The organism is Rariglobus hedericola (genome assembly GCF_007559335.1).
In the GTDB taxonomy this organism is placed as follows: Bacteria; Verrucomicrobiota; Verrucomicrobiia; order Opitutales; family Opitutaceae; genus Rariglobus; species Rariglobus hedericola.
The window spans coordinates 2,120,646-2,235,988 of record NZ_VMBG01000001.1; the positions used below are offsets into that span (position 1 = coordinate 2,120,646).

The window sequence follows — 115,343 nt, forward strand, 5'->3', positions numbered from 1 at the left end:
CATCGCCCTCCAGGAGATCGTGAAATCGATGCCGGTCGCCGACCACGTGTATCACTACGCCAAGGCCCTCGTCCGCGCCACCCGCACCGGCGAACCCGACGCACTGGAACCCGCGAAGAAATGGTTGAGCGTCGGTGCCGGTCCCCGCGCCAGCCTCTCGATCATCACCGCCGCCAAGGCCCACGCCGTCATCCACGGCCAGAACCATGTCGGCTGCGAAAACATCGCGGCGGTCGCCCACGCGATCCTGCGCCACCGTATCGCCGTGAACTTCACCGCGCAGAGCGAAGGCGTCACCACCGACGCGGTCATCACCGAGCTCCTCCAGCTCATCCCCGCCAACCAGCCGCTAGCCTGAGTCCGTTCTCCGCCGTCGGTCTTCAGTCACCTGAAGTCCGTCTTCCCGTAGTCTGTCCTCCGTCCTCTGTCTTCAGTCATGGCCGCCACGCATACCCTCCTCGACCCCGACACACTGTCGCGCGCTGAACCGCTCGGTCTCTTCGCGCGTCGCGTCGTCGAGGGCTATCGCGTGGGCGAACATCGTTCACCGTTCAACGGCTTCGCCATCGAGTTTTCGCAACACCGCGAATACTCGCCCGGCGACGACCCGCGCCACCTGGACTGGAAGATCCTCGGCCGTTCCGACAAGTATTACATCAAGCAATACGAACAGGACACCAACTTCGTCGCGCACCTCCTCCTCGATGGCAGCGCGTCGATGTCGTTCGCTTCCGGCACTGTATCGAAAATCCAATACGCCCGCGGACTTGTCGCGTGCTTGAGCTTCCTGATCCTCCAGCAACGCGACGCCGTCACCGCCACGATCTTCGACGACCGCCCGCGCGAGACGTTTCAACGCACCGACAGTCTCGGCAAGGTCCACCAGCTTTGCACGCAGCTCACGAATTTCACCCCCGCCCGCCCCGGTAATCTCCGCGCCTGCCTTCAGGATTACGCCGCCCGCCTCAGCGCCCGCGGCATCGTGGTGGTCATCAGTGATCTGCTCGATGATCCGGCCGACCTCCTGCAAGGCCTGCGTCGCCTGAGCCTCACCCGCAGCGAGGTCATCGTCTTCCAAGTGCTCGACAACGAGGAGATCACGTTCCCGCTCGAAGGAAACGTCCGCTTCATCGGACTGGAAGACGACTCGCGCCTCCAGACCAACCCCGCCGATCTGCGCAAGAGCTACCTCGCCGCGTTCAACGAGCATCAGAAGGCCGTCCGCCGCGCCTGCGAACAATGCGGCGTCCATTATACTCTCTGCGACACCAGCCGCCCCCTCGCCGAGGCCCTGACCGGTTACCTCGCTTTCCGCTCCAAAGCCGGCTGACCCCACCGCACCCGCGATGCAATTTTTAGCCCCAGCCGCCCTCGCCGGACTCGCCGCAGTTTCCCTGCCGGTGATCATCCATCTGCTCAACAAACTCCGCATCCGCGAAGTGCGTTGGGCCGCGATGCGTTTCCTTCTGGCTGCCGCGCAGAAAAACCAACGCCGCGTAAAAATGCAGGACCTCCTGCTGCTCATCCTGCGCTGCCTCGTGCTCGCCTTGATCGTGTTCGCATTCGCCCGCCCCACCTTCCAGGCCGTCGAAAAATCCAGCCTCGTCGCCGGCGATCCGCTCACCGTCATGGTCCTTCTCGACCAGTCAGCCAGCATGGGTGCCAGCGATGGTGTAGAGACACGTTTCGCCGCCGCGCGCACCGCGACTCTCAGTTTCCTCGAGGAACTTCCCTCCGGTTCCGCCGCCGGCCTGTTGCTCGTCAACGATAGCTACGCCAGTCCCGTCTCCCGTCCGTCCCGCGATCTCTCCCTGGTTCGTCGCAGTGTGGAACTCGCCAAGATCACCGACCGTGGAACTGATTTTCAACCCGCCCTCCGCGCTGCGATCGAGGCGTTGCGCAATCTGCCCGGCCGCCGCGAAATCCATCTCTTCACCGACAACCAGCTCTCCGGCTGGCGCACCCTCGAGCCCGTGCGCGAATTTCTGAAGACCGCCCCCGACATCAAGGTCTTCATCGTCACCCCCGGCGCCGGCTCCGCCAGCACCGGCAACCTCGCCATCACCAACCTCAAGCTCGACACCGCCATCCCCGTTGCCGGCCAGCCCATGCGCGTCCTCGCCGAGATCACCAACCACGGCGAAGCCCCCGTGGATGGCGTGCGCCTTACCCTCTCGGTGGACGATGATGCCCCGTCCGCCGACGCCGTGGTCGGCCAGCTCGCCGCCGGTGGCACCCGTTATGTGCCGTTGCTGGTTCGTCTGCCGGGCACCGGTTTCCACACGCTCACCGCCGCCTTGCCCTCCGACCGTCTCGCCTTCGACAACCGCCGCACGCTGGCCCTCGAGATCGCGCCGGCCCGTGACGTGCTCGTCGTCGAATCCCGCCGCGGCCCCGCCCCGTGGCAGGGCACCGGGCACTTCCTCGCGAGCGCACTCGCTCCCGTCGATGAAGAAGCAGCCTCGCGTCATTATCTCCATGTCACCCGCGTCACCGCTGCCGATGTCGATGCGTCCAAATTGTCCGGCTACTCCGTGATTTTTCTCGCCGGCGCCGATCCGCTGCTGCCCGCCGCCGTGACCGGGCTCGCCCAGTTCGTGCGCGATGGTGGCGGTCTCGTCGTCATGCCCGGCGATGCCACCCCCGCCGACTTGTTCCTCGATGCGCCCTGGCCGGACCTCCTGCCCGCCTCCATCAACCCGCCTTCCGCCCCGTCTCAAGGCACCATCGAAGCCGGACCTTATAACAATCCCCTGCTCACCCTCTGGAACGATCCCGCCTCGGGCAACCTCTCGGCCGTGCGTTTCAGCAAGGTCTTCTCGCTCGATCCCGTGAAGTCCGCCGAGGTCTCCACCGTGCTTCGTCTCGCCGACACGACCCCGGTGATAATGGAGCGCACCGTTGGCAAAGGCCGCGTGGTCCTGTTCGCCGCGCCCCCCGTCCCCACGTGGACCAATCTCCCGCTGCACCCCGCCTTCGTGCCGCTCGTCCACCGTCTCTACGCCGCCACCGCGCACACCTCTTCGCTCAAGCTCAACCTGGCCCCCGGCGATACGTTCCAGGCTCCCGTGCCCATCGAACAACTCAACCGCGATGTCTATGTGCGCGGTCCCGGTGAGAACGCCAAGATCGTCGCCGTCGGCCGCACCGAGCTCGTCGGCACGCAAGCCATGCTTCGTGTTCGCAACACGTCCGACGCCGGCCGCTATACCGTTTACGTCGGCCAGAATGAACGCCCCGATTTCTACTTCGCCGTTCAATCCCCGTCCGACGAATCCGACCTCAAGACCGCTCCGTCCGACATCCTCACGACTGACGTCATTCCCACGGCCACCGCCGCGGGCGCCTCTGCACCGGCAGCAGTCGCCGCGCCGTCGGGCCCGCTCCTCACCGCACGGCAGCTTTGGATGATCGCCCTCGCCGCCGCCGCTTTTCTTTCCTGCACCGAGCTCATGCTGGCCCTTCGCTCCAGCCGCTCCCGCTAACGCCCCATGGACTGGCTTCGCACACTCTTCTACCCCGGCTCCACCAGCAGCAGCGGCTCCACTTCGCTCACGTTTGAGGGCCTCGATCCCGGCTGGGCGCTCATCGGCTGGATCGTCTTCGCGCTCGTGCTGTGGTGGCTGCACGCCCGCCTGATCTCTAACACCCCGCGCGTCAAACGCGGGGTCATCGTCGGCCTGCGCCTGCTTTTTGCTGCAGCGTTGCTCTTCGCGGCCACGCGTCCCGTGCTCATCACCACGCTCGTCGAGAAGGTCCGCCAAAAACTCATCGTGATGGTCGACGCGTCCGCGAGCATGGACCTCGCCGATTTGCGCACCTCGCCCGAGGACCGCGCCCGCGCCTTGATCGCCTCCGGCAAGCTTTCGCCCGATGGCGGCCTGTCGCAAACCGTCCCCTCCGACGCCGCCCGCCCCACCCGGCGCGACGTCGTCAAATCCATCGCATCGAACGGAAAACTAAACCTCTGGTCGCAGCTCAATGATCGCGCCGAGCTCGTGTTCTACACCTTCGGCCATGACGCGACCGAGACGCCCCCGCCCGCTTCCGGCACCGATGGCGTTGCCGCCGCCAAGGCCTTCTTCGACGCACTTCCCGCCAACGACCAGACCACCGCCCTCGGCGAAAGCCTCCGCCAGATCCTCGACCGCCACCGCGGCGAGCCGCTCGCCGGCGTGTTTGTCATGACCGACGGCGCCAACAATCGCGGCCTCGCCCCGTCCGAAGCCGCCGTCTCCGCCCGCGCCGATGGCATCCCGCTCTTTCTTTACGGCGTCGGCGTCACCGAGCCCAAGGATGTCGCGCTGACCTCGGCCGACGCCCCGCGCATCGCGTTCCTTAAAGAGCGGGTCAACATCCGCGTCCGCCTCACCGCCAATGGTTTTGAAGGCCAGCCCGTCGTCGTCTCGTTGCGCGATCCCGCCGTCCCCAATTCCGCCCTGCTCGCCGAGAGCACCGTCACCCTCGCCGCCCGCGGCACCGTTGACACCGAGCTTTCCTTCATCCCCGAAAAAGCCGGCGAGATCGCCCTCGAAGTCGCCTCCAAGCCCCTCGACGGCGAGGCCAGTGCCGACAACAATGTCACCACGGTTCGGATACGTGTCATCGACAACCGCGTGCGCGTTTTCATGATCGACCAGGAGCCCCGCTGGGACTGGCGCTACCTGCTCGACTTCCTCCAGGATGACCGCCGCCTGACGCTCAAGTGCGTGCTCCTCGACGGCGACCCGAGCCTGCTCAAGCTGCCCAACACCCCGTTCATCGCCGAGCTGCCCAACGACCGCGCCGCGCTCTACGACAGTGACATCATTCTCCTCGGCGACGTCGATCCGGCCCGTCTCGGTCGCGAGCGCATGCAGCTCATCCGCGAGTGGGTGGACCAGGCCGGCGGCGGTCTCGTTTTCCTGGCCGGCCCCAACCACAACCCCCGCTCCTATCTCGGCACTCCGCTGGAGGCGCTGCTTCCCGTGGTCCCGCTCTCCGGCCCGGTTGACCAGCTCATCGCCCGCCATCCCGAACCGGTGCAACTCGCACTCACTTCATCCGGCGCGCGATCCCCGCTCCTTCGCCTCGCCGAACGCGAAAGCGACAACACCGCCGCCTGGCGCCAGTTCGCCGGTGTTCGCTGGACCGCCAAGGTCGCCCGCGCCCGTCCCGGCGCCGAGGTGTTGCTCGTCGATCCCTCGCCCTCCCGCGCCACGCCGAACGGCCCCGGTCCCGTGCTCGCCCGCCAGCGTTTCGGCCGCGGCGAAGTCATGTATTTCGGCTTCAATGAAACCTACCGCTGGCGCAGCAGCCTCGGCGGAAAATACTACTCGAAAATCTGGAGTCAGATTTTCCAGGCCCTCTCGTTGGAGCGTCTCTCCGGCGCCTCGAAACAGGTGCAGCTTCGCGTTGACCGCCCCGAATACCAACTCGGCGAACGCGTCGTGATTTCCGGCCGTCTTTACCAGCCTGACTTCAAGCCGTTGATCGCCGACGTCGTGCCTGCCCGCGCTTCGTTCACCACGGCGAATTCGCCTGATCCGATCCAACAGGAGGTCATGCTTCGCCCCGTGCCTGAAGAGGCCGGCGGCTACCGCGCGGAATTCACCCCCGCCGTCCCCGGACGCTACAAGTTCTACACGATGCTTGATCCGACCGCGCTCGTTGAACTCGACGTCGTCGAACCGCGTCTCGAACAGTCCGACGCCGCCATGAATCTCGCGTTGCTCGACGCCACCGCGACGGCCTCCGGCGGCCGTCTCCTCCGCGAAGAGAATCTCTTCGAACTGCCCAAGCTCCTCGAAGACAAGAGCGGCAGCGTCACCTCACTCAAGCGTCTCGAACTCGCCTACTCGCCCGTTCTCATGGCGCTGATCCTCCTCTTCGCCTGCGCTGAATGGCTCGTGCGCCGCCTCAACCGACTGAAGTAACATGAGCGCGCCCCTCTCCACGTCCGCCCTTCCCGCTCCGCTCCGTAATGCGCTCACCCGCGTCGCCGGCAAACACCTCGCCTTGCAGGTGCTCATCGGCCTCGCGTGGCTGGTCATCTCCGCCGCGCTCCTGCTGGTCGCCCAGACGTTGCTCGATCGCCTGATGGATTTCCCCCGCGCCGTTCGCGTCGCGTTTCTCGTGCTCGACGCGGGCGTTCTCGGCGCGGTGTTTTATCGCAAACTCATCCGCCCATGGCGCCGCCGCTGGCATGCCACGGATGCCGCCTTCGCCATCCAGCGCCAGTGGCCCGCCCTCGGCAGCCGCGTCATCTCCGCCGTCCAGCTGGCCAACTCCTCCGCCGATGGCCGCGGCGCGGGCTCACCGCTGCTCGTGCAGGCGCTCGTGCAGGAAACCGCCGCACAAGTTCCTGCTCTGCCCCTCGGCCTCGTCGTCCCCGCCAAGCCCGCGGTCCGTCGCGTATTCACCGCCATCATCCTTTCCGCAACCATCGCCGCGCTCGCCTGGTGGCAATGGCCGCTCGCCTCCGTGCTCCTTCGCCGCGTCGCCCTGGCCGACATCCCGCTGCCGACCAACACCGTGGTCGAAGCCGAAACCCGCGACCTCAATTCCGCCGCCGGCTCCAATGTCACGCTCTCCGCTTTCGCCCGCGGCGTGATCCCTCCCCAAGGCCGTCTCGAACTCGCCCTCGCCGGCGGGGAACGCCGCACGATCCTTGTCCGGCCGGACAACGAAAACCCCGCGCGCTTCGCCTTCGTTTTCGAAAACATCCAGAAATCCTTCACCTATCGTTTCTATCTCGGTGACGGCCGCGGTCCGGTTTTCAAAGTCACCGCGCTCCCCGCCCCGTTGCTCGAACAGGCCGAGTTCATCCAGGAGTTCCCCGCCTACACCCGCCGCCCTCCGCTCCGCCAGCCCGCCGGCGCACTCACGCTTTTCCCCGGCTCCAAAATCCGTGTCGTTGCCCAGGCCAACCAGCCCGTGAAGTCCATCGAGCTGCGCTTCGCCGGTGACGACGCCCCCGCCGCCATCCCGCTCTCCGTCGATGCCGACGCCCCCAAGGTCGCCCGCGGTGAATTCACCGTGCCCGCCGCCGGCTTCACCGGCCTGAGCCTGCCTCTCGTGAGCGCCGAGGGCATCGCCTCGACCGACAGCACGGTTTACCCCGTGCGCATGGAGACCGACCGCGTCCCCACCGTGCGTATCGACGAACCCACTACGTCGTCCGAAACCATCGTCTCCACCGCGCGCCTCGCCGTCCGTGCCCGCGTCCGCGACGACTTCGCCCTCGCCAAGGTCGAGCTCGTCACCGAGGTCGCCGGCGGCGCGCAATCGCGACGCCTCCTCACCGTCGGCGACAACGGCGTGGTCAGCCACACGTTCATCCCCGTGTCCGAAACACCCCCGCTCACCGAGGGCGCCCAGCTCACCTGGTGGATCGAGGCGACCGACAACAACAACGTCACCGGCCCCGGCATCGGCACCAGCGAACGCAAGCAGCTCGCCATCGTGAGCTTCACCCAAAAGCAGGAAGAAATGCTCAAGCGCCTTGAGGAAACCTCCCGCCGGATGGAAGATGTGGCCCGCCGCCAGAGCGAAGTGCGTGGAAACCTCGGCGATGCCCTTCGCCGCAACGACGAGAAAACACCCTGATCCCGCCCCATGAAAACGTCACACACCCGCCGCCTCACCCTCGCCGCCACCTGCGTTCTCCTCGCCACGATCAACGCCCGCGCCGCCGATGAATCCCTGCGCCCCATCGCCTTCCAAAACGGCGTCAACCAGCAGTCACTCGGCACCGAGACCGCCGAGCTCTCGCGCGACATCACCGACCTCATCGAGGAGCTCCAGCGCAACGGCTTCCCTCTCCAGAGTCTCAGCGGCCTCACCGAACTCGCCGCGCAATTAAACGCTCTCGGGGGCACCGAGATGACCGCCATCGCCGCCCGTCTCCGCAAGCTCGGTGAAAACGCCCAGGCCGATCCGCGCGCGACCGCCACCGAGGCCTACGTCGCCCAGCAGGCCATCGAAGCCCGCCTCAAATCCCTCGCACGCCAGATCTCCATCCAGCGTCTCCGCGAAGAAGCCGTCCGCCGCCTCGAAGCTCTCATCGCGCGCCAGACAGCCATTCAACGCGAGACCAAGGCCATCTACGCCGTCAACCCCGATGCCGAGCGCCGCCGCCTCTTGGAAAGCGACCAATCCGGCATGGGCGATGATCTCACCACCTTTTTCCAAACTGGCGAAAACCTCGTCGGCCGCCTCCGCGAAAAAGACGCTCCGGCCGGACAGGCCGCGCCCGCCACCCCCGACACGACTGGCTCCTTCACCCAGCGCGTCAACGGCACCTACCTCGCCAGCCTCTCCACCGAGGCCCTCGATCACATCAAGGGCCAGCGCTACGTCGACGCCTTCCGCCGTCAGGACTACCTGATCGCCGAACTCCGCAAGATCCTCGTCAGCACCCTCGAAAGCATCCCCAAGGAGCAACGCCTGGCCAACGCCCTCCAGCAGGTCTCCGCCCTCCGCCAACAGGAGGAAGCGAACAATCAAAACAAGAGCGCCACCCCCGAGTCCAAGCAAGAAGCCGCCGATCGCGCCAAAAACCTCGCCGATCAAGTCGCCTCCGTCAGCCCCGAAGCCTCCAAGGCGCTCAACGACGCCCAAAAGGCCCTTAACAACGAAAAACCGGACGCCAAGTCTGACGCCAAACCAGACAAACAGCAGGCGTCCGCGGATCAAAAACAGCCCAATAAATCCGATCCCGCCAACCAGCAAAACCAGCAGCAACAGGCGAATAACCAGCAACAAAACGGCCAACAGCAGCCCGGTCAGAAACAGCCCGACTCACAACAAGGCCAGCAAACACCGGATAAAAACGGTCAGCAACAAGCCCAGAATGCCCAGCAACAGCCGGGCCAACAGCAACCGGGTCAGCCCGATAAACAGGACGGCCAACCGCAGGACAAAAATGGTCAGCAACAGGCTGAACAGGGTCAGCAAAAAGGGCAGCAATCCGAGGCCGGCAAAGCCCTCGCCACGGCCGAGGACGCTCTGCGCAAGGCGCTCGATAGTGCTCAAAAAGAAGCCCAGGCGCAAAATGGCCAAGGCCAGCAAAATCAGGACGGTCAAAAACCAGACGGCCAGCAGCAAGCCGGCCAGCAAGGTCAGCAGCAGAACGGTCAACAGCAGGCCCAAAACGGCCAGCAGCCGGGGCAGCAACCAGGCCAACAACAAGGCCAGCAACCAGGCCAGCAATCAGGTCAGCAGCAGGGCCAGCAACAAGCGGGACAAGGTGCCCAGCAACAACAAGGTCAACAAAACGGCCAAGGCCAGCAAACCGCCCAGACCGGCCAGAACGGCCAATCCCCCAATCCCAATCAACAGCAGGGCCAGCAATCGGGCACCGGCGAGGGCGGGGACGCCCAAGACCAGATTGCCGGACACGGCCCCGAAGGCACCGGCCCCGCCCAGACCGTCGGCGCCCTCCGTCGCGAAGAACGCGAAGCCTTCACCGCCCTCCAGGGCGAACGCTACCCCGCCGAGTATTCAGCCTGGGTGCAGCAATACTGGCGTAACCTCGCCCAAGAACAATGAGCACCGTTACTGTATCCACTATTCGGACACGCCTTCCACGCCAGGGCCACACGACCCTCGCCGCGTTCGCCCTGTGCCTTGCCGCCGTGCCGTTTTTCACCCCGGCCGCCTTCGCGCAAAGCGAGGCGGCTTTCGGTAGCAGCGAACGCAAGGGCGCCACGCTCATCGGCATCTTTTACGACCTGAAACAGACCCAGCAGCGCGAGCCCATTCCCGAGTTTGCCCGCCGCTACACGCCCTCGCTGGATGAATTTCTCGTCTCCGGTTTCGACGAAGCCCTGCTCAACCGCTACTTCCGCGCCGCCCTCCCGCTCTACACCACCCAGCTCGCGGTCCCCATGATGAGCGCCAGCGGCGCCCCCAAGGCCTTCGGCGTCGAAAACGTCGTGAAACCCAGCTACTGGGTCATCCACTACAAAGGCCAGATTGCCCCGCCCACCGACGGCACCTACCGCTTCGTCGGCAATTTCGACGACCTCCTCGTCGTCGCCATCAACCGCAAGGTCGTCCTCGATGGCAGCCGCCCCGACACCAAGTTCGCCCGCCTCGGCTGGAAGGAACCCGCTGACAAAGGCCCCCGCGTCGCCGCCAACGAACTCTCCAAATATGGAGACTGGGTCGTCCTGAAAGCCGGCCAGCCCGTGGACATCGACATACTCATCGGCGAACGCCCCGGCGGCCAGTTCCACGGCCTCCTCCTCTACGAAAAGAAAGGCGAAACCTACCCGCCCGCCCCCAACGGCCGCGCCGCCCTCCCGCTCTTCCAGCTCGCCGAAAAACCCACGCCCAACAACCAGATCCTCACCGACCGACCGCCGTGGAAATGCTTTAATTAACTTCCCGGCCCGCTTCTTCCCCGGCCTCCCAGCCCCGACACACCGTCGGGGCTTTTTTCATGCCCGTTTTCGCTAAATGCCTGCATCTAACCCGCAATCCAATTTGTGCAACTTAATGCAATTTAACTTGCGGCGAACAGGGTCCCGCTCCATTGATTGCCTCGTTCCCCGACACCCCATCGTTCGATTTACCGTTCCCCATGAACTCCAAACGTCCGTCCGTTTCGTCCTTCAGCGTCGCCCTCGCCACGCTCGCACTCGCCACGATTAGCACGCCCATCTCCCTCTCCGCTGCCACTGTAATTTGGGGCGGCTCCTCGGGTGAATACACCACAGGCGCCAATTGGACCGGCGGATCCGTTCCCAACACCGCCGGCGGCGATACCGCAGTCATCAACGGTGGTGCCGTCACCTATACGGCGGGAGGTGACCTCGCCATCAACAATGGCGGCACCCTCCAGATCAACGGCGGCAGTTGGACCCAAGCAGGCGGCATTTCCTGGATTCAGCTAGGGGGCGGCACGCTCCACGTCACCGGCGGCGCTTTCAATCAAGGCACGGCCGGCAACCTGAATCGCAACGCCACATCAGCGATTATCGTAAGCGGCGGCACCGCCAGCCTGAATGGCAATTATACTTATGAAACCGCCGCGACCGGCACCCTCTCCATTTCTGGCTCCGGCACCGTCAACATTGGCGGAGAGTTCAGCCCAATCAATACCTTCACTCTCTCCGGCGGCACACTCAACATAGGCACGTTGATCTCATTCTCCAACGGGCCGGGCACCATTAACCTTTCGGGTGGCACCATCAGCGTAAACGGCGCTTCCGGGAGCTCAGGTTTTTACGCCGCAAACGCATCCCAAGGCATCAACTTCAGCACCGGCTCTTCGGGCACCGTTGTCATCAGAAACTCAAGCGTCGCCGCCACGTCAGGCCTCTTCACCAACGGAAGCATTCAATACAACGGGACCAACAGTGCATCCCAGTTCAATGTCGCCCAGGTTGGTGGGGATGTATTCATCACCAATATCTCGGCCATCCCCGAGCCCTCCGCCTACGCCGCATTGGTAGCACTGACCACGCTCTGCTTCGCAGTCACCCGCCGCCGCAAGCACGCCTGAGCAATTCCGCAGGACACTCAACTCCATCCGCCCGGTGTCGTTTAATCGACACCGGGTTTTTTGTGCCCTCATCACAAACCACTCTCAACATGCGGCATCCGCGCCTTTCATTAATTATGCACTTTTATGCAATTTTTATTGCATGTGCGAGGATTCGGTTTCTCTTTCATTGCATACTGGTCATCGTGACCTGCACCCCTGCTTAGGTTCACCCCGCCCCCGTTTCAGAGTCATTCCATGCCCCCGCGCCGGATACATACCCGCTCCCGTGATCGTGGCTTCGCCCTGATTATCACAATCACGCTGCTCGCGTTTCTCGTGCTGCTCCTGGTGTCGCTCGCGTCCCTCACGCGCGTTGAGACCCAGGTTGCCTCCAACAGCCAGCAGCTCTCGCAAGCCCGCCAGAACGCTCTCTTCGCGCTCAACATAGCCTTGGGCCAGCTTCAAAAAGCCGCCGGCCCCGACCAACGCGTGACAGCCGCCGCCGAGATTTTGAGCAACACAGACCCGACCAAAAAAAAGTGGACCGGCGTCTGGGATACGCGGTCGGCCAATTTGTCGAATCCTCCCGTCTGGTTGGTCTCACAGGCTACCCAAGCTGCCGCCGATGCCCCGAACAACGCGGTTCCGGCTCCGACCTTGGCGGCCGGTGTCATGAGCAGCTCCACCGCCGTGCAGCTGGTGAGCTCGGGCAGCGCCAATACGAACTCCTCCGTGCCGGCCGAAGCGGGCAACGCGGTGGTCGTCCCCGTTCAGGATATTACCTCCAGCGCGGCTCCCGGTGTCACCGGTTCCCCCACCGTCGGACGCTTTGGTTACTGGGTTGGGGACGAGGGTATCAAGGCGAGGGTCAATCTCACCGATCCCTATCTTGGGAAAAACGACGATATTTCCCGCATCAACCGGGTCGGGTCGGCCCAGCGCAACGCGTGGGAACTATTCAGCGGCCCGACGTCGCCAACGCCCGCGACCACCGATCCCGCTACGGTCCTGACCTCCGCAATGATGGATAGGGCCACTCGCATGCTGAGTGCGCAGCAACTCAAACTGCTGGGCGATACCGACGCGGTAGCCACAGACACGCTGACCAAGATCTCCACCGCCCGGTTTCACGACTACTCGCTCTGGTCCGCCGGCGTGCAGGCCGATGTCAGAAACGGCGGACTCAAGTGGGATCTGTCCACCGCCTTCGATCTAAGTGAAGCTCTTTTCAAGACATCGGAATTCGGGGATAATGCCTGGCCACTGGTCGACAACAGTCAAAGCACGCAAAAAGCGCCGTCCGGCAACGTCTCTCCCATTCTGGCTTGGAAAACGACCTCGGGCGTGTCGCCCCACAACGTCTCCTTTGTCTTTTCACCGCTGGTTGAATTCAACAATGCAGGCACTCAGGATCGGGAATATCTCCGCGGTCCCACTTGGCATCTACTGCGCAGTCATTACCGGCTCTATCAAACGCAGACCTCGCCGACCAATCCCACCGCCGTCAACGCCCGGGCGGCGTATCCCAGTGGCAAAGCCGTCGGCTACAAGCTCAACGACCAGGATGCGATGCCGTCGATCTACGCGGTGTCGACGGGCTACGGAGCCATCGCAAAGGATCCCAATCTCAACGCCTTGCTTACGGGTGGGTCCACCTACGTGCCTCGCCCGACGCAAGTGGGCTTGGACCCGTATATCAACCGGGTGATGATTCGCTATGGCGTCAGGACCGTCCAGCGCCAGGTCGTCAACACCGGCCCCACAGACCCGGCCTATCCCGCGTCGGCAACTGTGTATGCGGTTCAGCTCGTGATGCAGCCCATCGTCGTGCTCCACAATCCCTACGACAAAGATCTGGTGCTTGGTAACTACAGTGGGAAGACCTACTCGTTCGCCTCCGGCCTATCGAGCCAAGTCGCCGGAGTCATCCAGACCGGCGCGACCGGCACCACTGCGGGCATACCCTTTGCCATTAAGACGATCATCAATGGCTACGACCGGACCACTGCGGACGGCGTCGTGAACACAAACTCGTCAGGAAGTAACATACAGAATTTCGCCCAATCGAGCCGCGGCTCGAATTGGCCGACCTACAACCTGTTTATCCCACCCATGACCCTCAAAGCCGGGGAACTAAAAATACTCTATCCTCAAACCGGCGGAAATTCACTGCTGGTCAAGCCGGAGGGGGCAAATCAGGCGGCTAGGAACGCGGTCGATGCGACCCGCGTCCTGATGGGCGCGACTCCGAATACGCAGGATGGCTTTGTAATCCCATTCCTAACCAATCAGCCGAACAACAATCCCGTAAACCCCAATCTCTGCTCTCCACTGCGCACCGAAATCATCAGCGCGACCGACCTCACGAAAGCTGTCCGAGGGATCGACAACACCGCTCCTCCCGTCAACCCCAACAACTACGCCGCCGAAGTTTGGTGCAATAATCTAGGGGACGATATCAAAGTCGTCTTTAACTCCGCTGGCGGTGACATGGAGATCAAATACGGACTGGAGGCCAGCAGCGGCGATGATGCCTATAGCTTCGAGTGCCCGCTAAATTATCAGATCAGCATCTATGGCCCGCCCTTCCGCAGCAATAACACGGACCCGAGTGGCATCGACCAAAAGACCGCGGCCTACTACGATTACTACGTCAACGGCATCCGCGCCGACAATGCCCAGCGCCCCAGCTATTCCATCACGGCCGGCTCTTGCTTCAGCGCCGCTCAGTTCTTTTTCGCGTTGGATTATTACGCCAAGCCGGCGGACCATCCCTCTTCTAAAGCTAGCCGTTCTTTCATCACCAGCAATCCCGTGGCCTTTGAGCAATATGGCCGCTCGATGGGAGACCAGACCGCCAGCGGTGTGACCAACGGGACCAGCGGATTCCCAAAGACCCCTCCTGCCTACCAGGTCGAATTTCGTAACACCTACGGTCCGAATTTCACCGACGACGTCGCCTTGTCCAACAACAGTCCAATGTGGGGCCCGACCAATGGAACCAATCCGGCCCGCGGCAGCTTGGCGGGAACAGGTGCGACCGGCCAAAGCTGGCTCGACGGCAGCTCGTCCGGATTGAGCGAACTCCCGCTGATCCATGTGCCCACCCGCCCGATGTCGTCCCTGGCGGAATTCCAGCACGCCAATATCACCACTTACGGCTACCAGCCGTATTTCTCGACGGGTAATTCATACGCGACGCCCTATGTCCCGGCCAATTCCACCGTGAATCCGGTCGGCTACTACAACGGAAAGTCCAATCCCTACTTCCTGTATGACATGAGCTATTTGATGAACGACGCCATCTGGGACAAATACTTCTTCTCGTCCATCTCGCAGGAAATGAGCGGAGGCACCAGCGGTGCTTGGAACAACACCGATACCACCCTGACCACCGCGATCACTCGCTGGCTCGACGGAACGCGGGCAACCCCCATGGCCAACAGTCGTATGATTCCCTATGACGGCGCTACCACCGCGGCCTCCAAACTGTCCAACCTGCAAACGGCCTACCGCCAGGCCGCCGCCTCGCTACTCACGCGGGGCAGCTTTAATATCAACTCACAATCCATCGATGCCTGGGCCGCTGTTCTGGGTGCGGCCCGCGATGCGAACATGGTCGCCAAGGGAGGCGCCACCACCAGCCTCATCAACGCGGCGGCGGTGCCCAGGATGACGCCGGCCAACAGCACCTCGCAGCGCGACAACAATCCTCTTTCACAGAATAGCTGGACCGGATTTGCCACGCTCACGGATGCGCAAATCCGCCAGCTGGCCACCAACGTGGTGGCCGAAATCAAACGGCGGCAAGCGGGCACCACCTACACACACTTTGGCAAGATCGCGGGATCCTCGACTCCAAGCAGTTCATACACGGGTCCGTTCCGTTCCTTGAGCGACTTCATCAATCGCAACCTTCTGAACGACCTGGGTAGCGGGACCACCTCCACCGGCGCGAAGGGCGCGCTTCAGGCCGCCTTGGACGAGGCCGGCAACGCCAATTCCCCCAACTATAAATTTTACACGGGGTCCTCCTACACTGCCGGCAACAAGGGCGATGCTTCCGTCGCCCAAGGCACTTCCGGTTGGGCGTTCAAATGGGCCACCAGCACCAACTCGAACAACGATTACCTGGCCGGCCAGGGTCCCACCGCGTCGACCGCATCAGGCTTCATCCTGCAAGCCGACGTGCTGCAGCAGATCGGACCGTTCATCTCCGCCCGTTCGGATACGTTCACCATCCGGAGTTATGGGGAAAGTGTGAATCCGGTCACCGGCGCCTCAATGGGCAAGGCCTGGTGCGAGGCGGTGGTCCAACGTTTACCGGAATATATCGACCAATCGGATCCCGCGCTGACGGCGACCAGTTACACCAAGCTAGGCGTGGCACTGAAGGATGCCACGCCGGTGTATAACCCTGCGACCGTGGGCGACCCGAGCTTGACGCCCGTGTCCATCCTATCGACGGCCAACCAAAACTTTGGCCGTCGGTTCAAAATGGTGAGTTTCCGTTGGCTTTCGCCCCAAGACATATGAACCGTTCCCCATATCGCATCCTGAGTCTCATCCTCGCCACTTTAACCCTGTGGTCAGGCCCGGTGTTTTCGGCTGAAAAGGAGCCGGCGCCGGTAATCACGGTCAGATTCAAGGCGCTCAGCGTGTCTGGCGCGCTTCCGGAGGGGCTCGACATCGTCATCAGCCCCAAGCAGCGCCTGCATTTGAATGTCCCGTCGACCTATATCGAGTCGGCCGTCAAATATACCGGCCCCGCGGATATTTCTTTCATAAAACCGGAGGGCAAACCGAGGGAAAATAAGCCGGCCGCAGGAACCCCAAACGCCTTGACCGAGCCCCAGGTTCTGGCGACGACCAGCATTGCTCCACCGGGCGGAGACTACCTGCTGCTCTTCGCGGGAACTCCCGACACAAAGCTGAAGGTCATGGCCATCCCGTTTTCGGCCGCAGATGCTCCCTTGGGCAGCTGTCTTGTCTGGAATCTGACCTCGCGCGCGCTGGGCGTCTCGCTGGGCGGGCAAAGGGAACTGATAAACCCCCAGTCCCGGCAATTGTTCAAACCGACCATGTTGTCTCAAGACTACGTCGATTTGAGGGTCGTCGACGAATACCAAGCCAAGCCTAGGCTTTTGGCGGGCGGGCCACATTTCCTACCGGCCCACACACGACAACTGTTCTTCATTGTCGAACGAACCCCCGGAGAAGCGCCGGTTCTGGTCAAGGTGGTCTCGGAACTGCCCGAGTCCCTCGCCAAATTGGAATCCGCGCCCCGCCGCTAACCGCAGTCGGTTTTGGGGCGCGCACGCCGCTTGGGCGATGTCCTGTTTAAATCAATTCGCGACATAATCATCGAGGAGAAGTCCCTGCTCGAACAAGGTTCGGGCTCTTGATGCGGTCACGGTTTCTTCGCTCTGTTGTCCATAGCTCCTAATCGTCGCGCACGACGGCGCTGACGATTCCTACCTGCCTCTGGGCGTGTTCAAAGAACACAACGGCAAACCTCTGCTCATCGCCGCGGCTGACATTTCAACCGCGCCAACGCCCGGCAGATTTTCCTCTTGTCCTCATCCGATAATCCCAGCGCGCGAGTAAAAATGCAGGCGATCACCAATCTGATCCCGCAGCCTCAATCCGCGCGCCCCGCCACGTCGACGATCGTCGCCTCCGCTGAGCAGTTTAACCTGAGAAAGTGCCCCGAGGCGTAAAAGGGCCGGGCGCCAGAGCCCCGCCCGCATCAGTTGACCGGCTACGCTCCCGCATCTTGATCCTGAAAATAAAAAACCCGGGATGCCGGCGGACTTGCCGCCAACATCCCGGGCCCCATTTTTCGTCGTTCCCTGACGAAAGTTTTATCGCTCCACCTCAGGCGGCGGAAATCCGGCGGCGGCGCGTGAACCAGGCGCCGGCCAAAGCCAGCCCGCCTGCCAGTGCCGCGTAGGTCGAAGGCTCCGGCACGGCCGACAAACCGCTGACCAGCAGATCGCCGGTGCTCACGTTGAGCGTCAGCGTCTGCATTCCGTCGGTGAAGGTGTAGACACCGCCGCTCAGCGAAAAAGCGCCGGCATAAACACCAGTCGCCGTGACCGAAGTAAAGACCGGCAGTGCGTTGAAAGCCGCACCGCCGAACAGGTCGAAACTCGCTGCATCACCGAGGAAAGAACTGAAATTAATGACCAAGGCTCCGGTGCCGGTAAACGTGCCGGCGGCGATATTGACCGCATCGTAAGCCGTGCCGCGCGTGCCGGCGGACAGGACTTGCAACGTCGTGGTGCCATTCATCACGAGACCATTGTTGAAGGTCAGCACTCCGGTGCCGCCTTCCGTGCCGCCGGGCGTGAGAAACGCGCCGCTGTTCACCGTCGTCCCACCACCGATAATGCCCGAGCCGCCGAGTGTGTTGCCCGTGCTGACGGTGACCGCACCGGTCGCGGCGGTCTGGTTGCCGTTGATCAGCAGGATGCCGCTGGTCGCGTTGCTAAAGGTCGTCGTGCCGGTGTAAGTATTGTTGCCGGAGAGGATCAGCGTGCCCGCGCCGCTCTTCACAAAGCCGTTCAATGAAGAGGTGCCGCCGCCCACGCTGATCACGCCGGAGAGCAACGCACTGTCCCCGCCGACGCCTTTTTCAACGTGGATGTAACGGTTGAAATTGGCGGAGACGTTGTCACCCAAAGTAAAGTTGTTGGTCAGCTCGACTTGGTTGTCCGCAGTCGATGAGCCAAACACCATGGGCGTTATACCGGTGCCCATGAAACTGCCCGCGCCCCATGTCAGCGCGCCGGCGGCGACACCGGTGTTGTTCGTCAGCGTGAGCGTGAGCTTGCCGCCCTTCGCCGCGAAACCGCCGTTGGCCGCCCAGTCGAGCCGGCTCGCACCCGCGCCGAGCTGGCGCGTGATCGTGCCCTGGCCTTGAAGGATGGCGAAGTTGGTGCCGCCGCCCGCCAGATTGATACGGGCCGAGGAGGCCAGCACACCGGAGTTGGAAAGCACGCCGCCGTTGATCTGGGTCGTGCCGGTGTAGGTGTTGGTGCCGTTCAGCGTCCACGTGCTGTTGGTCAAACCGTTCTTGGTCACGGTCGTCACGCCACCGTTGTCGAGGATCGGTCCGAGCGTGCCGCCAAACGCGTCCGCAGTCGTGCCGAGCACAAAGGCTTTCGCGCCCGCGCCGGTGAACGTCGAGGTGCCCGTGAAGTTGAGGTTGCCCGTGCCGGTGTTGGTGAAGGTGACACCACCGGTGGTGCCGGTGAAATTGAGCACGCGGTCGGTGGTCTCGCCCGTGCCGGTGTAGTTGAACGTCACGGCATTGGAGCCGGAGCCGATGTTAATCGTGCCATCGCCGATGGTGACCGGTGCGCCCAGGCTGCTGGAGGCGGAACCGCCGGACACCTTGTTGACTGAAGAAACGGAGAGCGTGCCGTTTTGCAGCGTGGTCTTGCCGCTGTAAGTGTTGGCGCCCGACATGATCACTGTGCCGCCGCCGGTGCTGCCAACGATGAGGTTGTTGGCACCGGTGAGCACGTTGTTCTGCATCGTCAGAATGCCGCCGCCACCGCCGAGGCGGTAGTTGCCGCCGTTGCCGGCCGTGAGGCTGTTGCCCGTGTAGGTGCCCGAGCCACCGACAAAGGAACCGAGGAACCAGTAGCTGGACGAAGTGAAGAGGGAGTCGATGCCCGTGACGGAACCGATGCCGCCCGTGCCGGTGTAGTTAAGTCCGAATACACCACCGGTGGAGCCGCTGTTGTCGGTCAAAGTCGGAAACGAAACAGGCGTGAAGGCCACGCCGATACCGCCACCGGCCGCCGTGATGCTGATGGCCTGGTTGGAGCCGATGTTGGTGCCCGCGCCCAGCAGGAGGTTGCCGCCCGCAATGGTCACGTTGTTGCCAACCACATTCTGGCCCAGCGTGCCGGTCGCTCCGACCGAGAGGGTGCCGGCGTTGATCGTGGTGCCGCCGCTGTAGGTGTTCGCCCCGCCCAGAACCCAGCGACCACCCTCGGATTTCACGAGACTGATTTTGCTCGCTCCGTCGGGATCGCCAATGATGCCCGAGATCGTGTTCGCACCGGTGTTCGTGCCTTGAAGAGTTAGCGTCTTGTTGCCGGTGGCGGCAGTGATGTTCGACGTGAGCGTGAGCGTGTTGGCCGCCGTGGCGCTGAGGCTGCTGATCGTCGCGCCGCCGGTGCTGCCGGCCAGGTTGATCACGCGATCACTGGTGGAAGCGGCCGAACCGTTGTAATACAGGCTGCCGGAATTGGTGCCGGAACCGATGTCGATCGTGCCGTTACCCACCGTGGTGACGGCGCCAAGACTGCTGGAACCGCCGCCCACGTTTTTCAGAGAGGTGATCTGCAGGATGCCGCGGGAGATCGTCGTCTTGCCGGTGTAGGTATTGGCGGTGCCGCTGATGTTGTGAACACCTGTGCCGGTGGACACGCCATTGGTGTTGTTAACCGTGATCGCGAGATCGCCGCCGCCGGAACCGTTCGAAATGATGCCCGAGTAATCGTTGGTGTAGGGGGTCAGATAGCCCAGCGTCCACATGCGTGTGGAGCCGGAGCCGGCGTTGCCCGCGACCGCCGCCGCGACCGAATACTTGTGGGCGTTATAGACGTTCCATGTCTGGTCGTCTCCGAGCGTAATCGTGCCGATGGTGGCGGCGAGGGTCGGATCGCCATTGCTGCCGTTGATGGTCAGGCCGCCTGCGCCAATCGTCAGACCGGGGGAACCGGTGCCCGCGAGCGTCAGCGTGCCGCCGGTATTGCCGCTGCCGACGGACGCCCCGTTGATGACAATCCCAGCCACGGACTGCGCCGCCCCAAGCGTGACCGTATAACCCGTGTTCCAATTATTCGCCGTGCCCGAACCGTCATTGGCCGAAAATACCACCGTATCCGAACTCGTGATCGTCGCGGCGGTGGTCGCACTCGTTCCATCGATGAGCGTGCCCCAGAACGCCGAGGCGCTGCCACCTCCCCAGTTGCCGGCCAGCGTCGTCGCACCGCTGCCCGTCGTCGCTGCATTACCATCCCAATAGTAAGTCGTCTGGGAAAAAACCGGGGAGGTCAGCAATCCGACAGCCGGGCAGACTGAAAGCAAAAGCGCACTCAGGCGCGAAAGATAACGAATGGGGGTATTCATGGGAAAACTACAAGAGATGCGTAACGATGGGGATTCGAAGCGGCACAACCGGCAGGGGACGTCGGCTGAACAGGAACGGTCTTAGCCGCGACTTGAGGGAAATCACCGATTTCGCGATTGAACACGTTCAATATTAATGCAACTTTATGAACATGCCCCAGCCTCCCTCCTTGCGTTCGCTTGCCACGCTCACCGGTTTCAGCCTGGGCACCGTATCCATGGCGTTGCGCGACGACCCGCGTATCGCCCCCAAGACCCGGGAGCTGATTCTACGGACTGCGACCGCCCAGGGATATAAGCCCGATCCCCTTCTCGCCGGCCGCATGAACCACATCCGCCGCCGCTCCGCCACCCGCGCCCCGGTCAAGCTTGCCCATGTCGTCGCCTGGAACCACCTCGGCTCCTATTACGAATTCGGCCCGTTCCGCGACTTCAAGGCGGGGGCCGCCGCCCGTGCCGCCGAGTTCGGCTATGAGTTTGAGGACTTCCTGCTCGACGATGTGTTTATGCATCCGCAACGCCTCGCCGGCATTCTGCGCACGCGCTCCGTGCCCGGCGTGCTCATCGCCCCCGTGCAGCGGCCCGAGATCATCCACGCACGCCTCGCCGCCGGCGATCCCTGGCTCAAACTCGATTTCACAGCCTACGCCACCATTGGCTATACCCTCAACCTTCCGCGCATTTCCCGCACCGTCCATGATCACGCCGCAGCTGTGGAAATGGCCTGCTTAAAGCTCTCCTCCCGCGGTTATCGGCGCATCGGCTTGGTGCTGAGTGAAATCATGCATACACGCGTGCATCGCCGTTGGCTTGCCGGCTGGGTTTGCTCGCAAGCCGATCTCTCCAAGGCCCCTCGTCCCTTGATCGCCGGCAATCTTACCGATCCGGCTGTTTTTGATCGCTGGCTAAAACGCGAAAAGCCCGACGTCATCATCACCTGCGATTGGGATACCGTCAGCGCACATCTCCAACGACTGCGCCTCGGCACGCCCGACGATATCGGTCTCGTTGATTTGCAATGGCTCTCACCCGACTCGGCCCGCGCCGCCGTCGATCAATCCAATCACGAGGTCGGTGCTGCCGCCGTGGATATCATCCTCGCCCAGATCAACCGCCATGAACGCGGCGAACCCGCCATACCTAAAACCGTCCTGGTGCCGGGTCGCTGGATCGAAGGCCCGTCCATCCGGCCCGCCACTTGATTTTCGCTCGCACTTGCGCCCGATCACGCCGCCGGCATCGTGCGCTCCATGACCTTGCCCCGACTCCTTGCCTCTTTTCTGCTCGTCCCAGCCGCCTTAACCACCGCAGCCGAACAGCCCGCCCGCGACGCCCGTAAAATCTACGCCGAATTCTGCGCCAGCTGCCACGGTGCCAACATGGAAGGCGGCTCCGCTCCCAGCCTCGTCTCCGGACAATGGCGCTACGGCGGCGATGACGCGGCCCTATCCACCAGCATCCGCAACGGCCGCCCCCAAAACGGCATGCCCGGCTTCGGCGCTACCGTATCCGAAAAAGAAATACGCGGTCTCGTCGTTTTCATCAACGAGCAGGCCGGCCAGGCCTCGTCGCGCCGCACACCCGCCCCCAGCCCCTCGGCCGATACCGTCGCCACCGGAAAACTTCATTCCTTCCGCGTAGAGACGGTCGTCAGCGGTCTCCGCGAACCTTACGCCATCGCCTTCCAACCCGACGGACTCGTCCTCATCACCGAAAAACGCGGCACTCTCCGCGTGGTTGAAAAGGGCGTCCTCCGCCCCGAGCCCGTCTCGGGTCTCCCCGCCGTGGACAGTGGCGGCCAGGGGGGATTGTTCGACGTCGTCCTTCACCCTGATTTCGCCCGTAACGGCTGGATCTACCTCGCGTTCTCCGACCAGCTAAAGACCGAGCCCAACCGCGGCGCCGTCATGACCACCCTCATTCGCGGACGCCTCAAGGGCAACACCTGGACCGATCAGCAGATCATCTTCCGCGCCCCCGAGGAAACCTTCCGCCACGGCGGCAACCACTTCGGCGGCCGCCTCGCCTTCGATAAAAACAACTTCCTCTTTTTCTCCATCGGCGAACGCGGCAATCAGGTCGACGCGCAGAACCTCACGCTGCCCAACGGCAAAATCCACCGCCTCCACGACGATGGCCGCGTCCCCGTCGACAATCCTTTCCTCAAGACCCCCGGCGCCATTCCCTCCATCTGGAGCTACGGCCATCGCAACCCGCAAGGGCTCCGGTTTCATCCGGTCACCGGCGAACTCTGGGAACACGAACACGGCCCGCGCGGTGGCGATGAACTCAACATCATCCAACGCGGCCTCAACTATGGCTGGCCCCTCGCGACCTTCGGCATGAACTACAACGGCACGCCCATCACCGACGTCACCGCGCGCCCCGACATCCAGCCCCCCATTACTTATTGGCTTCCGTCCATCGCTCCGTGCGGGCTCGCCATATACACCGGTGACCGCTTCCCGAAGTGGAAGAACCAGCTCTTCGTCTCTTCGCTCGCCGCGCAAGAACTTCGCCGCCTCGAGGTGAAAGACGGCAAGGTCATCGACCAGGAAATCATCTTCAAAGGCCTCGGTCGCCTGCGTGATGTAGCCAACGGTCCCGATGGCCTGCTCTACGTTCTATTGCAGGATCGGGTCGCACGTCTCGCGCCCGCGGCCGAATAATCAGCCAGCCGCGCAGGCGGATCGTCTCGCAAGGCCTGCACCGTTTGCGACCCGGCCGTGTTTTCGCGTTGGCCCGGCCACACGCCATCCTTATCAACAAGCCAACACCGGCATGGATATCCCGCTGCTCATGTATCTCGCTCCGTTCTGCCTCCTCTTTGAGGGCTGGCAGCTCGTGATCGCTGAGCGCCACATCGGGCTCAAACAAATCGAACAAGGCGTCGACCCGCGGTCCCGCGGTCCGGGTGAACTGCTGTCGTTTGCCTGGGGCATGGGCATCGTGTGCTACTGGGTCTGGATGATCCTCATGCTCATCCCCAAGGATGGCCGCGCGCAGGTCGTATGCATGCTGATTGTTTCACTGCTCGGCTACTCGCTGCGGCGCAACTCGGGCCTCAAGTGGATCCTCGTCATCCTCACGGTCGAAGGTGCCATCCGCATCGGCATGATCGTCTCTCTCATCAGCGGCATCTGGCGCTCGCTTTAACCGCCTCCCGCATGCCGTCGTTCACTGAAATCCGCCGGCCCTCGCCAAACTTTTCAGCCACCCCCGCCCACGAAAAACTCGGGGTGTGCTTCCACCATAGCGTGATGGATTTCGAGGCCACCATCCTGCACATGCTCAGCCCTGAAAGCCGCGTCAGCTACCACGTGCTCATCGGAGCCGACGGAACCCGCGCCACGCTCGTGCCTGACGATCATGTCGCCTGGCACGCCGGCGTATCCAGTTTCCACGGACGCAATAACTGCAACGCTTTCCTCCTCGGCGTCTCCTTCGCCGTCGACACCCGCACCACCCCGCTAACAACCGCGCAGATTGCCAGCGCCCTCGACTGGCTAGCCCCCCGCTGGCTCCGCCACGGCTGGACTCCCGCCTGCATGACCGACCACCGCCAGGTCGCCCCCGGTCGCAAAGACGACCTCGCGCCCCGCGAATGGCTGCGGCTCCTTGCCGCGATCAGCGAACACTTCCTGCCGGTCGTATGATCACATAGGCCACCCGTTCGCAGGCGCTCTGCTTCTTCAACTTAAACTTATCCCTTAATCTGCTCGCGCAATGCGCCGAGCCTCACGCCTGAAACCGCCGTGTCTCGCCCTTGGGCACCGGCTCAGCGAACGACTGGTTGAAAAACTCCTGCGCCGCCGTAATCAGCTTCGCGCATTGCGAATAATTTCCCGCCCACGAATTTGGCAGTCGCACGGCCTTGATGGTGCCCTTGCCCACATGATCGGGCGCGGCGTCATCGGGAATGATTTCGATCGAAAATTTTGGATCACGCGTGTGCACCACATAGTGCCGTGTCCGTCCTTCCTCCTCGCGCTCGATCCGTATGAAGTTAGCGAAATTCATTCGGTTTATATCCAAAGCTTAACCCGCGCCGGCCCGACGAAAACCCTAAACTTAGCCCCGCAACCATCAACCCGCGGGGCGTGATGGTCGCACGCCTTCCGACCCTGCCATCGCCTGATTCGGGATCGCGCGGCTTTCCGCCTTGAGAATACCCGGCGTCCATCGCACAAAACTCCCGTCGTGGACGCCACCCTATGAACCATCCTGAAGAGGCCCCGAAACTATCCAAACTGCCGTTCATCGCCGGTGATCTCGTGTTGATCGCCACGGCAGTCGTCATCGCCCTGCGCAGCGCAGCGCCGATCACTCCCGGACCGCTGCTCGCCATCACGATCTGCGTCGTCGCCGGCTCCGCGCTCCTGGTGATTCCTTTCCTCGCCAACTACGCGCGCCGCCAGGATGCCGAGCTCACCGAACGGCAAAACCAGATCGCCGCCCTCGCTCGTATCACCTCCGATTCCGCCGAGCAGCTTAGCATCGTCGCTTCGGGGCTGAACGGCATCGCCGAGTCCTCCAAGCACAACCTTTCCTCCATCGAAAAACTCCCCGCCAAGCTGCAGGAGCGCATCGACGGCCTCACGCAACAGCTCGCCGGCTCCGCCCTTTCCGCGCACTCCTCCGTCAAGGAAGACGTCACCCGCCTCGAAGCCACCGCCGAGAAAATCTCCCGCACGCTGGCCAAGCACGAAACCGCTTCCAAGACCAAGAGCGACACGCTGGCCGGCATCGAAAAAGACCTAGCCGCCGCCCTCGCCCGCGCGACTGCCCAGCTCGAGTCCTTTGCCTTCGCGACGACTCTCTCGGTCGAAAAAATCACCCGAGCCCCGGCCCCCGCGCCGGCCGAAAAACCAGCCCGCACAAAATCCTCCCGCCCCCCTTCGCCTGCGCCCACGGAGACCGCACCCGTCACCGAGCCCGAAACCGTCACCGAAGAACCGGCGACAATTGCACCCGTGGTCGTTCACGAAATTCCGGCCGAACCCGCGCCGCCTGCACTGGAACCCGTTGTCGAACCGACACCCGCCATGGTCACTGCAGTCGAAGAAACGCCCGCCCAACCCGCCTCCATCACCGAGACACCTTCCGTCGTCGTTGAACCACCCACCGAAGAGGTCTTCACTCCGTCCGAACCCGAGGCCGCCGAGGTCCCTGTCTCCGAACCCGAAGCCCCGAAAGCACCGCGCGCCCGCAAACCCAGGGATGATGACTCCGGCTTCGACTTGGGCCTCACCCCCGAGGCACCTGAAGCCACTGAGAGCGCCATCACCTCCGACGGCTTCACCCGCTTGATCGCCACCGCCTACATCGGCATCGGCAACAAGCTCTTCATCCGCGGCGAAGGCCCGGGACTTTCCTGGGACAAGGGCGTGCCGCTCCAATTCGTTTCCATCGGCAAATGGCGCTGGGAAACCCCCGACGCCACCGCGCCCATCAAGGCCAAGCTCTACAAGAACGATCAGGTCGAATGTCTTGGCCTGAGCTCGCTCACGCTCGAGCCCGGCCGCCAGCACGAGGTCAACGCCGGCTTCTGATCCGTAACGCAGGAGCGACTCTACGCGGCGATAACGCACCCGCACGCCCCCGCGTCCATAAAAGTCCGCCTCGCCATCCACGCCGTTTCCGTCCTCTGTCCTCCGTTTTCCGTCCTCCGTCCTCTGATTTATGTCATCCGCCCAACCTTTGCCCAAACCCGTCTCCGGCCAACCCTGCTCCTGCGGCAGCGGTATTGATTTCGCACTCTGCTGCGAGCCGATCATCAGCGGCAAACGCCCCGCCGCCACCGCCGAGCAATTGATGCGCGCCCGCTTCACCGCGCACGTCGCCAACGAGAATAAATTTCTTCATTACACCTACCTGCCCAGCTCGCGCCAGCCGTTCGTCGAGGATGACGGCGTGGGTCCGCTCGGCTGGACGAAGCTCGTCATCCACTCGCACGAGCCCGATGTGAAACCCGGCATCTCCTACGTCGATTTCACCGCCTACTACGCCGAGAAGGAAGCGACCGGCGCGCTGCACGAGAAGTCCGAGTTCCAACTCATCGACGGCAAGTGGCTTTTCACCCGCACGCTTCGCCAGGGCCCCGCCCCCATCAAATCCTCCGCCCCCAAGGCCGGTCGCAATGATCCGTGCCCTTGCGGCAGCGGCAAAAAATACAAGCAGTGCTGCCTCGGCAAAGCCTGATCGCCCAACCGTTCCAAACGCAAAAAAAACCGCCCGAAGTCCGGGCGGTTTTTTTGCGTTTAAAACGTGACGTGAATCGAGGCTTCTTAGCTCAACTGTCCTCGAGCTTCACGTTGTGCTTCTGCAGAAACGGCACCAGCTCGGCCACGCCGAAGTCCGCCAGAATCTTCCCGTGCCAGTCGAGCGTGGGCACGCGTGGCTGGCCGGACTTGCGCTGCATCTCGGCATATTCGTGCGGATCCTCGCTCACATTGATTTCGCGGTAACCGATACCGTGCTCACCCAAAAATGCGGTGACCTCAGTGCACCAAGGGCAGCCGGGTTTGATATAAAGGAGCGGGAGTTTTTCAGCGGTAGTCATGGTAAAATGGGGAGGTTGGGATTGCTCCAATCACAGTGCGAAAAGAACGCCAAAAGTTCCCTCGTCGCAACACGATGGCCTCAGCGTTTGCGACGCACGAGGATGCTGTAACCTTCCATTTGCGGGTGAGCCGACTCGAAGAAAACGAGGATTTTCCCCTGCGCCTCGACTGCGGGCAACAGCTTGAATTTAAGCATCGGCGCATCGCCCGGCGACGGCCGGAATTCGCACGCACCTTCCGGCTGAGAACGTTCACCGGAAAGATTCACCACCTCGGCCCACACGCGCAACCGGCCGTCGCTCAGCGGATGAATCTCCACGCGGTCGATCTTGTATCCAGAACCCACGACAACGCCTTGCTTGATGTCCTTCGGGCTGAGCACGAGACCGCTCCAGCTGGAAACGGTGAAACCCGGCATCCCTCGAAAAGCGCTTTGCATGAGCACTTGGTGCTGCTGGCCGCCTTTCAGCAAAAGATCCCGCGCCTCCAACGCGGCCTCGGTGCGCTCGGGCAGCACTTCCACCGGGATCACCTCGGGAACCACGGCCACCGCAGGAGCCGGGGCCGCAGGCGCCGTCACCGTTTTTGCCGTGGGTGCCGACTGGCAGCCGGCGAGTAAAATCAGGAGTGAAAGTGGCCAGATAAAGCGCATAAAATTAAGCAGGAACCCCGGCCGCACGGACCGTTTTTCCTACAGCCACCTCACGCCCTCGCGCAATTTCCGTCGAGCCTCTTTTCAGCCCAAGCCGCGTTCGACCGCCCAATCAATCGTGATCGGACCGTCCTATCACCGCCACGATGCAGGCTGATACACATCGTGCTTTCACACGGTAATAAAGAGTGACAACCGCTGGCGCATAAAATGCATTCACGCTCAAAGATTAAGGGTTACACCCTAGCCCCGTAGCCGAATTTTATTATTCACCGGAAAAGCGAACGATTCCCCGCGATCAGACTCTGTCCCTTTCATTCCCTTATCGTGATCCGTCTTTTCCAAAAAAAGTCCGCGCAGCTCAAAGAGTGGTGGCATTTCACCACCGAGATGAACCGTGACCTCTGCAAGCTCTTCGGCGGCTTGCTGGCCGCGGTGGTGCTCGCAGGCGTGGTTTGGATTTTCGGCAAACCTTTCTGGCAAAAGTGGCGTCAGGATCAGGCGCTCGCCAAAGTGGAGGAGTTTGCCGCCCGCAACGATTACCGCAGCGCCCTGCTCGCGTTGCGTCGCGCGACCGAAATCGATCCCAACGATTTCCGGGTATGGCGCGAAGCCGCCGCGTTCCTCGCGAAAATCGGCTCCCCCGAGGCCGTGGTCGCCCGCCAAAATCTCTCCCGTCTCGCGCCCGACGACATCAGCCTGCGCATCGCCCTCGTGACGGAAGCCCTGCGTTTCGGCGATGTCTCCACCGCACAAAGCGGCGTCACCGCCTTGGAGCAGGCCAGCCGACGCGACGCTGCCTTCCACCGGCTCGCCGCCGCCGTGTCGCTCGCGCTCGGTCGCTCGGCCGAATTCGAGGAGCACTTGGTCGCCCTCACCGCCGTCGATCCGTCCGACCTCGCTTCCCGTTTCAATCTCGCCGCTCTTCGACTTTGGAACATCGACCCCGAGGTTTCCCGCCAGGCCTACATCACGCTGACCGCCCTCGGTAATGAACCGTCCGTCCGCGTGCGTGCCTCGCTCGAACGGCTCAAGTTTGCCGCCGCCACCCGCGATCCCGCGCGCGTGGATACCGAAGTCGCCTCCTTGGTGCCGTTGCTGAATCCTGCGCTCACCGGCACGCTCCTTAAACGCGATACTCCGGGCGAACCGCCGGGCTGGGATGCTCTTTTGCAAGGCCTCAAAACCGCCGCCGTCACCAACCCGGGCGACGCAACGTTGCTTATCCGCTGGCTCGACGATCTCGGCCTCGGCCAACGCGCACTCACCTGGGTCGACACGTTGCCCGCGCCCATCCGCACCGACTCGCAATTCGCCGCCGCCGAGGCTGATCTCGCCGCGCGCGCCAACGATCTTCCCCGCCTGCGTGCGCGTCTCGCCGAACACGCGTGGGGACAGATTTCCGAAGAGACCATCAACCTCTCCCTCGCCGCGCGCGTGCAGCAGATGCGTTTCGGTGATCAACGCGCCCGCGCCACGTGGGACGATGCCATCATCACGACCAACGAAACCCTCGCCGGCCTGCGCATGCTCGCGCGCCTCGGCGGCATCTGGCGCGACGGTGAAGGCACCGAGCGCGCGCTTCAGGCGATCGTGGACCGCTATCCCCGCGAATACTGGGCCTGCGATGCCTTGCGCGTGCGTTACGCAGTCCGCGGCGATCTCGAAAAACTTTGGCAACTTTACCAAGCGTGGGCGCCGCGCACACCCGACAACATTCCCGTCCAGCAAACGTGGATCATGCTCGGCACCTTGTTGAAAAAGAGCAGCCCGCGTCAGCTCGAACGTGCCACCGAGCTTTACGAAAAATCCCGCCGCCCCGCCGATACCGCGACCACGCTCGCCTACGTCTCGGCGCTCTGGAGCGTCAACCGCATCGACGATGCCGCCAAGGTCATCGCCACCCTTCCCGCGTTCACGCGCAGCGAACCGCGCGTGCAGCTCTGGTTCGCCATTCTCGCCGCCGAGCAAAACCGCGACGACGACCTCAACGCCCTCCTCGCCGCCCTTCCCCGCAAAACCCTGCTTCGCGAAGAACAACAACTTCTCGATTCATCCTTGTCCGCTCGCGACCGGCGCAAAGCCGCCGCCCTTCGCAAGGCCGAAGCCGCCAAAAAATCTGCGACACCCTCGCCCTCTGCGCCCGCCGTTCCCGTGACCACCGCCACCAAGCCCGCCGCTCAACCCTGAGTCGGCGCGATCTCCGGCCAGCGCGCGAGAAACGCCATCTGCGCATCGCGGTCGGGAACTTCCTCGTAGCCTTCACGCGTCAGGAAGCGCAGCGGATAGCCCGTCTCCAATGCCGTCACGGTCACCGTCTCGCCTTCGATGGTGAACTCCGCGCGCCACGCGCCGCAGCCGATCTCCAACGTGCCCGACGCCCGCTTGCGGATGCGTCGCGTGCGATGCGGCGTGGGATCATGCGACAGCAACTCCACTAGACGCGGTGTAAAATCGATCTCCCAAGTTTCGCGCAGCCATGCGGCCTGCGTTTCGGCAGCTTCGGAGAGCGTGACCGTGAACCGCGCCGGTGCTGCCGACACCGCGTCCACCTCCGCAATCCAGCCCGCGTTCGCCTCGGGAAAAGAATCATACGCGGGCACGTAAGGTTTCACATCGAAGACCGGCGTGCCATCGACGAGATCGCACGCGCCGAGACGCAGCGTGCGGCCTTTGATACCGAGCAACCGCACCGGCGTCATCCCGAGCGGATTAGGCCGGTGAGGCGATCGCGTCGCAAATACCCCGCGACGTTGAGCCGGCCCGCGCGGTGGCAGCACCAGCGGACGCCACGTCTCGTTGCGGTGAAACCACCACAACAACCACACGCGATCAAAACCCGCGAGATCCCGCAGCGCCTGTTCGAAGTTGGACCCCGGCAGCAATTCCAGCACGTTGCACTCTTCCTCGCCGTCGACGGGCTGATGTCTCGCCTGAAATTTCACCCGCTTCTGCGTGCGAATGAATCCGATGGGTTTGAGTGTGAGAGAGTCGGTCACTGCGCACGAGCAAGCCCGTGATTCGGCCGGCGGTCTATGCTGAACTCTTCCTCGCTCCAGCCCGACAAGCTGACACCGTAATTCCACTTCTTTTATGCAAAACCGCTCCTGGCCCGCCCTGATCGGCTTCATCCTGCTGGTCGCCACCGTGTCCGCACTCGGCGGCTGGATCACCTCGACCAGCGTCACCACGTGGTTTCCCTCGCTGGACAAACCGTCGTGGAATCCACCCGGCTGGTTATTCGGCCCGGTCTGGACCGTTCTCTACGGCATGATGGCTTTTGTCGCCTGGCGGCTCTGGCGGGTGCGCGACTCGGTTCCGGCTGCACGCCGCGTGCTCGTGTTTTGGTTCGTCCAACTCGCACTCAACTGCGCGTGGTCTTTCCTTTTCTTCGGACTGCGTTCACCCGCCGCCGGCCTGATCGACATCATCCCACTGCTTGTCGTGATTACGTGGATACTCGTTTCGCTGTGGCGTATCGACCGCGTGCTGGCATGCCTGTGGACGCCTTACGTGTTATGGGTAAGTTTTGCGACCGCCCTCAACGCGTCCATCTGGCTGCGCCAGACGTGATCACGAGCCGGGTTGCGGCACGCGAGCCAGACGCGAGGAATCAAGTCCGCGCGCATCGATACGCTTGAGGAGATCGGTATAAACCGAATCCGGCAGCGTGTGTTCACGGGCCAGCACCCAGACGAGTTTTCCGCCATTTGACGCCACCACCGCCCAGCGGTAATCGGCATCAAGCTCGAGGATGAGGTAGTCGCTGGTGAACGGCCAGAAGAGGCGCACCTTCCACTCGGCATTGGTCTGGGTATTGGTCACCCACGCCTTGCCATGCCAGGTTTTTTCCGGCGCTTCGAAATTCTTGCGACGGAAAACATAATCGGCGGCCATCGTGCCGTCGGCGTGTTTCACGTAGTTGTCGGACGTGGCCACCTTGCCGTCTTCAAAGAAATTCGGGGTGTAGGCGATGACGTGCCATCGGCCCATGTAGCGGTCGAGATCGACCGACTTCACCGTGGCAAGGCTCTTGGGCGTGGTGTTTTTCATAGTGGAAGAACATCCCGATACGCCCAGTAGACCGATCAGAAGAACGGCTGCCGTGAACACGCTTCTCCGGAAGCACCTACCGCTACGCTTGGATTCAAAGGCCGTCAGGATCGTCGGGAGTGTGCTCATGGGATGAGGATTTCATCCATAGTGCCCGATCACGCCGATCGGTTCCCACCGCGGACGGATTACTCGCCCGCGTCCATCGCATCGGCGAGGGCCGCGTATCCGTTATTAGGAATATAAAACGGATCCATAATGGGCTTCACCGGCTCGGGCGCAGTAACCGGAGCGGGTGCTGCAACCGGAGAAGGCGCAGGCGCGAGGGTCAAGTCAGGTTGCGATACCGGCGCAACGATCACCGGTGCCGAAACCACCTCGGGTTCAGACGCGGACTCGATCACCGGCTCGGGCGCCTGCTCGACCACCGGCGCAGCTACGACTGCAGCCGACGGAACACTGACAACAGGAGCCGGAACAGGAACCGCCACCGGTGCAGGCGTGAGAACGGGTTCAGGTGCGGCTGCGGGCACGGGCAGGCTCACATTGGCAATCCGTTCCATCAAGGTCGCGAGCGTGGCTTCGAGTTCGTTCAAGCGCGTGGTAATCGCCACCGTGGTCGCGCTCAGGCGCTCTTCGGCTTCCGTCGCCGCACGTTCCACGCGCGCTTCGAATTGCGCCGGCGCGGAGGCCAGACGTTCGTCGAGCGCTTCGCGTTGTGACTGGGCGCGCGCCGCGGCGACGGGGAACTCCGCCAGCGTGGCGGCAAAGGCGGCGTGTTGCTCGCGCAGGCTTTCGCGCAAACCGGCTTCCATGCGATCACAGCCGGCGAGCAATTGCTCGAGCTTGGTCGCGGCTGCGGACATCTGTTCGGCCTTCGCGGCAAACTCCGCGTCTTGTCCGCTCACACGCGTTTCACGGGCCTGCGCACCGAGTTCGGCCTGTTCAAGGCGGATGGTCAGGGCCTCGACCTTTTCCTGAAACACCGAGGGCAGACGCTCTGCGGCGGCGATGCTCCGGCTTGCGAGCGTCGCGGCATCCTCCAAGCCCGTCGCGGCCGAGGCCCATTGCGTGCCCCAACGCGATGCGTTCGCCGTCGAGGTCGTCACCAGCTCCACCAACTCGTGCTGACGTTCGGCGAGCGCGGCTTCGCGGGCGTGCGCATCGTTCAACACAAAAGGCAGCACCGCGATGATCGCGCCCAGCCCCGTGCACACAATGACGCCGAGCAGCGCACCGCCCGTGAGTTCGTCAGGTGTCCGCCAGGCGATGAGCAACGCCGTGGCCAGTAACACCGCGTCGGCGGCGAGAAAGGGAACGAGGGACAGGGAGCGCGTGGGAACGGATGAACTCATACTGCAAAAATAAGGAGCCTTGTTGGTGGCGCAGCGGCCGGAGTTTTCAAGGGTGAAGGTGACGGCGCGAGACGGCGCTTTTTAGCACCGGTCGCGCCGGCGCGGTCGGATTCACCCCGTCAGTGCGGACTTCGTGCGGGCTTTCAGGCGCTGGCCTTGTCGCGCGCCAGTTCCGCCTCGATGAAATCCAGGATCTCTTTGCGCCCGCGTTTGGTGGTCGAGGAACTGGTGAAGATCTTCGGCGATACGGTCATGAAGCTCTTCATGGTGGACTTGAACAGGGCGACGTTCGACTCGACCGCGTTCATGGAAACTTTGTCCGTCTTGGTGAACACCAGCGAGAACGCGACGTCGATGGTCGACAACCAGTTCAAGAATTCGAGGTCGATCTTCTGCGGGGTCAGCCTTGAATCGATCAGCACGAACAGGTGCACGAGCACGTCGCGTTTTTCGATGTAGTTGGCGACCGCGACATTGAAATCGGCGCGATCTTCACGGTTCACCTTGGCGTAACCGTAGCCGGGCAAATCGACCAGACACCAGTTGGTGTTGATGCGGAAAAAATTGATGAGCTTCGTCTTGCCGGGCGTCACCGATGCCTTGGCGAGGGCATTGCGCTCGGTGAGCAGGTTGATCAGCGAGGACTTCCCGACATTCGACCGGCCGATGAAAGCGAACTCGGGCAGGGTCCAGCGCGGCGCCGACGCGATGGTCGGTGCGCTTGTTTCGAACTCGGCTGATTTGATCTTCATGCCCTCTAAAGGAAGACGACCGCGCCATCAGGCAAGCAATCCGTCAGGCGTGTTTCGCGGGCGCATCCCGCCGTCCGCACATAAAAAACGCCGTGAAGCCTGCACGGGCAGGCCCACGGCGCGGGTGTTAATTACTGGGAAACGCCGGGAGCCAAGGGGCGATCCGACAGCGTGAACTTGAGCGTGCCGGCGCTGTTCGACTCCTGCGCGGAGAACACGAACTCCAAGCCCGACACGGAGGGCGTCAGCGAAGAGGTGAATGCGGTGCCTTGGAACTCACGCACCATCACGCGGGGCATGTCCGAGGACTTGCGCTCATAGACCGTGACCGTCACCGCCACCGGCGAGATGATCTGGTAGTAGAGCGGCTTGCCGACCGTCGCGGTAACTTGCTGCGTGGCGCTCACGTTCAGGTTCTGCGGACCTGCGGAGGCACTCACCTGGGTGTTGCCGACGGGCACATCATAGGTGACCGGATAAACCACGACAGGACGGGGAGGAGGCGGAGTCGCGCAGCCGGCAAAAAGGCCGACGACCAACAACGCCGCACAGGAAACAAGACCGGTATATTTTTTCATATTAGAGAACGCTTGAGGTTTGATAAAACACTCGCGGGCAACGGGGCCCGATGAACTGAAGGTGTCGCGCTGCAGTTAAAGGTTCCCGTATTCCGCTTAGCGAACGTTGACCTTCACGTTCTCGCCGAGGTTTTCAGGCGCGTGGCCGGTCAGCGCCATCTTGGCGAGGCCCCACAGTTGCACGACCATGCTGGACGGGGAATCCCAGAACTGCGCGGACTCGATGACGACGCGCAACAAGACGAGATGCGGATCGTTCACGCCTTGCGGAAACCAGATCTTTGCGGCTGGCGTCCACAACTCCGTCACTTTGTCGGTATCACGCACGATATACGCGCGGCCCGACACGGAGACGTAGTTGTTTTTACCCGGCGAGGCATACGACAGACCCACCGTGCGCTCGTGGTAAATCTCCGCGACCTTGGGCGAATCAATCGAGGTGAAAAACCACAGTTCGGCTCGGTCCGCATCGAGCTGCATCGTGGCCATCGGCCGGCTGTGCAACGAACCGTCTTCGGCCACCGTGGTGAACATCGTGAAGTCGATGTCTTTGATCAATTCGCACAGGCGCGGATAACCTTCGGGGCGAAGCGTGGAGGGGGTGGATGCAAGTTGGGTCATACCCCGGCAGACCTTGTTTGTGCGCAAAGGATCGCCCCACCCGGCCATCAGGCCGTTTTCCGATGCCGCAAACAAAGGATTCGCACGCCGCGAAAAGTGCCGCTTACTCGCCGGTTCCATCACCATGTCGCGTCTCAACTTCACCTTGGAAAAAACCGCCCCCGGCTCCCGTGCCCGCGCGGCCCGCTTCACGACGCTTCACGGCGAGGTGCTGACGCCCATCTTCATGCCCGTCGGCACCCAGGCCACCGTGAAGTCGCAGACCGCCGAGACACTCCTCGCCGCCGGCTCCAACGTCCTTCTCGCCAACACCTATCACCTGCTCCTCCGTCCCGGCCCCGAGGTGTTTAAAAAATTCGGCGGCATCCACCGCTTCATGAATTGGAATCGCCCCGTCCTCACGGACTCCGGCGGCTTCCAGATTTTTTCCCTCCCCAGCGAACGCCGCATGAACGAGGAGGGCGCCAAGTTTAAGAGCTACGTGGACGGCACCACGCTCCTGCTTTCGCCCGAGGTCAGCATCGAAACACAGAAGGCCATCGGCAGCGACATCATGATGGTGCTCGACCAGTGCATCCCGTCCACCGCGCCCTACGACCAGGCCGAGGCCGCCATGCAGCTCACCCACCGCTGGGCCGTCCGCTCGCTCAACGCCCGCGGCGATTCCCCTCAGTCGATGTTCGGCATCGTCCAAGGCGCCTGCCACCCCGAGCTTCGCAAACAAAGCGCCGCGTTCCTCCGCGAACTCCCCTTCGACGGCCTCGCCATCGGCGGTCTCGCCGTCGGCGAAACCCACGCCGAGCGTTACGAGTTCACCGGCCTCGTCACCGAACACCTTCCTGAAAACCTCCCGCGCTACCTCATGGGCGTCGGCACGCCCATCGACATCCTCGAAGCCGTCCACCGTGGCGTGGACATGTTCGACTGCATCATCCCGTCGCAGCTCGCCCAGCGCGGCACTGTATTCACTTCTCACGGACGCCTCCACATGCAGCGCTCCGTCTATAAACTCCAGGACGGTCCCCTCGACGCCAACTGCGACTGCCACTGCTGCAAACACTACGAGCGCGGCTACCTTCACCACCTCGCCAAAACCAGCGAATACCTCGGCTGGCACCTGCTCGGCATCCACAACATTTCGTTTTATCACCGGCTCATGCGCGAGATCCGCGCGCACATCCTCGCCGGCACGTTCGCCGAATACTACGAGAAGAAACGCCTCGAGCTCGTCCGCGTGGACGAAGACAGCCCGCCCGTCCCGCCCAAACAGACGCGTATCAAGCCCTCCAAAAAACTCGGCGACTACGAGATCGTCACCAACCCCGCCGGCACTTCGAGCATCAAGCAGATCAGCTCCGGCGAGGTCATGCATTCGGTTAGCGGCCCGAGCGAGGAATCCCAAAAACTCTACGTCGACCAGTCGTGTCTCGCCGTGCGTCTCCTCAAGCGCTCCGACGACGACAACGAAGAGCTCGTCATCTGGGACGTCGGACTCGGCGCCGCGTCCAACGCCATGGCCGCCCTCCAGTGCTTCGAACGCGAACTCGCCGAGCGCGGCCCCGCCGTGCTCCGCCCGCTGCGCATCGTGAGTTTCGAGTGCGACCTGCACCCGCTCGCCCTCGCCACCAAGGACGCCGGCGCCTTCCCGCACCTGCGTCACCGCGCGCCTTACGAAATTCTTAAAAACCATCGCTGGTCCCACGCCTCCGGCCTGCTCAACTGGGATCTCAACGTCGGCGATTTCCTCCAGTTCCTCGAATCCTCCGCGGTCCCCGATCTCATCTACTTCGATCCGTTCTCCTCCAAAACGGACACCGGCCTGTGGACGCCCGAAGTATTCACCCGCATCTTTAACCACTGTGCTCCGAAGTCCGCCGAGCTCTACACTTACGCCGCCGGCACCGGCGTGCGCGCCGCGATGCTCAACGCCGGTTTCTCCGTCGCCGAAGGCATGGGCACCGGCCCGAAAGCCACGACCACCCTCGCCTTCACCCGCCTCGAAGCCGCGCAACACCACGCGCTCAAGCCCGTGCTTCTCGGCGAACCCTGGCTGGCCCGCTGGCGCCGCAGCGACAGCCAATACCCCAAATCTCTCCCCGGCGACGCCCGCCCCGCCTTCGCCGCCCGCATCGAAAGCCACCCCCAGTTCAAAGTCTGACCCCGCGTCTTTAGCTTCTCTCCGCAAACGACAAAACCCGGTTTGTAACTTAATAAGTTACAAACCGGGTTTTCGCTTTCGGCTTTCTGTTCCGATCAGACCGGAAAACCGTCCGTTACTTCTTAACCGGAATATGCGCGGCCTGACGCATCGCCTCGCTCTTCGAGATCTTCAGCCCGTGCGCGATTTTATTGAGCTGCACGGCTTCGGCCGGACTCAGCACCGTCGTGCGTTCCGTGCCATCGCGATCGACCCAGTCAACGCTATGCGGTTTTTGGCGGGAGGCTTTCACCAAGTCGCGCAGGAAGTTCAGTTCGGCTTCGGGCAGGTCGTTCATATGAGCAGCGGATTTGACCGCCCCTCCCCGCCGCGTCAACGCCCTCGTGCCCCCACACTCAGAGCGGCGCGATCGAAATCACCAGGCCCACCACCGCACCAAACACGATGTGTCCGGCAAAGTGCGAGAGAAACACCAGCGGCGTCGCCTTGCGGAATTCCGTGAGCGGATGGTTGTCCGACACGATCCACGTCAACGCGAGGCTCACCACGAGTCCGTGAAAAAAACCAAAACCCGCGCCCGCAAAAAACGCCTGCGGCCACGCCGTGAGCCCCACCAGTTGCATCAACACGGTGTAAAGCAAGCCGAACACAACCGCCGAAAACAGATACACCGCGATCCCCATCGGCAGCGCTTTTTCGCGTGAACGCGTCAACAGGCTGCCCACCGCGACAACCATGCCGCCGGTCGGCGGGCCCGCCCGTTCGATCAGGCGCATCCCCGCCCACATCGCGCCCGCGCCCAGCAGACCGGCCAAAATCGCATACAAAACCAAGTCTGACGTGAGGGTAATCGTGTTCATGATTGATCCGGGTTGAGGGGTTAAACTCGGCCGGGCCGCAACCGGCCTTTCCATGCTTATAGTATGCATCGTAAGTGCGCTGGTTCCAATCTGTTTTTCACGATCGTAACACCCCGCTCCGTAAACACGGCTCGACACCCCGCGCTCCCCACTGCTCTCCTTTGAACCATGGCCAACGCGCGTCCCGTCCATCGGTTGAGCAAAAAACTCTACGACGCCCGCGTCCCCGCCTTACGCGAGGAGTTGGTCCACCTCCAGGTCCGCCTGAAAGAAGTGCCGTCCAAGGTCCTCCTCATCCTCGCCGGTGAAGAAGCCGGCGGTCGCGGCGAGGTCATCAACACCCTCAGCGGCTGGCTCGACCCGCGCGGCGTGGAGACCTTTGCCTTCCGCCAGCCCTCCGACGAGGAACGCGAGCGCCCGCTCATGTGGCGCTACTGGCGCTGCCTCCCCGTCAACGGTCGCCTCGGCATTTTCGCCGGCTCCTGGTATACGGAGCTCCTCCGCGCCCAAGCCGACCAAGGCCTGCCCGCCGCCACCTCCGCCCATCACATCGAGCATATCCGCAACTTCGAGAAACTCCTCGTCGACGACGGCACGCTCATCATCAAAATCTGGCTCCATCTCACCAAGGGTGAACAACGCCTCCGTCTCGCCGAGCTGGCCGCCAATCCCGACACCGCCTGGCGCGTGACCGACGAAGCCCGTCGCAACCACCGCCTCCACGACCGCCTCGCCCGCTCCTCCGCCCGCCTCCGCGCCGCCACCCACCGCCCCGGCGCCCAGTGGACCGTCATCGACGCCGCCGATCCCCGCGCGCGCAATCTCGCCGTCGCCGGCCTCGTCGCCCGCAAACTCTCCGCCCACCTCAAGCGCCTCGAGGCCCCACGCCCCAAAGCCCCGCGCATCGCCGCCCCGAAGTCCCTCAAGCCCGCCGGTCTCGCCCGCCTCCTCGCGCTCCCGCTCGACCAGAAACTCTCCTCCTCCGAATACGAGGCGAAGCGCGAGAAATGGCTCGGCCGCCTCCACCGCGCCACCCGCGCCGCCCAAGCCGCCCAACGTTCCATCGTGTTTGTTTTTGAGGGCTGGGACGCCGCCGGCAAAGGCGGAGCCATCCGCCGCCTCACCAGCGCCATCGACGCGCAGGATTACCGCGTCATCCCCGTCGCCAAGCCCACCGACGAGGAAAAATCCCACCACTACCTCTGGCGCTTCTGGCGCCACGTCCCCCGCGCCGGCCTCGTGACCGTTTACGACCGCTCCTGGTATGGCCGCGTGCTGGTGGAGCGCCTCGAAGGCTTTTGCACCGAACCCGAATGGCGCCGCGCCTTCGGCGAAATGAACGACTTCGAACAGCAACTGGTCGAGCACGGCACCATTGTAGTTAAATTCTGGATGCACGTCAGCGCCGACGAACAGCTGAAGCGCTTCCGCGAGCGCGAGCACACCGCCTACAAGCAGCACAAGATCAACGCCGAGGACTGGCGCAACCGCCGCAAGTGGCACCCCTACGAGATCGCCGTCGGCGACATGCTTGCCCTCACGGATACGCCGTCCGCGCCCTGGCACCTCATCCCCGCCAACAACAAGCGCCACGCCCGCCTGCAAATCCTCAAAACCGCCGCCAAGTCCATCGAAGACGCTCTGGGGCTTTGATGGACTGCAAAATAAAAAATGCCGGGCCTGATACGGCGCCGGCGGTTTGTGGTGGGAGAGGGCTTGAAAGGGAGTCCTTACTTGCCGGCTTTTACGGCGTCGATCTTGGCTTTGTATTCTTGTTTGATGGCCTTCGCTTTTTATTTTTTTGGCGTCTTCCTTGGTCTTCTTGTCATCTTTTTCACTTCAAATTTAAAACCTTTCCTGAAAAGTAATTAAGCGCGCAATCAGACATCCATCCATCTTACCAGGCGTAAGCCGCAAACAGCCGCCACACCTTCTGTTTATGGAAGTTCCGGCTCAGCTTACAGCCCTGTAGTAATGGGAGATTTTTATCGGCGTTCGCGATCAGGAGGCCACGGCGGCTGTGCGGCCAACCAAGGTGGAAAGCTCGCTGGACGACATGCGCAGTGCCTCGGACTGGGTGGTGAGCTCGGCGGCAGCCGCGGCAGTTTCCTCGGCGGTCGCGGCGTTACCCTGTGTGACTTTGTCGAGCTGCGTAATGCTGCCGCTGATCTGTTCCAAGCCGGTGCTTTGCTCTTGTGATGAAGATGCGACTTCGATCACGAGCCCATCCACCTCGCGGATGAGCGTGACGATCTCTGCGAGGCCGGCGGCGACGCGGGTGGATAGTTGCACACCCTGCGCGCTGCGTTCACCGGCGGCGGCTATTTTATCGGCAGTCTCGCGTGCGGCGACGGCCGAACGTTGCGCGAGCGCACGCACCTCATCGGCGACAACCGCGAAGCCGGCTCCGGCTTCACCGGCGCGGGCGGCTTCGACCGCGGCATTAAGAGCGAGGATGTTGGTTTGAAAGGCGATCTCGTCGATCGTCTTGATGATTTTGGCGATCTCTTGGGAAGACTGCTGGATCGAATCCATCGCGGACTGCATACGCGTCATCTCTTCCGCACCCGTCTCGGCGGCCTGTCGGGCGGTATTGGCCGCGCGCTTGGCGGACTGGGCGCTCTCGGCATTGCGCTTGGTCATGCTGGAGAGTTCTTCAAGCGTGGCAGACACCTCTTCAAGTGAAGCCGCCTGTTCGCTGGAGCCCTCCGCAAGGGATTGGGACGCGGAGGTTACCTGGCGCGCCGAGGTGGTGTTGGTCGCGGACATCTGATCGAGTTTGGCGATGATGACCGCAAAGGGTTTCGGGATGCTGCGCGCGACGATTACAGCGACGATCACCAGACACAAAAGCGCCATGGCTGATCCCACCAGCAAGGTCCCCTGAAATTGGGCCATCGAGGTGGCTGCCTCTGCATTGATCCTCACCGCTTCGGCCGAAAAAACATCGGACAATTTGCCCATGGAGATTTCCAACGCACTGAACGATGTGCGGAATTCAGGCATGGATGTCTCCACGGCAGGAAGATCATGGGAAGCCAGCCGGACGAGTTCGACGGCAAGTTTCAAATAGGCATCAAGCGGTGCTTTCACATCAGCGATGGCGGTCCGCACCGCCGGCGGCAGATCGAGCGCTTCATTATCGGCGAGAGCGCGGCGGAACTCGTTGGCATGCTCGGTGACATCCTTGGCAACCTCGGCCAGACCAGCCTTGTCATTCCGGCGGGCATCATCCTGAGACAAGAGCACATCGCCACGCAGCGCATCATGCATCATGTCGGCTTGCTGGTGGTTTTGCAGTCCCTGAAAAGTGGTGACCACCGCGGCTTGGCGACGCTTGAGATCGGTGAACTTGAAATGGACTGTCGCGGTGAGTCCGAGAATGAAAAGCCCGGCGGTGCCCGCGAGGATGGCGACTTTGTGGTTAACGTTGATGGGCATGTGGGATGAGGTGTTAAAAGATCAATACGCCGCCGTCAGGCGCAGCAGAAAGAGCCAGGAGTGAGCACCGGTGGATGCTGCGCCAATATGCTGGATGTATTGCACGTCGGGCTGGAGAGAGAGCCTCTCGTCAACTGCAGCAGTGTAACTGAGCTCGAAAACGCGTTCATAGTCCCCCCCGGCAAGTCCTGATGAAAGCCGGGCGTGAGCGACACCGAAAGCCACGGTGTCGGCAGTGCGGACAGGCAGCAGACCCGTAGCGGAAACTGCGGTATCGACCGCCCAAGCAACGGCGTTTCGGTCATCGGGCGCCCCGCCGTAGCGCACGTGCGCTACGATGTTGCCGGGCTCACCGGTGCGGCCGCGCAGCGTGCGTTCGGCGATCACGTAGGCACCGTAGTTGCCATGATGAAGGTCTCCGCTAACCGGATCAGCGAAATCAGCCGAATGCGCCCAGACGCCGGTGGTGAATCGATTGGGGGAGTCCACAGGCGCAAAGCCAAGCTCCGCCATAAAGAACGCTCCATCCTCACTATTGAGCGCATAGTGGGTGCCGTGGCGATTCGGATGATCGTCCCCTGCAGCTGAGTCCAGCGAATCGCCATCGTATACCCCAGCGCGGGCGCTCCACCCGTCCTCATTCTCCCAAGCGATCCGTGCGCCGAGTGCCGCCGCGTAATATGCAGGACCGGTGTTAAGCGTGTTGCCCGATATAAAAGCGGGCCAGCCGAAGCTGCTGTTGATGAGCGATGCGCCGGACTTGGTGCCGGTAAACTCTTCGTCCGCGAGCAAAGCTCCGCTGCGTAGAGACCACAGGTCGCCCGAAACTTCAAACCACCACGAATAGAGGCGGAGGCTTTGAAAGGCCTCGGAGTTACTGGCGCCAAGGAAGTCGCCAAGAATACGATCACTCGGACCACGACCCTCGACCCAGAGCACACTGGCATAAGCTGAAATCGAAACAGGATTAGCATCAGCTCGGGCCGGAATCCAAGAGGCCTCGCCCAACACGGTTCCGTTGAGTGATTCGCGTCCCTGGCCTGCACCCCATAATCCAATGGCAGAATCAAGGATGCCCGTTGCGTCGAGAGTCAAACGGCCTGCCCCCAGAGGACGATCAAGCCCCGCATAGGCGGGCGGATTTAAGAGCCCGCAGGCAATGGCAGCAAAAAATGCGCAGCGAACGTTCATGAAGACGCTACATCGGCCCTAAAATCAGGAAATTAAGCTTCAACACCGGACGGCTTTTACATTGCCGAGCGGAGTGTTCCGATCGCAGGTGAGGCCGCGGACTGTGACCGACTCGTTTCCGCTCAAATATAGCACTTAACTTGGTGCCGCTCGCTTACGATCGTCCCTCATGCTGATGCCGCTGCAGCGCCGCGATGCAGCTCGCCAGGGTGATCGGCTTCGGGACAAAGTCGTTGCAGCCAAAAGTAAACAGTGCCTCGCGCGCATCCGTCTGCGTGTCGGCTGTCACGATCGTCACCCACACGCCCCGCGCGGCTTCGCCGGATTCACCGGCCCGCAAGCGGCGCAGCACTTCGAGTCCGTCCATGTCGGGCATGCGCAGGTCGAGCATCACCAGGTCAAAGCGTTCTTCGTGCGCCAACGCATCCAGTGCTTCGCGCCCACCCGTGACCGTTACACTGCGACAGCCCAGCGCGGTCACCATGCCTTGGAGCAACCGCAGGTTCACAGCGTTGTCATCGACGATCAGCACCCTCAGGTCGAAGCGCGGATGCGGGTGCGCGGCGGGCGCATCGGCACTTTGCATGCCCGAAACCAGCGTGGCCACGAGCGCGTCGTGGTGAAGAGGTTTGCTCAACAGCGTGTGAAAAATCGCCCGCAGGTGTCGGCGGTCGTCCGCATCCTGTGCACTCGTCACCAAACCGATCACCGCCCCCTTGGGCCATTCGGTGATGTCCACCGCCGATTCCAACACACGCGCAATCACACCTTGATCGCAATCCACCACGGCCAGATCCACCGAACTGGCGGATAACTCCTCGAGGCGGCAGGCCACCGGCACACCGCCCGCCGCCGCGATCACGCGAAACAACTCCCTCAATAATCCCGGCGTGCGCACCACGAGTCCGACGCGCCGTCCAGCGAGCACGAGCGATTCCATACGCGGCTGCACACTCGTGGTCGGCACGTTGAAACGAAACACCGAGCCGCGCCCCGGTTCGCTGCGCAGCGCAATCTCGCCACCCATTAAACGCACCAGCGAGCGGCTGATCGCAAGCCCGAGCCCCGCGCCGCCGTGCCGCCGGGTAATCGAACTGTCGAGCTGGCTGAAGGGCTGGAACAACCGCTTCTGGTCTTCCTCCCCGATACCGGGGCCGGTGTCGCGCACCGAAAAATCCAGCCACAGGCCATCGACCGCCGTCACTTCACCCGCGCGCGCCCGCACGCGCACCTCCACCTCGCCCACTTGGGTAAACTTCACGGCGTTGCCCACGAGATTCACGAGGATCTGCCGGAGCCGGCCCGCATCGAGCATAGCCACCGCGGGCACCTCGGAACCCACGTGATGCAGCAGCACGATTTTCTTTTCCGCCGCCATGCAGGCCAGCAGATCGAACACTTCCTCCAGCAACGCGCGCACTTCACACGGTTGCGGCACGAGCGGCGGCGGACGCGACTCCATCCGCGAATAATCCAAAATATCACCCGTGAGCCTCAGCAGCGCCTCGCCACTGGAGCGCACGGTCTGCACATACTCGCGTTGCTCGGGCGTGAGCGGTGTATCGAGCAACAGGCTGGTAAACCCGACGATTCCATTAAGCGGCGTGCGCAACTCATGGCTCATCGTATCGAGAAATTCCCCCTTGGCACGGGCGCCCGATTCGGCGCGATCCTTCGCGTGGCGCAATTCATCCTCGGCCCGCTTGGGCTCCGTCATATCGCGCAACACCGCGATGAAACACATGATGTGCCCCTCGCGATCCAACACGGGACTGACCCCGCCGTTCACCGGATAAAGCTCCCCGCCCTTACGGCAATTGATCCACTCGCCTTCCCACGCGCGCCCCGCCCTCACGGTCGCAACCAGGTCTGCCAGCACGTCCGGCGACGTGGCCTCCACTCGAAAATCATTCCAATTGCGGCCGATCAACTCCGCCGGCGTGTATCCGGTTTGTTCACACAACCCGCGGTTCACATATTCGATGCGGCTGTCGGCACCGGTGATCAGAAGCGCCGACCGGCTTTGCTCGACCGCCTCGGACAGTTTGCGAATCGTGCGTTGCTGCGCGCTCCAGCGGTGGAACAACCCGTGCACCACCAGGGGCAGCCCGAACAGCAACCACACATACAGCGCGGTCTGGAAAGCCTCTTCATACAGATGCGAAGTCCAGGCCTTCGCGGAAATATCGAGGCCCACGATATCCGGCGGAGTCATCTTCGTGGCCGCCGTATATTTGATGGGCGCATAGGCGGTGACCCACACACCGAACTCGTCTTTCAACGGCCCCTCGGTCGCCGGACGGCCGGTCGCGATGATCGATTGCAGGCCCGGCGAATCCGGCGCTTCCACAAATTCGTCCCCCGGCAGGGAAATCTGCTTCGAGCCCGCCGGCTCGGAATCCGCCAGAAAAATCACCCGGCCCGTTCCCGGCTGGGGGCGAAAAATATAGACGAAGCGCGCCCCCGGCTGCACGCGGCGCAGGTCCATCAGCCGTTGTTTGACCGCCGCATACTCCGGAGTGCCCAGATCGGCGCTGGTGCCGGTAAGGGACTTCAACTCCCCGCCCTGAAACGACACCGCGCACTTCAACGCGTTCGCCGTAAGATCCTCCAGCGCCCGCTCCTCGGCCTGATGATAGGTCAAGACGCCGCCCAACAGGCCGGCAACAAACACGACAGCGCTGCCAGCGATTAAAAAACGACGTCGGTCAAGGACAGCCATACGAGAAGGTCAGACTCGGACGCATTGCCCTGTTAGGCAACCGGCAAACCACCAATAAACACCCCATTACACGCCTGATAAACCACCCGACCCATGCCCGGCAGGCAGGCACAAAAAAGCCGCCGCAGGTTACCCTGCGACGGCATGTAAACTTAAAGATGAACGGGCCTTACTTAACGAGATGGCCGGAGACGAGCTTGGTGAGCTCGAACATGCTGACGGACTTCTTGCCGTTCAGAACGGGCTTGAGAGCGGCGTCGGCGTTGATCTGCGTGCGGACTTTGGCGTCCTGCAGCTTGTTCTTCTTGATGTATTCCCAGAGCTTCTTGGTGAGCTCCGTGCGGGGGAGAGGTTTCGAACCAACGATCACCGAAAGGACGGCATCGGGCTGAACAGGTTTGAGGAATGCAGCGTTAGGTTTGCGAGCGGTTTTTTTTGCCATAGCGGAAATTGGAATTAGGCCTGCACCGAACGAAAGCAACGTCTATTTTTAAGAGGTAAATTTCCGTTTTCCCTAGGTAAAATTAAAAACTTGCGCAATCCAAGGCGCCCGCTTCAAGCGGCCCCCATGCGGACAAACTGCTCGTGAAGCGCCGCGTAGTGCTTTTTCAATGACAACAATTCCGCGTGCGTGCCGCGTTCCACCACGCGTCCGGCGTCGAGCACCAGCACGAGGTCGGCATGGCGGATCGTGCTCAACCGGTGCGCGACCACGAAGCTCGTGCGGCCAGCCAGCAACGTCACCAGCGCCTGCTGCAAGCGCGCCTCGGTAAGCGCGTCGATCGCACTCGTGGCCTCGTCAAGAATCAGCAGGCGCGGATCGGCGAGCAATGCGCGCGCGAAACACACGAGCTGTCGCTGCCCCGCCGAAATGCCGCCACCACGCTCGCTGACCACCGTCGCCAATCCCTGCGGCAGCGAATCAAACATGTCGGCGCAACCGAGTTTCTCGACGGCGGCGCGCACCTCGGCCTCGGTCGCCTCGGGCCGGCCGAAGCGGATGTTATCCAGCACCGAGCCCGCAAAAAGAAAGTTACTCTGCTGCACCATGCCCGACTGCCGGTGCAGCGAGCGACCGGTGATGCCGCGGATATCATAGCCGTCGATCAACACCTCGCCCGCCGTCGGTAGATAAAATTTGGATACAAGATTGATGATCGAGCTCTTGCCGCTGCCGGTATGGCCGACGAGCGCGATCATCTGGCCCGGCTCCGCGGTGAAACTCACATCATGCAGCACGCGCTGCTTCGCATCGTAGCCAAACGCCACGTTCCGAAACTCCACCCGCGCGCCCCTCGCTTTCGCCAGATCCGCAGAGCTTTTCGCCTGCACACGCGGATCGGGCAGCTCGACGGCGGAAGGCGCATCCTCCCAGTCGGGTTTTATGTCGAGCAACTGGAACACGCGCTCCGCGCCCGCCATCGAAACAAGCGCCTGGTTGTAAAGATTACCCAACACCTGGATCGGTGCGAAAAATTGATTCGCGAAGAGGAAGAAGGTGATCAGCACGCCGATCTCCACCTGGCCGTCCAGCACCTGCCAGCCACCCAGCATCAGCAGGATCGCGACAAAGAACTGACTATTGAGCTCCAGCAGCGGCAGCAGAATCGCCGACGAACGCGCGGCGCCCATGCTGTAGCGTGAGTGATCCGCGAGCAGACTGCGGAAAAGGCCTGCATTGGTCGTCTGCCGCACAAAGCCCTGTGTGACGCGGATGCCGTTGATCGACTCGGCGAGCGTGGCGGTGACGCGGCTGAAGCTTTCCTGCTGTGCACGCGTATCGCGGCTCAAGCGCACACGAAAATGGTTGTTCAACAGCCACAGCACCGGCGCGAGCCCGAGCACGACCAGAAATAGCACCCAATCCGTCCACGCCATCACCGCCGCCGCGAACACCATCTGTCCCAGTTGCACGATGCCGACGAAAAACACCTGCTCGATACCGGCGCGCAGCGACTCCACATCACTGGTCACACGACTCAGGATGCGGCCGAGTTTCACCCGATGGAAAAAGCTCATCGGCATCCGGCTCACATGGTCGAAAATATCGGAGCGCATCTGTCCCACCACCATCTCGCCGATTTCCAACGCGAAGCGCTGGCGGAAGTGGAACAACCCGTCCGTGAGCACAGCCATCACGGCATACGCCGCGATCCAGCCGAACAAGGGCGAGAGCTGATGTTTCGAAATCGGGCCCGCGATAATCAACGCGGTCATCCACGCCAGCGCCGGCAACTGCGAGGCGCGTAGCAGCGTGAGCACGATCAGCCAGTTTCGCTTGCGCGCAAACGGACGCGTGTAGCCAAACAGCCGGCGCACGATGCCCCAGTCGAGCGGACGCACCTCGGCCTCGGGCGCGTCGTCTTTGGCACGCTGCACCAAGGAAAGCGGACGGCGATCACGGGGCGTGCTCATGCGTTCCCCTCCTTTTCGCGACGGAGCGCGGAGGCCTCGCCACGATCCACGAGCTGGAGATCGGCCACACTCAGATAAGGTCCGGGCACCTGCATCAACTCGGCATGCGTGCCGCGCTGCACGATGCGGCCGTTTTCCATGACGATGATAAAATCCGCGCGGCGCAACGTGCTCAGGCGGTGGGCAACGATGAAGGTCGTGCGGCCTTCGATGGCGTTTTCCAACGCTTCGAAAATCTCATGCTCCGTCTCGCTGTCGATCGCCGCCGTCGGATCGTCGAGCAGCAGGATCGCCGGCTCAAGGAGCACCGCACGCGCGATGGCCAGGCGCTGGCGCTGGCCGCCGGAAAGCGTGTTGCCGCTCTCGCCGAGCACGGTGTCATAGCCTTGGGGAAGTTTCAGGATGAACTCGTGGGCCGCGGCAATGCGCGCCGCCTTTTCGATCTGTTCCTGAGTCGCGTCGGGATGCCCGAACGCGATGTTGGCCGCGACGGTGTTGGAGAAGAGGAAACTCTCTTGAAACACGATGCCAATGCCGCGTCGCAAATCATCCAGCCTCAATTCGCGCGCATCGATTCCGTCAATCAACACCCGCCCGCCGGTCGGATCATAAAAACGCGGGATCAGGCTCATGAACGAACTCTTGCCGGCCCCGGTGGCTCCGAGAATCGCCACGCATTGACCGGGCTTTACCGTGAGGTCGATGTCGGTGAGCACAGGTCCCGCGCCATCATAGGAAAACGAAACCCGGTCGAAGCGCACCTCGCCTGTCAGTCGCGGACGCGCGACCACTCCGGGCGCATCACTGACCTCGATCGGCGCGTCGAGGATTTCAAACACGCGACGCGCGCCGACCAACGATTGCTGCACGCTGTTCACAAGCGTGGCGACTTGGTTGACCTGCCCCGAGAACTGGTCGAGCAACCCCGCAAACACCACCAAGCCCGTGCCCAGCGGCAACTCGCCCTGGATGACCAGCCAGCCGCCGTAACCGAGCAGCACGATCATGTTGATGCGGGTGAGAAAACCCACCGCCGGCGAAAACAGGCTCACCCGCCAGAAGATGCCTTGCTGTTGGTCGAGCACTTCACGGTTTTTCCTGACGAACGCCTCGCGATCTTCCTGCTCGCGGCCGAATGCCTTGGTGACCTGCACGCCCTGGATGCTCTCGGCGAAGTGCTGCACCATTTTTTCCACCAACTCGCGGCTTTGCGCGTAGCGCGGCTGGATGTAACGCGAGAAAGCCGTCGACATGATCGCCAGCACGGGCGTGGTCGCGAGACACGCAATCGTCAGCCCCGGATGCAGGCTCGCCATATAGACCGCATAGAGTGTGAGCGACACGACCATGATGACGCTCTGGATCATGACCTGATCGACAAACATCCGCACCGCCTGCACGTCACCCGTCACCCGCGTGATGATCGAGCCGGTGGTGTTGGCATCAAAAAAACGGAAGCTGAGCTTCTGGAGCTTGTCGTAAACCTCGCCGCGCAGATCGACCACGAGCCGTTGCTGCACGAGCCGGTTGATCGAAACCGTATAAAGAAAATTGAACGCCGCGCGCAGAATCGCGAAGCCGAGAATAAAGCCCGCGATCAGCAACAACACCTGCAAGGGCTCCCAGGTCTGCGGAAGTTGCACCCCGAACTTGGCGTGGGGAAAGGGCACGGGCTGCGCACCATCGCGCTGCCCGATCACCCAGCCGATGTAGTCGATGCCGAGGCCCGTGAGACTCAGTCCGCTCAACGCGAGGGTGAGCAACACCAGCTGCAACAACACGACTTGCACGCACCGCGCCCGATAGCGCCAGGCCAGGCCAAACATGCGCCGCACCAGCCGGGCATTGGAAACCGGCTCACCGGCCGGAGCAGTTTCCGGCGACACACTCACCGGCTCGTGCCTGCGGGTTGCGAGGCAGGAGCCGGCGTGCCGCCAGCCGCCGCCTGTCGCAAGGCCCGCCGGCGGCGCACTTCGGCCGCAACCGACTCAAGACGACGTTGATCGTCCACCTTCGAGCCGCCAGCCTGGGGAACCGCCGTGACGCGATTGCCTCCCGCCACCACGGGCGCATTGACGACCGGCATGGCCGACGGAGCGGCGGTGCCGATCTTGGCGATCGACAACGGCAGCGTAAATTTTTGTCCCTGATAATCGACCGTGACCAGATCACCGGCCGCATCGTAAGAGCGCACCACGAAGTCCCCGCCCTTGTCGTCCTGGCTCACCCACGCACTGCTGTTTTTGGTGCGGTCATACAGGCCGAACAGGACGCCATTTTTCGTGGCGATCATCCCGCGAAATTCCACCGACGCGTTTTCCGTGACCACGGGTGCGGCGTTGTCCGCCTGCTTGAGCATGAACGGGGAGTTGCTCGCCAAACCATCCAGCGACACCGCCGCGGCGCAGGCACCGGCGGAAAAACACAACGCGAGAGAAAGGAGAAGGGATGAAGGGGCGGACATACCTGAAGAGAGATGAATAAACCGGTGGACGTTCAGGTCAAGCGACGCCACCGCATTGCCAGAGTTACAACAAGACCCCGCTTAGAAACGCATACGCGACGCCGAAATAGATCACTAGACCGGTCACATCGACCAGCGTCGCCACAAATGGCGCGCTGGAGGTCGCCGGATCGAAACCGAGGCGCTTCAAGATCAACGGCAGCATCGATCCCGTCAGCGAACCCCACAACACGATGCCCACCAACGAAACGCCCACCGTCTCCGCCACCAGCAACCAGTGCGGGCCGTAAACATCCGAGAACATCGACCACGCCGCGATTCGCAGGAATCCCACCGCGCCCAGGATCAGACCCAGAGCCAGACCCACCGCGAGTTCGCGGCGCATCACGCGCCACCATTGGCCCAGCGTGAACTCGCCAAGCGCCATCGCGCGGATCACCAGCGTCGCGGCCTGCGAACCGGCATTGCCACCGGAGCTGATGACGAGCGGCACGAACAGGGCGAGCACCACGGCCTTTTCAATTTCGCCTTGGAAAAACGTCATCGCCGTGGCCGTGAGCATTTCGCCGAGGAAGAGCACGATCAACCAGCTCGCGCGTTTCTTCACCATGCGCCCGAGCGCGATCGTGATGTAGGGTTCGTCCAGCGCCTCGCTGCCGCCGAGTTTCTGGATGTCCTCGGTCGCCTCGGCATCGGCCACATCAAGAATGTCATCGACCGTGACGATGCCGATCAACTTGCCGCCATCGTCCGCCACCGGGAGCGCAATGCGGTCATACTTGCGAAACAGATCGAGCGCATGGGCCCGGTCATCGGTCGCGGCGAGATGCGGCACATTGCCATCCATCAGATCGCTCACTTTGCGATCAGGTGCCGCCAGCAAAAACCGCCGCACGCGCACGTCGTCGATCAGGCGCCCTTGCTCGTCGATGACATAGATCACGTTGAGCGTCTCGCGATCGTAGCCGTTTTCACGTATGTAATCCAGCGCCTCCGCCACCGACCACTCGGGCCGCACCGCGATAAAATCGAGCGTCATCATGCGTCCCACGCTGCTCTCCGGATACGCCAGCAACGCCTGAGCAACCTTGCGTTCCTCGGGTGAAAGCAACGACAGCATCTGCATCGCCACATCCAGCGGCAGGCTGTCGATAAACGCCGTGCGGTCGTCGGACGGCAGTTCATTGAGCAACGCCGCGGCCTGCTCCTGACTGAGCAATCGCAACAGCTTTTTCTGCGACACCAACGGCAGGTAGCCAAACGTCGCGGCTCCCAGGCTGCGCCCCGCACAGCGGAAAATCGAGGCTAGGTCCTCGACCGGAAGCTCGACCAGAATCGGCGCGAGATCGGTCGGCAGCCAGGGCTCCAGATATTTCCTGAGACCCGTCAGATCCTTGCGGGCCAACAACGCGGAGATATCCGCCTTGATTTGAGTTTGCGGGAGCACGCGGGAAAGTCCGTTCGGTTACGACTGGGACTCTTTGCGCGGCGCCAAGAGCTTCGCCGTGCTGGAACCGAGTTCAAACGTCTGCGTCGGGAAGGCGAACGAAAGGCCACGGGCGGTCGCGGCGCGCATGAAAGCCAGGTTCAACCGCTGCTTTAAACGCATGTGCTTCTGGAAGTCCGGATCCTTCGCGAGATACACGACCCACAGGTCGAGCGACGACGCACTAAAATCCCGGAAGAACACCATGACCGACGTCGGATCGACCTCCGGTTCAGCCAGGATGAGGGCTTTGTATTCCTCGACGATCGCATCGAGCTGCTCGGGCGTGGAATCATAGGTGAAACCGATGACTTGCTCGACGCGCCGCTGGGTGAATTTCGCGAGATTGATGACGGCCTCCGCCGCGACCGTCTTATTGGGGATGATCACCAGCGATTTGTCCGGACGGCGCAGCTTGGTGGACCGCAGTCCGATGTCTTCCACGGCGCCCGTGTGCGGCCCGATTTGAACCGTGTCTCCCAACTTGAATGGCTGGTCGATCGCCACGACCACCGAGCCGAAAAGATTCGCGATCGTATCCTGCGCAGCGAGAGCGAAGGCCAAACCACCGAGGCCTAGACCCGCGAGAAACGCCTTCACATTGGCCCCCATGCTCTGCGCGATCATCAACACCGCGAACACCACGAACACCGTGACCAGCGCCTTTTTGATCCACGGCATAAACGCCGCCATACTGCTTTTTTTCGCCAACGCGATTTCCTGCATGTGATCGAGAAACGCGCTCAACGTGCGCAAGAGCGCCCAGAAGAAGCACAGCGAAAACGACACCGTCATCGCCACCTTCAGCACCTCGTCGCCGGACGGGGGCAGCTTCAGAACCTTCAACGCCGCGAACACCCCGAGGAGCGCGATAAACGTCGCCACCGGAGACTCGAGCGCGGGAAACAGTTTATCGTCAAACGTCGTCTTGGTTTGCGAAGCCAGCTTTTTGAGGAAGCCGAAAATCCACGTCGTGACCACGCGACGCAGCGCGTAAAATAAAATCAACAGAACACCAGCGATGGCGTAGTGCTGCCAGGTGTTGCCCGAGCTGCGCACATCAAAGAGAGCCAGAATTGAATCCACCAGATGCTCGAGGAAATCCGGCACCTGCGGCTCGGGCGTTCCGGCATTCAGCGCACCCACGGCGTTGTTGGTCGTGGCAGTCTGCTCGGCGGCGGAATTCACCGGAGCGGCCGCGGACGACGCCGGGATCTGCGCAAACACGTGCGAGCATCCCATGACCAAAATAAAGAGAACGAGACTGACGCGTTTCATACCCCACCATGCTTTCGGACGCCCCTCGCTCCTGTCAACCCACCGGACCGCAACCCGGGCACCGGTCAGGTTAAAATTACCCGCAAGCCACGGGCCCCGCCCCGCCGCGAATCATTCCTTCACAGCGCCCTCTTCGACGATATCGAGATTGGGCAGCAGCTGGCGCATCGACTCATCAATCCGCCCCGCCCCGCCGCACGTTGCCCGCACCAGCATCTGCGGCCGGGGCAACGCCACCGACTGGGCCAGTTCCCCGCGCGCCAAGGCGAGCGCGCTCTTGATCAACCAGTGCCCGATGTAGTTGAAATTCTGGCACACCGTGGTGAGCGGCGGATCACTGAAGCCACTGGCCTCGGTATCGTTGTAACCGAGGATCGCAAAGTCCTCCGGCGCACTCAGCCCCAGCTTGTGCATCGCGGTCATAAAACGCAGCGCATGCCCGTCGTCGTAGCTGATCACCGCGAGATCGCCGCGAAACGCCCCCCACCGCTCCGCCAGTTGACTCATCGCCTGAGCCCCCGAGCCCACCAACCCGCAGAAATTCGGCAGATTCACCCGCGAGGTGTAGCAGGTGTAGGCGCTGAGCATTCGATGCAACACCACGTCGCCCGGCAGATCAGGCCCCAGTAACGCGATCCTCCGGTGCCCGAGCATGTGAAAATAAGTGCACAACTGCTCGGACGATACCTGCAGGCTGTTTCCAAAAATCTCCTGCTGCTCGAAGCTGTTCCCTTCGAGCCCCGGAATCACCATCGGCAGACTCACCGGCAGCGCGCACGCACGCACAAACGTGCGCACCTCGTCGATCCGGTCATGCGGAAACCACGGCAGGATAATCGCCGCACAGCCATCCGCCTCCAGCAAACGGGCTTGGGTGAGCCCATCGTTGCTGAAATCACGCACCCACGCCGAACGCAGTTCTACGTTATGCCCGGCGGCCTCATGCGCCACGCCCTGCAAAACCCGATACGCATACGCATCGTCGCCCTGCCACACGAGCACGCCCACACGTTCCAGCCCCGAGCGCGTTTCGATTTTAGTTGAAGTATGGCGCGCCACAAACGTCCCGCTGCCCACGCGCCGCACCACCGTGCCATCATCGACCAACACCTTGAGGGCGCGCCGAACCGTGAGAAAATTACACCCGTATTGCTCCGCCAGTTTACGCTCAGCAGGCAGCCGAGAACCCACGGGCAACGACCGCGCCAGTTGCCGGATCTCCGCTTCGAGATGCTGGTGCTTAAACCGGGGTTTTTCTACAGCGATCACTTCCATGGATACGCAAAAACGACCGGCGCCCCTCCTTAAGTCAATCAATTTGAGCTAAAATGCTGTGATTGTTAAACAAGCAGTTTAACATTATTAATAATTTAATTATAATAAAGTTATGTAACTTAAAATAAAATTAAATGGAGTTAACAGAAATTTGTTAAACGACTAAAAACGCGCTCTATAAAGTGCTTGCCTAGTAATCTCACGATCTGCCTACTCGGCGCATCAACCCCGCGCACAAGCGCCCGTTTCACCCCTGCATCGCCCTACCATGAAGACACCCCTGCTCTCCGCCCTCGCCTTGCTGGCCTCCGCCCCGATGGCCTTCGCCGACTTCTCGTTCACCAACGCCGGCCCATACGACTACAACAACACCGCCAACTGGAGCGGCGGCACGATCAACAACACGTGGAGCACCACTCTCACGGATAACCAGTCTATCACCTTCGCCGCCAATACCACGCTCTCGTCAGGGTTGAGCATCAACAACACCGGCCTTTTCAACCACACCTTCAGCGGCAGTGGCGCTGACCGCACCCTAACCCTTGGCGGCGGCATCTCGCTCGGAAGCAACGCGACCAACGCCAACAAAGTCACCCTCGGCAGCAACACCACCAACCAAGGGCTCAACATCGATTTGGGCGGGACTTCGCGTAACTTCTTCACCGGCACAAATCGCACGCTCGAAATTATCAATGTGGTGTCCGGAGCCGGCGGCGTCGCGGCGCAGGGCACCGGCACACTGAGATTCGCCGGCACCAATACCTTCACCGGAGCCTTTAGCTTTGGCGGGAGCGGCGTTGCTTCGAGCGTGGTCGAGGTAACCAAACTCGCCGACGGCGGGCAGGCCAGCAGCATCGGCTCTTCCAGCAACGCCGCCGACCGCCTCGTATTCGGAGGCAACAATACGGGCACATTGCGCTACATCGGTGGCGGCGATTCTACAGACCGCCGCTTCAGCGCTGGCGGTGTCGGCGCGATCTTCGACGCCTCGGGAACCGGAGCCATCAAATGGACCAATACCGCTAACGCCAGCTGGTCAGGCACCAGCGGAACCCTTCGTGCCATCACCCTCACCGGCACCAGTGCTCACGACAACACGATGTCGGCGGGATTTACCAACAACGGTTCCGGTGCCACCTCCATTCTCAAACAAGGCACCGGTCGCTGGATACTCGCCGGGACGAACACCTATACCGGTGGCACCATCGTCAACGCCGGCACGCTGGAGACCGGCCTGACCGGCTCATTCGGCGCTGGCAACGTAACGGTCGCCTCCGGCGCATTCCTGGCCACGGGCAATGCCACGTCCTTTGCCGACAACGCGACGCTCACCTTTGCCAGCACCTCCACCGCCGCCAGCATCAGCCTGAGCGCCGGCACCGATCTGCTGGGAGCTGTTTACGATTCCATCAGCGCCACCTACCTCGCCGCCGGCACCTACAACGCAGCGGGCTTGAACAGCGCATTTGGAACAACCGTCTTCACCGGCCTGGGATCGCTGACTGTCTCCGCGATTCCCGAGCCCTCCACCTACGCGACCATCGGCGCACTCGCCACCCTCGCCTTCGCCGGCATCCGCCGCCGCCGCCGCTAAATCCGCCGCAGGATTCCCTGCGAATCCACACCTTCATGGCACTACCCCGCCATCCTTCTTTGGTCGCGCCGCACCGCCGAAGCCGGAGCGAAAAAGGCTTCGCCCTGCTCATCACGATCACGCTCCTCGCGTTCCTCGTGCTGCTGCTAGTCTCGCTCGCCAGCTTAACCCGCGTCGAAACCCAGGTCGCGTCGAACAGCCAGTCCATCGCCCAAGCCCGCCAGAACGCGCTTCTCGCCCTCAACCTTGCCCTTGGCGAACTCCAGAAACACGCCGGACCCGATCAACGCGTCACCGCCCGCGCCGATGTGTTGCCTCCTCCCGCCGCAAACCACACTTGGGCCACCGTTCCTTCCGCGCCTCCGCCCGCCGTCCAGCCCACCGCAGCTCAATACACCGCCGCCCGCTCCGCCGACACCGCCAGTATCAACACCTACTGGCGCGCCTCCCGCAACCGCCAGTGGACCGGCGTATGGAAAAACCACCAACGCGACCCCTTCGACCCGGCTGCGCCCAAAAACTTCAATCCTATCCCCGGCCATCCTTCCGACGACACGCTGCTCACGCCCGCGTGGCTCGTGAGCGGCAATGAAGAGGCCGCCACGTTCTCTCCCGACACCACGCTCACGGGACTCTCCATCACGTCCCAAGCCGCCGACGACACCCTCACCGACTCTACCGGCGTCACCCACCGCCTGCTCGTCGGTCCACGCACCACCGGCGCCATCACTCCAGCCGACTTGGACCGTCTCGTCACCGCGCCGCAAAAAGAAATCCGCGCAACCAACGTCCCCGGCACCGACGGCGCTCCCACTCTCGTCGGTCACTACGCCTGGTGGGTCGGCGATGAAGGCGTCAAAGCCCGCGCCAACCTCATCGACCACCACGCCGCCACCGCCACTCCCGAAGCCCGCCGCACCCGCCTCCAGTCCGCCCAACGTCCCGCCATCGAGGCGATGACGACCACCGGCACCGATGGTCTTGGCGCCACTTACCCCGCCAATTCCCCCGATCTCCTCAACATCTTCAACGCCTCCCAGCTCACCTACCTCAGCCCCGCCGCCGCGTTTCCCGCCGAACTCAAAACGCGTTTTCACGATCTCTCTGTCACTTCACGCGGAGTCCTCGCCGACACCCGCAACGGAGGCCTCAAACAAGATCTCAGTTACCTCCTCGGTCGTCCCACGCTCGCCGATTTTCGCACCGCTCTTCAAGCCTCCTACGGCAACCCCGCCGTCGCCCCGTCGGCCGTCTCCAACTCGCTTTTTTCCAGCGTCACCACGCCCTACGCCACGCTGCCACCCGACGTTTCCAGCAGCGCGCAAAAATACTCCGACGGCATCTTCACCAATAGCGCCACGTGGGAACAGCTCTGGTCGTTCGCCAATCAAGGCGCCTCCATCGACGCCTCCGACACCGGCACGCCCCGCCTTCAAACGCGCACCCAGCACGGCCTCTCTCCGCTCATCATGCAAAGCAAGCTGTTCTACAGTCTCCGCATCGATGGCGGCACCGTCTGGGTGGACGTGCAACCGGTCGTCGTCCTCGCCAATCCCTACAACGTGAAACTCGGCCCCGCCGACTACGTGGTGCGTTTCAGCGGCACCCAACCTCGCCTGCGTTTCGGCAACTCCACCGACCCTACCGAATACAGTCTGGGCGCCAGCACCACCCCCGGCCAGATCGCCATCGCAAACGTTTTCACCGCCAACACCCGCTTCGTGCTCAGCTCCACCGGCATCGAAGCCGGTGAAGCGCTGATCTTCACCATCAGTGCCGCCGACAACCCCGGCCTGGTGGATGACCGCCTCACCTTCGACGCCACCAGCACCACCTCGGTCATCCTGAAAAACGACTTCGATCCGCTCACCGCCATCACCATCAATACCAACCAGGCCCTGCCCGGACTTGTCGCTGGCGTTACCAAAACCCACGCCGCCCTCACCGTCGGCCAGTCCGGCATGTTCACCGCGCTCTACCTCGACGCCAGCGGACCCAACGATCCAGCCAAAGCCCTCCAGTTCACCTTCGCCCAATACACCGTCGATCCCGCCAACGGCGCAGGCCTCTTCTTCCTCGTGGATCCGATTTCCAGCGGCACGCGCGTCGGCGGCGGCCTCATGAATTTCTATAACCAGCCGCCCGGCTCCGCCGCATCCACCGTCCCCCAGCAGGCTCCCTTTTATCAGGTCAACTACCGCGCCTTGTGGGTGAATTACATCTCCAACAACTCCGCCAACAACCACCCCGTCGAATTCGCCCGCACCTACGGCAAAAACGGCGCCAGCGCCCCCGTCGGCAGCCCCTTCAACCCATGGCTCGACGCCCACCACATGCGTCCCTCGCCGGGTGCCGCGACCACCCGCTGGGGCATCGTCAACCGCGGTGAAAACGCCGCCCAGGACCAGTCCGCCCCACAGACACTCACCCCGCTCTCCGTGCGCAGCACCGACGCCGGTTTCCAGAATTTTCTCTACGATCTTCCGCGCGCGGACCGCCCGCTCGCTTCGCTCGGACAGCTCCAGCATTTCAACACCGCCGGCTTCATTACCGCCACGTCGTTTCTGAGCCAGGGCTCGGTCGCCTATAACTCCGGCATCGTCCACACGTGGCAGACCAATTACCCGATCTCCAATTCCTACCCGCAGCCACGCGTCGTTCGCGACCAGCTCTTCTTCTCCAGTTCCAACTTCGGCTACCACTACGACGGTTCTTATCTCTGGAACGACATTTTCTGGGACCGCTTCTATTTCTCCACGTATCCACAAACCGGAGACTTCGACTTCGCCACCGACAAACTCGTCAACGCCCGCTACCGCCCCTTTCGCGACCTCACCACCACCCCGTGGGACGACGAAACCCAATTCCGCGGCGACGCCCGCTCCGCCGCGAGCAACCTCCTCGTCGAGGGCGCGTTCAACATCAACTCCACTTCCGTCGAAGCGTGGAAGGCCGTTTTCTCCAGCCTCAAAAACGTCCCCGTCGCCGCCGAGACCGCCACCATCGCGCCTTACACCCGGACGCTCTACCCCAAATCCACCAGCGGCTCCACCGGCTCCGGCTCCGGACTGAACGCCAATGCCTGGAATGGCTTTCGCGACCTCACCCGCGATAACATCCAGGCCCTCGCCGAGGAAATGGTTCTGCAAATCCGCAAACGCGGCCCGTTCCTATCGCTCTCCGATTTCGTCAACCGCCGCCTCACCCCGCCGGCTTCCGACCCGCACCGCATGGGTTTGAGCGGTGCACTGCAGGCCGCCATCGACCGCGTCGTCAACCAGCGCAACGACGTCACCTCGCCGCTCAACGCACTCACCCTCACCACAGTCTCCAATTCTTTCCAGGAAAACGCCTACGTTCTCCCCAACGGCCTCGCCGGTTTCCCCGGTTACCTCCTCCAAGCCGACGTCCTCTCCGCCCTCGGCCCCACGCTCACCGCCCGCTCCGACACCTTCACCATCCGCACCTACGGAGACTCCGTGAACCCCGCCACCGGCACCGTAACTGGCCGCGCCTGGTGCGAAGCCGTCGTCCAACGTCTCCCCGATTACGTCGATCCCTCCCTCGCCGCCACCGCCACTCCCGCCGCCAATTCCACCAACGCCAAATTCGGCCGCCGCTTCCACATCGTCAGCTTCCGCTGGCTCTCACCCGAAGACATATGACCGCCTCCGTCCTCCGTCCGCTGTTCTCCGTCCTCTGTCTTCTCTCCACCGTCGCGCTCGCGCAGCCCGACGCCCCCAAACCACCCAAACTCCGCTTCCTCTTCATCGACGAAAGCGCGGGCGCCTACTCGCTTAAACTCGGCACCACTTTTCGCCAGGTCAGCGCCAACCCCTACGAAATCAGCGCGCCTTACACACCCGCCGACGTCACTTCACTCGACATCTACAAAACCCTCGCCGATCCCGTCACCGGCATCCCCAAGCCGGTCAAAATCGCCAGCGTCACCCCGTCGGCCAACACCCCCTCCGCGCTCGTCATCATCACCCCGCGCCCACCCGCGTCCCCCGACGTCGCCCCCGTTTACAAAGTCGAGTTCATCGACACCAACCCAGCCCTCTTCCCCGCCGGTTCCATCCGCATCATCAACCGCAGCCCCGTTTCGATGGCCGCGCAATTCAGCGACAGCCGCGTCGTCACCGCCCCGGGCGAAACCAGCCTCGTTCAACCCGCCACCGACTCGCGCCATCGTGTGCTTTTCAAAATCGCCATCCAAGTCCAGCAAGAGGCCGGCGGCTGGCAACTCATCCAGGACAGCATGACCGTCATCCGTGCCAAGGAGCGCATGTTCGGCATCCTCGTCTATTCCCCCGGCGGCATGAAACACATGCTCACTTCTGCCGAACTCGCCGAGTTTGGCCCGCCCAAACCCGGCTGCTTCTGGCTCACGTTTTCCGACACGCCCTGAACCATCCGACATGTCCGCACCGCGTCCAAATCTCTACCGTCGTGTCACCGCGAGCGTTCCCCTCCTCGTCACGGTTGCCGTGCACGTCGTGCTCATCGCCATCGCGGGCTACTTCGTCGTCAGCGAACAAATCATCGGAAAGAAAAAATCCTTCGATGCCGCCACTGCCTCGGAACCGTCGGTCGCCCAAAAACAGGTCGAACATCGCCTTCAGGTCGCCCGCAAAGCCGGGGGCTCATCCAGCTCATCGCCCGTCTCCGCCGCGCGCATTTTCTCCACGGCCGACAACGCCCTGCAAATGCCCGCCATGCCCGATTTGCCCTCCGTCGGCGCGAGTTCGCTCAGCGGCATGGGCTTCGGCGCCGGCCTCGGCGCGATGGGCACCGGCACCGGCTACAACACCGGACTCGGCTCCCGTTCTCTCGGCGGCTCCGGGTTCATGAGCATGAGCTTTCTGGGCGTCACCAACCAGCGCGCCAGCAAAGTCGTCTTCGTCGTGGACATCAGCCCCGGCCTCATGGACATCCGCAAGGGCGGTTTCCGTGCATTCGAGATTCTCCGCACCGAAATCTCCCGACTCATCAGCACGCTGCCTCCGGCCAACTCATTTAACGTCGTCCTGTTTGACGGACAATCCATCCGGCTTTTCGCCAAGGAACTCACCCCCGCTACCGTCGCCAGCAAGACCGAGTTCTTCGAGTGGATCAAACCCATCAACGCCAGCCTTTCCTCCCTCGGTGGCAGCTCCATTCCCGGCCACGCGCCCCGCTGGACTTTCAGCCGCCCCGAAAAACTCAAACTCGACCCTGAATACGGCCCCGCCTCCTGGATTCAAAGTATCCAGGCCGCCCTCGAACAACAGCCCGACACCGTCTTCGTCATAACCGGTGGCGGAGCTGCCGGCCAGATTCGCTACAGCGACGAAAACATCGCCCGCCGCCGCGAACAACGCGCCAAACAGCTCGAAGAAATCAAGGCTTCCGGCCTCGACGTCGCCGGCATCAGCGCCGCCCGCGGCAAAGCCTTCGCCAAACTCCGCGCCGAGTTCGATGCCATCAACAAGAAGCTCGTCGCCCAAAAGAAAGATCCGTTCGTCATCCAGGACATCCGCCGCGTCCTCGCCGCCGATTTTCAAGCCGCGCTCAAGAAAGCCGGTTTCTCCCTCTCGCTCGATACCACCGGCTGGACCGACAAAAAAGGCGAACCCATCTGGACTGATTTCAGCACCAACGTCGCCACCTCCCACAATGCGGAATTCACCGACGTGATCGGCCACGTATCCAGACTCCAATACGCGCTCAAAAACCGCGCCTCCCTCAATATTTTCCTGTTCACCGGTCCCGCTGAAAAAACCGAGGCCTCCGAGAAAAACCTTTCCACCCTTTCCTCCAAAAACGGAGGCAAATTCAACCTCATCACCACCAAACGTCTCGAAGAGTTGACCCGCAAGGAGTCCTGACAACGTCAGCTTCCGGCTGACCGGCACGACTCTTTTTTCTCCCTCCTTCGCACCCGCACCACGGATGCCCAGCTACTGCTTTGCCTTCCCCCCATGAAAATAAAAAACCCACCCCAAGAGCACTCACGCCGAACGCTCCGCCGTTCGTTATCCGTCCTCGCCGTCCTGTTCGCCACCTGCGCCCCCCTGTCCGCACAGACGCAGACCATCACCGTCAACGCCAACTCCCACATCCGTGATATCCCCGCCGGCCTCGGAGGCGTCGTCGCCCTCACCACTTTCTGGAACAGCCTGTCCCCCAATTATCGGGACGACATGATCAACGCCCGCATCGGCGCCGTCCGCATCCCCGGTTATCCCACCACCGGCGCCGGCGGAAGTATCGAAGAACTGGATATGCGCGTCGCCCAGATCCTCAACGTCGGAGGCCGCCCGGTTTTCATCCAGTATATCAAGGCGGAAACCAACACCGCGTTCAAAAACAAACTCCTCCGCACCGATGGCACACTGTATCCCGCCGGCGACACCACCCCGATCGCCCAGCGTGTCGCCACCAACCTGGCGTTCCTCGTCAACCGCTACAAATCCGCCCCGTTTAATCTCACCACACAATATTGGGAAATCGGCAACGAGCCCGACATCACCGTAGACTACAAGGTATCCACTCCGCAGGAATACATCGGCTTCTTCTCCGCCGCGCATAACCAGCTCGTTGCCTCCGGTGTTCGCGGCAACGTCCTTCTCGCCGGTCCCGTCATCAGTTTTGAATACGGTTACGACACCGGCCGTGACACATTCATGCGCGACTTCCTCGACGCCTGTGGCGATCAGGTCGATATCGTCACCCGCCACGTTTACGCGACGATCTACAATTGGGAAACCACCGTCTATACCCCCTACGTGCTGCTCAACAGCAGCCTGGAAACGCTTCACTTCGACTCCAGTTTCGTCGCCGGCGGCCACCGCGGTGAAGGGGGACTGCTCAAGACCATGAACGATCACGGCGTTCCCTCCTCGGTCGGCACCGGCGTGACCGAGATGAACGTGGGCATCAACGGTGACGGAAACGGCTTCAGCTACAGCATCACTCAAGGCCTCTGGTTCCTTCTCTCCCACCACTACGCGCTGCAAAACCCGCGCAGCCTGCTTACGAACGCATTCATGTTCGACCGCGTCCAAGACGGTTATCAGGACGGTCACCTCGCGTTTTACACCAACACCAAGGCCCGCTCGTTCGCCTACTGGGCCCTCTACATGCACGGTGTCTTGACCGGCAACGAAGTCGTCGCCGCCACCAGCAACACCCCTCGGCTCGTCGTCACTGCCACCAAGGACGACGCTTATCTCTACGTTCAGGTGATCAACCGCGACACGAACAGCTACACGGCGAACGTAACCATCAACAACGCCCCGCCCGTCACCGCCGCCACGCGTTTCAATCTCTCCGCAACCGCCACTCCCGACACCGGTATCGCCACCACGCACGGCACGTCGTTCACCGAGACCTTCGCACCCATGACCGCGTCGGTCTTCCGCTTCCCGCGCACCGACGCTCCCGTTCCTCCCATCGCGACTCCGCCCGCCACCATCTCGACGGTCCTGAACACGAGTTTCGACACCGTGCCCACCGGTATGCTCACCTACGCCAACGGCTTCACGCCCGTCATTTCCGGCGGTCGTTTACAGCTCACCGGCACCACCGCCAACCAATCTTCGGCCGTCGTGTTTAAAGGCCAGGCCATGGGCGTCGCGCGCAGCCGCTTCCAAGCCCGCTTTGGTTTCAAGGTCGTCGGCACCACCGGGCAAGGCTTCGTTTTTGGCGCTTACTCCGCCAATCCGCTCGCGGTGGGTCCGGCCGGGCCGGGCCTCGGTTATGTCGGTCAAAACAACCGGCTCTGGGGCGTGAAGTTCGACAACTCCCCGAATCAGCTCAGCGTCATCTCCAACGTCACCAACGCCGCGGCCGACGGTTGGGCGACCAAGACCCACGCGGAATTGGACAACGTGGATCTGTTCGCCGTCATCGACTACGACGGCAGCGAAGGCACCGTTCGCGCCCGCCTCCACCAAGGCACCGACGCCACCGGCACGCTCATCGCCGACGTGACCAACCGTATCGGCAATCCTTCCGCCCTTCCGGTGGGCACTGTCTTCGGCTTCACCGGCGGCTCGGGTCAGACCACCCACATCGAAAGCCTCGCGATCACCATGGACTACTTCACCCCTGGCGCGGAGATGATCATCGACAATACCGCCACCTCCGGCGTCACCGTCACCGGCGCGTGGGACCCCGTGACGACTCCGGCCACCTATCACGGCACCAACTTCCTCACCGATGGAAACACCGGCAAGGGCACGAAATCCGTTCGCTTTAAACCGACGCTCCAAGGCTTCGGCTGGCGCGACGTTTACATTCGCTGGCCGCAGTCCGGCAGCTTCGCGACCAACGTCCCGATCACAGTTGTCCACGCCGACGGCACTACGGCCCCCGGCGAGATCACCGTCGATCAAACCACCGGCGCCAGCGATTGGGTCAAAATCGGCACGTGGCGTTTCGTAAACGGCTCAGTCGGCTCCGTGCAGATCAACACCACCGGCACCACCGGCACCGTCGCCGCCGACGCCGTCCGCTTCGTCAACGTCGCCGCGCCTTGATTCGCATCTCTTAATCCACCGCATCACCCGGCCGCCTCTTTTCACGAGAGGCGGCCTTTTGGCTTAACGCTAGGCCTGAAACTGAATGCATTGACCTCCCGTTTAAGTCCGCACCTCGATCGACGATTCTTTCGCTTTCTTTCCTCATGACCCTCCGCCTCGCCTCACCCTTCCAAGATCATGCCGTGCTCCAGCGCGACCAAACTCTCCCCGTCTGGGGCTGGGCATCGCCGAACACCCGCATCCGCGTCACGCTCGCGGGCCACGAGGCGCACGGCCTGAGCAACGCCCATGGCGACTGGCTCATCCGCCTCCCCGCGCTCCCCGCCGGCGGCCCCCACATCCTCGTCGTCGAAACCCCCGCCACCTCCGAATCCCTCACGATCACCGATCTCCTCGTCGGCGAGGTCTGGCTCGCCTCCGGACAGTCCAACATGGAATGGCCGCTCGATCAGTCCCGTCCGTTTACCGACGAAGCCATCGCCACCGCCGACTTCCCCGGCATCCGTTTCTTCAAAGTCGCCCGACGCACCCACCTCGGCCCGCACCGCACCGTGGACGGCTCCTGGCAACTCGCCACGCCCTCCGCCGCGCCGCTGTTTTCCGCCGTCGCCTTCGCCTTCGCCCGCCGTCTCCACCGCGAACTCGGCGTCCCCGTCGGCATCCTCAGCTCCTCCTGGGGCGGCACCATCATCGAAACGTGGATGAGCCGCTCCACGCTCGCGCACAACCCCGACATCGCCGCGTGGTTCGCCGGCTACGAAGCCCGCGCCTGGACCACCGACCGCTGGAAAACCGTCGGCGAACTCGGTGCCGACGGACGCCTCGCCAACCCCAATCTCCCCGCCGACCCCGGCCTCACCCAACCCTGGCACACCTCCGACCTCGACGACTCCACCTGGTTGTCCCTTCAGCTTCCCGCCTCCTGGCAATCCGCCGGCGAAAAATACTCCGGCATCTTCTGGTTCCGCCGCACCGTCGAGATCCCCGCCGACTGGACCGGCCGCGACCTCGAGCTCCACCTCGGCGCCGCCGACAAACAAGACATCGCCTACGTCAACGGCACCGAAGTCGGCCGCACCGGCAAGGACCGCGAAGACCGTTTCTGGAACGTCCCCCGCACCTACACCGTTCCCGCCGCCCTCGTCACCGGCCGCCGCCTCGTCATCGCCGTTCGCGTGTATTCATTTCTCTATGACGGCGGCCTCATCGGCCCGGCCCACCTCATGCGTGTCCACCCCGCCGACCAGCCCGACGCCGCGCTACCCCTCGCCGGCGCGTGGCGCTACCGCTGCGAACACAACTTCGGCGTCGTCACCGTGCCGCCCGCCGTCATGGGCCACGGCGAACCCAACTCGCCCCACATTCTTTTCGACAACATGATCGCCCCGCTCGTGCCCTACGCCCTGCGCGGCGCCATCTGGTATCAGGGCGAGAGCAACGAATCCGCCCCGCACCTCTACGCCCGCCTCCTCCGCGATCTCGTGACCGACTGGCGCGCACAGTGGGGCATTCCCTCGTTCGCGTTCCACACCGTGCAACTCACCGCCTTCCGCAGCCCGCTGGCTCACGAGCCCGACAGCAAATGGGCCCGCCTCCGCGAAGCCCAGTCCGCCCTGCTCGCGCTCCCCGGCACCGGCATCGCCGTGATCACCGACCTCGGCGAAGCGGCCGACATCCACCCGAAAAACAAAATCCCCGTCGGCGAACGTCTCGCACAAAGCGCACTCTCCCGCGACTACCACCGCGCCCTCGTCCCCAACGGCCCGCTGGCCTCCGCGTTCACCTTCAACGGCCCCTCCGCACGCGTCGCATTCACCGACACCGACGGCGTCCTCTCCACGACCGACGGCGCCGCCCCGCGCACGGTCTTCGTCGCGGGCACAGACCGTATTTTCCACCCCGCGACCGCAACCATCGAAGGCACTTCCCTCCTCGTAACCAGCCCCGCCGTGCCGTCACCCGTCGCCGTCCGCTACGCTTGGGCCGACAACCCCGAAGGCAGCAACCTCACCGGCGCCTCCGGCCTTCCCGCCAGCCCCTTCCGCTCCGATCGTTGGTAATCTCCGTGTCCTCTGCGCCCTCTGTGTTGAACTCCCCCGACTACGCCTCCCTCGTCGAACCCCGCCTCGGCAACACCATCGGACGCTGGATCTCCTTCGCGTCCGCCTGCCGTCCGCTCGGCCTCGTCGCCCTCTCGCCCGACACCCGCGTGAACGGCGACTGGGGCTGCGGCTATAATCTCGCCGACACCCACATCGTCGGCTTCAGCCACATCCACGACTGGCAAAGCGGCGGCATCCTCCTGATGCCCGTCACCGGCGAGGTCACCACCGATTGGCAGTCCCCTTTCTCCCGCGACACCGAGCTCTGCAAACCCGGCTACCACCGCGTCCACCTCGACCGCTACGGCATCACCGCCGAACTCACCGCCACCGTCCGCACCGGCGCGCACCGCTACACCTTCCCCGCCGATCTCCGCGAAGACGCCGCGATCCTCATCGACCTCGCCTCCCAATGCGGGCCTTGCGCGATGCTCGATGCCCGCCTCGTCCAAACCAACCCGCGCACCCTCGAAGGCTCCGTCATCAACGGCCCCACCATCCGCAAACCCAAGACCCACCCCGTTTACTTCGTCCTCACGCTCAACACCGACGCCACGCTGGAACCCTTCGATCCCGCCCGCGTCCAAGCCCGCCTCTCCCTCGACCGCCCCGCCGTCCCCGTCACCATCAAAGTCGGCGTCAGCTACACCTCCCTCGAAGCCGCCCGCGCCAACCTCGCCGCCGAATCCGGCGACAAAACCTTCGACCAACTCCACGCCGAGGCGCACGCCGACTGGAACACCCACCTCTCCCGCATCGCCGTCGAAGGCGGCGACGCGACCCGCCGAGCCCGCTTCTACACCGACCTCTACTTCTCCCTCCTTGGCCGCCGCACCGTGAGCGACGCCGCCGGCACTTACTTCGACAACACCGGCCCGGAGCCCCGCGTCCGCCAGATCCCCCTCACACCCGAAGGCCGTCCGCACCACCGCCATTTCAGCTCCGACGCCTTCTGGGGCGTGCAATGGTCCCTCGCCCCCCTCTGGTCTCTCGCCTACCCCGAGCTCATTGACGAGTTCTGCCACAGCCTCACCGATATGTATCACAACAGCGGATACATCCCTCGCGGCCCCGCCGGCGGCGCCGACACGTTCGTGATGACCAGCGCGCAATCCACGCCCTTCTTCGCCTGCGCCATCAACAACGGACTCCACCGCCCCTCCGACCTCGAAGAAACCTATCAGGCCCTCCGCAAAAACCATTTCCCCGGCGGCCTCATGAGCAAAGCCGGCTACGAACACACCACCTGCAAAGGCGGCGGCATCGAAGACTACATCGCCCTCGGCTACATCCCCGAAGACCTCCCGCCCGTCGGCATGCACACCCACGGCGCCGCGCAAACCATCGAGCACGCCTTCAACGACTGGGCCCTCGCCCAACTCGCCACCGCCCTCAGCCACACCGCCGACGCCACGCTCTTCACCGCCCGCTCGCGCAACTACCGCAACCTCTTCGACCCCTCCGTCGGCTTTTGCCGCCCCCGCGAACGCGACGGCTCCTGGACCGAGCCCTTCGATCCTTCGCAAAAGAAAGGTTGGACCGAAGCCAACGCCTGGACCTTCACCTACCACTCCGCGCACGACGTCCCCGGCCTCATCGAATGTTTCAGCTCCCGCGAAGCCTTCGTAGCCCGCCTCGAAGAAGCCTTCGCCCTCTCCGAAAAACAAAAATTCTTCGCCCCGCGCGATCACCACAACCTCATCCCGCTCGACTTCGGCAACGAACCCGCGCTCGCCACCGCGCACCTCTTCCAACTCGCCGGTCGCCCCGACCGAACGCAGTTCTGGCTGCGCCGCGTGATCGACACCATCAAGGCAGGCAACTCGCCTGAAGACACCTGGGGCGGCGACGAAGACCAAGGCATCATGGGTGCCTGGAACGTCCTCGTCTCCATCGGCCTCTTCAGCGCCACCGGAGCCTGCGAAAGCCCCGCCCGCTACCAACTCACCGCCCCGCTCTTCGACCGCGTGACCATCACGCTCCCCGCCGGCCGCACGCTCGCCATCACCACAACCGGCCTCACCCCCACCGCGACCAACTACACCGAGAGCATCACCTTCAACGGCCGCGCACTCACCTCACTCGAACTGCCCCACACCGCCCTTTTCGCCGGCGGTGCCCTCCACTTCACCCTCGCATCCACCCCCTCCGGTCTCACTGCCGCGTAAAGCAGAACCGCCCCCGTCGCCTCAGAGCATTCCAGATAGAATTGCCGGCGCCTGCAGTGGTTAAATCCTCAGCTCGCATGAGGCCACGCACACAAGGCGGCTCCGTAGATCCCGCGACTCCGTCGAAATGGCCGCGCCATGTATTCGCAACAACGCTTTTCCGTCATCTAAAGGCGATCTGGAGGATCATAACTTTGCATTCGCAAGCAGGTTATCCACGCAACTAGTTGCGTGATCTGCCCGTTGTGATTCCGGGCTCACCGAGTAGTATGTTCATACCCCGTTTTAGCCGTGCAGCCTGCATCGGTGCTACCTCAACCCGCAGTGATTATAATCACCATGCCTCTTCAAATCCCCCGCTTACTCCGCCCCGCTTTTTCAGCCGTCGCCCTCGCTTCGTTGACCGCCTTCACCGCAAACGCCGCCACGTTATATTGGGACACCAACGGAGCCACTGCGGGCGCCGGAGTCATCGCCGACGGCACTTGGGACACCGGCACCACTGCCAACTGGACCACCGACAGCACCGGTTCATCCGCGACGACGACCTTCACTGCGGATGATGATGTTATATTCTCCGCTGGCAGCGATGTAACCACTGCAGCTGTCATCACCAGCGGCACACTCAGCGCCAAGAGCATCACAATCGAAGAAGGTGCCCATACGATCGGGGGATCAAATATCACCATCGGCTCCGTTTCAACCGCCGGCACCATTACCGTCAACTCAGCTGCCAGTGCCACGTTGAACAACCTCGTTCTGGGAAATAACACCTCGTTCGCAGTGGAAGGCGCACTTACCTCCAACATGAATGGCGCTGGTAAAGTGCTCACCAAAACCGGCGCCGGCAGCCTGACTCTTAACGACACCGTTAGCAGTGATTACAGCATCAATGCCAACGGCGGCCTCATTATCCTTCAACGCAGCACGACCAAACAGCTCAAAGCCTCTTCCGTTAATTCCGGTGGCACGCTTCGCATTGCCGCAAACGAACAATTCGGTGGTAACCTCGCCGTCAATACGGGCGGCACCCTTGAGCTCAACGCCAACATCACCGAGACGGTAGGCAGTCTCTCCGGCTCAGGTAGCATCACAGGTGGCAGCAACTCAACCTTGGGCGCCACAGGCGGCACCTTCAGCGGAACCATCTCCGGTGATCTCAACTTCGTAAAATCCGGCGCTGGCACTTACACCTTTTCCGGAGCAAGCACATCCTCGGGTAATAATGTCACTGTGTCTGCCGGCACCTACATCCTCGGGGCCACCACCGGCTCCCTGACCTTCTACATCGGTGCAAACACCATCAGCAACAAGGTCACCGGCGCGGGCACTGCGACCTTCAACGGCACATTCGCCTTCGACCTTACCTCTGCCGTGCTCGCCGACGGCAACAGCTGGATAATCGCCGATGTCACCAACCAGTCCTTTGCCAGCACCTTCACCGTCAGTGGTTTCACCGATGACGATCTTGATAACATCTGGACCAACGGCGCCGGCCTGAGCTTCTCCGAAAGCACCGGTATCCTTTCCTACTCGGCGATTCCCGAGCCCTCATCCTACGCACTGTTCGCCGGCATGATCGTCCTCGCCGTAATCGGATTCCGCCGTCGCGTTTAGTCGTCCAAGCGATTCGCAGCAACGCGGTCAGGCTTAAACTGACCGCAAACGTCTCCGTAAACCTGCCAGCACCAATCCGGCCGCGCCCGACATCAGCGCATACGTTGAAGGCTCCGGCACCGCCGAAGCTATACCCGTCAGCGTCACCGTATCGAGCCGCACATAAGAAACAGCATTCGTATTAGTTCCATCGTTCAAAAAAATCCGGAATGTGATCGCGCTCAGATTTTGATAAGCCGCGTCCGTCAGCACGATACTGGCATTGGACCAACTCACGGCATTCACAGTGCCGACGCTCGCCGTCAATACACTGATCGAGGAGGCATAATTATCTAAACTAGACCGCACATCATACGTGGCCGCAGTCGCCGGTGCCGTGCCCGCGTTAAACGAAAACGCATAGGCGAAACTTAGATTCTGGAGATTTAACTGATAACCCGAATTCGCGTTGATCGTGAAGCCGAGCCAATCCGTGCTCGTCGCAGAGATCACCTCATCCACCAGATCGCCCGTCACAAAATAAGAGCGCACCGTCGGGCTGCCGATCATGGATGAAGTGATGGTGACACCCGCACCGTTGGCAAAAGCCTCGGGCGTCACATTGGTTCCCGTGGTCGATGCATTTCGTGAAGCCACCGTGTCGCTGGTTGTAAACGCATACTGCACCAAGGTCTGAGCCGGCAAAGATGCCGCGAACGCGAAAAAAACACAGCTAAACCTAGCTAGAATCGTGGGGTAATTCATGATGCAAACCTAACCCCAGATCCGCTCCATGCAACCCCGCGAGCCGCAACACGTTTACACCTTCCTCGTGGCAAATAACTCCGCCACAGCCGCCTCCGGCAACGCTTCACGATAAACCGCCAGCCCACCCAACCGGCCCGTAAACCAGTTGCCCATGGCTCCTCCGCGAAACACCGCGCCCACTGTGAAATCCGATCCGTCCGTTCCGCCATCATTGATCGCGTGCGGCCAGTAATACGGGTTCAACCCCGGCCGGTAATCGAGCTTTCCGTCGAGATAGACCCGCACCCACGTCCCATCGAACGTGAACGCCACCTGCCGCCACACACCGTAGTCCACCGGCGTCGCCCCGATCGCTGCCTCCATGCAATATTTGTATCCCGGTGTCGGCGCACCCGTAGCCGATACATGCCCGCACATCTGCTCCGCGCTGCTCCAGATTCCCAGATCGAGAAACAGACAATACTGCCGCGTCTCCACCGTCTCGTTCCACATGCCTGCCACCGCCTGACATTCGGGCACGCTCTTCGGCGCACGCTTCACCCACGCCACCACGGAAAACGGCTTTCCTTTCCCGTGGAAATCAAGCGCCGGACACTCCGCGCGCGCCAGATTCAGCCACTGCCCCTCACTCACCTCCATCGCATAGGGACCGACCACGCCGTCCTCCACCCGTGCGACGGGCCCAGCCATTTCCTTGAGCGCATAACGCTCGCGCCCTTCCGACCACCGCACTTCGCCCGCCTCCTCCTGAAACGTCCATCGGCACACCGGCTCCGGCAACGCCTTGACCTCCCCGTTTTCCGTCTGCGACAGACGCGGCCAGCCTGGTTCGTTTTCTCCCGAAAAGCCCTTCTCCTTCGAGCTGTTGGATGTGATCATACCCCATTCTGCTGCGTCCACCCCTCTCGCCCAAGTCCGCATTCACGCTCAGCGCAAAATTTTGATCCAATGATTAAAAGCCCCTCAGCGTTTTGATTTCAAACGGAGTAAACCGCAGCGTTCCACCCGCCAGGCCCGTCGCGTTTTCCATCAGGTCGCACTCGACCGCCTGCGCATCGGCAAATGTCGTCTCCACCACGCGCTCCGTTACGTTCACCAAGCGCCAGATCCAACCGCGCCCGTCCTCGGCCGGCTTCACCGCCGCCACCTCGATCGCCGCCGCTGCAAATTTTTCTCCAGCCAACGCGCACCCGCCTGCCACCACACGCAGCGGCGTGTTGAACGCCCTCGCCTCCGCCGTAAGCACCGCCGCATCCGCATCGCCCGCATGCGGACGCAACGCATAGCGAAAGACATGGCGTCCGAGATCGCCGTAAACTTTCCCGTCACCGCCCGCGCTCTCGCCGTCATCCGCGTCGCCTTTGCCAATTAACGCCGCGCCGGGATGCGGCACGCTGCGCAGCAACGCCATGTCGATCACGTTCCCTTTCACGCGGAATCCGTGCTTGCAGTCGTTGTAAAGCGCCACGCCGTAATCCGCCTGCGACAAATCCACCCACTGCAACGCCGCGACTTCGATTTGCGCCTTCTCGACCGATGTCTCGTCCCGCGTCGTGCGCCGGATGTGTCCGAAGGGAATCTCATAGCGCGCCTCGTCCGCGGTCACCGCCACCGGGAACCGCACGCGCAACATCATCGCCTTCTCCTGCCAGTCGGCCTCTGTCGCAAACTCCACTTGTTTCGCGCCTGCCAACAACCGCACCGTCTGCCGGATCGTGGACGCGCCATAAGTCCACGTCATCGCGATCTCCGCGCTCGGCCCGTCCACCCGCGCCACGCGTTCACGCAACACCGGACTCTCCACTGCGCGCCGCAGATAGCCACACACATCTTTCTTCGAGAGATCGTTTTCAAAATCCCACGCATCCCCCGTGTCCGCGATAATCACGAAATCGTTGCCCGCTCCGCCGGTCGCCAGCACTTCGCGACGAGCCCGCTTATCCCACATCGACTCGATCCGTCCGTCCTGCGCAAAAATCACGCGCAAATACTCATTCTCCAGCAACCGCTCCGCCGCGATCGGCACCGCGTGCTTCGCGACCGCCAGCCGCGCCGCGCCTAAGCCTGTCACGTCCGCCCAACACCACGCGCCTTCGTGCCTCACCCACTCGCGCCGCGCCCATGACAACGAATTGAACACCGTCATTTCCCCGTGCACGCCCGCGTCCACCAGCGAAGCATAACGTTCAGCCGTCAACGCCTCCAGCTCTGCCAAGATCACTACATAACGCACGTTGCACTCATCATAAACGCGCTTGATCGAAGACCCCGGCAGGATGTCGTGAAACTGGTAAAGCAGCACTTCCTTCCAAAGCCGGTCCAACGCCTCAGCCGGATACACCGCGCCGGTCCGCGTCGTCGCCAGATACGCCGCCCACTCCAGCTCGCGCAGCCCGATCTCCGCCTTGCGATTGTTGCGCTTCACCAGCGCCTGCGTCGTCAGCGTGCCTTGGTGACGCTCCAGATAAAGCTCCCCTTTCCACGTCGCGAATTTGTCCGCATCGCGGCTCCACGCCTCGAAAAACTCCGTCACCGTGCCCTGCCTCACCGCCGGAAGCCCGGGCAATTTCGGCGCGCGTCGCAGCCGCTCCAAGTGTTCCGCATCCGGACCACCGCCGCCGTCACCGATGCCATACACCATCAACGCATGCTTCGACACGTCGCGTTCCACATACTCGTTGGCGATCTTCAGCAACGACCGCGCCGCCGCCGGTCCGTTATACGTTTCCTCCGGCAGCATGTGCGTGAGCAACCGCGTCCCATCGATACCTTCCCAGTGAAACGATTGATGCCCGAACCGGTTCACCGCGTTCCACGACAGCTTCTGCGTCATGAAAAAACGATGCCCGCTCTTCCTCAGGATCTGCGGCAGCTGCCCGTGATAACCAAACACGTCCGGCTGCCAGCAGTAATCCGGCACCACCCCGAACTCGTCTTTGAAAAACTTAGCACCGTGCAACACCTGCCGCACAAACGCCTCGCCCGACGGCATCGAGCAATCCGGCTCGATCCAAAACGTCCCCTGCGGCTCGATCCGCCCCGCGCGCACCGCGTCTTTGATTTTCGAATACAGCTCCGGCTCTCGCTCCTTCATCCACGCAAACAGCTGCGGCTGACTACAGCCAAAGCGATACTCCGGATATTTTTCGAAATTATACAACGCGCTCGCAAACGTCCGCGCCCCCTTCCGCTTCGTCTCACGGATTGGCCACAACCACGCGAGGTCGAGATGCGCATGCCCGATCGCATGCACCTGCATCGCCGGTTTATCTTCATTTTTAAACCACTCTGCCAACCGAGTCCTCGCCGCCGCCACACTCGCGTCATCCACACACTCCCATCCGTCCGCGACCGCCGCCAACTCAACCCCCAACGGCTCGCGCCTCTCATCACCCGCCGGCAACGCCACCCAAAAATCCCTCAGTGTCTCCACATCATAATACAGCTGCCGCACGTCCTCGCGCACGCGCACCAGCTCCGCCAGCACCACGCGACCTTCGTCCTTCACGAAACCGAACAAATCATTGAGACCCGCATCGGCCCAAAGCTCCACGCGACCGCTCGCATCGATCGCCTCCGGCGGCACGCGATAAAGCGTCTTCCCCGGCCCGCCCAGCACCGGATCGAACGTGGATTTGATATTCGTCAGCCCGCGCACCGGCACGCCCGCGCGATCAACGACGCAGAGCTCTCCGTTCACATCGATGCACGCCACCAGTTCGTCAACGGAGCCCGCTCGCGATCCCGCCGGCAGCTGCGCCGTGAACCGCATCCACGCGCAATCAAACAGCTGTCCCGCCCACGGTTTCCCCATCGCCACCTCGGCACGTTCGCCCCGTTCCCGTTCCGCGAAGGGCACCGGTTCCGCGGTGAGCCAGCGCGTGATCGCAAGCGGAGCCACCGCGATAAACTGCGCCTCACGCACACGCTCGACCAAGGCATCAATCACACTCTGGGCATCCGGACCGGCGGCAGGGCTAAGGGGCATCGTAAAATAAAGTCCCCACTCAATCATCTGCCACGGCACTACGACAAAGTGTTCGTCATTTAACCGATTAAACACCTCCATGCTCCGCAAATGGCCGGACGCACCAACATGAGGCAAATCGCAACCGCCGCGGGCGTTTCCGTCGCCACGGTTAGCATGGCTTTGCGCAACTCCGAAAAGATCACGCCCGAAACCCGCGAAAAGGTCCGCGCCGCCGCCGCGCAACTCAACTACCGTCCCGACCCGCTCATCGCCGCTCTCTCCGGCCGCCGTCGCGAACAGAGCCCCGCGAGCATCGATATCATCGCTTACATCACCGCGTATCCGACCAAGGAGGGCTGGCGCGAGAACCGGTTCTCCCCCGCCGCCTACGAGGGCGCCTGCGCCCGCGCCTCCCAGCGCGGCTACCGCATCGAACACTTCTGGTTGCGCGACGCCCACATGACCACGCGTCGGCTCACCCATATTCTCCGTTCGCGTGGGATCCTCGGCGTATGCCTCGCGCCGTTTCCCGACGTCGTCCCTCAGTTCCAGTTTCCGTGGGACGAATTCTGCTGCGCGGCCATCGGCTACACCATGCGCCGGCCCGCGATTCATCGCGCCTGTCCCCACCAATTTCAGGGTATGCAGCTCGCGCTTTCCACCCTGCGGCTTCGCGGCTATAAACGCATCGGCGTCGCCCTCGGAAAACGCGTCAGCAAAATCGTTGCCCACAACTGGATCGCCGCCGTCTTGATGCACCAATATGAGCACGGCCGCTCCTCCGCGACCTGCCTCATCTACGAGGAGTCCGACCGCGTGGAACTCACCGGCTGGATGCGCGACAACAAGCCCGACGCGATGATCGTTTCCGACATCGCTCTTCTCGAATGGTTTTCCGATCTCGGCATCAGCATTCCCAGCGACCTCGCGGTCGTTCCGCTCGAACGCTATCCCGGCTACGCCTGTCTGGATCAAAAGCCCCACATGGTCGGCGCCGCCGCCATCGACATGATCATCGGCATGATCCAGCGCAATGAAACCGGCCTCCCTTCCGACCCCAAGACCGTCATGGTCGAAGGCTCTTGGACGGAGGGTCCTTCCGTCAAACCCGTCGCCTGATTCCCATGGCCCGGCCCGAAAAAACCTCCGGTTCACTCGACAAGGCCAACTACGAGTTGCTCGCTGAATTTCGCTACACGTTGCGCAAGTTTCTCGGCTTCAGCGAGGCCGCCGCCATCAGTCGCGGAGTCACCGCTCAGCAATACCAGGCGCTCCTCGCCATCGAGGGTTTTCCCGGCCGCGATTGGGTCACCATCGGCGAACTCGCAGAACAACTGCGCGTCGCTCACCACAGCGCGGTCGGCCTCGTTAATCGTATGGAAACACTCAAGCTGGTCCGTCGTTCCAAATCGCCCGACGACGCCCGCTGCGTTCACGTCACCCTCGCACCCAAGGGCCGCACCACTCTCGGAAAACTCTACCTGGCCCATCGCGCGGAACTGAAAACCATCGGCCCCAAGCTGGTGGGTTTGCTTCAAAAAGCGTCTTCGGATGCCGGCCCGCCTATGGACGCGATGACGGCAACGTTCGCCAGTCCCGCCTGTTCGATGCCCGAAATCGACGACTGATTCTCCTACTTGCTGAAGGCCATGCCTGCCGGGATAATATATCGTATTACGATAAATAACTGGAAACCGTCACATGAAAATGCTTCATTGCCAGGCTTCCCATGTCACCGGTCTTCAGGAAATCCCAGATAGCCATTGCCACCGGCGGCGCGATGTTAGCCGTGTCTGCGCTCGCCTACATCGCCATGACCACGCAGGGGCTCATGTTGCTGGGCTCGTTTGGCGCTTCCGCGCTACTGTTGTTCGCCTTGCCTGAAGCGCCGCTTTCCCAACCGCGCTCGGTGATCGGCGGACACCTCTCCGCGTCCTTGATCGCCTTTGGATGCCTCATATTGTTCGGCCCGCAATGGTGGGCGGTCGGCGTCGCCACCGGTCTCGGCGTCGGCTTCATGATGCTCACGCGCACTGTGCATCCACCCGCAGGATCGAACGCGATCATCGTGTTTCTCGCCAAGCCCACGTGCGTTTTCCTGGTTTCATCAACCCTCGCCGGCACCGTCCTCCTCGTGGTCATCGCGGTCGTTTATCATCGCACCACACGGCGTCACAAATACCCGCTCTACTGGCGTGCCGTTCCGCAACCTGCCACCACCTGATAACGCAATGAGTTTCGACACCGCAGGCCCATCCGCAGCCCGCACCGCCACTTCACCTCGCACACGACTGATCCTGCTCGCCGCACTCGCGCTGCCCCTTGCCGGCCTGGCCACACTCGCCGCGCATGCGTTGCACACGTTAATCGCGTTGATCACACAGCTGGCATTTTACGGCCGGTTTTCCACTGCGTGGGTATCGCCCGAAGCACACACCCGCGGCGCCTGGGTGATTCTTATTCCCGCAGTCGGCGGCGGCTTGATCGCACTCATGGCGCGCTACGGATCAAAAGGCATTATCGGTCACGGCATTCCCGAGGTCATGCAACAGGTGCTCGCCAATCGCAGTCGCATCGGCCCCCGCGTCGCGTTGCTCAAACCGGTTTCGTCCGCGATCTCCATCGGCACCGGCGGACCTTATGGCGCGGAGGGTCCGGTCATCGCGACGGGAGGCGCGCTCGGTTCGCTCATCGGCCAGGCTCTCACCATGACGGCGAGCGAACGCAAAGTGCTGCTCGCCGCGGGCGCGGCAGCCGCCATGACCGCGATCTTTGGAAGTCCGGTTGCCGCCACTTTGCTGGCGGTCGAGTTGCTGCTGTTCGAGTTCCGCGCGCGTTCGGTCATCCCCGTCGCGATCGCCGCAGCCTGTGCGCAGGCGTTACGTTTTGTGTGGGGAGAACACGCGGCGTTGTTTCACCTCGCGGTGCCCGACAACCTGCATGCCCCCGCGTCCGCCGTCGTCGTGTTTGCAATCATCGGGATGGTTGCCGGCGTGCTCGCCGTCGCCACCAACCACGCGGTGCACAAGGTCGAGGCCGGCTTCGCCCGCCTGCCAATCCACTGGATGTGGTGCCCGGTCATCGGCGGATTCTTCGTGGGCTTGGTCGGTTGGTTCGAGCCGCGGGTTTTCGGCGCGGGTTACTCCGTAATCGGTTCGCTGCTGGAGGGGAATTTCCCACTGGCCGTCGTCGGCTTGGTGTGCGGGCTCAAGTTGCTGGTGTGGATCGTCTCACTCGGTAGCGGCACTTCCGGCGGCACACTCGCACCGATGCTCGTCGCTGGCGGCGGGCTCGGCACCTTGGTGGCTGCGGCCTGTGCCGGACTGCCGATGGCGACGATTTCACCAGGCTTGGCGGCGCTCGCCGGCATGGTCGCTTTTTTTGCGGGCGGCTCGCGGGCATTTTTCGCCTCGATCGTGCTCGGCGTCGAAATCACGCAACAAGCCGGCGTGCTCTGGCCGGTGGCCACCGCCGCAACCGCATCGCTGGCGGTCGCGCACTTGTTGTCCTCACGCTCACTCATGTCCAGTCCGGTGGAGCAACGCGGAGTCCGCGTGCCCATGGATTTTGATACCGATGTGTTTGCGCATGTCACCGTGGAGCAAGTCATGGAAACCACACCGCATACGATTTCGACGCGCATGAAAGTCTCCGAGTTGGCGGATCGCGTGGGCGCGCACGATCCCGAGGTCTGCCACCACACTGCGCTGCTAGTAACCGATGACACTGGGGAACTCGCCGGCATCATCACACGCCGGGATCTACTCAACGCGGTGGCGCAGGGCGCCGCCCAGGAAGAGGTCGGCAACGTGATGACCACTCCGGTGCTTTGCGCCTACCCTGATGAATCCCTTCATGAAGCGGTGGAGCGTATGCAACTGCACGACATCGGCCGGCTCCCGGTGGTCGAACGCGACAACCCGAAAAAATTAATCGGTTATCTGGGACGCGCCGCAGCCCTCTCCGCCCGCAGGTCTCGTTGGTCCGAAAACCACGAACAGGAAGCCGGCTGGTTCAGCCGCCGTCTGCGTTCTTGAACTACCAAGAAAACTGGTAGGGCCACTGGGATTTGAACCCAGAACCAAGGGATTATGAGTCCCCTGCTCTAACCATTGAGCTATAGCCCCGACTGTTGCGCCGCCGGCCGGACAGCCGGTGCACTCCAACGAGAAACAGGGTCGCGGGGCGGACGTAAAGCCCGCATGTTGTCCGCTTACTTTTCCGACTCGCCGTCGAACCGTTGCGGACGGCTCGGCTCATGCGCCGCCACATTCAGGCGGATCGATTCCAGGTTCTCCCGCACCAGGTCACCCATCGACTCGCAGGCCAGGTAGGCGTCGCGCCGTCCATAGTTCTCCGCCAGCGCGGCGCGCAATTCATGGACGTTCTCTTGCGGCGCGATCCGGTCTTCCGACATCACATTGAGCAGCAGGCGCAGACGCCCTTCGCTCAAGATCGCTCGCTGCAGAATGAGCACCTGTTCCTCGCGCTGATACTGCTCCGCCGTTTCGAGTCGCAGCTGTTTGACGCAAAACATCGCCAGCGGCTGGTTGCCTTTGAAAAACTGGGGACGGTAAAGATTCATGCGCCCCTCATAGCTCTGCTGGTCAAAATCCATCGAACGGATACGCACCTGCGCTCCTTCAAAATCCGGGGTGATCACCACGACGAAGTTGTAGCTGCGCATGTCGCCCAGCAGCCGCACGAAGCAGCGTTCGTTAAACTTGACCAGTTCCTTCGCGAGACGGATCGGGCTGATCTCGGGACTGCCCAGCCAGCGGTCGATGAACTCGTTGCCCGGAATGCCGGCGATGTGCTCCTCGACGAGCGTGTTGCCATGCGTGAGGTAATTAAGGCGGTTGGGAGAAAGCAGATGCTCCAGCTCCAGCCCGTAAACGCGCGAGGCGTCACCCCGCTTGATGTAGAAATAGTCGGGATTGTCGTTATACGCATTCACAATCCGGATACGAAACGGCGCCGAGTTTCCGAAGGCGCAATAATCGATGCGGTCGATGTAGAGATGCATCATCACCGACAAATCGCCGTCCACCCGGATGTGCGCATAGACGCGTTTCAGATCCTCCTGCAGCGACTCCATCTCGATCGGATCGTAGAAGACATTCTCCCAAAGCGTGGGCTTGCCCTTGGCATCCGAGAGCGGGACGGAATCCACAAAATGCCGCAACCGCTCGTAGGTCACCGGCAGTTCTCGCTCGCGCCGGTAACGGCGCAGGTAAGCGCGCAACCCTTCGCTGATCGGGTAGCTGGGCTTTTTTTGCTGCGGACGCGCGGACGTGGGCGACGTGTCTTCCATTTCAGGCGCACCGTGCGGCCAGATCACCGGCGTGGCAACGACGGAGGCGGCCCCCGGCCAACCCCTAGGATCGCCGGCGGATTGCAAAAAAACGTCAAATAGCCGGCCCTTCCGCTTTCGCCTCGTGTCGATTTTAAAGGCGCGGCAACGTTTGCGTGAAATTCTATATGCTACTGTTCGCCGCCACTGCGCTGGAGAAAATGCACGCCGTCCCGACCAAGGTCTGGATCAACATCGGCCTCGCGGTCCTCATCCTGATCGCGACCATCATCCTCATCCGCAAAGCGGCCGAGATGAACAAGGTGCTGCTCAGCGTCATCGTTTTCGTGGTGGTGACCGTCGTGGGCTTCAACTGGGTTTACTCGCGCAACGAGCCCAAATTCCTGACCCCGTTGGTTGAAAAAATCGCCCCGTTCTTCCCCTCGGCCAGCAAGCAGGCCGCCAAGGAGAAAAACGCCATTCCCCAGTAAAGTTCGGCGGCTTTTCGGACCGCCAAAACAGGCCGGTAATCGCGGTCCTGCGCTACAAATCCCCAGCCAAGCCCCGCATGAGTCGGGTTTGTGCTGATAATGAACGCATCTCGCCAAAATTGAGATTGGTCTTTGAGCGGCTATGGGTCAGTGCTTTTCCTTTTCACACTATGCCCAAGACGCACTCCGACATCGGACTCATCGGCCTCGCCGTGATGGGTCAGAACCTCGCCCTCAACATCGCCGACCACGGCTTCCAGATCTCGGTTTATAACCGCACGGTCGAGAAGACGGACAAGTTCGTTGCCGAAAACCCGAACACCCCCGGCGGTCTCATCGGTTCCAAGACCCTCGAGGAGTTCGCCCAGTCCCTCTCCAAACCCCGCAAGGCGATCATCCTCGTCCAAGCCGGCAAGGCCACCGACGCCGTGATCGACGGCCTCACCGCCGTGTTCGAGCCCGGTGACATCATCATCGACGGCGGCAACGCCCTCTGGACCGACACCATCCGCCGCGAAAAAGCCCTTAAGGAAAAAGGCTTCCGCTTCATCGGTTCCGGCGTGTCCGGCGGTGAAGAAGGCGCGCGTTTCGGCCCGTCCCTCATGCCCGGTGGCGACAAAGCCGCCTTCAAGGAAATCGAGCCCATCTGGAAGGCCATCTCCGCCAAGGTCGATAAGAAGACCGGCAAGCCCATCATGGGCGCCACCCCCGGCAAGCCCGTCAAGGGCGGCGTTCCCTGCACCACCTACATCGGCGAAAACGGCGCGGGCCACTACGTCAAGATGGTCCACAACGGCATCGAGTATGGCGACATGCAGATGATCTGTGAGGCCTACTCCCTCATGCAGGGTCTCCTCGGCCTCAAGCCCGCCGAGATGGGTGATATTTTCTCCACCTGGAACAAGGGCGCCCTCGACAGCTTCCTGATCGAAATCACCGCCGACATCCTCAAGCAAAAGGACCCGATCACGAAGAAGCCCTTCGTTGACATCGTCCTCGATACCGCCGGCCAAAAAGGCACCGGCAAATGGACTTCCGTCAACGCCCTCGACATGGGCGTTCCCGCCCCGACCGTCGCCGAGTCCGTCTTCGCCCGCTGCTTGTCCGCCATCAAGGAAGAGCGCGTCGCCGCCTCCAAGGTTCTCAAGGGCCCGAAGATCAAGAAGGTCTCCCCCGCCAAGAAGAAGGAGCTCATCAAAGCCATCCACGACGCCCTCTACTGCTCGAAGATCTGCTCGTATGCCCAAGGCTTCCAGCTCATGCGCACCGCTCAGGGCGAATACGGCTGGAAACTCAACTTCGGCCAGATCGCCCAGATCTTCCGCGGTGGTTGCATCATCCGCGCCGCCTTCCTCCAGAAGATCACCGAGGCCTACGCCCGTGACCCGAAGCTCGCGAATCTCCTCCTCGACGGCTACTTCAACAAGACCATCCAGAAGGCCCAGACCAACTGGCGCAAAGTCATCAGCCTCGCGGTTGAAAACGGCATCAGCATCCCGACCTTCTCGTCGGCCCTGAGCTATTACGACGGTTACCGTTCGGCCCGTTTGCCGGCCAACTTGCTCCAGGCCCAGCGCGACTACTTCGGCGCCCACACCTACGAGCGCACCGACAAACCCCGCGGCAAGTTCTTCCACATCGACTGGCCCGAGGCCACCCGTCCGCAGCTCGAAGCCTAAGCTTCGAACGTAGCGGAACGACAGCGTCGTTTCGTCCTCGCCTCCTTCAAGGCGCGACCTTCACCGGTCGCGCCTTTTTTCTGTCTGCGTTTTCGAGCCCGGGATAATCGCGGGTTAAACCCCATGGCTATTCGGGAGGAACAGGTATTTGATAGCGCGACGCCATTTCACCCAACGAGGGGATCTGCGTCGGGAAGCCGCCCGCCTCGGGCCACTCGATGAACGCCACCCAACACCTTCCGAAAAATCTCCGCACCGGACTGCCCGCCCGTTACCTCAAAGAACTGCGCGCTCACCTCGGCAAAAAAACGGCTGCCAACGGCGACCGCGCTCAGGGTCTCGGACGCGTGGCGTTGACCGAAGGTGCCGACGCGCTCGCGCTCGCCCGAATCCATGCCCAGTCCATGGCCGCCCTCGCGCCTTCGTTCGGGTTTTCCAGCCAGCGCAAAGACTTGATCGCCCGCGCCGGTTTCTTCTTCACCGAAGCGCTCGTGCCGGTCGAAGCCGCCCAGCGCGCCACGCGAAAAACCAACCGGCTCCTGCTCGAGCGCAACGAAACCCTCCGGCTCCACACCGCTGCCTTGGCCAAGGGCAATCGCCAGCTGGAGCGCGAGATCAAACGTCGCAAAGCCGGCGAGCTCTTCATCATCAAAGGTCGCCAGCAGTATCAGACGCTCTTCCGCGAATCGCTGGTGATGCAAAGAAAGCTGCGCCAGCTGACCCGCCAGATCATCTCCGCCCAAGAGGAGGAACGAAAAGAGATCAGCCGCGAACTGCATGACGAAGTCGTCCAGACCTTGGTCGGCATCAACGTTCATCTGTCCACCTTGGGGCGCAGCGCCTCTGACGGAATCGGAAGCCTCAAGGCCAAGATCGTCCGCACCCAGCGCCTCGTCGAAACGTCCGTCAACGCCGTGCACCGCTTCGCCCGCGAACTAAGGCCCGCCGTGCTCGACGACCTCGGCCTGATTCCCGCGCTTCTCGCATACAGCAAGAGTCTCGCTGCCCGCAAAAAAATCAAAATCAAGCTGACCGCTTTTGCGGGCGTTGAAACGCTCGGCAACAACCGTCGCACCGTGCTGTTTCGCGTCGCGCAGGAAGCGCTGACCAACGTCATTCGCCACGCCCAGGCCACACAGGTGACAATCACCCTCACGCACATTCCCGGCGCCATCCGCATGGAGATCGCCGACAACGGGAAATCCTTCGCGGTGGAGCCGGTCCTCAAAGGTCGCACCAAGCGTCTCGGCCTGATCGGCATGCGCGAGCGCATCGAGATGATCGGCGGCAAGCTCGCGATCGAATCCACTCCCCACGTCGGCACCACGGTCAGCGCCGAGATCCCCTTCAACCCTCACGCCAAATAAAATGAAATCGCTGATCACCATCTTGCTGGCGGACGACCACGTCATCGTGCGGCAAGGGCTGTGCGGACTGCTCAAAGCTGACGATAGTTTCAAGATTCTCGCCGAAGCCCGCAACGGTCGCGAGGCCGTGCAAATGGCGGCCGCGCTCAACCCCGACGTGATCGTGATGGATATCGCGATGCCCATCCTCAACGGCCTCGAAGCCACGCGGCAGATCCTCGCCGCCAATCCAGCCGCGAAGGTGATCATCCTTTCCGCCCACAGCGACGAGGCTTACATCGAGCGCATGAGCACGGCGGGCGTAGTTGGTTTTCTCGAGAAACAGACGTCCGCCGAGATCTTCACCAAGGCGATCAAGGAGGTCGCAAAGGGCCGGACCTTTTTCAGCCCGTCGATCACCCGGCGAATGGCTATCACCGCTAACGCGCTTCGTGATCGCGACGGGCTTTTAAAAACGAACCCTTCGCGACTGACCTCACGCGAGTGCGAAGTGCTGCAACTCGTGGCCGAAGGCGCCGCCAACAAACAGATCGCGGCCACTCTGGGTATCAGCATCAAGACGGTTGAAAAACACCGCCAGAACCTGATGGAAAAACTCGGGATTCATCACACGGCGGGCCTTACGCGTTACGCCATTTCCACGGGCGTGATCGAGAGCAGCGTCCAGTTGACGATCATCTGAACATCGTTGCCCACGCCTGCCGGATTCCGTCCATCGCACCCGGAGAAACCCCGTAGGGTTAGTCCGTATATCTGCTGGCATCGCGTTCGCGTAGGGTCAGGGGAGCTTATGAAATCCAACCTCCTTCTCCCGGCATCGATGGCGGCCTTTGCCATTTTCCTGCTGGGTGCCGCAACTGTATCCGCACAATCCATTCTGCTCAGCGCAGAGGATTTCGTTTTGCTCGGCGGAACATCGGTTTCGGTCGCTGGCGCCGGCCCCAACACCTATTCGAATGGGGACGTCGGCTCGATGGGCTCCATCTCCGGGTTCCCTCCTGCGACCGTCGTGAACGGCTCGACCATCCTCGGTGGCGCGGTGGTTGCCCAGGCCATGCTCGATCTCGGCACCGCCCGCACCGGTCTCAGCGCCTTGGCGACCACCTCCAATCTCACCGGTCAGGACTTGTCCGGCATGACGCTCGCCCCCGGCGTGTATGCGTTCAATGTCTCGGCCGAAATCAGCCTGGCCGGAACGCGTATCCTCACTCTGGATGCGCAAGGTCAGAACAACGTCGTGTGGGTTTTTAATATCGGCACTTCGCTGACTACCGCGGCCGGCGCGCAAATCCGGTTCGTCAACCTCGGATCCAATGGCGGCGCCGACAACGGTCTGTTCTGGAACGCCGGCACGACCATCACCTTCGGCGCGGACAACACGGTGCTCGGCAATTATCTCGCCGGCACCGACATCATCTTTGGCACCACCACGCCTTCCACCGGCAGCGGCGGCGGTCGCGCCCTCGCCCAAGCCGGCGTCTCCTTCGACGGCGCAGCCTCGCTCGACGCCCTCGGCGGTCCCGGCGGCGGCACGCTCACCGGTGGCCTCACGCTCAACGGCGGCATCGTCACCGCGAACGGCTACGTCCTGCTGAGCAGCGATGGCGCTTACATACCGGGCACCTCCGGCCTCGTGCTGATTCCCGGCACCAACTACAACACCACCAATGTCACGGTCGACGGCGACAGTTCGGATGCCTTGGCCACTCCCGCCACCTTCACGGTTTTCCAGACCATCGCGAAATTGACCGGCACCAACACCTACACCGGCGGCACGATCATCGATGCCGGCCAGCTGACCACCGGAAGCGAAAATCTTCCCGTCAACGGCAACGTGTCCTTCATCGACAGCGCCAACACCGGTGCCGCCGGTGAATTGATTTTCGATCAAGCGACGAATGGCACTTACGGCGGCGTGATCTCCGGCGGCGGCGACGTTACCAAAGAAGGCCTCGGTGATCTCACCTTCACCGCCCTGCAAACCTACACCGGCACCACCACGGTCAACGAAGGCAAGCTCATCGCGAGCCTCGCGCTCCTTCCCGCCAACGGTGACATCACTTTGGGTGCCGCCGGCACGCTGGTTCTGGACGAAGCCTCCAACGTTATTTTGAACAATGCCCTCAGCGGCACGGGCACACTTGAAAAGCAAGGCGCCGGCGCCTTGGTCATCGCCAACGCCACCACCGTGGCCGTCGACATTCAGAACGGCTCACTTTTCCTCGTGAACAACGTCGGCTCCACGACGGTCGGCACCGGCACGTTCCTGCGCGGCGAAGGCACCATCAACGGCAATCTCCTCAACAACGGCACCGTCAGCGCCGGCTCCTCGCCCGGAACGATCATCGTCGCCGGCAACTTCATGCAAGGCCCGGCCGGCACGCTCGTCGTCGAGTTCGCCTCGTCCACCTCGTTTGATCGCCTGATCGTCAGCGGCACCGCCGACCTCGACGGCACCTTGGAGCTCGTGACCCTCAACGGCTTCAATCCCGTCGGTGAGTCCTTCACCATCATCACCGCCACGGGCGGCGTGAACGGCACCTTCCCCACCGTCATCGCTCCCGCCACTCCGGCCGCGATCACGCGCACCGTCAACTACGGCACCAACGACGTGACCGTCACCTACACACAGATCCCGTTCTCCACGTTCGCCGAAACCCCGAACCAAGGTGCCGTCGGCGACGGTGCGCTCAACAACCCCGCGATCACCGATGTGCTCAACACACTCGCGCTCCCCGGCCAGTTTCCCGCCGCCTTGAACGCCCTCTCGCCACAAGGCTATCAGGTATGGTCCGACATCGCGTTCGCGCATACCGCCTCGCTCGCCAGTCGTCTCGCCCACCAGCCGCCCGCCACGCCGGGCCGTGACAACTTCTACTTCGAGGCCGGACAAAGCCGCGGACGCACCTCCGGCGACGCCAACGTCGGCTCCAACCGGTTCAACAGTGATTCCGGCCTCGTCGGCGGAAACACCTTCGTGACGCCAGACCTCACCCTCGGCGGCTTTTTTGAATACACCGACACCGACTCCGGCCTCGGTTCCTTCGGCAGCACGACCAATATCAAAACCAAGATGCCCGGCATTCGTGCCGCCTGGAAAAAAGACGCCTGGTTCGTCACCGCCGCCGCCGCGTATGGTTTCGATGACTACGAGTCCACCCGCCAGATCAACTTCAGCGGCACCTCCGCCACCGCGCGCTCCGACACGACCGGACGCCAATGGCTGGTCGATATCATCGCCGGACGTCATTTCCTGACCGGTCCGGTCTCGCTCTCACCGTTCGCCGGTTTGCAAGTTGCCGGATGGAAAACCGAAGGCTTCACCGAAACCGGTGCCGGCGCGTTCAACAACACGGTGGGCGATCAATCCGCCCGCTCGTTGCGCACGCAGCTCGGCCTCGAAGCCGCGATCGCGTTCAACGCGGGCAACGTCGTGATCCGCCCGCACGCCCGCGGCGCCTGGGTTCACGAGCTCTCCAACGACAGCCGCTCCATCGACGCCTCGTTTGGCGGCTCGAACTACTCCGTGCAAACCCACTCCCCGCAGCGTGACAGCGCCCGCCTGAGCGCCGGTTTCGATGTGGCGTTCACCCCGCGCGTCGCGCTTTACGCCGACTATTCGATCCAGACCGGCAACACGGTCGAGATCCTCGGAGAATGGCGCGGCGGCTTGTCCGTGTCGTTCTAAAACAACCCGTTCCTCTAAGGCCGCGCTCCCTTCCGGAGCGCGGCTTTTTGTTGGCCGGAAATCAGGACGTGATTATCCGTGATTACACCCATGCCTTCCACCCGCCTCAAAACCATCGCCCGCTGGGTGCTCGCGCTCTTCTTCATCGTTGCGGGGCTAAATCACTTTCGCACGCCCGACATCTATCTCGCCATGATGCCGGCGGAGATGCCGTTCAAGGAAGCCGCCAACCAGATCTCGGGCATCGCGGAAATTCTCGGCGGTATCGGTTTGCTGATTCCCTGCCTGCGCCGCGCCGCCGCCTGGGGACTCATCGCACTGCTGATCGCGGTGTTCCCCGCCAATGTGAATGTCGCGCTCCAAGGCCACATGACCGGACTCGATGCGCCCGCTTGGGTGCTCTGGCTGCGCCTGCCGTTTCAGGCCCTCTTCATCGCGTGGACGTGGTGGGTCGGCCTCAAACGCGCACGGTAGCCAGGACGCGGGATTAGGTGCGCGGCAGTTTTCCAGACGTCGCTTCAGGCGGTGGTTCGGGCAGGTCTTTGATGACCACGACACGGATCGCGCCGTCGGAATTGGGGAAGACCAGGAGCTGCAGTTTGTTTTGATCCGGACGCAGAATGGAAGTGGAGAGAATACGCTCCCAACGTCCGCCACGTTGAACCGCGAGACCCAGCGCGATGTCACTCCCGACAGACAGCGTGACGTCCACGGTGGATTGCGCGGCGATGGCGACGGGACTCGTGCCTGTTTTGGCCGCGAGCGGATACGGGCAGAGGTTCATGATGCGCACATGCTCGTCGGGCAAAGACGGTGCCCAGTCCTCGATGGGATAAAACCGAAACGGCAGAACCGCATTGGCCGGATTGCGGGTCACGATGAAGAGCACGCCTTTCCAGCTGTCGGGGCATTTGAGTTCGCCGAGAGGCTCGCGCTTCACGCCGGCTTCCGTGCGTTGCTCGCGGAAGAGCTCGATGGGCAGCGGCCCGGTGTAATCGAGCGGGCGGGAAAACGCATTGGCGGTGAGTTGAACCGAAACGTTTTCCTTTCCATTTTTCAGGAGAAAAACCGCGCGGGGGTTTACATCATCCTCGTTCGAAAAAGAGGCGCCCGCGTAATAAAAACGCAGGCTGCGGACCGGGTTTTTCGGTGACGGAGTCTGCGCCGATGCGGGGATCAACAGGACCGACAGGACGACGGCGGACAACGATGTGAGAAAAATGCGCATGGGTCAGATGTCGGCGGGCGTCAGCCAACGGAAGGAGATGATTTTGAAACGGCGTCCGAACGTCTTGTTGTCGTCCGACGAAAGCGCGGCGATGGCGGTCCATGGATCGTCGGTGACGGACACATATTCGGGCAGTCGCTGCACCACGGCTTCGCACCAAGCCCGGCCTTGGACGTAGTTGGGATCGGTGCTGGCGAGGACGGGATTAAGCACTTCGCCGTAAGTGCGGATCGTGAAGGTATCCGAGCGCGCGGAGAGCGCGGGTGCCAGCGGTTGCAGGAGGTCCGCCTGCGTGAGCCATCCGGGCACGTGGGTGGCGGTGCTGCCCTGGGCCGCCGCGTCGATCATGGAGGTCGGGCCGGCAGTCGGGATCACCGTGGTCGGACTTCCGGAAAACGCGGAGTTGATCCCCGCGTCTTCGATGGCTTGGGCCAGCGCGCCCTTCATGCGATTGTCCACCCCGGCGACCGAGCCGGCGGTGAGCGCACGGTTGACGAAGTCGGCCAGCGAGACAAACGGGCCGCGGCGGCGCACCTGCAACACGATCTGGTTGGCGAGCGCATTGATCTGCGCCGTCGTCAGAAACCGGTAGCCCTCATAGGCGTTGGCGGCCATGCCTGCATCGGTGGTCGAGGTCGAGTCGAGCACGGCGGCGTCGTTCAATGTGTAACCGGAATGCGGATACGGTGACTCGCCGGCTCGCCGGGTTGCGCCCACCGGGACGTTGTTGAGTCCGCCGAGCAGTGCGCGCCACGCCTCGACGGAGGTGGAGTTGACGTTGAACGCGCCAGAGACCAACAGGCTCGCGGCAGATTTTTGACGGTCGCGGAGGTCGGCCGGCAAACTGGCGCCGGCGCGATCATGCAAGGCGAGACGCGGATTAGGCAGCGGGAAAACCACCGGATCGGCGGACGAGGCACCGCGCGGAACAGTGGACAGATAATAGCCGTCCCAGAGTGCGCGATTGAGCAGGTAGGAATGATCGAAAACGACGCCGGTGGACTTGAAGGCGCTGAAGCCGTTGCCACTGGTGGGAATGGCTATCTCGCTCCACGGACGGCTGGGAGCATCGATCTTGGCGCGGGGCGCGGCCAGCGAATTACCCACGGCATAGGCGGGCGTGGCATTGGACGCGAGCGGAGGCGAGACGCTGCCACCCGGAAGATAAACGCCGGGATAAAGCTGCGCGTGTTGGAACTCTCCGAGGGAAACCACCGCGTGTTCCGGACGCGGCACGTTGAAGAGCGGCACAACGGATTCGCCGGCGCCATCCCACGTCGCCTGGCTCATACCGACAAACGCGCGACCGGTGGAAGGATCGCAGGGAATGGTCGCGTTGTTCGCGTTCACCGGATCGAAGGCGCCGGTGCCGAAGCCCAGGTTGTTGGCGCTCATCCGGAAGTTGTAACTGGGGTTGGTATGGTAGTATCCTTCGCCCAGACTGGTGTTCTGCATTTCGTAAGGACTGCGCGCGGAGTAAGGTGCGCGGGGGTTGTAGTCGGCCAGCCAGCGGACGGTATTGTTGTGATAGGAAGTGGCAGTGGGCAGCGTGCCCTGCGCGGTGGTTTTCAACGCCCAGCTGTGGCCGACGTAACCGACGAATGCAGGCGAACTCGCATAGGCGGGCTGGTCCAGTTTTTGGAAAATGAAATCGTCGCGGGCATAGCGCATGTGAAACGCCGTGTCGTAGAGATTGTTTTGCGTGATCACTTGCAGCGGCTCTCCCGCGCTGGTGGACAGCGTAAGCTTGTCATCGCGAGTGACGGGTTCTGTGCCCGTGCCGCTGGGCGCGCTGCTCGGCACGCCGATCGTCGAGTTGTTCCAGTCGCTCCACGAAGGCAGCGACGTGGCCGTGCTGTTATTGTTACCATGCCAGAAGTTCACCATGTATTGGGAAAGCCCGCCCGGCAGGGAAAAACTGTTACCGCCTACTATCACAGACCGCATGCCGCCGCCGTTCCAACCCCGTTGCAAGGTGTAGGCCGAATAGGTGCTTCCCGCGCTGTAATAGACGTTGTTGCGAAGCGTATAAACGTAGGCGGTGCCCGGCTCCATGTCGCCGCTTTGCACGGAGATTTCGAGGCCATTGGGCCACGGGCTGGTCACCTGCGCGTCTGCCGAAATCGCGGGGTCCACAATTTTTGGATACGCGCTATAGTTCTTGGTCGGCGATACGGCCGAGACGCGGATGAAGGTCACATCGCCGCCGTTGATGGCGTAAGTGACGCGATAGGCATGGTCCTGCAACGTGACGTTGTAAGGATTCCATAACACAATCGCTGGGTAGTAACGCAGCTCGAGTCCGCAGCCGAAAGCGGTGAGCGGCGAAACGCGTCCCTCGACATACAACTGCCAGAAAGCCACGAGTGGAAATACTCCCTGCTGGGCGGACCTGGCCGGCTCGGTCGTTCCGTCGATTTGCGGCCGCGGAGAAAGTCGCAGATTCGCATCCGTGCCGCTGGCTCCGCTCGAGAACGGCAATTGATAATACGAGCGCAACAACTGCCAGTCGGGGCCCAGGCTGGAACCCACCTGCCAGATGGGGCCGGTGGGCGCATCGGTTTTTCCCGTGCCGTTGGCGAAGGCGGCGGTGAGGTCCTGGCGCAAGCCACCGGCGAGGGAGTTGGCGAGCACGCCGCGGCTGCTGCTGGAAAAATCATGAAACCGTTGCTGGAGAAACGCCGACGGAAACGGCACGCCGCCGGATGCGAGGGAGAACTGGCGCGGCGCATACACTTTCCTCAGTTCGTCACGTAGCGTCGCGGTGCTGGCCGCCTCCAGGTCCGCGCCGGCCAGCGAAGCGGGCGCGCCCGTCGTCAACTCGACGCCCAGGCGCGCCGGCAGGCGGTGGCGCAGGCGTTTATCGGCCTCGGTGGTCGCGCCGATGGAGGTTTCCGTTTCGACAAGATTCGCGCGCGCCTTGACGCCTTCATCGCCGACCCACCAGGCGTATCGACCAATGGATACGGTGCCGCCGCCAGACTGGCCCGGCACGAGATTCGCGGTGACATCGATCGACGCCAGCGGCGCGGCGACATAACCGGCCTCGCCCAAACCACCCGAGGCGGCGGTGCCCACGGTGCCCGGACCAACCAGCAGACGCGCGGGCGCGCCGCCGATGGTGATCGTGCTCGAAAGCGCCGTCGCGTTGGTGAGATTGGCGACGGGCTGGTCCGGCTTGCGCGCAGGCGAGGCCGCGGCGGATGCAATGCTGCCATTCGCGTTCGCCTGCATGGCGGTGGCTTCGTTGCCGCTCACCAGCCAGTTGAGAAACACCGGGGCGCTACGGTCGGTGGTCGATGCGTTGGCGTTGCCCCATGCTCCGGTCCACTGGCGCGCGCCATTCACCGCCACAGGCAGACTGTTGTTGGTGCCATCACCGAGATTTGCCGTGGCGGTGATACGCTGGTCCGATCCTGCAAATTTCTGAAGCTGGCCGAGCGCGGTATTGAGCGCGAACAACGCATTGGCTCGGGCCTGCGACAGTTGCTGGTTATTACCCGCGACTTGGGTTTCCACGCGCGTGATCGAGGCCAGCGAGACGAGCAACAAAACCAGAAACGCCAGCAATGTGATCGTGATCAATAACGCGAAGCCGCGCCGGGTCCGGAAAGAAAACGAAGTGGGGAGGGATTCGCGATGGGGGTTCATACAAAATCAAACACAGGGTTCGGCACCGTCGGCGGTTTCAGGCGGCACACCTTAGAAAATCGAGCGTATGCAGGGATAAGCTGCCGTGATGATTCCGCGTGGAGCGGAAGTTCCCAAGACACGCGCGATGCTATTAATGGCACGGCGCCGCTCTTTTGCATGACCGGTTCTCTCGTCATGCCCTGCATCGCTATGAACCCCGCCCTACCCCTGTTAGGATTCATTCAGCGGAGCCGTGTCCTCCTTGCTTCAGTCGCCCTACTCTCACTCGTTTCCCACGCCGAAGCCGCGCGCGGACGACCCGTTATCAACACCGCCGGCACGACCTTCGTGGCCGATAACGGAAACCTCATCCGCGGTGCCATCATCAGCACCGAAACCGGCGTCGTGCCGGCGCTCGCCGATGTGCAGGCGATCAAAAATTACGGTCTCAACGCCATCCACTGTTACGCCGAACGCTCCGACTACGGTTATGCTGCGGGTGCGAAAGCGGCGGCGGTTGATGCTGTAGTTCAGATGACGCGCGACAACGGTCTCTACCTCATCATCACCATCGGCGGTGGCGGCGTGAACGCGTCGTTCATCCAGGATTTTTGGACATTCTACGCGCCCCGTTACAAGAACGAGACCCACGTGATCTACGAGATTCAAAACGAGCCGGTGGTGCGCGCGCCGGTCGCCGCCAGCGTGATCACGATGGAGAAAAACTCCTACACCACCATCCGTGCCGCCGCGCCCAACACGCCAGTGCTGCTGATGAGCTACACGATTTTTCAAAACTCCGCAGGCGTGCTCGCCGACATCGCCGCGCTCGGCTCCACCGTCAATTGGAGCAACGCGGGAATCGCGTTTCACGGTTACGGAGAAAACGGCGCACTCGGCACACGCACCTGTCTCGAAAACGTGATCGCCGCAGGCTATGCCTGTTTCCAAACCGAGTTCTACCGCTGGGACTGGGGCACGGGCGACTTCAACCTGGTTGACGCGCCTTCGCTTTATCAGGACATCGACCAGACCGGCGACCTTGAGCGACTGGGCGTCTCATGGCTGACCTTCCTCTCCATCGGTCGCGTGCAGGACGACACGCGTTTCAAAAACCGCATGGACGGCGCCGGCATCACCTGGTCGCACGATTTTGGTTCGTGGCCCGGCACCAGCCGCGGCGTCTATGGCAACGGCAGCGAACCGCGCGCGATTATTTCCACGGCCACCACACGCGTCGAGGCGGAGGACTTCGATCTCGGCGGCGCGGGTGTCGCCTCCTACGACACGACCACCGGTAATTCCGGTGGTGTTTACCGCACGACCGGACAAGTGGACATCCAGGCAGTCACCGATACCGGTGGCGGTTATAACATCGCCTGGATCGCCGCCGGCGAATGGCTCGAATACACGGTGCGCGTAAAGAATCCCGGTCGCTACAATCTCAAGGTTCGCGTGGCTTCATCCGTCACGACCGGCAGCCTGCGCCTGAAGCTCGGCGGCAGGGATCTGACCGGTGCCTGGAGCGTGCCGAATACCGGCAGTTACCAGACGTGGACCACGTTGACGAAGACCGTTGACCTCGTGCCCGGCCAACAACTGCTGCGCTTCGAGGCAGTGACCGCAGGCTTCAACCTCAACTGGATCGAGTTCGAACCCGTCTCTTCCGGTTTGCTGGCCAACGGCACCTACAAGCTGATCAACCGCAACAGCGCGAAAGCCATGGATGTCGTCAACGCCTCCACGGCCAACGGCGCCGATATCCAGCAGTGGGGTTACTCCGCCACGAGCAACCAGAAGTGGGTCTTCACCCATCGCGGGGCCAACCAATACACGATCACCTCCAGCCAGACCGGCAAGGCGATCGACCAGGCCGCCGGCGAAATACTCAGCGGCGATCACGTCCAGATGTATACGCTCAACTCCGGCAGCGCCAACCAGCGCTGGATTCCGATGGCCACCAGCTCGGGCTACTACCGGTTGGTCAACTCGATCAGCGGCCTCGTGCTCGAAATCGACGCCGCATCGACCGCCAATGGTGCCCGCGTATTTCAAGGTGAATACACGTCCGGCAACCACGAGCAATGGCTCCCGGGCACGCCCTGAACGCGAGCTTCGCCCATCGTCGCGATGAAGCCGCGCCCGCAGTCCGTCCGACTCCACCTCTGTCTCGCCGGCATCGTCGCGGCGGGAGTGCTGGCGGCCGGACTGATGGTTGCTCGGCCTTCGTCGCCCAACGAAGCTCCGGTCGTCGTGCGTTCGCTTCCGCTTGCATCTTCGCGGATCGCACAGGCCGAAACAGCGCCGCGCATCGCATTTCTGGATCTTAAATCACAGGTCGTCTCCGAGGCCGACCGTTACCGCTGCGGCATTCTTTTCCGCCAATGGGCCGACCGTGATTTTGCCGCCGCGCTTGAATGTGCAGACCGTCAGCCCGCCGGTCCGTGGCGTGAGGAAATGTTCGGATGGCTCGCACTGGTCGTCGCTCGATTAAATCCGGCCGAAGCCGCGACGATGGCCGACCGCGACATGAAGCCCGGTCTGGTGCGCAACGAAACCGTCATTTCAATTTTGCATCTCTGGGCGCGCACCGACCTTGCCCGCGCCACCACGTGGGCCGACTCGTTTCCACCCGGTGCGTTTCGCGACCGCGCGCTCGATGAGGTCGCCGGTTTTATGAGCGATGTGCCACCTGAACGATCTCCGAACTGAACCGTCCTCTCCGCTTTACCCCGCCGTGCCCCACCCCGTCCGGTTTCTTCATTGGCTCACCGCGCTCGCGCTCGGCCTCGGCGTTATCTGCAACGCGCAGGCGGCGCGCGGGCGTCCCGTCATCAACGCAGCGAAGACCACCTTCGTGTCCGACAACGGCAATCCGCTCCGCGGCGCCATCATCAGCACGGAGACCGGCGGCTTTCCGACTACCGCGGAATTCCAAGCGATCAAAAACTACGGCATGAACTCCGTGCATTGTTACGCCGAACGCTGGGACTACGGCTACTCGGCCGGCGCAAAGTTCGCCGCGCTGGATATCGTTGTGCAACGCACGCGCGACAACGGTCTCTACCTCATCATCACCATCGGCGGCGGAGGCGTGAACGCTTCCTTCAACGCCGCATTCTGGAACTTCTACGCCGGCCGCTACGCCAACGAGACGCACGTCATCTACGAAATCCAAAATGAGCCCGCCGCCGGCAATCCGCCCTACTCCGGTTCGACCCCGCTCATGGATATGGAGCTGGCCGCCTACACCATCATCCGCACCAAGGCCCCCAACACGCCGGTGTTGCTGATGAGTTATTCGAGTTTCCAAAACAGCGCCGGCGCGCTGCAGGACATGGCCGCGCTCGGTTCGGCGATCAACTGGAACAACGCTGCAATCGCTTTCCACGGTTATGGGGAAAACGGCCGCGCCGGCACCCGCGCCTGCCTCCTCGCCGTGCTCGCCGCCGGTTATCCGTGTTTTCAAACCGAGTTCTATCGCTGGCCGTGGGGCAAGGGCGACTTCGGCCTCGCGACCGCCAACTCGCTTTACGAAGACGTGGACGAAATGGGCGACCTCGAGCGTCTCGGCATTTCGTGGCTCTCGTTTCTCACTATCAAACGCATCACCGACGACACGCGTTTTAAAAACCGCATCACCAACGCCGGCATTCGCTGGACATCCGACTTTGGCACCTGGCCCGGCGGCACGCGCAGCGCTTACGGCAACGGCGGCGAGCCATGGTCCATCACGAAGTCGGCCACCACGCGCATTCAGGCCGAGTCCTTTGACAACGGCGGCCAGGGCGTCGCCTACAATGATAACGCCACCCTGAATTCCGGCGGTGCCTACCGCACCACCGAGGGCGTGGACATCCAGACGACCACCGACACCGGCGGCGGCTACAACCTCGGCTGGATGGTCGCCGGCGAATGGATGGAATACACCACCTACGTCACCGACCCCGGCCGCTACACGCTCAACCTCCGCGTCGCCTCGCCCAACGCGACCAACACCCTCCGCGTGAAAATGGCCGGCGTTGATCTGACCGGCGCATGGGCGTTCGCCGGCACCGGCGGAAACCAAACCTGGACCACGATTTCGAAAACCGTGGACCTCATCCCCGGCCAGCAAGTGCTGCGCTTTGAGGTCGTCACCTCGGGCTTCAATCTGAACTGGATCGAGCTCGTCCCCGCCGCCAGCGGTCTTCTCCCCAACGGGACCTATGCATTCTTCAATCGCAACACGCTCAAGGCGGTCGATGTTGTCGGCGCCTCGACTTCCAACGGTGCCAAGGTCCAGCAGTGGAACTACGGGGCCGGCCCCAACCAGAAGTGGGTCATCGCGCACCAAGGCGCCAACCAATACACGATTAAGAGCACGCAGACCGGCAAGGCGATGGACGTCGCGAGCAACACGCTGCTGAGCGGTGACAACATCGGCATGTGGCCGTCCAAAACCGCAGGCAGCCAGCGCTATTTATTCATGCCGACGGACTCGGGTTTCTACAAAATCATCGGCGTGGGCAACGGCCTCGCGATCGAGATTGCCGACGCCTCTCTCTCGCGCGGCGCACGCGTCGAGCAACGCGAATATAAAGACGGCTCTTATCAACAGTGGCTGGTCTCAGCCGATCATCCCGCGACCTATACCGCCTGGGTGAATCAGCAGTTTCCACTATCAGCAGATCGCACCAATGCGGCAGTCTCCGGCGCGACCGCGGATCCCAGCGGACAAGGCGTGTCCAATCTCCTGCGCTACGCGCTCGGGCTCACCCAGAGCGAAGCGCCTTCGCCGTCGATGCCTGTGCTGACGTCCTCGGCCTCCGGACTGGATTTCCGTTTTCGCTTCGATCCCGGGCTCACCGATGTGACCTACCGCGTCGAAGCCTCGACAGATCTTATCGACTGGACCGAGACCGTCTTCGACTCGCGACTCGATGCGTTACCGGCGCTCGTGGACGGCTGGCTGGAGATCAACGATTCCTTTGATCACGCGCAAACGCCCCGACGATTTCTCCGTCTGCGCATCCTGCGCGATTAATAACCGGCGGATTCAGCCAGCTGCCTCGACCAGATTCTGACGCTTTTTTTTGGCGGTCAGATTGCGTGCGGTTTGGCCAAGCTGCCAGATGCCGTCCAGGAGGATGCGGCGCGGCACTTCAGGAATGCCAAATTCACCGCGCGTCAGCATACCCGCGAGAAAATCTCCGGCCGCGCGGCCCACATCGTGAGACGTTTCAAAGACGCCCGCGTGCTCGACGTTGGATTCCTGAAGACTGGGCGACACGTAGGCGATGTCCTCGGGCACGCGATAGCCCGCCTCCGTGAGCCAGTCCAGAATGTGGCGGTCCACAACGAGCACGGAATCGAGCCGGTGCGATTTGACCCACTTGAGGAAGAGATCGCGGTTCGTGTTGGAAAAGGTGGTCGGGGTTTTGTCCAGCTGGAGAATCGGCAGGTCGTTCTCCCACTTGCCGGCGAAGGGAGGCGTGCGATAAGCAGCCGTCCACTGATCGCCCACACGCTTGCTGATCTCGTCCCAGTTGACGAAGCCAGGCCGACGGTAACCAAGGTGATACAACTGCCGCATGCAGTTCTGCATATTCTCGTAGTGCGACGTGGTGACACGATGGATCGCGGGACGCGCCAAAGTGTAGCCGAACGTGACTGCGGCGAAGTTTTCGAGCGACAGGCTGATGCGGCCGCAATGCGTGGGCAACGGACAGACGAGCAGCCCGCGGATACCGCGGCTTTGCAGGATTTGCGCGGCGCGGCGACCGGTCATCTTCGGCTCGCGCAGCCAAAAATCCTCCACGAGATACCCATGGCGGGCCAGGGCTTCGGTCGCACCCAGGCGATACAGTTTGAACGACTCCACCATCCAGGCATCGCGCGTAACGAAATTGGTAATCCAACCGACCGTGCCGTGATACAGGGACGGACGCGTGGCGATGCGGTAGGTGCTCAGCGCCGAGAGCATCGGATCGGGCATGTAGCCCATTTCCTTGGCGATCTCCTGGATGCGGGCCAGCGTATCGGGCTGCACGCGCGGATCGTTCTTCATGGCTCGCGCGGCAGTGGTCAGATGAACCCCCGCCTTGATCGCGACATCCCTCAGAACGATCCGTTTTTCCTTCATTCCGCCGATGGTATTAACATCTGGCGGGCCGGCGGCAATCTCATGTGCAATCCCGATGATCCCGGCGCGCAGGCGCCGGGACTTCGCTGACAAATAGCTGCTGGAGCGGGCCGCGCTCAAATCCGGCGGCGTTTGCAAACCATGACCGCGCCGATAGCGATCAGGCCGGCGAGCGCGGCGGTGGTCGCCGGCTCGGGAATGGCGGAGATGGAGAGCTGGATGCTGTTGGCCGTCTGGATAAGCTGCGCATTGTAGGCTTCCAAACCGGAGCCGAGCACCCATTGACCCGAAAACGCGTTGTCGGCGCTGAAGGAGGCGAGCGTATAAACACCATTGGAGAGCAGGCCGCCGGTGATGGAGAAGTTAACGATGTTGTTATTAAACGTGACCTGCGAAACCCCGGTGGTGAGCCCGATGAAAGCGAGGTGCTCGGAGACGTCGGCCGGCAGAATCGCCGCGGCGTTCAAGTTGATCGCGATGGTCGAACCAGTGTCGAACAGGGCGGTGCCTGTCGTGGAGCTGAGGTCGAATGTGAGGGTCTTGCCGGCGGCGATAGCCGAGCCACCGCTGGTGAGATCACCGGGGGAGACGATGGAGCCGCTGGCGAAAGTGATGCCGTTGGCGCCGGCGGGTTTGACGAAACCCGTGCCACCAAAGACCGCCGTGGAGGCGACCGAGATCGCCCCGGCTCCGGTGCCCGATCCCGTGGTGTTGTTGATCAGCAGCGTGCCTTTTTGATGGACAGTGCTGCCGGTGTAGGTGTTGTCGCCGGAGAGACGAACGATACCCAGGGCATCGGCAGCGGTGTAGATAGAGAGACCACCTGTGGTGAGGGTGCCGTCAGAGATGACACCGGTGACGTTCACATTGGCCGTGGCGGTCGTTGCCCTGAACTGGAGACGGGTCGGATCCACATAAGTGCCGCTGGCCTGGCCTCCCGTAGCCGCGCCGCTGACCGCACCGTTGATCGTAAGGGTGCCCCCGCTGGCCTGAATGCCCATCAGGTGCACGACGTTGGCATTGGAGCCGACATAACGATCAAGGACAAGGGACCCGTTAAGTGTCGTGTTGCTGTTATCGTTATACAGGAGATTTCCGCCGACGATGGAGCCATTGTTCGCAATATTGTAAAAGTTCATGCGAAGCGTGATGTCTTCGCTGGTCGTGATATTATTGGTTAAATGCAGCTGCGGAAATTGTCCGCTCGCCTGGCTCACGATGAGGCCGTTGCCCGCGCCGGCGGCACCGAAGGCGCTGTCGGATCGGGCAGTGAGATTGCCGTTCGTCAGCGTAGTTACACCGGTGTAGATGTTGTTGCCCGAGAGCGTGAGAGTCCGGTTTCCAGACGCGTAGGTGAAGCCCTGTGAGCCATCCAATGTGGCTGAAATGGTGGCGGTGCCGCTTATGCTGGGAACGGTTGTGCCGGCCAGCGTAAGCACACTGCCATTGGTCGATGAAAGGGTGTAGGTTCCGGTGCTGAAAGCGAGAGTCTGAACCGTCTGCGGCCCATCCAAGTTGACCGTCTGGGTGCCGGAAGCCGAAAAGGTGGCGGTGACGTTGGCACTGGTGCTGCCACCGGTGGCGACGGGACCGGCACCGCTGTTCCAATTGACGATATCGGCCCAGTTGCCGCCGGTGGTGCTGGTCCATGTGCCGCTTGTCTGTGCGAGAGCGACGGAGGCTGGCAGCGCCAAACCGAGGCCGCAGATGAGGGCGGACCGGATGCGCGATGGTGACAAACGCGTGTGCGCGGATTGGGGAATATTCATGGGTTGAGCGGTGTTTGGGGGAGAGCTTGAAAGTATGCGGACACGGCAGTGGCCTTGGTTGACGCCGTGCGTCGGTTAAATCGGCTTGGGGAAAGCTCAGAGCTTCTCTTGCGGGTTGATGTTTTTGGCTACAGCGGCCACGTGGCCGTCAAAATAGAGAACGTTGCGGGTCGCACCGTGGACCGATTGCTCCGGAACGGAGGCCGAGGCGGTTAATGTCACACCGATCAATGCCGCACCTTCGACATCGAGATCGAACAGCGCGACCGCCTTGGGGGGATTTGCGATTTCGTTATAGCGAAGCGATCGCACGCCATTGAGGGCGAAGGGACGCTTCAGGACACCGGCACTCGTCATCACTTGGCTCGCCATGGAATAACTGGGCGCAGGAACGGCGTCCGCCGCGGTGGGACTCGAAGGACAGACAAAAATCTTCGCAATGCCCGTTGAGGCACTTCCTTGGTTAACGCCCAAGTAAGCCGACAATTGGGAGGAAAGCGCACGAGTCGGCTTGCCGTTTTCCGCATACCACTGCGGGCTTGCCGAACTCACCAAACCGTAGAACTCACCGTCCTTGTCCTTGATTTTCTCGTAACCGGGAAGTGCTCCACGGTTGTCCGCCGCAAAGTTACTTAAAGACGTGCCGATCTGGCGAAGGTTGGAGGCGCAGGCGGTTTTCTGGCCCGCCGCCCGCATCTTGCCCACCACGGGAATGAGAATAGCGGCGAGAATGCCGATAATCGCGATCACCGTCAGTAGTTCGACGAGAGTGAAGGCGTTCTTTCGGGATGGAAAATGCGACGAGATATTCATGGGGTAAGTGGGTGGGTTTTGCCTGACGATCAGCGCATGTCGTTCACGAGCTTTCCGTGCATGCGGTATTCATACATATTCTCGCCCACTTCACGGGCTGCTTGGGTGAGCTCGACATAGGGCGTGTCGGCGACGTCCACGAAACCGATCTGATAGCCTTCGCCGTCCCAACGGCCGGTGAGCGGTTGATCGCGGAACTGGAACCAGTGCGTGCCGACGATGTGCGGGTTGGACAGCGCGCCTTGCAGAAAGCGGGTGTATGCCACGGCGCGCTCAGCCTGGGTGATACCCGTGGGCGCCAAGCTGGCGGAGAACATGCCGCGGTCGAGGATGCCGAAATGGAATTCGCCGATGAGCACGGGCATGTCGGGGAACTTGTCATTGGTGAGGTTGGCCGTGCTGTGGGCATATACGTTGACCGTGAGCACGTCGCAATACTTCAGGCTCGCATCATACAAAGCCTTGCGCACGGCGTCGGTGGAGATGAAGCGGCAACCGAGATAGAGGCGGTTGGGCGCGACGGTCTTGATCGAATCGCGGCAGAGGCGGAAATATTGATCGACCGTCTTGAGAAAGAAGACGTCAGAATCGGCCTTGAAGCCCTTCGAGTCCGGCGCCTCGGTGGCGGCCAGGACCGCGTCCCAATCTGCGTAGGCCGTGCTCCACGCGTCGTTGAATTTTTTGATCGTGGAGTATTTGGCCTTGAGGTCCTTCACCCACTCCTGCTTCGAAGCCTGCTTGGCCGGGCTCTTGATCACGGCGTCTCCCAGAACCTGGCGGCCGCGGTTGCCGAAGTTGAGTTCGTTATCGATGAAGTAGCCGATGCACAGCGGGTCGTTGATGGACTTGGCGACCTCCGGACGACTGGCCGCCTCGGTCTTCATCAGCGTCTTCATGCGGCTGATGTAGGCAGGATCGAACACATCGTAGAACTTGAGCTTGGACCCTTCGATCTTGGGCATCTTGTCGTTAAAATCGGTCAGTTGAAGCGTGTAGGGCATGCGGCCTTTCATGATCAGGTCGGCCTTGCCCCAGTCGCCGATGGTGTTGATGCCCCAGCTTTCGAGACGCTTCGCCAGCGTATCGTAGAAATCAGAGGCGTAGTCCTTCTTCCCGTATTTCTTGGCGAGATTCCAGTCGGTGAACGGAGCGGTCCAGGAGGTCACCGGGAAGGAGAACCACTTTTCGTGATCCTGGGTGCGGGTAGCGTCGGTGGACGCATGAAGCACATCGATGCCATGCGAAATAAACAGGCGGCCTTCCGGATCAACCATCCACCATTTGCCTTTGTATTTTTCGGTGCGGAAATTTCCGGTAGATTTGAGTAGCGGGCCGTTGGCCCAGCCACCGAAACGGTTCCACTCGGCGGGACGCTTCGAGGCATTCAACTCGGCGAGTTCCTTCGCATGCGCCTTCTTCAGGTCGTCATCCGAATGGATCTTCTCGGGCCAGTCCGAGTGCATGTATTGGCCGTAAATATCGATATAAGGGAAAAACGCATCACCGGCCGGAGCCGTGATCTTGTCCGGCTCACCGGTCACGCGCAGGTCGGAAAGGCGGTAGTCGGCCAGGTCCTTCTGTTTGCTCTCAAATGGCCACTGGATGAAGAACTCGATCATCGAGATCTTGTCGGAGTCCACGAAACGGGGACCCGGCACGCCCTGCGGTGCGGCATGGAGTTCGCGGTGCGGAATCAAAAGGTTCAATGTGCGCTTCTCGCCGGGATTGAGCGCGATGCCCGAGTTCACGCGGTGCAAGGTCTTCTCTTCCTTGGTGCCGCTGGTGATCTGCATGGTCAGCCGGAGCTGTTTGTCCGCGGACTTGTTTTCCACGTCAACCGCCAGAACCCGGGAGCCCGAAAGATCCCAGAATTTTTCTCCCGCCGGCGGCCGCACGATCACGCCCGAGTCCCAACCTGGATCATCAAAGCGAATGGAGATTTGCGCGGGCTTGCCTGACGACAGCTCCACTTTGGCCGAACCTTTTTTCTCAAGCTGCTCGCTCGAAATCGAAAGGGAAGCGGCACCGGCGGTGGCAACCGCGGCAAGGAGCGAGGCAAGGGTAAGGACTTTTATCATGAGGTAAGGCTTGCCGGGCAGGCCACATGGCGACGGAAACACCACGGGGTAAACTCGGACAGGGGTTGGATCGGGAGTTACCTTCGTCCGCACACCGCGATTTTGCCAGTGATAGCAAATGCTACCAGTGGCATTCTGGCATTTCGCCTCTTCTCCAGTTTGCTCCCGCCTAGGTAAATGCGTAACAAATGCCACCAGCCTGCGTCACAACTCATACCCTTCATCTCCATGAAAACTCCCTTCGCCCTGCTCCTCCTCGGTTCACTGTTGGCCTTCACTCCGGCCACCACGTTTGCACAGACCAAACAGCCCGTGCCCGAGTTGATCAACCAGGGGCTCAACGCCTACGCCCAAAGCGGCCTCAATACCGCCCTGCAAATCTGGCTTCAGAATTCCCTTCTGGACCGCGGCACTTTGCTCCGGGGCGAACTCGCCGCGCTCAAGCAGGCGGACGCAACCTACGGGTTGTTTGAAAGCGGAGAGGTCATGCACGTCGCCATCATCACGCCCCGCGTCACGCGCGTGTATTTGGTTTTATACTACGAACGCGCCCCGCTCTGGGCCTGGTTCGATCTGTATAAAACACGCAGCGGCCACCAGGTCATCTCCGATGTCTTCTTCAGCCCCAAAGTCCAGGTGATCCTGCCCGCAGACGTATCCGGCTTATAATACACCGCGCGGGCAGAGGCGGCGCGTCATCCGTCAACGACCGTTCCAAAACTCCGGCGTCATCAGGCTGGCGATCAACAATGCCATACCCGCCACCGTGATGATGCGGCTGACGATCTTGATCATTTTAAGCCGGCTGAGCACCTGCTCGTAGGTGAGCTTGCCATCCTTCATCGCCTCTTCGGCGCTCATGCGGTAATCATGCGCCCGCCACCGCATCCACACACCGCAAAGGGTGAGCAGCACGGCAAAAAGAAGCATGGCGGGATGGGAAAACACGGGGAAAAGGTAACTTAAGCCCTACGATAGTATCGGCTTAACTTTCATCTTCTAAAGCCCTCCCTTTGCCTACCGGCAAGTTTTATTAGTATTTGATTGCATCAGACTTCAACGCGGTGGCCTCGGTCACCGTGTGTGCCGCCACATGCCCGTCGACAAATACGCAGTGCCCCCGTTCGAAATGCCGCGGAGCCAGCGAGGCCACTGCGCTATCGCTGTCCACCACCAGCAGCGTGCGCGAGGGCTCCACCACCTCGGCCACGCGCACCCGGAAGTTGTAGCTGTAGTTGCTCGAGTTGGACGAAGTCGTGAGCGCTTTCACCATCCCCCGCGACGTCAGCAGGTCGTTCATGCCGTAGCCGCGGCTCACCACATTGGCATCCGTCACCGTAAACTCCGGACACTGCACATACAGGTCGTTCGCGTTCTTCGCACCTTGGATGTTCTGGGTGAATGTCCGCGCCGAATACGGACTGATCTCCACCTGCCAGTGCCCGAGCGTGTTCAGACTGCCTTTGGCCGGGTCGGCATTCGTATTTTTCGATACCGCGGGCAGGAAACCCTGATTGTCCGCCGCATATAACCGGAAAGACGCGCCCATCTGACGTAGATTCGAGGTGCAGGTGGTGGCCTTCGCCTTCGCCTGCATACGGCCCAGCAGCGGCAAAACCAACGCCGCCAGAATCGTGATGATGCAGATCACCGCCAGCAGCTCGATCAGCGTGAAGCCGCGCGTGGCAACGACAGGACGGCGGCACTTGATCCGTGAACAGGGGTATTTCACGGGACCAGTTTCCCTTTGCCTGAAAACCCACGCAAGGTCGCCCGCTCTCTACCCGTAGAGAAGCGCATCAGGCCTTGCGCTTGGTCCGCGGTTTCGGCGTCCCGGTGCGCACAGTGGTCCCGATTCTCCACTCACTCTCGACCAATGTGCGGATCGGCACCGCCGGCAGACCGCGTTCGCCGCGATGAATCATATCCACCAGAAAATCCACCGCCTTGCGGCCGATGGTGACACTGTTCTGGTAAATGCCCGAGACCGTGCGGTTCTGCTCCAGCAGATCGATGCCAGCGTAACCGATATCCTTGGGGATCTTCAGTCGCATCGTCTTCATTTGATCGAGTATCCGCCCATAGGATACGACTACATCGGGACGGTGCCGCTCCAGCCATTCCTCGAGGGCGCTTCCTTCAAGATCGTTTTGCAGCACGGGAGGCAGATCCGCCAGATCCGGATGCAGCCAGCGGGCAAGCAGGAAGCTGCTCAACCAGCTGTGGCCGACCTTCGCATCCCACTCCTTGCCGATATACATGCCGATGCGGCGGTATCCCAGGCCGTAAAGCCGCTCGATCATCATGTTCATGGAATGCGCATGATGATTCGTGATCACATGCAGCCGGGTCGGTTGCAGGCTGTAACCCAGCGCCAGCGCCGAGAACTCGCTGTAATCAAAATCGATCCAGATTCCCGGCTTGGGCTGCGGCGCGATGATCACCGCCTGAATACCACGGGCACTCAACACCCGCCGGAGTTTGTCCGGCGTCATTCCGCGGGCATGCAACCAGAACTCTTCGACGACATAGCCGAGCTCGGCCGCCCGCGCACACGCGCCCCGATGGTATTCACCGAATTCCGGAATGCGCAGGAGTTCCGCACGCACCGGCCAGTTGTTAATCCACGCAATCGTCGCCTGATAGTTGGGGCGGCTCCGCGTTTTCCGATAGGCGTTCAACGCCGTGAGCATCGGGTCCGGCCGGTAACCCATCGACTCAGCCAGTTCCTGCACACGACGCTTGGTCTCCGCGTTGAGCATCGGACTGTCGCGCAACGCCAGGGCCACCGTCGTGAAATGCAGTCCGGCCTTGGCGGCAATATCGCGGACAGTGATACGGGACGGAGTGGGCATGATGGGGGTGGCGCCGATCACGGCTTTTCCGCCGATGACTGGCAAACGCCTAATCGTGCCATCCACCCGCGCAGCTTTCATCGCTCCGCGCGTTTCGCCAGATCGCGGCGGGTGGCGAATTCCTCCGCGAAAACAAACTCCGCTTTTTGCCCGATCAGAAAATCCATGATGCGCGTGAAATTCTCGTAGCGTTCGTCGTTCCACTGCATCGGATGCCCTTGGATGACGAAGTATCCCGCGCCGCGATTGTGCGCGTAACCCTCGATGAACTCCGGATAGTTCGCCACGAAGGTCGGCTGCTCGATGCTCACCGCGAAGGCCCGGCCTAGCACGATTTTGTCTGCAGTCGCATCCGGCGGACCATACATCCACACGCGCATATCCTTGTCCTCGCCCAGCACACGCACCGTGGTCGCATCGGCCACGTTGAACGGCGCGCCAAACGCCACGAAAGGAAACCCGAGTTTCTCCCGCGCCAAGCGCTGGCTGTCGTCGAGGTGCTTCTTTTGATGCTCATAACTCGTGCCGCCGAACTCGAACATCCGCTTCTCGCCCTCCTTCCATTCCGCGTGATCCCAGCCATGCCACCAAAACCCCACGCGACCGGTGGCGCGCTGATCCTTGATCCACTGGAAATACTCGGCTTTTTCACCTTCGAGCGAGTTAGCCACGATACCCAGGTCGATTTTGATTTTACGCTCATGGGCAAAATCGGTGACGCGCTTCCAGCGGTCATGAACCTTGCCACGGCGGTCCGCCAAATCATCGAGTTTCACCACGATGGCGGACGGCGACGCGCCGCGGGTCGGATCGGCTTTGATCTCCGCCAGCCACGCGTCCACCTGTGAAAGTAGCGTCTCGCCGGCAACTTCCTCCACCAAGCTCAGATCATCGATAAAAGCCGCGCGCACCTTTCGCACGATGGGCGCGATGGAGACCAAGACCGACTGCGTGCCTTCAGGCGCGACCGCCTTTGCCACGGCTTTCCCGAACCACACGCCCGGTGTCTTGACCGGCACGCCCGGCCAGTAACGCGGAACCGTCCCGCCCTTGAGCACCTGACCAGCCGTATCGAGAAAAAGGATACTCACATTGATCGCGCCCGGCACCCCGGTAGATTTCGCCCAATACGTCAACGCGTAGGTGCTCCCCGCTTTCGCCGGCAGCACGTTGCTCGACAACTGCCACCGGTCCGCGGACGCATCGTAAATGCGCAGCCCAGCCTTCCCGAGAGATGCCGCGTCCGCAGTCACGACCGCCACATCGGCCTGGCCTCCCTTGAGCGTCCATCCGGCCAGCCCGTCCTCAAAGTTACCATTCATGAGCGGAAGCACGCCGGCCCAAGCCGGGTTGCACAAAAGGGCGGATAACCACAGGAGCTTCATGGATAGGGGTAATTGATTGCTGCATCTCCACACGTCTGCCTCACCAACCGAGATCGCGCTTCAGCGTATCGGCGAGTTGAGCGCCCATCAGGGCGTGGGTCTTGGCGCTCGGATGCCAGGAGGCACCAATGCCGTTTTCCGCCTTCTGCACTCCAAAATCAATGAGTCGCACCGGCGGGCCACCTGCCTCGTTGCTTTGCGTGATCACTTTGTCGATATAACCCAGAATCGTGGTGCGGACTTTACGCTCGGGATTCCAGTCGCCGAGCATCGTGCCCACCGCGCAATAAACCTGCGCCTTCGGATAATGGGAGCGCACGCGCTGGATGAACTGCACATACGCGGCAACCCAGCCGGCTTCCTCCGGATTCACCTTCGCGTTAAAATCGTTCGTCCCGAGGTTTATCACCACCACGTCAGGAATCTCACGCTTGAAGGACCACACCGGAGTTGCCGAATAGGGCAGCACGCGGTCGTAGAGTTCGACGATAGTATTGTCCGGCCAAAGTTTTTTCCCGGACCAGGCAATGCACACATAGTCCGCATTCACCGCACGTGCAGCCACCGCACCGTAGGCCAGCCAGGCATTCTCCGTGGCGGCGGAAAACTTCTCTTCTTTGCTGGCGGCCTCGTTGCCAAAACCGCAGCTGATGGAATCACCTATCACTTCAATGCGACGCGCGCGGGCGGGCGTCGGCAGAAGCTTCGCACCGTCATCAATCGTCAGGCCGAGCAGGTTCGTATTGCCGAGCGATGCCTCGGTGCGTTTGACCAACTCGATGTGGTGGCTTCCAGCCGGCAGGTCGCTGGCCACCGTATACACTTTTTCGCCGGCTTGCAGCGTGAGCACACCGGCCGACCGGCCATCGATCACGACCTGCCAGAGGTTGTTGCCCTTGTCGTTAAACTTCACCGAGACCGAACCTCCGGAAACGGTGAACGCAACGGTGCTGGCCGACCAGGCGGCGCGCGGAGCATCGGCCTGGCGATCATCAAAACGCCCGACGTAACGGATGAGCGAATCCGTCGGCGCGATCTCCGCGGAGAACAGCGAGGGCGCAAACGAGGAACCGGACGCCAGCAAGGCGAGACCCGAAAACAACGAGGTAAATTTCATAGGGATGGGAAACTCGAAAACAAAAACTCACGCACGTCGACGGTGCATGGTCAGAGCAGCCACGAAACCGAGGCCTCCGATCAATAAAGAGATCGTCGTCGGCTCCGGCACGGCGGAGACCGTGAGATCGCCACTTGCCTGATCAAAAACAAACGTGGTGGTGCCTGCCGCTCCGCTCCAGACGCCCGAACCGTTGTTGGAAAGATTCGCCACATAGCTGCCGGCAATGGACACCGCGGAGAAATTACCTGCCGAAACTCCCGCACCAAAATCGATGAGATCAAAAGTTCCTCCGACTGCAAAATCGCCGGTGAGATCGAGCTGCAACGAACCGCCCAGCGTCAGCGTGCTACCCCCAAACGTGATCTCGCCATGCGTGCCCGCCGCCGCGTTGAGGCCGATGGCATTCGCGCCGCTCATCGTGAAGTTCTGCGAGATCGCCACCGTGCCTGTGCTGACTGACGTGCCACCCGTATAGCTATTGAGTCCGCCGAGGGTGAGCGTGTCGGTGCCAGTATAAACGACGCGGGTCGTTCCGCTGCTACCATTCAAGATCGTGCCATTCAGATTGGTCGTGCCCGCACCGGTAATCGTAAGGTTTCCGCCGTTATATGCTGAGATCGGGGCCCCCATCGTAAGCGTGCGTCCGGACGCCACCGAAATGGTCGGAGTGCTGCCCATCATACGAATCACCCCGAATGAACCTCCGCTGGTAATGGTCAGGTTCTTTGTTGCCGACGAAAGATCGATGGAGCCGCTGGTGCCTCCGCTAACACCGATAGAGAAGGTCGCATTGCCTAACGCCAACGTGACGTCGTTACCCGGATCGACCACGCGAAGTCCGAGCACCGCAACAGAGCCGCCGGAAGCAACGCTCCCCGTGGTAGTGGCAAACGTGTTATTGAAAATGACCCAATCCGCGTTGCTCGCTGCAACGACAGCATCATTAGGAGCCGCATACGTTCCGGCCGTCCGCAAGTTGGATGTATTATCGGCTTTGATAAGGTCGGCCGCGTTCAGCACGGGCATACAGCCGGATAGACCGGAAAAAACCAGACAGCAGACTTGGGGTAGTTTCATGGGGTTTCGGTCAACCTGCTTCCATGATTCCAACGAAGCAATCAGCCCGCGTCTCTACGTGTAGAGATTCCCCGCTTACTTCCCGCCGCCTTCCTGTTGCGCAGGCTTCCCGCCCAGGCTCGCGGCATAACCTGAAGGCGTCATGAACACCGCTTTTTGCGCAACAAGGAAATCGATGATCTTCACGAACTCGTCGAACCGTGCACCCGCCCAATGCGTCGGATGGCCCTGCAGCACAAAATAGTCGCGGCCGGGATTCTTCGCATAGCCTTCGACAAAACGCTGGAAGTTGGGATTACCCACGGCGGCCTCCAGGTTCACCGCCCACACGCGATCCAGAATCGTGACCTTGCCGCCAGCGGCGAGCTTGCGCCCCGATGCATCGATCGGCGACGGATAAAGCCATACCTTCATCGCCGGATCCCTAGCCATGACTTCCGCCGTGTCCGCATCCTGATGAAGTGCGCCACCGCCGCCGGGACCAAAGGTCGCGAACTCGAAGCCGAGCTTTTCCTTCGCGAGTTTCTGCGACCGCTCAAATCGCGACCACTGCTCGTCAAAGCCACGCCCCCCGAACTCGCTGAGTTTTTTACCCGCTTCGTTGGTCCACACGGCGTGATCAAAACCATGAAACCAAAATTCAATCTCACCCGACGCCTGCCGGTCTTTGATCCATTGCGTGTAGGCCGGCGTCGCCTCTCCCAAGGTCTGGGCAATGATTCCAAAGCTCACCTTGATGTTCCGGTTCTTCAGATAATCAGCGATCTTGATCCACGACGCATGCACCTTGCCATCGATCTGTCGCAGATCATCGAGCTTAAGGATGATTACCGGCGGAGCCTTGCGCGCAGGCAATTCGGGCAGCGTCGCCGCAGCTGCGTTAGCCGTCACGACCGGCTGCACCCCGATGATCGGCCGGGCGTCGCCCGCCACGCCCGCCAGTTCAAAATCATCGAAGTCCGCCGTGCCCATCGCCGTGCCCCACGAGTGAACCCACACCGCCACGGTTGCTGCACCTTCCGGCACAATCGCCTTCAACGTGTAAGGCGTCCACTCGCCAGCCCCCTTCTTCACACCCACCGATGGCATGCCTCCCGTGTATTTTTTGGCTTCGTCCTTCACGGGCTTTCCGGCCGCATCATGGAACCATAAGTAAACTCCGCAAAAATCCCCCTGCGCCCTGGCCGAAAAACTCAACGCGAGCGCCTGCCCCGCCACGACCGGCAGCTTTGCACTCGTGAGATCGGATCCCTTTTGAGCATCGGCATCCGTAACTCGCAAACCACCTTTCCCCGTGTGTGCCGCCTCGGGTGAAACCTGCGACATGGCATCCCTGGTCACCCAACCGGTGAGACCTTCTTCAAAACCGCCGTTAGGCAAGATCGAGGCGGCAACAGCGGCCGAAACCGCCGCGCAAAATAAGAACGCGCTACAAAACAAACGCATGAAGTGGGGCATCCCTCGATTGTCCCTACGCTTGGCGCACTGACCAGCCCGCCGTTGCGCTACATGTAGAATTCCATCACCGAAACCACCCGCCCGCATTAACTGCGACGGCGGCGTGCGACCACTGCGAGCACCAGCCCCGCCGCGCCTGCCAGCACGGCATACGCAGACGGCTCGGGCACGACGGACACAACGAGATCATCCACCCCGATCGCCGACTCATGACCGCTTTGATCACTGTCCGTCCACCGGATGAAGAGCGTCTTGTCCGTCGTCCAGTTGAGATCGGTCAAAGTGAGGCTCACCGACTGCTGGTTGGCGGAGAGATTGCCATTCTGAACCGTATTGGAAACTGAACTGGGCGACGTCACGGACAGCCCCGCGGATGTTGTCATCGAAGCGGTGAGAAAGTTGGAACCATTTAAAGAGCCTCCGCTCAATCCGTATGCAAACGTCAGAACCTGCGTGGTGCTGGCCGTGGTGCGCCAAAACTCGGCCGTATACGTGATGGTAATCGCGTTGATCGTGGCACCCGTCGCGTTGGTGAAGCTCGTGCCAAAAACAATATTACCATAATTGGTCGCGTAAGACACACTGCCGATCGACCGGTCCGCATCCGCCGAATCAACGCCAAAGCTGTAAAACCCGGCCACATTTGCGTTGCTCGCCGCCCACGGTTGCAGCGCGAAATCCGTGCTCGTTCCGCCGGTTTTCGTGCCCACCCAGTTTTCGATTCCGATATTCGTCTGCGCGTTGTTGGTATCGCTCAACGTGAGCGGCGTTGAAGCCGTGAGCGTATTAAAGTTCTGTATATAATTTCCGTTGAAACTGATCTGGGCAGAGGCCGCCGTGACCAGGCAGAATAGGCCGGCAAGGGTAAGATAAACGTTATGCATGGGGTAAATATTCTCGGGGTGGAGTGAAACGAAGATGTGCGGCTCTCCATACATGACAAAACCCCCGATATACTACCTGTAGCGCATTTTCACGGCCGCGCCTTCAAGTCATGCGATCAAAGGCATCCAGGGTGACTTCGCCGCTTAGTGACTCACCCGCGAGATAACGCCGCAGATTCTCCAAAGCATGCTCTCCGCAGAGCGGATACGTCTCGAGCGTCGGTCCCGCGATGTGCGGGGACAACATGATTCCCGGTGCCGTGCGCAGCGGATAATCCACCGGCATCGGTTCGCGATGAAACACATCCAGCCCGATGCGCAGCCGTCCGGTCGCGGCCTCGGCCAGCAACGCGTCTTCGCTTACGATCTCACCACGCCCCACATTCACAAAAATCGCGTCGTCTTCGAGCAAGCGCAGAACCCGCGCATCCACCGATGCACGATTTTCAGCTGTGAGGCTTTCACAACAAATCATCACCTCACTGGAACCATACAATTCGTCCAGGCTCCTGCAGGGCTCCACCCCGTGACCGGCCATAAACGCCGGCGGCACACCATGCGAATACGCTCGAATGACCGCCGGCTTGAAGGGCGCCAGCATCGTCGCGATTTCCCGCGCAATCGCCCCGAAACCATGCAGGCCTACCCGCCGGCCGCGCAACGCGCGCGTGCGGAGCCGCCGCACTTGATCCACCGTCCATCCGCCGCGCTGCATCGCTTCGGGCCACGAACCGGCTCCACGCAGCAGCGCTAGCGTCATCAGCATCGCATGCTCGGCGATGGTGTGGTTGATCGACGAACCCCAGTTCGTAGCACGCACGCCGCGCAGGAAAGCCTCGCGCGTCAGCAGCGATTTCAGCGAGCCCGTGATGTGGCATATATACTTTAAAGAAAACTCCGGCGACATCACCCAGTCCGCCGGCAGTCGCTTCGCACTCCATGCCGTAACGACAACGGTCGGCCGCCACTCGCACAACATCCGCGCCCAGCCCTCGGGGCCCGCCGCGTCGGTATCGATATACGAACACACGTGGTCTCCAAACTCCTCCCATCGCAGGCCAGGCAAAAACAGCGCCTGCTCCCTTGTGGTAAACGCGAAGAGAATACGCTCCGTCGCCACGGCCGGTGCGCAGATTTCGGCGAGTGGCTTCATGGGTGTGCAGCCATCCGGCGTTTCAGTTGATCAAAATACAGTGAGCGCGGCACAAGCAGTTCTCCCCTGCCCTCGCCCTCGACGAAATCACTGGAATCCACTTTCGAGGCCGGACCGCTCGTGCCGATCACGTAGCCATCCCCAAATTGGTGCGAATACACCAGCACCGGTCGCTCCAGGGAATATCGCAGTCCCCTCGTGTTCCAGAAAACCGACTGCGTCGTGGTGACACCGTGCACCGGATTTCCGCCCCAAGGACGGAATGCGCGCGCCTCTAGAAAATCACCATCGCACATCACATTGTCCAAGAGGTTGGCCAGCGAGAGAAACATGTGAAAGTCCGAGCCCAGTTTGCCGTCTTTCGCTAAGCAATCCACGATCACGTTGCCGCTGGCCGACATCGTGCCGAAGTCGTAGTTGTGCCGAGCACCCTCGACGCGACAATCACGGATGAGATTGTCCTGTCCATTGATCGCGAAGCCATAGCCGTTGCCACCGCCACCGCGGTATTGCGGAAACTTGAAGTTGCAGTCGATCACCGTGACGAGCCGCGTGCGCCACAGCTTCAGAATATTGGAAAGCGCGTGGATCTTCGGATCGTTGCCCTCGGGTGAATAGGTGTGCACGCGACGAAGCCAGCAGTTTTCAGCGAAAGAAACCGCGATGGCCGCAGAGCCATGCACACCGTGTCCAACCGTCCCGGCCTTGGACCAGTCTTCTTCAGCAAGGCCTTCGCCTGGGTGCTGGCGCATGCCGATGGAAAAATCCTCCAACCCAGACTCACTGATCATGCGGCCGGAAACCTTCACGACCTGCGCGTTGTCCGCCGTGTAGAGAAATCCGCGCAGCGGAATATCTACGGTGATAACATTATCGATCGCGTCGATTACGGTGACCCGACGGCAATAGGTAAGCGTGCGGTTCTGCGACTGGCCGGGTGTCCACTTGCCGTTCATGCCAATAGTATCGATGAAGTGCTGCGTGAGGTCGTTGCGCACCACGATCAGATCCCCAACTGAAAACCCAGACACATCGTCGACGGGAATCTGCGACACCGGTCTGGGCAAATCCTCACGTATTTTCACGCCATCCACGGGCTTCCCATCGGCGTTCCAAGACACGGGAACGCGCGGCTTGAGTTCGATCACATTTTTTCCTGCCATGTCCGTGGCGTCGTTAAAGAGGAGTGTTTTCCCTGCGCCCGCACCGCGCAACACCACGCCGTCGCCACCCAAAACCAGCGCGCCCTTTGCTCCTTGAGGAGGCGCCACTCTATAGGTTCCGGCAGGCATATAAACCACCCCTCCGCCAGCGGCACCGGCGACGTCAAGAGCCCGCTGGATGGCCGCCGTCGCATCAATTTTTCCCGTGGCGTCGGCCGAATAGGGTGCATGCGTGACGTCGATTACGTTGCCCGTGCGATCAGGAATAGCCGTCTGGCCGCAGTGGTAACCCGCATGGGAAAAATCGTGCAAAAAACGGCCCGCGCTATCAGTCAAACCAGGCGTCCATTTCTCTGGATACAACGTGGAGCGCCAAGGCTCGGCCGCAAGCCGCCCAGCCAGCAATGATACCAGGCACATGAGCAAAAATGACCGACGGGAAGGGGTTAAACCGGGCGACATGGATTCACCTTATCGAGTCATCGATATCGCCGTAAACCCACGAGAGCGGCAGTTTGATCCTACCTGTAGAATAACGTCCGGCCGATCCGGCCACGGACTCATTGAGCGTAAGGATCACGATTAAACAACTTGTAGGCATCGGCCAGCGACAGCGTTTCCACATGGCCGTCGACAAACAAATAGTTTGCCTGTGCGCGATGGCGTTGAGGATCTGAACTCTCAAACGTTTCGCCTGTCGGATCGCCCGTCCAGACCGAGAGGACGTGTGACTTCGAATCCCCCGCCATGATCGTCTTGGCGGGACGCACGATGGTCACCCGCGGTCTCTGAAAATAATAATCCATTTTCCCGTTCATGCCCGTAAGACCATCCGGGCAAATGGCGAAGGGGTTACCTTCGATCCCGCCGAT

Annotated in this window: 87 protein-coding genes and 1 tRNA gene (2 of these 88 cut by a window edge); 44 read left to right on the forward strand and 44 right to left on the reverse strand. The window is 62.0% G+C overall.

Going from position 1 to position 115,343, the window contains the following annotated elements:
* The 11 genes from FPL22_RS09295 to FPL22_RS17705 form a co-directional block, all read left to right on the forward strand.
* On the forward strand, positions 1 to 358 hold the 3' portion of the coding sequence (locus tag FPL22_RS09295; RefSeq protein ID WP_144230003.1) for an AAA family ATPase. It extends 713 nt beyond the left edge of the window; 358 of the gene's 1,071 nt are visible here — the last part of the coding sequence; its start codon lies off the left edge, out of view; its stop codon occupies positions 356 to 358.
* Positions 359 to 436: 78 nt separating this feature from the next.
* Positions 437 to 1,330, forward strand: a complete 894-nt coding sequence (locus FPL22_RS09300) for a DUF58 domain-containing protein (RefSeq protein ID WP_144230004.1) — start codon at positions 437 to 439, stop codon at positions 1,328 to 1,330.
* A 16-nt stretch (positions 1,331 to 1,346) separates the two neighbouring features.
* Entirely contained in the window at positions 1,347 to 3,485 is a 2,139-nt protein-coding gene (locus FPL22_RS09305) for a BatA domain-containing protein (protein ID WP_144230005.1), read from the forward strand.
* A gap of 6 nt (positions 3,486 to 3,491) precedes the next feature.
* Positions 3,492 to 5,915: a VWA domain-containing protein gene (locus tag FPL22_RS09310; RefSeq protein WP_144230006.1), complete on the forward strand. Its 2,424-nt coding sequence runs from the start codon at positions 3,492 to 3,494 to the stop codon at positions 5,913 to 5,915.
* Position 5,916: 1 nt separating this feature from the next.
* On the forward strand, positions 5,917 to 7,587 hold the full coding sequence (locus tag FPL22_RS09315) for a DUF4175 domain-containing protein (protein ID WP_144230007.1): 1,671 nt from the start codon (positions 5,917 to 5,919) through the stop codon (positions 7,585 to 7,587).
* 9 nt (positions 7,588 to 7,596) lie between these two features.
* Positions 7,597 to 9,531: a hypothetical protein gene (locus FPL22_RS09320; protein ID WP_144230008.1), complete on the forward strand. Its 1,935-nt coding sequence runs from the start codon at positions 7,597 to 7,599 to the stop codon at positions 9,529 to 9,531.
* Positions 9,528 to 10,367, forward strand: coding sequence for a PA14 domain-containing protein (locus FPL22_RS09325; protein WP_144230009.1), 840 nt, complete (start codon positions 9,528 to 9,530; stop codon positions 10,365 to 10,367). The genes FPL22_RS09320 and FPL22_RS09325 overlap by 4 nt, the downstream gene beginning before the upstream one ends.
* 200 nt (positions 10,368 to 10,567) lie before the next feature.
* The gene (locus FPL22_RS09330; RefSeq protein ID WP_144230010.1) at positions 10,568 to 11,491 is read left to right on the forward strand and encodes a hypothetical protein; all 924 of its coding nucleotides are present in this window, start codon (positions 10,568 to 10,570) and stop codon (positions 11,489 to 11,491) included.
* A 237-nt stretch (positions 11,492 to 11,728) separates the two neighbouring features.
* Positions 11,729 to 16,009, forward strand: coding sequence for a hypothetical protein (locus FPL22_RS09335; RefSeq protein WP_144230011.1), 4,281 nt, complete (start codon positions 11,729 to 11,731; stop codon positions 16,007 to 16,009).
* A complete protein-coding gene (locus FPL22_RS09340) occupies positions 16,006 to 16,767 on the forward strand; it encodes a hypothetical protein (protein WP_144230012.1) in 762 nt (253 codons plus the stop codon). The genes FPL22_RS09335 and FPL22_RS09340 overlap by 4 nt, the downstream gene beginning before the upstream one ends.
* A gap of 279 nt (positions 16,768 to 17,046) precedes the next feature.
* On the forward strand, positions 17,047 to 17,193 hold the full coding sequence (locus FPL22_RS17705; RefSeq protein WP_162525244.1) for a hypothetical protein: 147 nt from the start codon (positions 17,047 to 17,049) through the stop codon (positions 17,191 to 17,193).
* Positions 17,194 to 17,350: 157 nt separating this feature from the next.
* On the opposite strand, the gene FPL22_RS09345 is transcribed toward FPL22_RS17705, so the two are convergent.
* Positions 17,351 to 20,623: a beta strand repeat-containing protein gene (locus FPL22_RS09345; RefSeq protein WP_144230013.1), complete on the reverse strand. Its 3,273-nt coding sequence runs from the start codon at positions 20,621 to 20,623 to the stop codon at positions 17,351 to 17,353.
* Positions 20,624 to 20,775: 152 nt separating this feature from the next.
* Between FPL22_RS09345 and FPL22_RS09350 the strand changes: the two genes are divergently transcribed.
* The 4 genes from FPL22_RS09350 (at position 20,776) to FPL22_RS09365 (ending at position 24,279) form a co-directional block, all read left to right on the forward strand.
* Positions 20,776 to 21,825 carry a substrate-binding domain-containing protein gene (locus FPL22_RS09350; RefSeq protein ID WP_162525245.1) on the forward strand — a complete coding sequence of 350 codons (1,050 nt, stop codon included), beginning with the start codon at positions 20,776 to 20,778 and terminating at the stop codon, positions 21,823 to 21,825.
* 48 nt (positions 21,826 to 21,873) lie between these two features.
* Positions 21,874 to 23,292, forward strand: a complete 1,419-nt coding sequence (locus FPL22_RS09355) for a PQQ-dependent sugar dehydrogenase (RefSeq protein ID WP_238991357.1) — start codon at positions 21,874 to 21,876, stop codon at positions 23,290 to 23,292.
* A gap of 112 nt (positions 23,293 to 23,404) precedes the next feature.
* Positions 23,405 to 23,779, forward strand: coding sequence for a hypothetical protein (locus tag FPL22_RS09360; RefSeq protein WP_144230016.1), 375 nt, complete (start codon positions 23,405 to 23,407; stop codon positions 23,777 to 23,779).
* Between the two features lie 11 nt (positions 23,780 to 23,790).
* Positions 23,791 to 24,279 (forward strand): N-acetylmuramoyl-L-alanine amidase, encoded by a 489-nt coding sequence (locus FPL22_RS09365; RefSeq protein ID WP_144230017.1) that lies wholly within the window; start codon positions 23,791 to 23,793, stop codon positions 24,277 to 24,279.
* A gap of 82 nt (positions 24,280 to 24,361) precedes the next feature.
* Here FPL22_RS09365 and FPL22_RS09370 read toward each other — a convergent pair whose 3' ends face one another.
* Entirely contained in the window at positions 24,362 to 24,643 is a 282-nt protein-coding gene (locus tag FPL22_RS09370; RefSeq protein WP_144230018.1) for a hypothetical protein, read from the reverse strand.
* Positions 24,644 to 24,837: 194 nt separating this feature from the next.
* On the opposite strand from FPL22_RS09370, the gene FPL22_RS09375 reads away from it, so the two are divergent.
* Positions 24,838 to 26,175 carry an SNARE domain-containing protein gene (locus FPL22_RS09375; protein WP_144230019.1) on the forward strand — a complete coding sequence of 446 codons (1,338 nt, stop codon included), beginning with the start codon at positions 24,838 to 24,840 and terminating at the stop codon, positions 26,173 to 26,175.
* Between the two features lie 130 nt (positions 26,176 to 26,305).
* Positions 26,306 to 26,824: a YchJ family protein gene (locus FPL22_RS17985; protein WP_275263034.1), complete on the forward strand. Its 519-nt coding sequence runs from the start codon at positions 26,306 to 26,308 to the stop codon at positions 26,822 to 26,824.
* Between the two features lie 91 nt (positions 26,825 to 26,915).
* On the opposite strand, the gene FPL22_RS09385 is transcribed toward FPL22_RS17985, so the two are convergent.
* Positions 26,916 to 27,185: a glutaredoxin family protein gene (locus FPL22_RS09385; RefSeq protein WP_144230020.1), complete on the reverse strand. Its 270-nt coding sequence runs from the start codon at positions 27,183 to 27,185 to the stop codon at positions 26,916 to 26,918.
* Between the two features lie 80 nt (positions 27,186 to 27,265).
* Positions 27,266 to 27,838: a hypothetical protein gene (locus tag FPL22_RS09390; RefSeq protein WP_144230021.1), complete on the reverse strand. Its 573-nt coding sequence runs from the start codon at positions 27,836 to 27,838 to the stop codon at positions 27,266 to 27,268.
* 327 nt (positions 27,839 to 28,165) lie between these two features.
* On the opposite strand from FPL22_RS09390, the gene FPL22_RS09395 reads away from it, so the two are divergent.
* A complete protein-coding gene (locus tag FPL22_RS09395; RefSeq protein WP_144230022.1) occupies positions 28,166 to 30,028 on the forward strand; it encodes a tetratricopeptide repeat protein in 1,863 nt (620 codons plus the stop codon).
* Here FPL22_RS09395 and tsaA read toward each other — a convergent pair.
* Positions 30,019 to 30,837 (reverse strand): tRNA (N6-threonylcarbamoyladenosine(37)-N6)-methyltransferase TrmO, encoded by an 819-nt coding sequence (gene tsaA, locus FPL22_RS09400; protein ID WP_203235134.1) that lies wholly within the window; start codon positions 30,835 to 30,837, stop codon positions 30,019 to 30,021. The two genes, FPL22_RS09395 and tsaA, sit on opposite strands and share 10 nt — an antisense overlap.
* Before the next feature lie 94 nt (positions 30,838 to 30,931).
* Between tsaA and FPL22_RS09405 the strand changes: the two genes are divergently transcribed.
* A complete protein-coding gene (locus FPL22_RS09405; RefSeq protein WP_144230024.1) occupies positions 30,932 to 31,411 on the forward strand; it encodes a TspO/MBR family protein in 480 nt (159 codons plus the stop codon).
* On the opposite strand, the gene FPL22_RS09410 is transcribed toward FPL22_RS09405, so the two are convergent.
* The 5 genes from FPL22_RS09410 to FPL22_RS09430 form a co-directional block, all read right to left on the reverse strand.
* Positions 31,412 to 31,891: a lipocalin family protein gene (locus FPL22_RS09410; RefSeq protein WP_162525246.1), complete on the reverse strand. Its 480-nt coding sequence runs from the start codon at positions 31,889 to 31,891 to the stop codon at positions 31,412 to 31,414.
* A gap of 188 nt (positions 31,892 to 32,079) precedes the next feature.
* Positions 32,080 to 33,246: a hypothetical protein gene (locus FPL22_RS09415; protein WP_144230026.1), complete on the reverse strand. Its 1,167-nt coding sequence runs from the start codon at positions 33,244 to 33,246 to the stop codon at positions 32,080 to 32,082.
* A 143-nt stretch (positions 33,247 to 33,389) separates the two neighbouring features.
* Positions 33,390 to 33,998 carry a ribosome biogenesis GTP-binding protein YihA/YsxC gene (gene yihA / locus FPL22_RS09420; RefSeq protein ID WP_144230027.1) on the reverse strand — a complete coding sequence of 203 codons (609 nt, stop codon included), beginning with the start codon at positions 33,996 to 33,998 and terminating at the stop codon, positions 33,390 to 33,392.
* Between the two features lie 131 nt (positions 33,999 to 34,129).
* The gene (locus tag FPL22_RS09425) at positions 34,130 to 34,576 is read right to left on the reverse strand and encodes a hypothetical protein (RefSeq protein ID WP_144230028.1); all 447 of its coding nucleotides are present in this window, start codon (positions 34,574 to 34,576) and stop codon (positions 34,130 to 34,132) included.
* A gap of 96 nt (positions 34,577 to 34,672) precedes the next feature.
* The gene (locus tag FPL22_RS09430) at positions 34,673 to 35,197 is read right to left on the reverse strand and encodes a pyridoxamine 5'-phosphate oxidase family protein (RefSeq protein WP_144230029.1); all 525 of its coding nucleotides are present in this window, start codon (positions 35,195 to 35,197) and stop codon (positions 34,673 to 34,675) included.
* A gap of 124 nt (positions 35,198 to 35,321) precedes the next feature.
* Between FPL22_RS09430 and tgt the strand changes: the two genes are divergently transcribed.
* Complete coding sequence (tgt, locus tag FPL22_RS09435; RefSeq protein ID WP_144230030.1) at positions 35,322 to 37,355, forward strand: tRNA guanosine(34) transglycosylase Tgt; 2,034 nt, start codon at positions 35,322 to 35,324, stop codon at positions 37,353 to 37,355.
* A 115-nt stretch (positions 37,356 to 37,470) separates the two neighbouring features.
* On the opposite strand, the gene FPL22_RS09440 is transcribed toward tgt, so the two are convergent.
* Both FPL22_RS09440 and FPL22_RS09445 read right to left on the reverse strand, forming a co-directional pair.
* Positions 37,471 to 37,692 carry a hypothetical protein gene (locus FPL22_RS09440; protein WP_144230031.1) on the reverse strand — a complete coding sequence of 74 codons (222 nt, stop codon included), beginning with the start codon at positions 37,690 to 37,692 and terminating at the stop codon, positions 37,471 to 37,473.
* 58 nt (positions 37,693 to 37,750) lie between these two features.
* Positions 37,751 to 38,215, reverse strand: a complete 465-nt coding sequence (locus FPL22_RS09445) for a hypothetical protein (protein ID WP_144230032.1) — start codon at positions 38,213 to 38,215, stop codon at positions 37,751 to 37,753.
* 168 nt (positions 38,216 to 38,383) lie between these two features.
* Between FPL22_RS09445 and pap the strand changes: the two genes are divergently transcribed.
* Positions 38,384 to 39,868 carry a polyphosphate:AMP phosphotransferase gene (gene pap, locus FPL22_RS09450; RefSeq protein WP_144230033.1) on the forward strand — a complete coding sequence of 495 codons (1,485 nt, stop codon included), beginning with the start codon at positions 38,384 to 38,386 and terminating at the stop codon, positions 39,866 to 39,868.
* Between the two features lie 348 nt (positions 39,869 to 40,216).
* Here the strand turns inward: pap and FPL22_RS09455 are convergent, their stop codons facing one another.
* The 10 genes from FPL22_RS09455 to FPL22_RS09500 form a co-directional block, all read right to left on the reverse strand.
* On the reverse strand, positions 40,217 to 41,656 hold the full coding sequence (locus tag FPL22_RS09455; RefSeq protein WP_144230034.1) for a methyl-accepting chemotaxis protein: 1,440 nt from the start codon (positions 41,654 to 41,656) through the stop codon (positions 40,217 to 40,219).
* Between the two features lie 21 nt (positions 41,657 to 41,677).
* The gene (locus tag FPL22_RS09460) at positions 41,678 to 42,847 is read right to left on the reverse strand and encodes a carbohydrate porin (protein ID WP_144230035.1); all 1,170 of its coding nucleotides are present in this window, start codon (positions 42,845 to 42,847) and stop codon (positions 41,678 to 41,680) included.
* A 154-nt stretch (positions 42,848 to 43,001) separates the two neighbouring features.
* Positions 43,002 to 45,569: a PAS domain-containing hybrid sensor histidine kinase/response regulator gene (locus FPL22_RS09465; RefSeq protein WP_144230036.1), complete on the reverse strand. Its 2,568-nt coding sequence runs from the start codon at positions 45,567 to 45,569 to the stop codon at positions 43,002 to 43,004.
* 169 nt (positions 45,570 to 45,738) lie between these two features.
* The gene (locus FPL22_RS09470; RefSeq protein WP_144230037.1) at positions 45,739 to 46,011 is read right to left on the reverse strand and encodes an SWIB/MDM2 domain-containing protein; all 273 of its coding nucleotides are present in this window, start codon (positions 46,009 to 46,011) and stop codon (positions 45,739 to 45,741) included.
* A 113-nt stretch (positions 46,012 to 46,124) separates the two neighbouring features.
* Positions 46,125 to 47,984 carry an ABC transporter ATP-binding protein gene (locus tag FPL22_RS09475; protein WP_144230038.1) on the reverse strand — a complete coding sequence of 620 codons (1,860 nt, stop codon included), beginning with the start codon at positions 47,982 to 47,984 and terminating at the stop codon, positions 46,125 to 46,127.
* Entirely contained in the window at positions 47,981 to 49,810 is a 1,830-nt protein-coding gene (locus FPL22_RS09480) for an ABC transporter ATP-binding protein (RefSeq protein WP_144230299.1), read from the reverse strand. Before FPL22_RS09480 ends, FPL22_RS09475 begins: the two co-directional genes overlap by 4 nt.
* A 62-nt stretch (positions 49,811 to 49,872) precedes the next feature.
* Positions 49,873 to 50,448 (reverse strand): hypothetical protein, encoded by a 576-nt coding sequence (locus FPL22_RS09485; protein ID WP_144230039.1) that lies wholly within the window; start codon positions 50,446 to 50,448, stop codon positions 49,873 to 49,875.
* Between the two features lie 64 nt (positions 50,449 to 50,512).
* Positions 50,513 to 51,895 (reverse strand): magnesium transporter, encoded by a 1,383-nt coding sequence (gene mgtE, locus FPL22_RS09490; protein WP_144230040.1) that lies wholly within the window; start codon positions 51,893 to 51,895, stop codon positions 50,513 to 50,515.
* Positions 51,896 to 51,913: 18 nt separating this feature from the next.
* Entirely contained in the window at positions 51,914 to 53,176 is a 1,263-nt protein-coding gene (locus FPL22_RS09495; RefSeq protein ID WP_238991359.1) for a mechanosensitive ion channel family protein, read from the reverse strand.
* A 147-nt stretch (positions 53,177 to 53,323) separates the two neighbouring features.
* Positions 53,324 to 54,487 carry a GntR family transcriptional regulator gene (locus FPL22_RS09500; RefSeq protein WP_144230042.1) on the reverse strand — a complete coding sequence of 388 codons (1,164 nt, stop codon included), beginning with the start codon at positions 54,485 to 54,487 and terminating at the stop codon, positions 53,324 to 53,326.
* A 268-nt stretch (positions 54,488 to 54,755) separates the two neighbouring features.
* Here FPL22_RS09500 and FPL22_RS09505 point away from each other — a divergent pair, with 268 nt between their 5' ends.
* The 8 genes from FPL22_RS09505 to FPL22_RS09540 all read left to right on the forward strand — a co-directional run bounded on the left by FPL22_RS09505 (position 54,756) and on the right by FPL22_RS09540 (position 70,496).
* Positions 54,756 to 56,081 carry a beta strand repeat-containing protein gene (locus FPL22_RS09505; RefSeq protein WP_144230043.1) on the forward strand — a complete coding sequence of 442 codons (1,326 nt, stop codon included), beginning with the start codon at positions 54,756 to 54,758 and terminating at the stop codon, positions 56,079 to 56,081.
* A 35-nt stretch (positions 56,082 to 56,116) separates the two neighbouring features.
* Positions 56,117 to 59,746: a hypothetical protein gene (locus tag FPL22_RS09510; protein ID WP_144230044.1), complete on the forward strand. Its 3,630-nt coding sequence runs from the start codon at positions 56,117 to 56,119 to the stop codon at positions 59,744 to 59,746.
* Positions 59,743 to 60,492, forward strand: coding sequence for a hypothetical protein (locus FPL22_RS09515; RefSeq protein WP_144230045.1), 750 nt, complete (start codon positions 59,743 to 59,745; stop codon positions 60,490 to 60,492). Before FPL22_RS09510 ends, FPL22_RS09515 begins: the two co-directional genes overlap by 4 nt.
* Positions 60,493 to 60,502: 10 nt before the next feature.
* Complete coding sequence (locus FPL22_RS09520) at positions 60,503 to 61,951, forward strand: vWA domain-containing protein (protein WP_144230046.1); 1,449 nt, start codon at positions 60,503 to 60,505, stop codon at positions 61,949 to 61,951.
* Positions 61,952 to 62,044: 93 nt separating this feature from the next.
* Entirely contained in the window at positions 62,045 to 64,606 is a 2,562-nt protein-coding gene (locus FPL22_RS09525) for a golvesin C-terminal-like domain-containing protein (RefSeq protein ID WP_144230047.1), read from the forward strand.
* 146 nt (positions 64,607 to 64,752) lie between these two features.
* Entirely contained in the window at positions 64,753 to 66,669 is a 1,917-nt protein-coding gene (locus FPL22_RS09530; RefSeq protein WP_144230048.1) for a sialate O-acetylesterase, read from the forward strand.
* 5 nt (positions 66,670 to 66,674) lie between these two features.
* Complete coding sequence (locus tag FPL22_RS09535) at positions 66,675 to 68,879, forward strand: GH92 family glycosyl hydrolase (protein WP_162525247.1); 2,205 nt, start codon at positions 66,675 to 66,677, stop codon at positions 68,877 to 68,879.
* Between the two features lie 339 nt (positions 68,880 to 69,218).
* Positions 69,219 to 70,496 carry a PEP-CTERM sorting domain-containing protein gene (locus FPL22_RS09540; RefSeq protein ID WP_144230050.1) on the forward strand — a complete coding sequence of 426 codons (1,278 nt, stop codon included), beginning with the start codon at positions 69,219 to 69,221 and terminating at the stop codon, positions 70,494 to 70,496.
* A 33-nt stretch (positions 70,497 to 70,529) separates the two neighbouring features.
* On the opposite strand, the gene FPL22_RS09545 is transcribed toward FPL22_RS09540, so the two are convergent.
* The 3 genes from FPL22_RS09545 to FPL22_RS09555 all read right to left on the reverse strand — a co-directional run bounded on the left by FPL22_RS09545 (position 70,530) and on the right by FPL22_RS09555 (position 75,231).
* On the reverse strand, positions 70,530 to 71,240 hold the full coding sequence (locus tag FPL22_RS09545) for a PEP-CTERM sorting domain-containing protein (RefSeq protein WP_144230051.1): 711 nt from the start codon (positions 71,238 to 71,240) through the stop codon (positions 70,530 to 70,532).
* Between the two features lie 54 nt (positions 71,241 to 71,294).
* Positions 71,295 to 72,122, reverse strand: a complete 828-nt coding sequence (locus FPL22_RS09550; RefSeq protein WP_144230052.1) for a LamG-like jellyroll fold domain-containing protein — start codon at positions 72,120 to 72,122, stop codon at positions 71,295 to 71,297.
* 73 nt (positions 72,123 to 72,195) lie between these two features.
* Positions 72,196 to 75,231, reverse strand: coding sequence for an alpha-mannosidase (locus FPL22_RS09555; protein WP_238991360.1), 3,036 nt, complete (start codon positions 75,229 to 75,231; stop codon positions 72,196 to 72,198).
* Between the two features lie 108 nt (positions 75,232 to 75,339).
* On the opposite strand from FPL22_RS09555, the gene FPL22_RS09560 reads away from it, so the two are divergent.
* The 4 genes from FPL22_RS09560 (at position 75,340) to FPL22_RS09575 (ending at position 79,250) form a co-directional block, all read left to right on the forward strand.
* A complete protein-coding gene (locus FPL22_RS09560) occupies positions 75,340 to 76,332 on the forward strand; it encodes a LacI family DNA-binding transcriptional regulator (RefSeq protein ID WP_238991361.1) in 993 nt (330 codons plus the stop codon).
* Between the two features lie 5 nt (positions 76,333 to 76,337).
* Positions 76,338 to 76,841: a MarR family winged helix-turn-helix transcriptional regulator gene (locus FPL22_RS09565; protein ID WP_144230055.1), complete on the forward strand. Its 504-nt coding sequence runs from the start codon at positions 76,338 to 76,340 to the stop codon at positions 76,839 to 76,841.
* A 101-nt stretch (positions 76,842 to 76,942) separates the two neighbouring features.
* Positions 76,943 to 77,437, forward strand: a complete 495-nt coding sequence (locus tag FPL22_RS09570; protein ID WP_144230056.1) for an HPP family protein — start codon at positions 76,943 to 76,945, stop codon at positions 77,435 to 77,437.
* 7 nt (positions 77,438 to 77,444) lie between these two features.
* Positions 77,445 to 79,250 carry a chloride channel protein gene (locus FPL22_RS09575; protein WP_144230057.1) on the forward strand — a complete coding sequence of 602 codons (1,806 nt, stop codon included), beginning with the start codon at positions 77,445 to 77,447 and terminating at the stop codon, positions 79,248 to 79,250.
* Positions 79,251 to 79,264: 14 nt separating this feature from the next.
* Here FPL22_RS09575 and FPL22_RS09580 read toward each other — a convergent pair.
* A tRNA-Ile gene (locus FPL22_RS09580) sits at positions 79,265 to 79,340 on the reverse strand.
* An 86-nt stretch (positions 79,341 to 79,426) separates the two neighbouring features.
* Positions 79,427 to 80,527, reverse strand: a complete 1,101-nt coding sequence (locus tag FPL22_RS09585; RefSeq protein WP_144230300.1) for a hypothetical protein — start codon at positions 80,525 to 80,527, stop codon at positions 79,427 to 79,429.
* Positions 80,528 to 80,694: 167 nt separating this feature from the next.
* Here FPL22_RS09585 and FPL22_RS09590 point away from each other — a divergent pair, with 167 nt between their 5' ends.
* The 6 genes from FPL22_RS09590 to FPL22_RS09615 all read left to right on the forward strand — a co-directional run bounded on the left by FPL22_RS09590 (position 80,695) and on the right by FPL22_RS09615 (position 88,205).
* The gene (locus FPL22_RS09590) at positions 80,695 to 80,997 is read left to right on the forward strand and encodes a hypothetical protein (protein WP_144230058.1); all 303 of its coding nucleotides are present in this window, start codon (positions 80,695 to 80,697) and stop codon (positions 80,995 to 80,997) included.
* 170 nt (positions 80,998 to 81,167) lie between these two features.
* Positions 81,168 to 82,676, forward strand: coding sequence for an NADP-dependent phosphogluconate dehydrogenase (gene gndA / locus FPL22_RS09595; RefSeq protein WP_144230059.1), 1,509 nt, complete (start codon positions 81,168 to 81,170; stop codon positions 82,674 to 82,676).
* A 218-nt stretch (positions 82,677 to 82,894) separates the two neighbouring features.
* Positions 82,895 to 84,043, forward strand: coding sequence for an ATP-binding protein (locus FPL22_RS09600; protein ID WP_144230060.1), 1,149 nt, complete (start codon positions 82,895 to 82,897; stop codon positions 84,041 to 84,043).
* 1 nt (position 84,044) lies between these two features.
* On the forward strand, positions 84,045 to 84,725 hold the full coding sequence (locus tag FPL22_RS09605) for a response regulator (RefSeq protein WP_144230061.1): 681 nt from the start codon (positions 84,045 to 84,047) through the stop codon (positions 84,723 to 84,725).
* A 108-nt stretch (positions 84,726 to 84,833) separates the two neighbouring features.
* On the forward strand, positions 84,834 to 87,731 hold the full coding sequence (locus FPL22_RS09610) for an autotransporter family protein (protein WP_144230062.1): 2,898 nt from the start codon (positions 84,834 to 84,836) through the stop codon (positions 87,729 to 87,731).
* A gap of 90 nt (positions 87,732 to 87,821) precedes the next feature.
* Complete coding sequence (locus FPL22_RS09615) at positions 87,822 to 88,205, forward strand: DoxX family protein (RefSeq protein WP_144230063.1); 384 nt, start codon at positions 87,822 to 87,824, stop codon at positions 88,203 to 88,205.
* Between the two features lie 13 nt (positions 88,206 to 88,218).
* On the opposite strand, the gene FPL22_RS09620 is transcribed toward FPL22_RS09615, so the two are convergent.
* Together FPL22_RS09620 and FPL22_RS09625 are read right to left on the reverse strand one after the other, a co-directional pair.
* Positions 88,219 to 88,959, reverse strand: a complete 741-nt coding sequence (locus tag FPL22_RS09620) for a hypothetical protein (RefSeq protein ID WP_144230064.1) — start codon at positions 88,957 to 88,959, stop codon at positions 88,219 to 88,221.
* A gap of 3 nt (positions 88,960 to 88,962) precedes the next feature.
* Positions 88,963 to 92,610: a hypothetical protein gene (locus FPL22_RS09625; RefSeq protein ID WP_144230065.1), complete on the reverse strand. Its 3,648-nt coding sequence runs from the start codon at positions 92,608 to 92,610 to the stop codon at positions 88,963 to 88,965.
* 159 nt (positions 92,611 to 92,769) lie between these two features.
* Here FPL22_RS09625 and FPL22_RS09630 point away from each other — a divergent pair, with 159 nt between their 5' ends.
* From FPL22_RS09630 to FPL22_RS09640, 3 genes are read left to right on the forward strand one after another with little or no spacing between them, the layout of a single operon-like run.
* Positions 92,770 to 94,698, forward strand: coding sequence for an RICIN domain-containing protein (locus FPL22_RS09630; protein WP_238991363.1), 1,929 nt, complete (start codon positions 92,770 to 92,772; stop codon positions 94,696 to 94,698).
* Positions 94,699 to 94,722: 24 nt separating this feature from the next.
* Positions 94,723 to 95,304 carry a hypothetical protein gene (locus tag FPL22_RS09635; RefSeq protein WP_144230066.1) on the forward strand — a complete coding sequence of 194 codons (582 nt, stop codon included), beginning with the start codon at positions 94,723 to 94,725 and terminating at the stop codon, positions 95,302 to 95,304.
* 25 nt (positions 95,305 to 95,329) lie between these two features.
* Positions 95,330 to 97,618 (forward strand): RICIN domain-containing protein, encoded by a 2,289-nt coding sequence (locus FPL22_RS09640; protein ID WP_238991364.1) that lies wholly within the window; start codon positions 95,330 to 95,332, stop codon positions 97,616 to 97,618.
* Positions 97,619 to 97,630: 12 nt separating this feature from the next.
* Here the strand turns inward: FPL22_RS09640 and FPL22_RS09645 are convergent, their stop codons facing one another.
* On the reverse strand, positions 97,631 to 98,641 hold the full coding sequence (locus FPL22_RS09645; protein WP_238991365.1) for a LacI family DNA-binding transcriptional regulator: 1,011 nt from the start codon (positions 98,639 to 98,641) through the stop codon (positions 97,631 to 97,633).
* A gap of 21 nt (positions 98,642 to 98,662) precedes the next feature.
* Here FPL22_RS09645 and FPL22_RS17990 point away from each other — a divergent pair, with 21 nt between their 5' ends.
* Complete coding sequence (locus FPL22_RS17990) at positions 98,663 to 98,806, forward strand: hypothetical protein (protein WP_238991366.1); 144 nt, start codon at positions 98,663 to 98,665, stop codon at positions 98,804 to 98,806.
* Positions 98,807 to 98,832: 26 nt separating this feature from the next.
* On the opposite strand, the gene FPL22_RS09650 is transcribed toward FPL22_RS17990, so the two are convergent.
* The 3 genes from FPL22_RS09650 to FPL22_RS09660 all read right to left on the reverse strand — a co-directional run bounded on the left by FPL22_RS09650 (position 98,833) and on the right by FPL22_RS09660 (position 103,376).
* Positions 98,833 to 100,485, reverse strand: a complete 1,653-nt coding sequence (locus FPL22_RS09650) for a beta strand repeat-containing protein (RefSeq protein ID WP_144230069.1) — start codon at positions 100,483 to 100,485, stop codon at positions 98,833 to 98,835.
* 96 nt (positions 100,486 to 100,581) lie between these two features.
* Positions 100,582 to 101,298: a type II secretion system protein gene (locus FPL22_RS09655; RefSeq protein WP_144230070.1), complete on the reverse strand. Its 717-nt coding sequence runs from the start codon at positions 101,296 to 101,298 to the stop codon at positions 100,582 to 100,584.
* Between the two features lie 29 nt (positions 101,299 to 101,327).
* Positions 101,328 to 103,376, reverse strand: coding sequence for an alpha-amylase family protein (locus FPL22_RS09660; RefSeq protein ID WP_144230071.1), 2,049 nt, complete (start codon positions 103,374 to 103,376; stop codon positions 101,328 to 101,330).
* Positions 103,377 to 103,604: 228 nt separating this feature from the next.
* Here FPL22_RS09660 and FPL22_RS09665 point away from each other — a divergent pair, with 228 nt between their 5' ends.
* Positions 103,605 to 104,045 (forward strand): hypothetical protein, encoded by a 441-nt coding sequence (locus FPL22_RS09665; protein WP_144230072.1) that lies wholly within the window; start codon positions 103,605 to 103,607, stop codon positions 104,043 to 104,045.
* A 33-nt stretch (positions 104,046 to 104,078) separates the two neighbouring features.
* On the opposite strand, the gene FPL22_RS09670 is transcribed toward FPL22_RS09665, so the two are convergent.
* The 11 genes from FPL22_RS09670 to FPL22_RS17835 form a co-directional block, all read right to left on the reverse strand.
* Positions 104,079 to 104,324, reverse strand: coding sequence for a hypothetical protein (locus FPL22_RS09670; protein WP_144230073.1), 246 nt, complete (start codon positions 104,322 to 104,324; stop codon positions 104,079 to 104,081).
* Between the two features lie 85 nt (positions 104,325 to 104,409).
* Complete coding sequence (locus FPL22_RS09675; protein ID WP_144230074.1) at positions 104,410 to 105,108, reverse strand: type II secretion system protein; 699 nt, start codon at positions 105,106 to 105,108, stop codon at positions 104,410 to 104,412.
* A 67-nt stretch (positions 105,109 to 105,175) separates the two neighbouring features.
* On the reverse strand, positions 105,176 to 106,231 hold the full coding sequence (locus FPL22_RS09680; protein ID WP_144230075.1) for a LacI family DNA-binding transcriptional regulator: 1,056 nt from the start codon (positions 106,229 to 106,231) through the stop codon (positions 105,176 to 105,178).
* A 77-nt stretch (positions 106,232 to 106,308) separates the two neighbouring features.
* Positions 106,309 to 107,616 (reverse strand): carbohydrate binding domain-containing protein, encoded by a 1,308-nt coding sequence (locus tag FPL22_RS09685; protein WP_144230076.1) that lies wholly within the window; start codon positions 107,614 to 107,616, stop codon positions 106,309 to 106,311.
* Positions 107,617 to 107,656: 40 nt separating this feature from the next.
* The gene (locus FPL22_RS09690; protein WP_144230077.1) at positions 107,657 to 108,733 is read right to left on the reverse strand and encodes an SGNH/GDSL hydrolase family protein; all 1,077 of its coding nucleotides are present in this window, start codon (positions 108,731 to 108,733) and stop codon (positions 107,657 to 107,659) included.
* A gap of 27 nt (positions 108,734 to 108,760) precedes the next feature.
* A complete protein-coding gene (locus FPL22_RS09695) occupies positions 108,761 to 109,813 on the reverse strand; it encodes a PEP-CTERM sorting domain-containing protein (protein WP_144230078.1) in 1,053 nt (350 codons plus the stop codon).
* Positions 109,814 to 109,888: 75 nt separating this feature from the next.
* Positions 109,889 to 111,259 carry a polysaccharide deacetylase family protein gene (locus FPL22_RS09700; RefSeq protein ID WP_238991367.1) on the reverse strand — a complete coding sequence of 457 codons (1,371 nt, stop codon included), beginning with the start codon at positions 111,257 to 111,259 and terminating at the stop codon, positions 109,889 to 109,891.
* A gap of 98 nt (positions 111,260 to 111,357) precedes the next feature.
* Positions 111,358 to 112,155: a PEP-CTERM sorting domain-containing protein gene (locus FPL22_RS09705; RefSeq protein WP_162525248.1), complete on the reverse strand. Its 798-nt coding sequence runs from the start codon at positions 112,153 to 112,155 to the stop codon at positions 111,358 to 111,360.
* A gap of 103 nt (positions 112,156 to 112,258) precedes the next feature.
* Positions 112,259 to 113,308: a hydroxyacid dehydrogenase gene (locus FPL22_RS09710; protein ID WP_144230081.1), complete on the reverse strand. Its 1,050-nt coding sequence runs from the start codon at positions 113,306 to 113,308 to the stop codon at positions 112,259 to 112,261.
* The gene (locus FPL22_RS09715; RefSeq protein ID WP_144230082.1) at positions 113,305 to 114,891 is read right to left on the reverse strand and encodes a glycosyl hydrolase family 28-related protein; all 1,587 of its coding nucleotides are present in this window, start codon (positions 114,889 to 114,891) and stop codon (positions 113,305 to 113,307) included. The genes FPL22_RS09710 and FPL22_RS09715 overlap by 4 nt, the downstream gene beginning before the upstream one ends.
* A gap of 140 nt (positions 114,892 to 115,031) precedes the next feature.
* On the reverse strand, positions 115,032 to 115,343 hold the final stretch of the coding sequence (locus tag FPL22_RS17835; protein ID WP_203235135.1) for a prepilin-type N-terminal cleavage/methylation domain-containing protein. 330 nt of this gene lie beyond the right edge of the window; the window shows 312 of its 642 coding nt (coding positions 331-642); its start codon lies off the right edge, out of view; the stop codon is at positions 115,032 to 115,034.

Coding starts and splice junctions, on each gene's coding strand:
- FPL22_RS09665 (WP_144230072.1), top strand. CDS start 103,605: ATGAAAACTCCCTTCGCCCTGCTCCTCCTCGGTTCACTGTTGGCCTTC.
- FPL22_RS09455 (WP_144230034.1), bottom strand. CDS start 41,656: ATGCCCATCAACGTTAACCACAAAGTCGCCATCCTCGCGGGCACCGCC.
- FPL22_RS09410 (WP_162525246.1), bottom strand. CDS start 31,891: ATGAAAAACACCACGCCCAAGAGCCTTGCCACGGTGAAGTCGGTCGAT.
- FPL22_RS09600 (WP_144230060.1), top strand. CDS start 82,895: ATGAACGCCACCCAACACCTTCCGAAAAATCTCCGCACCGGACTGCCC.
- FPL22_RS09695 (WP_144230078.1), bottom strand. CDS start 109,813: ATGAAACTACCCCAAGTCTGCTGTCTGGTTTTTTCCGGTCTATCCGGC.
- FPL22_RS09615 (WP_144230063.1), top strand. CDS start 87,822: ATGCCTTCCACCCGCCTCAAAACCATCGCCCGCTGGGTGCTCGCGCTC.
- FPL22_RS09485 (WP_144230039.1), bottom strand. CDS start 50,448: ATGTCCGCCCCTTCATCCCTTCTCCTTTCTCTCGCGTTGTGTTTTTCC.
- FPL22_RS09635 (WP_144230066.1), top strand. CDS start 94,723: ATGAAGCCGCGCCCGCAGTCCGTCCGACTCCACCTCTGTCTCGCCGGC.
- FPL22_RS09470 (WP_144230037.1), bottom strand. CDS start 46,011: ATGGCAAAAAAAACCGCTCGCAAACCTAACGCTGCATTCCTCAAACCT.
- FPL22_RS09710 (WP_144230081.1), bottom strand. CDS start 113,308: ATGAAGCCACTCGCCGAAATCTGCGCACCGGCCGTGGCGACGGAGCGT.
- FPL22_RS09460 (WP_144230035.1), bottom strand. CDS start 42,847: ATGAACGTTCGCTGCGCATTTTTTGCTGCCATTGCCTGCGGGCTCTTA.
- FPL22_RS09645 (WP_238991365.1), bottom strand. CDS start 98,641: ATGAAGAACGATCCGCGCGTGCAGCCCGATACGCTGGCCCGCATCCAG.
- FPL22_RS09590 (WP_144230058.1), top strand. CDS start 80,695: ATGCTACTGTTCGCCGCCACTGCGCTGGAGAAAATGCACGCCGTCCCG.
- FPL22_RS09650 (WP_144230069.1), bottom strand. CDS start 100,485: ATGAATATTCCCCAATCCGCGCACACGCGTTTGTCACCATCGCGCATC.
- FPL22_RS09715 (WP_144230082.1), bottom strand. CDS start 114,891: ATGTGCCTGGTATCATTGCTGGCTGGGCGGCTTGCGGCCGAGCCTTGG.
- FPL22_RS09360 (WP_144230016.1), top strand. CDS start 23,405: ATGGATATCCCGCTGCTCATGTATCTCGCTCCGTTCTGCCTCCTCTTT.
- FPL22_RS09530 (WP_144230048.1), top strand. CDS start 64,753: ATGACCCTCCGCCTCGCCTCACCCTTCCAAGATCATGCCGTGCTCCAG.
- FPL22_RS09465 (WP_144230036.1), bottom strand. CDS start 45,569: ATGGCTGTCCTTGACCGACGTCGTTTTTTAATCGCTGGCAGCGCTGTC.
- tgt (WP_144230030.1), top strand. CDS start 35,322: ATGTCGCGTCTCAACTTCACCTTGGAAAAAACCGCCCCCGGCTCCCGT.
- FPL22_RS09415 (WP_144230026.1), bottom strand. CDS start 33,246: ATGAGTTCATCCGTTCCCACGCGCTCCCTGTCCCTCGTTCCCTTTCTC.
- FPL22_RS09425 (WP_144230028.1), bottom strand. CDS start 34,576: ATGAAAAAATATACCGGTCTTGTTTCCTGTGCGGCGTTGTTGGTCGTC.
- FPL22_RS09625 (WP_144230065.1), bottom strand. CDS start 92,610: ATGAACCCCCATCGCGAATCCCTCCCCACTTCGTTTTCTTTCCGGACC.
- FPL22_RS09320 (WP_144230008.1), top strand. CDS start 7,597: ATGAAAACGTCACACACCCGCCGCCTCACCCTCGCCGCCACCTGCGTT.
- FPL22_RS09550 (WP_144230052.1), bottom strand. CDS start 72,122: ATGATCACATCCAACAGCTCGAAGGAGAAGGGCTTTTCGGGAGAAAAC.
- FPL22_RS09355 (WP_238991357.1), top strand. CDS start 21,874: ATGACCTTGCCCCGACTCCTTGCCTCTTTTCTGCTCGTCCCAGCCGCC.
- FPL22_RS09620 (WP_144230064.1), bottom strand. CDS start 88,959: ATGCGCATTTTTCTCACATCGTTGTCCGCCGTCGTCCTGTCGGTCCTG.
- FPL22_RS09585 (WP_144230300.1), bottom strand. CDS start 80,527: ATGGAAGACACGTCGCCCACGTCCGCGCGTCCGCAGCAAAAAAAGCCC.
- FPL22_RS17985 (WP_275263034.1), top strand. CDS start 26,306: ATGTCATCCGCCCAACCTTTGCCCAAACCCGTCTCCGGCCAACCCTGC.
- FPL22_RS09515 (WP_144230045.1), top strand. CDS start 59,743: ATGACCGCCTCCGTCCTCCGTCCGCTGTTCTCCGTCCTCTGTCTTCTC.
- FPL22_RS09560 (WP_238991361.1), top strand. CDS start 75,340: ATGAGGCAAATCGCAACCGCCGCGGGCGTTTCCGTCGCCACGGTTAGC.
- FPL22_RS09655 (WP_144230070.1), bottom strand. CDS start 101,298: ATGAATATCTCGTCGCATTTTCCATCCCGAAAGAACGCCTTCACTCTC.
- yihA (WP_144230027.1), bottom strand. CDS start 33,998: ATGAAGATCAAATCAGCCGAGTTCGAAACAAGCGCACCGACCATCGCG.
- FPL22_RS09540 (WP_144230050.1), top strand. CDS start 69,219: ATGCCTCTTCAAATCCCCCGCTTACTCCGCCCCGCTTTTTCAGCCGTC.
- FPL22_RS09630 (WP_238991363.1), top strand. CDS start 92,770: ATGACCGGTTCTCTCGTCATGCCCTGCATCGCTATGAACCCCGCCCTA.
- FPL22_RS09310 (WP_144230006.1), top strand. CDS start 3,492: ATGGACTGGCTTCGCACACTCTTCTACCCCGGCTCCACCAGCAGCAGC.
- FPL22_RS09575 (WP_144230057.1), top strand. CDS start 77,445: ATGAGTTTCGACACCGCAGGCCCATCCGCAGCCCGCACCGCCACTTCA.
- FPL22_RS09520 (WP_144230046.1), top strand. CDS start 60,503: ATGTCCGCACCGCGTCCAAATCTCTACCGTCGTGTCACCGCGAGCGTT.
- FPL22_RS09440 (WP_144230031.1), bottom strand. CDS start 37,692: ATGAACGACCTGCCCGAAGCCGAACTGAACTTCCTGCGCGACTTGGTG.
- FPL22_RS09475 (WP_144230038.1), bottom strand. CDS start 47,984: ATGAGCACGCCCCGTGATCGCCGTCCGCTTTCCTTGGTGCAGCGTGCC.
- FPL22_RS09430 (WP_144230029.1), bottom strand. CDS start 35,197: ATGACCCAACTTGCATCCACCCCCTCCACGCTTCGCCCCGAAGGTTAT.
- FPL22_RS09385 (WP_144230020.1), bottom strand. CDS start 27,185: ATGACTACCGCTGAAAAACTCCCGCTCCTTTATATCAAACCCGGCTGC.
- FPL22_RS09495 (WP_238991359.1), bottom strand. CDS start 53,176: ATGGGATGCTCGCACGTGTTTGCGCAGATCCCGGCGTCGTCCGCGGCC.
- FPL22_RS09365 (WP_144230017.1), top strand. CDS start 23,791: ATGCCGTCGTTCACTGAAATCCGCCGGCCCTCGCCAAACTTTTCAGCC.
- FPL22_RS09315 (WP_144230007.1), top strand. CDS start 5,917: ATGAGCGCGCCCCTCTCCACGTCCGCCCTTCCCGCTCCGCTCCGTAAT.
- FPL22_RS09300 (WP_144230004.1), top strand. CDS start 437: ATGGCCGCCACGCATACCCTCCTCGACCCCGACACACTGTCGCGCGCT.
- FPL22_RS09480 (WP_144230299.1), bottom strand. CDS start 49,810: ATGTTTGGCCTGGCCTGGCGCTATCGGGCGCGGTGCGTGCAAGTCGTG.
- FPL22_RS09680 (WP_144230075.1), bottom strand. CDS start 106,231: ATGCCCACTCCGTCCCGTATCACTGTCCGCGATATTGCCGCCAAGGCC.
- pap (WP_144230033.1), top strand. CDS start 38,384: ATGGCCAACGCGCGTCCCGTCCATCGGTTGAGCAAAAAACTCTACGAC.
- FPL22_RS09510 (WP_144230044.1), top strand. CDS start 56,117: ATGGCACTACCCCGCCATCCTTCTTTGGTCGCGCCGCACCGCCGAAGC.
- FPL22_RS09505 (WP_144230043.1), top strand. CDS start 54,756: ATGAAGACACCCCTGCTCTCCGCCCTCGCCTTGCTGGCCTCCGCCCCG.
- FPL22_RS09555 (WP_238991360.1), bottom strand. CDS start 75,231: ATGCCCCTTAGCCCTGCCGCCGGTCCGGATGCCCAGAGTGTGATTGAT.
- FPL22_RS09500 (WP_144230042.1), bottom strand. CDS start 54,487: ATGGAAGTGATCGCTGTAGAAAAACCCCGGTTTAAGCACCAGCATCTC.
- FPL22_RS09565 (WP_144230055.1), top strand. CDS start 76,338: ATGGCCCGGCCCGAAAAAACCTCCGGTTCACTCGACAAGGCCAACTAC.
- FPL22_RS09705 (WP_162525248.1), bottom strand. CDS start 112,155: ATGCATAACGTTTATCTTACCCTTGCCGGCCTATTCTGCCTGGTCACG.
- gndA (WP_144230059.1), top strand. CDS start 81,168: ATGCCCAAGACGCACTCCGACATCGGACTCATCGGCCTCGCCGTGATG.
- FPL22_RS09375 (WP_144230019.1), top strand. CDS start 24,838: ATGAACCATCCTGAAGAGGCCCCGAAACTATCCAAACTGCCGTTCATC.
- FPL22_RS09610 (WP_144230062.1), top strand. CDS start 84,834: ATGAAATCCAACCTCCTTCTCCCGGCATCGATGGCGGCCTTTGCCATT.
- FPL22_RS09350 (WP_162525245.1), top strand. CDS start 20,776: ATGCCCCAGCCTCCCTCCTTGCGTTCGCTTGCCACGCTCACCGGTTTC.
- FPL22_RS09325 (WP_144230009.1), top strand. CDS start 9,528: ATGAGCACCGTTACTGTATCCACTATTCGGACACGCCTTCCACGCCAG.
- FPL22_RS09445 (WP_144230032.1), bottom strand. CDS start 38,215: ATGAACACGATTACCCTCACGTCAGACTTGGTTTTGTATGCGATTTTG.
- FPL22_RS09370 (WP_144230018.1), bottom strand. CDS start 24,643: ATGAATTTCGCTAACTTCATACGGATCGAGCGCGAGGAGGAAGGACGG.
- FPL22_RS09570 (WP_144230056.1), top strand. CDS start 76,943: ATGTCACCGGTCTTCAGGAAATCCCAGATAGCCATTGCCACCGGCGGC.
- FPL22_RS09340 (WP_144230012.1), top strand. CDS start 16,006: ATGAACCGTTCCCCATATCGCATCCTGAGTCTCATCCTCGCCACTTTA.
- FPL22_RS09660 (WP_144230071.1), bottom strand. CDS start 103,376: ATGATAAAAGTCCTTACCCTTGCCTCGCTCCTTGCCGCGGTTGCCACC.
- FPL22_RS09405 (WP_144230024.1), top strand. CDS start 30,932: ATGCAAAACCGCTCCTGGCCCGCCCTGATCGGCTTCATCCTGCTGGTC.
- FPL22_RS09525 (WP_144230047.1), top strand. CDS start 62,045: ATGAAAATAAAAAACCCACCCCAAGAGCACTCACGCCGAACGCTCCGC.
- FPL22_RS09335 (WP_144230011.1), top strand. CDS start 11,729: ATGCCCCCGCGCCGGATACATACCCGCTCCCGTGATCGTGGCTTCGCC.
- FPL22_RS09345 (WP_144230013.1), bottom strand. CDS start 20,623: ATGAATACCCCCATTCGTTATCTTTCGCGCCTGAGTGCGCTTTTGCTT.
- FPL22_RS17990 (WP_238991366.1), top strand. CDS start 98,663: ATGAACCCCCGCCTTGATCGCGACATCCCTCAGAACGATCCGTTTTTC.
- FPL22_RS09330 (WP_144230010.1), top strand. CDS start 10,568: ATGAACTCCAAACGTCCGTCCGTTTCGTCCTTCAGCGTCGCCCTCGCC.
- FPL22_RS09685 (WP_144230076.1), bottom strand. CDS start 107,616: ATGAAGCTCCTGTGGTTATCCGCCCTTTTGTGCAACCCGGCTTGGGCC.
- FPL22_RS09390 (WP_144230021.1), bottom strand. CDS start 27,838: ATGCGCTTTATCTGGCCACTTTCACTCCTGATTTTACTCGCCGGCTGC.
- FPL22_RS09690 (WP_144230077.1), bottom strand. CDS start 108,733: ATGAAATTTACCTCGTTGTTTTCGGGTCTCGCCTTGCTGGCGTCCGGT.
- FPL22_RS09700 (WP_238991367.1), bottom strand. CDS start 111,259: ATGCGTTTGTTTTGTAGCGCGTTCTTATTTTGCGCGGCGGTTTCGGCC.
- FPL22_RS09305 (WP_144230005.1), top strand. CDS start 1,347: ATGCAATTTTTAGCCCCAGCCGCCCTCGCCGGACTCGCCGCAGTTTCC.
- FPL22_RS09545 (WP_144230051.1), bottom strand. CDS start 71,240: ATGAATTACCCCACGATTCTAGCTAGGTTTAGCTGTGTTTTTTTCGCG.
- FPL22_RS09605 (WP_144230061.1), top strand. CDS start 84,045: ATGAAATCGCTGATCACCATCTTGCTGGCGGACGACCACGTCATCGTG.